Here is a 113,005-nt window from a genome sequence, read left to right on the forward strand (position 1 = left end):
AGGAGCGTGCCAGCCGCCGTATCGCCAAAGCCATCGTTAAGGCGCGGACCGAAGAACCAATCACCACAACCCTGCGGCTGGTTGAGATCATCGAGTCCTGCTTGCCGCGCCCGAAGCCGGGCCAATCTCACCCTGCGACGCGCAGCTTTCAAGGTCTGCGGATTGCGGTGAATGCGGAATATGAAGAGCTGTTTCAGGGTCTTATGGCCGCTGAGCGGGCATTGAAGCCAGGCGGACAATTGGCCGTCGTGACATTTCACTCGATCGAGGATCGGATGGTCAAACGGTTCTTTCAATCTCGGGCGGGTAAAACCGGTCGCGCCAACCGCTACGCGCCCGAACTGGAACAGGAACTGCCGCAATTCACTCTCAAGACTCGCAAGGCCGTGGGCCCTGACGAGCAGGAATTGCAGGAAAATCCGCGAGCGCGCTCGGCTAAGCTGCGCGTGGCGGTACGGACCGAGGCTCCGGCAGGGGAAATTGATGCCCGTGCCATTGGGATGCCGCAACTTGGGGGAAGGGCGAAATGAAGAGTGTTTTGTATGTGTTGACCGCTCTGTCCGTGTTTGGACTGGCATTGTGGGCGTATCAAGAGAATTACCGCACCCAACAGGTGGTGAAGGAAACGCAAAAATTGCAGCGCGAGATTGGTATGGCGCAAGTGCGGTTGGCCGTTCTGAACGCTGAATGGGCCTATCTGAACCGGCCTGACCGGCTGCGCGAACTAGCCGACCTGAACTTTGAACGCCTAGCGCTGTTGCCGTTGCGCGCCGAGCAATTTGGTCGTGCCGATCAGATTTCTTATGCTGAGGATCCCGATCTGCCGATCGTCGACCCGATTGAATTGCAGGCCATCACCAGTACTCAGGCGTTGGGTGAGGTGCAAATCCCATGACCCGCACGCCCCTGCGCCCTCTGGCCCGTATTCTCGACGCCCGCGCCCGGGGCGAAAACCCCAAGGCGATTGAGCGCGAGAATATCCGCCAGCGCCACGAAGATATGAAAGATCGTTCCCGCGCCCGCGCCGAAGGGCGCCTTTTGGTTTTGGGACTGTTCTTTTTCTGCGCATTCTCAGTTGTTGGCGTTCGAATGGGCATGCTGGCAACATCTGAGGCGCAGGAGCCGCTTGCCAGTGCACCCGGTGCCGCAATTGCGATGCAACGTGCCAATATTGTTGATCGGGAAGGGCGCATTCTGGCCACCAATCTCGACACATATTCCGTATATGCGCAGCCACCGCTGATGATCGACCCGATTGCTGCAGCAGATCAATTGGTGGCGATTTTCCCTGATCTTGAAAAAGAGCGTTTGGTCAAGGATTTCACCGGAAACCGCAAGTTCCTGTGGATCAAGAAACGCATCTCACCAGAACAGAAACAAGCGGTTCACGATATCGGCGACCCAGGTATTCTGTTTGGTCCACGTGAAATGCGGCTGTACCCGAACGGTCGTCTTGCCGCGCATGTTTTGGGGGGGGCGGGTTTTGGACGTGAAGGGGTAAGCGCCGCTGAGGTGATCGGTGTTGCTGGTGTTGAAAAGCAGTTCGATGACTATTTGCGCGACCCTGCAAACGGTAATAGGCCGCTGCAGCTTTCGTTGGATCTGACGATTCAGGCGGCTGTTGAGCAGGTGCTCTACGGCGGCATGAAAATCATGAACGCCAAGGGAGCTTCGGCGGTTTTGATGAATGCGCATACGGGCGAGGTTGTTTCGGCCGCGTCGCTTCCATCATTTGACCCCAATGACCGTCCTCGTCCGCCGACCTCGGGTTTTGATCCTTCGGACAGCCCGCTGTTTAACCGCTATGTGCAGGGCGTGTACGAACTCGGCTCGGTGTTTAAGATCTTTACCGCAGCACAAGCCGTGCAGTTGGGGCTCGTGAACTCCGAGACTATCATCGACACCTCCGGCCCAATGCGGATCGGTCGTTTCCCGATTGGTGAGTTCAATGGCAAGAACTATGGCAAGATCAGCGTGGCGGACGTTATCGTTCACAGCTCGAACCGGGGCACGGGGCGTCTAGCGCTGCAGATTGGGTCGAAAAGGCAGCAGAACTTTCTGAAATCTCTGGGCATGTTCGATCCTACCCCGTTCGAAATTGTCGAGGCCGCTGGTGGTGAGCCGCTTAAGCCCAAGAAATGGGGCGAGCTGAGCACAGTGACTATTTCTTACGGCCACGGTCTGTCGACTAGCCCAATGCATCTGGCGGCCGGGTATGCAGCGATTGCCAATGGTGGGCATTATGTCAGCCCAACCATTCTGCGTAAGAACGGCCCCCAGTACGGCCCGCGCGTCTTGTCGGAAAACGCGGCAGATCAAGCGCAGAAAATGCTACGTAAAGTCGTAACTGACGGCACGGCGAGCTTTGGCGATGTGGCTGGATACGATGTCGCGGGAAAGACAGGCACGGCAGATAAACCTAAGCCTCGCGGCGGATACTACGATGACAAAGTGATCGCGACCTTTGCCACGATCTTTCCAGCGTACGATCCCAAGTATGTGCTGATCGTCACTTTAGATGAACCTTCCATTGTCGCTTATGGCGAAAAACGCCGTACGGCAGGGTGGACAGCGGTTCCTGTGGCCGCTGAACTGATCGGTCGTATTGCCCCGCTGCTGGGTCTGCGTCCCCGGCTTGAGCCTGAGGCACGCGCTGCTATAACCCTGACCTCAAATTAGGCTATCCAAAAGAGGTGGGTCATGGGCAAAAGGACGAAAACACTCAGCCAACTGGCCCTAACCGCTCGGGGAGGCGCAAATCCCGACATAACCGGACTGGCTGTCGATAGCCGCGAAGTCAAAGACGGTTACTTGTTCGCAGCTTTGCCTGGAACCCGTGTTCACGGCGGTGAGTTTATTCAGTTTGCCTTGCGTATGGGCGCAGCGGCTATTCTGACCGACGCAGAAGGTGCTGAGATTGCCGCCGAAGAACTGGCCGCTTCAAACGCTGCACTCGTCGTGGTCGAGGATCCGCGACAGGCGCTGGCCGGTTGTGCAGCACTGTGGTTCGGAACGCAGCCGCAGACGATTGTTGCAGTGACCGGGACCAACGGAAAAACTTCGGTATCAACTTTTGTCCGGCAGATCTGGATGGAGCTTGGTCACGCGGCGGTGAACCTTGGAACAACAGGCGTAGAAGGAGCCTGGACCGCACCGCTGGCTCATACTACGCCCGAACCGATTACTCTGCATCGTTGTCTTGCGGAAGCAGCTGAAAACGGAGTCACACACGCCGCGATGGAGGCATCCTCGCACGGGCTTGAGCAACGACGCCTTGATGGCGTGCATCTGACAGCTGCGGGATTTTCGAACTTCACTCAGGATCACCTGGATTATCACGAAACATTCGAGGCCTATTTCGCGGCTAAAGCCGGGTTGTTCGATCGCGTTTTGCCTCAGGATGGCACCGTAGTCGTTAATCTGAGCGACCCGAAGGGTGTCGAAGTGCGCAAAATCGCTGAGGCGCGGGGACAAACTGTTCTTAGTGTTGGGCAGGGCGATGCCGATTTGTGCCTGATGAACCAGCGTTTTGACTCAACAGGTCAGGACTTGCGCTTTTCTTGGCTGGGCAAAGTGTATCAGACACGTCTGAACCTTATTGGTGGGTTTCAAGCCGAAAACGTGCTGCTTGCTTGCGGGTTGGTGATCGCAGGAGGGGAAGAGCCCGAACGCGTTTTCGAAACTTTGCCACATCTAACTACCGTGCGTGGACGAATGCAGCTTGCCGCAACGCGCGAAAATGGCGCGGCGGTGTTTGTGGACTATGCGCATACGCCTGACGCTGTGGCGACTGCGCTCAAAGCGATGCGACCGCACGTGATGGGTCGGCTGGTTGCTGTTGTCGGCGCAGGCGGGGATCGTGATGCCACCAAGCGGCCGTTGATGGGCCAAGCCGCAGCTGAAAACGCCGACATTGTTTTCGTTACTGATGACAATCCGCGTAGCGAAGATCCCGCGACGATCCGAGCTGCTGTTCTTTTGGGAGCGCCAGAGGCAACGGAGGTAGGTGACCGCGCCGAAGCCATCCTGCGTGGTATTGATGCATTGCAGCCGGGAGACGCTTTGTTGATCGCTGGCAAGGGGCATGAAACCGGTCAGATCGTCGGTGATCAAGTCCTACCATTTGATGACGTAGAACAGGCCAGTATCAGCGTGGCCGCTCTGGACGGGAGGGTGGCATGACACTTTGGACTGCTGCAGAGGCTGCTGAGGCTACGGGTGGCCGTGTCACGACCGACTGGGTGGTGAACGGTGTGTCGATCGATACCAGAACCCTTCTGCCGGGTGACTTGTTCGTGGCGCTCAAGGCTGCGCGGGACGGTCATGATTTCGTGGAGCAAGCGTTGGAAAAAGGTGCAGGTGCTGCGCTGGTTTCACGCATTCCAGAAGGTGTTTCCGAGGATGCCCCCTTGCTTATCGTCAACGATGTGCAGGAAGGGTTGGAGGCGCTCGGACAGGCTGCGCGGGCCAGAACAGACGCCCAAGTTGTTGGTGTGACCGGTAGCGTCGGAAAAACCTCTACCAAGGAAATGTTGGCCACCATTCTGGAAACGCAGGGAAGAACCCACGCCAGCGTCGCCAGTTATAACAACCATTGGGGCGTACCGCTGACGCTGGCCCGAATGCCGCGTGACACCGAGTTTGCGGTGATCGAGATAGGGATGAACCACCCCGGAGAGATTGCTCCGCTCGCACGTCAGGCGCGTCCGCATGTTGCCTTGGTGACAACCGTTGCAGCAGTGCATCTTGAGGCCTTCGAGTCGGTTGCCGGTATTGCTCATGAAAAAGCCACTATTTTCGAAGGGCTTGAGGCCGGCGGAGCCGCCATTGTGAATGCCGACATCGAACACGCGGATATTCTGCGCCAGACGGCTCGTGATCACGGCGCTGGAATCGTCGACTTTGGTCTTAAGGCCTCGGATTACAGTTTGGGCGACGTGACACAAAGCAGTGACTCGGTGCACGCGACTGCTGCTGTTGGTGATGCAGCCATTGCCTTTGATGTCCAATCTGCAGGAACTCATTTCGCAATGAATGCGCTTGGCGCGTTGGCCGCTTGTGCAGAAATGGGGATCGACCTGGATGCGGCTATTGCCGGTCTCGGCAAATGGTCACCGGTCCAAGGGCGTGGTGTGCGCGAAACTCTGTCTTTGGCGACAGGGGGGCAAATCGAATTGCTGGACGATAGTTACAACGCCAACCCGACCTCGATGGAGGCTGCGCTTGATGTTCTAGCCGCGTCGAACGGGACACGCCGGATCGCATTTCTCGGCGACATGAAGGAATTGGGGCCTCAGGAAGTCGTAATGCATGCCGATATGGCAAGCGTGGCGGCCATGAAGCAGATCGACAAAGTTCATTGTATCGGCCCGTTAATGCACGCAATGCACCAAGCGCTGCCTGAGGAAAGGCGCGGGCTTTGGTTTCAAACAAGCGAAGAGATGGCAGAACATTTGCCTAGCCTGATTAAGGCAGGCGATACGGTACTCGCCAAAGGTTCGCTGAGCATGGCGTTGGCACGCATTGTTGACGGTTTGCGGAAAATGGGGCAAGGGAGCGCGCTTGACCCATAATCTCGGCGCGAGAAAGGTTTTAATATGCTCTATTGGTTGACCGGCCTGTCGGACGGAGGGGATTTTTTCAACCTCTTCCGGTATATTACGTTCCGGGCTGGCGGTGCGTTTATGACAGCGCTGATCTTTGGCTTTATTTTTGGCAAGCCGCTGATCAACGTGCTGCGACGCAAGCAGGGCAAGGGTCAGCCCATCCGTGACGATGGGCCCGAAGGACATTTTTCCAAAGCCGGAACACCAACAATGGGTGGCTTGCTGATTGTCGGCGCTTTGGTGACCTCTACGTTGATCTGGGCGCGATGGGATAACCCTTATGTCTGGATGGTGCTGTTTGTAACACTGGCCTATGCAGCCATCGGGTTCGCGGATGACTATGCCAAGGTGTCTAAGCAAAACACCAAGGGCGTGTCTGGAAAGATGCGTTTGGCGCTGGGAATAATAATCGCGGTTCTAGCCTCGCTATGGGCTTCGCTACATCACCCAGAAGCTTTGCAAAACCAACTGGCCGTGCCGATTTTTAAGGATACACTGGTCAATCTTGGGATATTCTACATACCCTTCAGCATCATCGTAATAGTGGGCGCGGCGAATGCGGTAAACCTGACGGACGGTCTGGATGGCCTGGCCATCATGCCTGCAATGATTGCTGCTTCGACTTTGGGCGTGATTGCCTACGCAGTGGGGCGTGTCGACTTTACCGAATACCTCGATGTTCACTACGTACCCGGTACCGGAGAGATCTTCATTTTTACCTCAGCGCTGTTTGGCGCGGGGCTTGGCTTCCTTTGGTACAACGCGCCGCCGGCTGCGGTTTTCATGGGTGATACCGGGTCTTTGGCCTTAGGTGGGGCCTTGGGTGCGATGGCGGTGGCAACAAAGCACGAGTTGGTGCTGGCCGTGGTTGGCGGTTTGTTTGTCGTCGAAGCGCTGAGTGTCATAATTCAGGTGCTTTACTTCAAACGCACAGGGCGTCGTGTGTTCCTGATGGCTCCGATCCATCACCACTATGAGAAAAAGGGTTGGGCCGAACCAACCATCGTGATCAGGTTTTGGATCATTTCGCTGATTTTGGCGATGATCGGGCTGGCAACGTTGAAAGTCCGGTAAAACTCCCGCCAGGTTCGGCGGACCGTGGGGCCGCCTTACACCTGTTAGGCTTGGCTCGCGCTCATGCGCGAGCCTTTTGCCGCTCTTGCCTTCGGTCATTTCTTCTGCGCAGTGTGACGGCCAATTGGACGTCAGAAGAAGGTGGGCGGCATGATCCCGGTCAAAGGGTTTTCAGGGCAAAAAGTTGCGGTTCTGGGGCTTGGGCGGTCGGGGCTAGCCACGGCGCGCGCATTGCGGGCTGGCAAGGCCGAGCCGATTTGCTGGGACGATAACCCAGCCGCGCGAGCAAAAGCCGAGGCCGAAGGGTTCACGTGCACGGATCTGCGGCGTCACGGAACGTTCGACGGAATTTCATCGCTTATAGTATCGCCGGGCATACCGCATCTGTACCCCGAACCCAACCCTGTCGTAGCTGCAGCTTTAGAGGCGGGCGTGCCCGTGGATAACGATATCGGTTTGTTCTTTCGCTCGTTCGCTGGACCAGAGTGGAACAACTACGACTCTCCGCCGCGTGTGATTGCGGTGACTGGATCCAACGGAAAGTCTACCACAGCAGCCCTTATCAACCACATCCTGACGGAAGCCGGCAAAGAAGTTCAACTGGCAGGCAACATCGGACGCGGCGTTCTGGACATTGACCCTGGTGGGGATGGTTCAGTGGTGGTGCTGGAGCTCAGCAGTTATCAAACGGAACTGGCTCGGTCCTTAACGCCGGACATTGCGATCTTTACGAACCTTTCACCGGACCACTTGGATCGGCACGGCGGCATGGGCGGTTACTTTGCGGCCAAACGACGGTTGTTCGCCGAAGGCGGCCCAGATCGTGCCGTCATTGGGATTGATGAGAGCGAGGGCGCCTTTTTGGCTGGGCAGTTGGCCGAAGGTCCAACTGATGATCGGGTGATCCGTGTTTCGGTCGCGCGCAAACTGACAGGGCCGGGTTGGCAGGTCTTTGCACGCAAGGGATTTTTGTCGGAGTACCGAAAAGGTCGCCAAACCGGATCAATTGATTTGCGTCCCGTCAAGGGATTGCCCGGTGCCCACAACCACCAAAATGCGTGCGCGGCTTATGCCGCGTGTCGGGCACTAGGATTGGCGCCGCGGGTGATCGAGGATGCGCTACATACTTACCCCGGTCTGCCGCACCGTAGTCAAATCATCGCAGAAGCGGGCGGTGTGACCTATGTGAACGACTCCAAGGCCACTAATGTGGATAGTGCGCTGAAAGCCCTAACGGCGTTTAAAAAGATCCGGTGGATCTGCGGCGGATTGGAAAAAGAGGGTGGTGTCGCCGATCTAAACGCTGCTGCGGATCAAGTGATCAAGGCTTATGTGATCGGGCGCGAAGCAGCCGGTTTCGCAATGCAGCTAGAGGCGGATGCACAGGTCTGCACGACCATGGCAGATGCAGTCGCGCAGGCAATGGCGGATGCCCAGCCGGGTGAGACAGTATTGTTGGCCCCTGCGGCGGCCAGTTTTGATCAATACGACAATTTCGAACAACGCGGAGACGATTTCACGGAGCAGGTTCGGCAACGCCTTGCGGAATAGTCATTTGCAATAGATCGCCTGTTGGGCCAAGCTCCAGTGCTATCAACTTGACGTGCCATGATTATTGGTTTTGCCTGCCCGCAAATTCAACACGAGGTAATGAATATGCCATTTCGTAAGTTCTCACTGATCCTGCCCGCTATTCTGGTGGCTGGCGCTTGCACAAACACCGGCGCGAACTATCAGCCGATTGTCGATGGCCCAATTGGCCCGAATTACAACGTAGACCTGCAGCAGTGTCAGCAACTGGCGGCATCACAGGCCAGCGTTGATGGCACCACCGCTGGGAACGCAGCCATTGGTGCAGTTGGTGCTGCGGCTGTTACCGGCATCGTTCAGGACAGCAGTGATAACCTGGGCCGTGCTGCTTTGGCAGGTGCTTTGGTCGGTGCTGGCGCTGATGTGGTCAACAAAAATCAGAACAAAGAAGTTCTGGTGCGCAACTGCATGCGCGGACGTGGTTATAACGTCGTAGGTTAACGGCTTGCGATGGCACTTCCGGCGGCGTGGCCCGAAGACCATGCCCACTGGAAGTTGTATCCGCCCAGCCAGCCGGTGACATCTACCGCTTCGCCAATCGCATAGAGGCCGGGGACATCCCTGGCCTCCATCGTTTTTGAGGATAGTTCGTCAGTATTGATCCCGCCCAAGGTGACCTCGGCCGTCCGGTATCCTTCGGTGCCAGAAGGTGTCAGTTGCCAATTGGAAAGAGACGCGATCAACTCATTGAGTACGGCGTCGGATTGGTCGGCCAGATTACCCTGCATAGGAAGGTGTTGGCTGAGATAATCAACCAGTCGTGCAGGCAGGTGACGGGCTAACTCGGTTGTCAGCGCCTTGCGGCCACCACTTTGCCGCTGATCTCGCAACAGGTCCAAAAGAGGCAGATCGGGGATCAGGTTTACCCGGATCGCTTCACCCTCGTACCAATAGGACGACAGTTGCAGCACGGAGGGACCGCTGAGGCCGCGATGGGTGAACAGCAGCGCTTCGTCAAAGCTGGTGCGCTCGTTCGACAGGCGTGCGGGTAGGGATACGCCGGAAAGGTCTTTGAACTTGCCGTCCGAAAAGGTGAAAGGCACCAAAGCCGCGCGAGTGTCTGTGATCTGCAGCCCGAACTGCTTTGCTATGTCATACGCCAGCCCGGTCGCTCCCATCTTGGGGATCGATTTTCCACCCGTTGCAAGCACCAGATTTGTACAGGTCAGGCTGTGGCGCTTCCCTTCGCGGTCTACTTCCAGAAAGAATCCGGCCTCGGTCTTGCGCAGATCCTTTAATTCGGTCCGAACCCAAAGGTCGGCCCCGACGCGCTCCATTTCGGTCTGAAGCATTTGAATGATCTGCTTGGAAGATCCGTCGCAGAAAAGCTGCCCCAGCGTTTTCTCATGCCACGCGATGCCGTGGCGCCCGACCAAATCCACAAAGTCCCACTGCGTATATCGCGCCAGTGCGGATTTGCAGAAATGCGGATTCTGAGACAGAAAGTTACTCGGTCCTGCATACATATTGGTGAAGTTGCAGCGACCTCCGCCAGAGATGCGGATTTTTTCCCCCGGAGCCTTTGCATGATCGATCACCAGCACCCGACCGCCGCAGTGGGCGGCGCACATCATACCGGCTGCGCCGGCGCCAAGGATGATCGTGTCATAGGTCATGCGCAGCGCATGGCTTGAATTGGCCGGGATAGCAAGTGGAAGCGAATTTGAATTCCGAGCGCAAGTTCAAGGAAAGCGTGGTGTGTGTGGTAAACTTTTTCCCACAAGGAAACTCAATCTTGTCCATTGCAAAGGAGGGCGACCACATGATCATGCGCGTTTTCCAAGTCACAGTTCGGCCGGGTAAAGAGGCTGAATTCTCAGAGTTTTTTCATGGTACGGCTATTCCGTTGATGCAGAATACCGAGGGTATAGTTCAAGTTTTGCCAGGGGCTGCACGGGCCGAAACGCCGCGAGAGTTCAGTTTTGTCATGATTTGGAGCAGTTTAGACGCGCTGAAGGCTTTTGTCGGCGAAGATTATCAAAACCCGCACATAGATCCGGCCGAAGCGGAATTGGTCGAATCCCGAACGATCAAGCACTACGATTTTGTTGCCTGACCGAGTCAAAACTTCGTGGGTGGCTCCCGAAGCTTAATTCGTTGGCTTTAATGAACCAATTTCCGCCGGAGCCCCGTCATTCTGCTAGCCCAAACGTTAAAATCCCTGTAGAGTCTCAATCAGACCCCGAAAACGGGGCGTTAACGAGGCAGATAGTGGCGGTATCTCATGACTGAGATGGTGTATGGCGCGGTCCAAGACCAGCGCGGCGAACCGATTCTTCCAAAGTGGTGGCGAACGATTGATCGCTGGACGATGTCCTGCGTGCTGATCCTGTTTGTCATCGGGCTGTTACTTGGTTTGGCCTCATCACCACCTCTGGCAGGCCGCAACGGATTTGATCCGTTTCACTACGTCGAGCGTCAGGCGTTGTTTGGCGGACTCGCGCTGATTGCGATGCTGTTGACCTCGATGATGTCTCCGACGCTTGTGCGGCGTCTGGCGGTTCTGGGCTTTTTGAGTGCATTTGTTGCGCTGGCCTTTCTACCGGTCTTTGGAACAGATTTCGGTAAGGGCGCGGTACGTTGGTATTCGCTTGGATTTGCCTCTCTGCAGCCTTCTGAATTCTTGAAGCCGGGCTTTATCGTCGTGGCCGCTTGGTTGCTTGCGGCGTCGCAGGAAATCAATGGCCCTCCGGGTCGGTTGTGGTCATTCGCTCTGTGTATGGCGATCGTTGCGATGCTGGTGTTGCAGCCCGATTTCGGTCAGGCCTGCTTGATCCTGTTCGGCTGGGGCGTGATGTACTTTGTTGCCGGTGCTCCGATGTTGCTTTTGGTTGGCATGGCCGGCGCTGTCGTGCTGGGCGGCATGCTGGCCTATTCAAACTCGGAACACTTCGCACGGCGGATCGACGGTTTCCTCAACCAAGAGGTCGACCCGACAACACAGATTGGCTACGCCACTAACGCAATCCGCGAGGGCGGATTGTTTGGTGTCGGCGTGGGTGAGGGCCAGGTGAAATGGTCTCTGCCTGATGCGCATACGGATTTCATTATCGCAGTAGCGGCTGAGGAATACGGCCTGATCCTGGTTCTGATTATCATCGCTCTTTATTCGTTGATCGTTGTACGCTCACTGCTGCGTTTGATGCGCGAGCGTGATATGTTTATTCGGCTGGCCGGAACTGGTCTGGCTTGTATGTTTGGCGTGCAAGCGATGATCAACATGGGTGTCGCTGTACGCCTGCTGCCCGCCAAGGGGATGACGCTGCCGTTTGTAAGCTACGGCGGCTCGTCGCTGATTGCCGGCGGTATCGCCGTTGGCATGTTGCTGGCCTTTACCCGGACCCGTCCACAGGGCGAGCTTGGCGATATTCTGCGCGGACGAGGCTAATGAGCACACCATACCTTCTGATCGCGGCTGGCGGCACTGGGGGGCATATGTTCCCGGCGCAGGCACTGGCCGAGGCAATGCTGGAAAAAGGTTGGCGCGTACGGCTGTCTACTGATCCGCGCGGTGCTCGCTACACAAGTGGCTTCCCGCATTCGACCGAGATCGTTGAGGCGTCCTCGGCGACCTTCGCCCGTGGTGGTTTGGCTGCCAAGGCGATGGTCGGTCCAAAGATCGCCGTTGGCGTGACGGGCATGGCCGTGCAGATGATGCGCGATCGGCCCGATGTCGTGGTGGGTTTCGGGGGCTATCCGTCGATCCCTGCACTTGGCGCGGCGACCATGCTAAAGATCCCGCGGATGATCCACGAGCAAAATGGCATTCTGGGTCGTGTTAATCAGCTGTTTGCGACCAGGGTTTCTCATGTCGCGTGCGGTGTCTGGCCGACCGATCTGCCTGAAGGTGCAAATGGCATACATACTGGTAATCCAGTTCGTGCCGCAGTGTTGGACAGAGCAGCGGCAGGGTATATCCCCCCCGGCGATTACCCAATGTCCATCTTGGTGATGGGCGGGTCACAGGGTGCGCGTATTCTGAGTGATGTGGTGCCCGCTGCAATTGCCGCTTTGCCCGATGAGCTTCGCGACCATATCCGTGTAGCCCATCAGGCGCGCGATGAGGATGGTGAGCGGGTCACAGCGTTTTACGCCGAACACAGCATCCGAGCCGAGGTGAAACCGTTTTTTCAGGACGTTCCTCGTCGCATGTCCGACGCTCAACTGGTGATTAGCCGCTCTGGGGCGTCAAGTGTCGCAGATATCTCGGTTATCGGCCGGCCTTCGGTCCTTGTTCCGTTTGCCGCCGCCGCCGGAGATCACCAAACCGCAAACGCACGCGGATTGGTTCAAGCGGGTGGGGCAATTATGATTCCCGAAAACGCCCTTGACGTTTCGTCGCTGACCGAGCAAATCACCGCAGTTCTGACAAACCCCGAAGCCGCGCAAAAGATGGCCCATGCCGCCCTCTCGACTGGTGCGCCGGACGCGACCGAGCGTTTGGTTCATCTCGTCGAACAGTTGGCGCAGAAGGAGACCGCATGAATCCAGCAACCAAACTGCCGCAAGATGTAGGGCCGATCCATTTTGTTGGGATCGGCGGGATCGGGATGTCAGGGATTGCAGAGGTACTGCTGAACTTGGGTTACCGGGTGCAGGGGTCGGATCTTAAGACCTCGAAGATCACTGATCGTCTGGCGAGTTTGGGGGCTGAGATTTTTGTCGGCCAAAGGGCTGAAAATCTTAAAAACGCAGCCGTGGTGGTTGTGTCGACTGCGATCAAACCCGGCAACCCTGAGCTGGACGAGGCGCGTGCGCAGGGTCTGCCAGTAGTCCGTCGTGCCGACATGTTGGCCGAGTTGATGCGCCTGCGCTCTAACATTGCTATTGCGGGTACACACGGCAAAACCACAACGACCACAATGATGGCTGAGTTGATGGTCGCGGGGGACTTTGACCCGACCGTTATCAACGGAGGTATCATCCACGCCTACGGCTCGAACGCTCGGATGGGGCAGGGCGAATGGATGGTTGTTGAGGCCGATGAGTCTGACGGTTCGTTCAACCGTTTGCCGGCCACTATTGCAATTGTCACCAATATCGACCCCGAGCATATGGAGCACTGGGGCGACTTTGATCAGCTGCGTGATGGGTTCTACGAATTTGTATCAAACTTGCCATTCTATGGCTTGGCAGTTTGCTGCACTGACCATGCCGAAGTGCAAACACTGGTGGGGCGCATCACGGATCGCCGTGTGCGCACCTATGGGTTTAACGCTCAGGCCGATGTGCGGGCGGTCAACCTGACCTACAAGGCTGGCGTGGCGCATTTTGATATCCACCTGCAATACGAAGATACGGTGATCGAGGGTTGCACTCTGCCGATGCCCGGTGACCACAACGTTTCGAATGCACTTTCCGCCGTAGCTGTGGCGCGCCATCTTGGCATGAAAGCTTCAGAAATTCGGAATGCACTGGCTAATTTTGGTGGTGTCAACCGTCGCTTTACCAAGGTCGGTGAGGTCGATGGCGTTACAATCATCGACGACTATGGGCACCACCCGGTTGAAATCAACGCGGTGCTAAAGGCGGCCCGGCAGGCGACTGACGGTCGCGTCATCGCTGTTCATCAGCCCCACCGCTATTCCCGGTTGTCAAATCTGTTTGACGACTTCTGCACCTGCTTCAACGATGCCGACGTGGTTGCAATTGCAGATATTTTCGCGGCCGGAGAAGACCCGATCGAAGGTGCCTCTCGCGACGATCTGGTGCAGGGCCTGATCCGTCACGGTCACCGCCACGCCCGCGCTTTGCTGGATGAAAGTGATCTGGAGCGTCTGGTTCGAGAGCAGGCCCGTCCTGGTGACATGGTTGTCTGTCTTGGGGCTGGTACGATCAGCGCCTGGGCCAATGGGTTGCCAGAACGGCTGCGGCAAAAGCAAGCCGTTTGACGCGATGGACTTTGCTATCACGCAACTTTAAAGTGTGACATCGCAGATTTAGAACCATGTCCTCGGAGGGGCAATCGATGTACTCGGTGCTTTTCGCAGCCTTATGGGTGGTAGCCGCGACGATTGTCGCCATGTTGCCCATGCGCCTGCAGTTTGTCCCCGGGGTTACGCTGTTCGTTTCGGCCCCTGCGCTGATCGTCTGGCTGGGTTATGACTTCGGCTGGATCTTCGCAGTGCTGGGGTTTGCTGCCTTTTTATCTATGTTTCGCAATGTATTGCGTTTTTATTGGCGTCGCTGGACTGGGGGAGAGGTCGAAGAATGAACTGGTCAATCGCTCTCGCCGCGCTCTGGGGCATCTCCGCTAATGTACTAGCGATGATCCCGAGCAAAGACCATCATTGGACTCGGGCCTATATCCTGATCGCAGTGGGCATCCCGATTTTGGGTTATGTCACTTTGCAAAACGGCCCATGGGTCGGGTTGCTTGTACTGGCGATGGGTATGTCGGTTCTGCGTTGGCCGGTGATTTACCTGGGACGGTGGTTGCGAAAGATGATTGGCGCGACGCCTTGACGCTTACAGCTTGCGCTAACCGATCAAATCCGCGATTTACCGGGCATGATCTCTCTTCCTACGCCACGCGGCAAGCTGTCTGAAAACCGATCCTTGAATGAACTGACCTGGCTGCGGGTCGGAGGGCCTGCTGATTATCTGTTCCAGCCGGCCGATACGGAAGACCTGCAGAATTTTCTGCGCGAGTTGCCTGCGGATGTACCCATTTTTCCGATGGGTGTTGGTTCAAATTTGATCATTCGCGATGGTGGCCTGAGGGCCGTGGTGATCCGGCTGGGACGCGGGTTCAACGGCATTTCGGTTGAGGGCAATACCGTCACGGCAGGTGCTGCCGCACTCGACGCGCATGTGGCGCGCAAGGCGGCGGATGCAGGCGTGGATCTGACATTTCTAAGAACCATCCCCGGTTCGATTGGTGGTGCTGTGCGTATGAATGCGGGCTGCTATGGCAGTTACACCGCGGATGTATTGCGCAAGGCGACCATTGTTACGCGGCAGGGGGAGGTCGTGGATCTAGGGCCGGAAGACCTGAACTTCCGCTATCGCCAATCCGACCTGCCCGAAGGTGCAGTGCTGATTTCAGCCACGCTCGAAGGCCCTTCGGGAAATCCGGAGGAGTTGCACGCCCATATGACAGCTCAGCTGCAGAAGCGGGACGAAACCCAGCCGACCAAAGACCGCAGTGCCGGGTCAACTTTCCGCAACCCTGCTGGGTTTTCTTCGACCGGTAGGGCGGATGACGTGCATGACCTAAAGGCGTGGAAGGTGATCGATGACGCCGGGATGCGCGGTGCGACCAAGGGCGGCGCGCAGATGAGTCCAAAGCACTCGAATTTCCTGATCAACACCGGTACCGCCACTGCCTCAGACCTCGAGGGTTTGGGTGAAGAGGTGCGAAAAAAGGTTTACGAAACAAGCGGCATCACGCTAGAGTGGGAAATCATGCGGGTCGGTGATCCGCTGAAAGAATAAAGCCCCAACCGTCAGACCATAACAGGCAAATTCAGGCGACGGATCAAAGGCATAAACGCAGTACGGACCACTACATAAGGTCCGGGGACATTGAGGCGCACGTTGGGTATGTCGAGCAGGACAAACCCCAAAGTGGCGGTATTGATGGGTGGCCCCTCGGCGGAACGCGAGGTGTCTCTCAGCTCTGGGCGCGAATGCGCAGCCGCCCTACGGGGAGAAGGCTTTGAAGTGGTTGAGCTGGACGCAGGTCCCGACCTCTACGCGCGCCTTTTGGACATCAAGCCAGATGTGGTTTTCAACGCCCTGCATGGCCGCTGGGGCGAAGACGGCTGTGTGCAGGGTCTGCTGGAGTGGATGCGGATTCCCTATACGCATTCAGGCGTACTGGCGTCGGCCCTGGCAATGGACAAGCAGCGCAGCAAAGAGGTTTTTCAGGCCGAGGGTCTGCCGATCGTCCCCAGTGTGATTGTACCCAAGGTCGAAGTGGTCGAAGTCCACGTGATGGAACCGCCATACGTGGCTAAGCCTAATAACGAGGGCTCCAGCGTTGGCATCTATATAGTCCATGAAGGCTCTAACGGTCCGCCGCAATTGTCGGATGAAATGCCTGAGCACGTGATGGTGGAGAAGTACATTGCCGGTCGCGAGCTAACGACGACCGTGATGGGGGATCGTGCCCTGACCGTGACCGAGATCATGACAGATGGCGGCTGGTACGATTACGACGCCAAATACAAGCCCGGCGGGTCATGGCATGTCCTGCCTGCAGAAGTACCGCAGGACATCTTGGATCGCTGTATGGATTACGCACTGCGCGCTCATAACGCTTTGGGCTGCCGGGGAGTAAGTCGCACAGACTTTCGCTGGGATGATAACAAGGGTGCCGACGGGTTGTTTTTGCTCGAGACCAACACTCAGCCGGGCATGACGCCGACCTCTCTGGTTCCAGAGCAGGCCGAACACCTGGGGATGACTTTTGGTCAGCTCTGCGCATGGATGGTGGAGGACGCATCATGCGACCGTTGACAGCCACCCGAGCTCCGACAATTCACCGATCCAAGCCTCTCGCTGGTCCGGACGCTGATTTCGCGTCCGGTGATCGTCACGAGGTGGAGCCAAAGCTGCGTCTGCGTGGTGCAAGCCTGTTCGGGCGCAAATCTCAACGGTTCGACCCGGCTCCGTCCCGTTTGAGCTATCGCTTGCAACGTTGGATGCTAACGCCCGGAGTGCGCCGCGGCCTCAAGGTCGGCGTGCCAATACTCGCGGTTTGCACGGTTGTGGGCCTCTATTTCAGTTCCGAAGGAAGGCGCGAGGCTGTTGTCGCCTATGTCAATGACATCAAGACATCGATCCAACAGCGCCCTGAATTCATGGTCAACCTCATGGCAATCGACGGAGCGGGAACCAACCTGTCCGAAGATATTCGCGAGGTCGTTCCTTTGGATTTCCCGATGAGTTCCTGGGATTTAGATGTTGAGCAGATCCGCGAAACGATAACCGGACTAAACCCGGTGAAATCAGCAACCGTGCGTGTTCGACCGGGCGGAGTGTTGCAAGTCGATGTGGTCGAGCGTCAGCCGGTTATTGTCTGGCGGACACGAGGCGGGATTGAGCTGCTGGATGAAACGGGTGCACATGTTGCGCGCATCCTTTCGCGTAAGGATCACTCTGACTTGCCACTCATTGCAGGGAAGGGCGCAGACGCTCATGTGGGCGAAGCGCTGCAGCTTATGGCAACCGCACGCAGCCTGGGAACCCGTGTTCGCGGTTTGGTGCGTATTGGAGAGCGGCGCTGGGATCTGGTTCTGGATCGTGGTCAGCGCATCATGTTGCCAACCGAGCGCCCTGTGCGTGCGTTGGAGCGTGTGCTGGCCGTGAACGAGGTGCAGGACCTTCTAGATCGCGATGTTGCGGTCGTAGATATGCGCCTTGGGCAACGTCCGACAATAAGAATGACCAAAGCCGCCAGCGAAGACTGGTGGAATACAAAAGTGACAGTGGGTAACGGGCAGTAACGACAATGATGACCGATCTTTATCAGTCCCAACGAGCCATGCGGCAAATGCGCAGACAGGCGATGCAACGTGGTGTTGTTGCCATTCTGGATGTGGGCAGTTCCAAGATTGCCTGCCTTGTCCTGCGTTTCGACGGGACGGGTCGGCTGAGTGAGGATAACAGCATCGGTTCACTGGCCGGTCAGACCGGTTTTCGTGTCATAGGCGCCGCGACCACGCGGTCGCGTGGAGTGCAATTTGGCGAAGTCACCGCCATGCAGGAGACCGAGCGCGCAATCCGCACTGCCTTGCAGGCGGCTCAGAAAATGGCCGACATCCGTGTTGATCACGTGATCGCCTGTTTCTCCGGCGCAAACCCGCGTTCTTATGGTTTGGATGCGCAGGTGGATCTGGAAGGGCAGGTTGTGTCCGAGGCTGAGGTTGGCCGTGTCCTGAACGCATGTGATGTGCCGGATTACGGGGCAGGGCGTGAGGTATTGCACGCGCAGCCGGTGAATTTCGCACTGGACAACCGCTCAGGCCTGATCGACCCGCGTGGGCAGATGGGGCAGTCGCTGGCTGTCGATATGCATATGCTGACCGTCGATGCGATTGCGATTCAGAATATCGTCCGCTGCATTAAGCGTTGTGATCTGGAGCTAGCGGGTATTGCGAACTCGGCTTACGTGTCCGGTATCTCAGCTCTGGTCGAGGACGAGCAGGAGCTAGGTGCTGCTTGCATCGATATGGGTGGTGGTACGACCAGCGTGTCGATCTTCATGAAGAAACACATGATTTATGCCGATTGTGTTCGCATGGGTGGGGATCACGTGACTGCCGATATCTCAATGGGATTGGGTGTTCCCGCGGCGGTTGCCGAGCGGATTAAGACCTTCAACGGCGGCGTTCACGCAACCGGCGCGGATGATCGGGATCTAATCGATATTGGTGGGGACACTGGCGATTGGGAACATGATCGCCGTACCGTCAGCCGGGCCGAACTCATCGGCATCATGCGGCCACGCGTTGAGGAAATCCTCGAAGAAGTCCGCGTTCGTCTTGATGCCGCCGGGTTCGAGCATATGCCGAGTCAGCAGATCGTACTGACTGGTGGCGGAAGTCAGATCATGGGGCTAGATGGCCTGGCGACGCGTATTCTTGGCCAACGCGTTCGCCTTGGGCGACCGCTCCGTGTTCACGGTCTGCCGCAGTCGGCGACAGGGCCGGGATTCTCGTCCGCCGTCGGGCTCAGTCTTTTCGCGGCACATCCGCAAGATGAATGGTGGGATTTTGAAATCCCGGTCGACACCTACGCCGCGCGTCCTTTCAAGCGTGCCGTTCGGTGGTTCCGTGATAATTGGTAAGACAATCGCGGCCGCGGCGTTGATCGCTCTGGCCCCGTTTGCTGTTCATTCTCAGACGCGTATTTCGCCTGAGGCCTTCCTGACCGCGGTCCAGGGTAAAACAGTCATGTTCTACGATTACCCCAGCGGTATTCTCGTAGGCACCGAGGAGTTCCTCAGCCCTTCGCTCTCGGTTTGGAGGATGGAAGGGCGTGGTTGCGTTTACGGCCAGATCACTACTCCGGATGGCCAAATCTGTTTTCTGTATGACGATGATGCTGATGGAATACCGGTGTGCTGGTGGCCTTTTCAGCACGAAGGTCGCCTAATGGTGCGTCTAGCAACGTTTTCAACGAGCGCAATCCAGGAAGCACGCAACTTCAGCGATGAAGCTTTGAATTGTCCAAGTACCCCGATTGGCTAAAGAAATGGCTTGCAGCCGGGGTGGTTATCCATCAAGATATCCACAAGGCCCACTAGAGGCCTGCGGCAGGACCTGAGCAGTTTTCCGCATTCTGACAAATGACGAATCTGTACGTGATAACTGTGTCCCTCCGCGGTGCGCTTGTCGCTTGTTTTGTGGTGCGTTGAGTTTTTTCCGCAACATCTGGCAAACAATACGAAATGCCGCCGGCGATCGCCTTATTTCCTCCATATTTTGTAGTTTCGCGCGATTTTTGGCGTGACGTTTGTCGTTTCGAACGGTAGGATTGTAAGAGGATAGGTAAGAAAAACACCGCTTTGGCGGGTAAATAAAACAGGCGGACAGAGCATGACATTGAATCTTTCGATGCCCGGGCACGACGAACTGAAGCCTCGGATTACAGTATTTGGCGTTGGTGGTGCAGGCGGCAACGCTGTCAACAACATGATCGAAAAACAGTTGGACGGCGTTGATTTCGTAGTCGCCAACACTGATGCGCAAGCATTGCAACAGAGCCAGTCTTCGGCGCGTGTGCAGCTGGGCGTTAAGGTTACAGAAGGCCTGGGTGCAGGGGCCCGCCCCACCGTAGGTGCCGCTGCAGCCGAAGAAAGCATCGAGCAGATTGTTGATCACCTCGCGGGCGCGCACATGTGCTTTATTACAGCAGGCATGGGTGGTGGCACCGGAACTGGTGCGGCTCCGATCATCGCGCAAGCTGCACGTGAACTGGGTGTTCTGACCGTAGGTGTCGTGACCAAGCCGTTTCAGTTCGAAGGCGCTAAGCGTATGCGTCAGGCCGAAGACGGCGTTGAGATGCTGCAAAAGGTCGTCGACACGCTGATCATCATTCCGAACCAAAACCTGTTCCGTCTGGCCAACGAAAAGACCACCTTCACCGAGGCGTTCTCGATGGCGGACGACGTTCTGTATCAGGGCGTTAAGGGTGTGACTGACCTGATGGTCCGTCCGGGCCTGATCAACCTGGACTTTGCCGACGTTCGCGCCGTGATGGACGAGATGGGCAAAGCAATGATGGGTACCGGTGAAGCTACTGGTGAGGATCGCGCGGTTCAGGCGGCTGAGAAGGCGATTGCCAACCCGCTGCTGGACGAAATCAGCCTCAAGGGCGCCAAGGGTGTGCTGATCAACATCACCGGTTCGCACGACCTGACCTTGTTCGAGCTGGACGAGGCTGCGAACCGTATTCGTGAAGAAGTGGACCCCGAGGCGAACATCATCGTTGGTTCGACTCTGGACACCGCGATGGAAGGCGGTATGCGCGTATCGGTTGTGGCCACAGGTATCGACGCCAGCGAAAAGAGCGAAGAAGTACCGGTTGCTCGCCGCTCGATGTCTGCACCGCTGACACGCACCGTTTCGGCAGAAGAGCCGCTGCAGGAAGAGACCCCCGCTGTAGCAGCAGAAGTCGCAGAGCCGGCGCCGCAGGCCGAAGTGAACCGTGAACCTTCCCTGTTCGAAACGACAGAAGAGCCAGCGCAGCCGCAGTTCCAGCCCCGCGTTGAGCAAGATGACGATGGCTTGCCGCCCCCAGCGTACCAGCCTCGCGTTGCTGAGTTTGAGCCGACCCCCGAACCGGTTGAGCCAGCACCTGAGAGCTTCGTCGCACCGCATCCGCAGCCTGCTGCGGGCACGCCGTCGCCTGAAGCCCTGCAACGTTTGCAAGCCGCTGTGCAAAACGTACCGGCATCGGAGCGTAACCCATCCATGGCTCGCAGCGCAGCACCGCAGCCAACACCGGTGCAGCAAGCTCCGTCACACCAAGCCGACGCTCAAGATCGGCCCCGGTTTGGCTTTAATCGGCTGATTGACCGGATGACTGGACACGCGGCAGATACACCGGCTCAGCCAGTGCGTCAGCAGCCTCCAGTGCGCCAAGCTGACGCTACGGCACCTGCACATGAAGAGGCTGACCCCGAGCAGGATCGGATCGAAATTCCCGCCTTCCTGCGCCGTCAAGCCAACTGATCGCGGTAACAAATTAGCTTTAAGGGGTCGCCGTCTGGCGGCCCTTTTCTTTTTAAAATTAGGGTTTTAACGGGGTGTAAGCAGGGTTTTGCCGATCTGTTACATAGATGTTTCATTCAGTTACAAAGAGTGAGTTGAGCCTTGATCCTTGCTTCCTTAACTGAATGTCCAACACGGACCGATAAGGCCGGACACCACTCACCGAGGTTCACCTTGCAACATACGCTCAAATCTTCGATCACGTTTACCGGCGTCGGACTGCACGGCGGAAAGCCAGCTACGATGGTTCTGAAACCGGCCGCGGCCGGACATGGCATCTGGTTCAAACGGACGGATATTGAGCTGGGCAACGCGCTCATCCCTGCCATCTATGACGTGGTGGAGCGGACTCCGCTGTGCACGCGGTTGGTGAATGACGCTGGTGTGTCTGTTTCAACCGTCGAGCATATCATGGCCGCCCTTGCAGGGTGCGGTGTTCACAACGCCCTGATTGAAATTGATGGACCCGAGGTCCCGATTATGGATGGGTCTTCGATCGATTTCGTGCGTGGCATCGTTGCAAAAGGTGTGCGCCGTCAGGCTAGCCCGGTTCTGGCGTTCGAGGTGTTGAAGCCTGTGACTGCTGCACGTGAGGGCGCAACGGCGTCGATCGCTCCTGCGGATGGGCTGATTATCGACTTCCATATTGATTTCGAGGACGGCGCCATCGGCAGCCAGACCAAGACGCTCGATATGCGTAATGGTTCGTTTGCACGTGAACTCAGCGATTGCCGTACTTTCTGCCGGCGCACTGATGTAGAAGCCATGCGCGAAAACGGCTTGGCTCTGGGTGGCACACTTGAAAACGCGGTAGTGGTTCAAGGCGACGAAGTATTGACTCCGGGTGGTTTCCGCCACGCGGATGAGGCTGTACGTCACAAGATGCTAGATGCTCTTGGCGACTTGTACTTGGCCGGAGGTCCGATTCTGGGCCGCTTTACTGGCGACAAGTCGGGTCACGCGATGACCAATACACTGCTGCGTAAGCTGTTCGAGACACCTGGCGCGGTTCGTCCGATCCTTTGCACGCCTGAACAGGCTGCGCGTTTGCCGGGTCAGGGCTTGGTCTGGGACGAAATCCCAGAAGTGGCGTGATTAGATCAACTCTGTAGACAATTCCGCCAACGGACCTACTAAGGCGTTTTGCACCGGAATTATATGTGCTAAACCAAAGCCCAATCCGGGGCTTGCCTCGATAAGCAATACGACAAGGATAGGCGGAATGGTTGGCACCAAAGCGGCAGTCAGATTCGCGAGCGCGATTCTTCTGGCAGCAGTTTTGACGGCATGCGACAGCAAAGGCGCAGACCGCGATCAGAACCTCGAAGGGTTCACTCCAGAACAGATCTTCACGCGTGGAGAGTATGAGCTGTCTCAGAACCGCTCGGATGATGCTGCGTGGTATTTTGGCGAAGTAGAGCGCCTGTATCCATATTCCGACTGGGCCAAGCGCGCACTGATCATGCAAGCGTTCTCTTTCCATGCGGATAAGAACTACGAAGAAAGCCGGGCATCAGCACAGCGGTATATCGACTTTTACCCCACTGACGAAGACGCGGCGTATGCGCAGTATCTACTGGCTCTCAGCTACTATGACCAGATTGACGAAGTTGGACGCGATCAGGGGCTGACCTTCCAAGCTCTGCAATCTCTGCGTACCGTGATCGAAGTGTACCCCGACAGCGAATACGCCACATCTGCTGTATTGAAGTTCGACCTGGCCTTCGACCATCTGGCTGGGAAAGAGATGGAAATTGGGCGCTATTACTTGCGCCAGGATCATTACACAGCGGCCATAAACCGGTTCCGCGTCGTGGTCGAGGATTTCCAGACAACCACCCACACTGCCGAAGCTCTCTATCGTTTGATCGAGGCCTATCTATCGCTGGGTTTGGTGGATGAAGCTCAGTCAGCCGGTGCTATTCTGGGTTATAACTATCAGTCGTCCGAGTGGTATGACGCAGGTTACAAACTGCTGACTTCGCGCGGGTTGGAGCTGAAGAGCCGCGGCAACAACTGGCTCAGCCAGATCTACCGCCAGACGATCAAAGGTGAGTGGTTGTAATCGCCATGACTAATGGGGTGGGACGCTAAGACCCGATGCTGCGCGCCCTCGATATCCGCGACATGCTGATCATTGACCGGTTGGAACTGACGTTTCAGCCGGGCCTTAACGCTTTGACCGGAGAAACCGGTGCGGGGAAATCGATCCTTTTGGATTCTCTGGGGTTCGTTCTGGGATGGCGTGGCCGGGCCGAATTGGTTCGTCAGGGCGCCGCACAGGGTGAGGTTGTGGCCGAGTTCGAGCTTGGGCCAGACCATCCAGCACATGCAATTTTGGCCGAAGCTGGTTTGCCTGGTGGTGAAGAACTGATCCTGCGCCGCGTCAACACCTCTGAGGGGCGCAAAACCGCTTGGGTCAATGATCGTCGCTGTTCGGGTGAGGTGTTACGTGCACTGTCCGAAACACTGATTGAATTACATGGCCAGCATGATGACCGGGGGTTGCTGAACCCACGTGGGCACCGGACGATGCTGGATGACTATGCCGGGGCAGGGAACCATCTTGCAACCGTGCGCGCTGCATGGACGGACATGTCCCGCGTGCGCAAGGCTTTGGCCGAGACCGAAGCGTCGCTCGCCGCGATGCGTGCCGAAGAAGAATTCCTCCGCCATGCGGTCGCCGAGCTGGATAAGCTGGACCCGCAGCCCGGTGAGGACGCCGAATTAGACGCTCGGCGGCGTATGATGCAGGGCGCCGAACGCATTCGCGACGATGTCGCAAGAGCTTTTGACCTTCTTGGAGGAGACGGGGCCGAGGGCGCTATGTCCGATTCAGTTCGCTGGCTGGAAGGTGTTTCGGATAACGCTGGCGGACAGCTAGAAGAACCTATCGCGGCGCTAGGCCGTGCTCTGATTGAGTTGGGCGAGGCTCAAGACGGTGTAAATGCGTGTCTTCAGGCGCTGGATTTCAATCCGGCGGAACTTGAAGCCGCCGAAGAGCGCTTGTTCGCAATTCGCGCACTGGCACGTAAGCACGACGTGGCTCCGGACGATCTTGGGTCTTTTGCGGACACTTTGCGTGATCGGTTGAATCGATTGGATGCGGGGGACGCCGATCTGGCTGATCAACGCGCCGCGGTTGAGGCTGCTCAAGTTGCTTACGATAAGGCTGCCGCTGATCTTAGTGCAGCGCGCCGGCAAGCTGCAGGACAGTTGGATGCCGCGGTAATGACTGAACTCGCGCCCCTAAAGATGGAGCGCGCTGTGTTTCAAACCGAAATCACTGCCGCCGATCCTGGCCCCGAGGGTGTCGACGCCGTTGCCTTCACTGTTGCCACTAACCCTGGTGCGCCCTCTGGCCCGTTGAATAAAATCGCTTCGGGCGGAGAACTCAGCCGTTTCCTGCTGGCACTAAAAGTTTGCCTGACTGGTGATGACAGTGCGCGCACCATGATCTTTGATGAAATTGATCGGGGTGTCGGCGGAGCGACGGCAGATGCGGTCGGGCGGCGTTTGGCGTCACTGGCCCACGGCGGTCAGGTGCTGGTCGTGACGCACTCTCCGCAGGTGGCTGCTCGTGCAGCTCATCATTGGAGAGTTCAGAAACAAGTAACTGACGGACAGACCCTGTCGACAGTCATACCTCTGGCCGACCCTGACCGAGTAGACGAAATTGCCCGAATGGTTGCAGGTGACACCATCACCGAAGAGGCCCGCGCCGCCGCGCGCGCCCTTTTGGACGCCTGAGTTAATTCTGCCGTTTTCCGTTTCCCAAACCGTCGTGATCCCACTTTTATCAGGACGCTCCGTGGCTTACTAAGGGTTATGTATTGATCCCCGAGGGCCAATGACCCAATCAACCCGCACCGTCTTGCGCAAGCAATTCAATCAAGCTCTGGCCGCCACGAAAGACGCGTGGGGCGTGATGCGACGGCGCGGGCCCAGCCAGATTCAGTTCTGGTTCATCGCGCTGGCTATCGGGGTTGCGGCAGGCTTCATGGCGTTGGGCTTTCGAAAAGGCATCCGCGCCCTACAAGCCTATGTCTACGACACCGAAGATATCCTGCTGTTGCACAGCCACGCTGAGAAGCTGCCTTGGTTCCTGATCCTTATTACCCCGATTGTCGGAGGGTTGGTCGTTGGGATCATCCTGCACAATTTCACCGATGACGGACGGGTGCGTTCTGTCGCCGATGTGATCGAAGGCGCAGCTGTAACAGACGGCAGAGTAGAAACCAAAGCAGGTATTGCATCGTTCTTTGCCTCTCTGATCACCCTCAGCACAGGCGGTTCGACGGGCCGGGAAGGTCCGGTCGTGCATATGGCAGGGGTAATCTCGACCTGGGTTAGCAACAGAATTCATGCTGACGGCATCACGGGGCGGGATCTATTGGGATGTGCGGTCGCCGCGGCCGTTTCCGCCAGCTTTAACTCTCCGATTGCTGGTGCCTTGTTCGCGCTTGAGGTTGTTTTGCGCCACTTTGCGGTGCACGCGTTTGCACCCATTGTTATCGCCTCGGTCGCTGGAACAGTGATCAACCGGCTGGAATACGGGGATGTGACCGAATTCGTTTTGGAAACCCCGGGTTCGCTTCAATTCTATGTGGAACTACCTGCCTTCCTTATCTTGGGGCTGATCTGCGGTTTGGTCTCGTTGCTACTGATGCGCTCGATCTTCTTTGCTGAGGATATCGGTAGCCATATCCAAAGCCGTCTTTCGTTACCGCGGTGGCTGCGTCCGGCGGTCTCTGGGGCAATGCTTGGCCTTTTGGCAATCTGGTTTCCGCACATTATCGGCGTTGGTTATGAAACGACGATCCGTGCGTTGGCCGGTGACCTGACATTGACCGTGGCCATTCTGTTTGCGGTGATTAAAACCGTTGCGCTTGCGATCACTATGGGCGGGCGTATGGGCGGTGGCGTTTTTTCTCCGTCGCTTATGATCGGCGCACTGACCGGGCTCGCCTTTGGCTACATCGCAACTGGACTGCTGCCGGATGTATCGGGAACGCACACATTGTACGCCTTCGCAGGGATGGGGGCTGTGGCCGCAGCAGTGCTAGGGGCTCCGATTTCAACAACGATGATCGTCTTTGAACTGACCGGGGATTGGCAGATCGGTCTGGCGGTTATGGTGTCCGTTTCGATGTCCACAGCTCTGGCATCGCGCCTTGTGGATCGATCCTTCTTCTTGACGCAGTTAGAGCGGCGCGACGTGCATCTGGCAGCAGGGCCGCAGGCCTACTTGCTTGCGATGCTGCGAGCTGGGGCTGTGATGCGGCCGATCGGCGATGAGCGATCAATCAGCAAAAATGAGGCCCAGGAACTTATTGAACAAGGCCTCTGCGTTCAGGCCAGCGCCACGCTTGAAGCGGCAATGCCATTCTTTGACCGGGTCGATATCCCCTGCATTCCGGTGGTGGTCGTGGATGAAGATGGAACAGAAAAGCCAGTCGGTGCGCTGTATCATATCGATGCACTCAAGGCATATAACCGCGCGTTGGCGGCTACGGCTGCCGAAGAACACTCTTAACCCGGGTAAACGGTGGCGGCATCTCCCATGTAATTGTCCCACGCGAACCAATAAGAGATGTGTCCTGCGACCCGTGGTAGGCGTGTCCCGCTTGGGCCCACCAGTGCTTCCTCGGTTACCGTCCATTTCAGACCGGCCTGGTCGACCAGCCCACCATCAGATGCGGTGAATTTGTGCGAAGACCTTTCGTAAGCTCGAACGGCTCGCTTATCTGGATTCCCGATTAGAACCAGGGGGCGATTGGCGATGGCATCGTTGATTACTCGGGTCCGACTAAAGGCATCCAGCGGCCACGCACGTGCCGCTCCAAACTGACGGATGGCAAAGACATAATCCTTTTGCTGATGTGCGGTTTGATCCACCAGTGCAGGGAACATCAGTTCGGATGAAGCAAAGTACTCACGGTAAACAACACCCGATCCATAGTTTCGTCGATGCCCTGTTTGCAGCGAAAGAACTTTGGTTTTCGGGTGCGAGGCCCTCCAACTTTGCCATGTTGTAATGACCACAGGACGTTGTTTCAGTTCGACCCCACTGCCGACCAACGGGCCGACAACCGGCTTTCCAGTGTATTGGTTCCAAAGCGAATGCGTCTCGCGGTCGAACATCAGTTTGTTTGAGCGATACAGAAACCCAGAAGAGCCAAAAACAAAGGGGCGCCTGCGTCCCGTCACCTGCGTTTCAAACAGAATGCCTGAACCGCAAAGTGTGCAATATGCCAATGCTACGGGGACGCCTCCGATCACTTCGTTGAACATTTCATGCCACCCCATAATTCGAAGCGGGTAGGCGCGTTCATCCCCGTTGATCGAAACACCAAAGACCAGATCGTCATCTTTCAGATAGTCAGCGCGCGAGGCAGGTATCAGCGATGGGTTGTCCAAAGAGGGGATGCCATCCTTGTACACACCACCCCATGTAATCTCCTCTAGCCGGATCTTCATTTTATCGCGCTGCAGGTATTCCACGCGCAGGAAATCATCGAAGTTCTCATCGATGCCTAGCAATACTTCGCGTTTGAAGGGGATCAGAGAGGGGTGGGGAACCAGCTGAGAGTTCTTTTCCTGCCACAGCATCCAATCGAACCAGTCGTTGCCTATGCTCTCTCCGGTAAGAGAGCGCATAACGTCGGCTATCTCATCGCTGCGCCGACGGCCATATCGCATGCCGGTGATCAAGGCTGGAACGACATCAGGATTGCCCCGTTGCACAAGAAACGCCATTCCTTGTTCAAACTCGGTATTGCTGCCGTACAGTGTCGTTCGTACGGCGTTCAGTACCGCGTCCTCTTGGGCCCAGAGCATTCCCGGCAGCGCTGCCCCTGCCAACATTCCTGCGAAACTACGGCGTGTGATCGACATGGCATCCTCCGGTGGTATCCATGCACAGTCTGCACGCCCATCAATTCACATGCACTCCACAGCCTCGTGAAGACGCAGAGAGCGGAGTGCATATCTCAATTTGCGGTTGCGGTTGCGGTTGGGCCGATCGTCCCGAAGCTGTCTAAAAGCTCTGTAATTGGTTGCGTTAGCTTAGAAAGGTTTTTGGGGGACAACTCTGTTGACCCAGTGACAGAGTAGGCAAAGTGGCCTCGCTTCCATTCGCAATTGAACTCAGACGAAGCCAATTGGCACAGGGTTTTATGCTCCGGTTCGTTTGGCCGCTCCGCAGCGCTCATCCGCTTGGGGAGTTTTTTCCTGTGAGGCTAAGGGGCGTTGAGGAGAGGAGGGTTAAATCTGTTCTACTTTCACCGACTCGGCCGGGTAGAACGCAACATAGCCTCTAATCTCGGCCATTGCTGAAACCGGTTCTTCGTAACTCCAGGCCGCATTTTCGGTGACTGACGACTTATTGACGATCGAAAAATGCGTTGCATCGCCTTTGTGAGGGCAGTGCGTAATCTTGTCAGTGACGTCCAGAAACGCCATCGCAATATCTGCACGGGGAAAGTAGATAACCGGTTCCAGATCACCTTCCAGCAGCTCTAGCGCGCCTGTGCTTTCGCCCAGAATTGCGCCGCCTGAACGCACTGTCCATTTGCCTTGCGCTTTGCGGATCGTTGTTTCAGTCATGTCTGCTCCTTCCCCATGTCTCGTCTGGGCCTCTCCTGTGCCCAGTATATGTAACAAAGCGATGTCAAATCGACGCCGTTGCGGCATCCAACCACAATTGAGCGTCATCGCCCAGTCTCGGTCTGATCTTTTCCGCAACGTCGCGGTGGTAAGCGTTTAGCCACGTACGCTCATCGGCGGTGAGCATATCGACCACGATCAGACGTTTATCGATAGGGACATAGGTTAGTGTGCGCCAGTTCAGCATTGCGCGCTCATCGTCGCCGCCGGGCAGAGGGGGGGCTTCTTGCACCACCAAAAGGTTTTCAATGCGGATACCAAAAGCACCTTCGCGGTAGTACCCGGGCTCGTTAGACAAAATCATACCAGGTTGCAGTGGAACGTGACTGACCTTGGACAAGCGCTGAGGGCCTTCATGCACGCTCAGATACGCACCAACGCCATGACCGACGCCATGATTGAAATCCTGTCCTGCGACCCAAAGAGGGGCTCGGGCAATGCCTTCGATGTCACGCCCTGCCAACCCTACGGGCCAGCGCAGCATCGACATGTTGATCATTCCCTTCAACACACGGGTAAAGCAGGCTTTTTCTTCGCCGCCGACATCACCAATGGCCACTGTGCGCGTAATGTCGGTAGTGCCATCCAGATATTGACCGCCACTGTCCAAGACAAGGATATGGCCATCTTCAAGACGACTGTCGGTCTCTTCTGTCACGCGGTAATGCATGATGGCGCCGTTCGCGCCTGTACCCGCGATCGTATCGAACGAGATATCCTGGAGCGCGTTGTCCTTACGTCTGTTTTCTTCCAGCCGAGTTACAACTTGCGTTTCAGTCAAGGTGCCGGGGGCTTGTGCGTCCAACCAACACAGGGTTTCGATCACGGCGACGGCATCGCGCAAGTGAGCTTCGGCGCTGCCTGCGATTTCTGCCGGGTTCTTGCAGGCTTTGGGCAGCGCGCATGGATCGCCACCATCTACCATCTTGTCTTTCAGAACATCTGCAACGGCCTGAGGCAGAGATCCCAGATCAACTTGCACCTTGCCATTTAGCTTGGAGGCGGCGTCCAGAAAATCGTCGGGGCCAAGCAACTTTACCTGATCTAGCAGGTTCGATTCCAGTCCCTTCAGTTTTTTCTCGTCCATAAAAAGTTCTACGTGACCATCGGCGTGCAAAATGGCAAACCCGTGCGCCACCGGATTGTACCCGATATCCGAGCCACGGATGTTCAACAGCCACATGATTGAATCCGGCAAGGTGATCACTGCTGCTGTGCAGTCTGCTTCGCTCAGAGCTTCCGCCAGGCGCGAGATCTTGCTGTCTGCTGTTTCACCGGCAAACTCAATAGGATGCGCTTTCACAGGATTTGCAGGAGGGGCTGGTTGATCCGGCCAAATCCGGTCTACGAGATTGTCACAACGCACCAGTTCAATTCCGCTGTCGGCAAGGTCTTTTTGGGCGGCTGAGATCTGCCCAGCGGCGTGAAGCCAAGGATCGAACCCGACCTTGCCACCATCTGGCAGCTGCTCTTTCAGCCAAGAACTCAGCCCTACCTCGGGCCATGGGACAGGCGTGTATTCCGAAGCGACCTGTGCCTTGACCTGCGTACGATATCGCCCGTCAATGAATACACCGGCTATTTGGGATAAAACGGCGCAAAAACCGGCCGACCCTGTAAAACCGGTCAGCCATGACAAACGTTCATCCCGAGGCGCGACGTATTCACCTTGGTGAGCATCGGCTCTTGGAACAAGAAATCCGTCCAGCCCTTCGCGCGCGATTTCTTCACGCAATGCAGCCAGTCGCGGCGGACCTTGTTCCGGACGCGCGGTCACTTCAAAGGACTGAAACATCACATACCTCTCTTATTCAGAGCTCTAACCCTGTTCGTCTTTTTTGGAAAATCCTGAGACAGGAGGCAAGGCCGGTCTTAACCGGCCTTTTTCATTCCCATCACCCGTGCGCGCGCACGCGGGTCGCTGTCGAACAAGGCCGCCAACTGCTCGGTCATTGCGCCAGCCAGCTGTTCTACGTCCGTGATCGTCACAGCTCGGTCATAGTAGCGTGTAACGTCGTGGCCGATCCCGATGGCCAACAGTTCAACCATCTTGCGTTTTTCGACCATCGCAATCACGTCGCGCAGGTGCTTTTCCAGATAATTCGCCGGATTGACGCTGAGTGTTGAGTCATCGACCGGGGCGCCATCCGAGATTACCATCAAAATCTTACGTTGTTCGCGCCGGGCCAACATTCGGCGGTGCGCCCATTCCAAGGCCTCACCGTCAATATTCTCTTTCAGCAAGCCTTCCTTCATCATCAGGCCCAGATTGGGTCGGGCGCGACGCCAAGGTGCATCTGCGCCTTTATAGATGATGTGACGCAGGTCGTTCAGTCGTCCTGGCTGCTGTGGGCGGCCATCGTTCAACCAAGCCTCGCGCGCCTGACCGCCTTTCCACGCACGTGTGGTAAAGCCGAGAATCTCGACCTTCACGTTGCACCGCTCCAACGTTCTGGCCAGAACGTCTGCGCAGATGGCAGCAATGGAAATCGGACGGCCACGCATGGACCCCGAATTGTCCAAAAGCAGTGTTACCACCGTATCGCGGAACTCGGTGTCCTTCTCGACCTTAAAGCTGAGCGGCGTGGTCGGGTTCGCCACCACGCGCGCCAGTCGGCCCGCATCCAGAATACCTTCTTCTCGGTCGAACTCCCAGCTGCGGTTCTGCTGTGCCTGCAGGCGGCGCTGCAGCTTGTTTGCCAGACGGCTTACAGCGCCTTTCAATGGTTCAAGCTGCTGGTCCAGATACGCGCGCAGGCGCTCCAGTTCAGCCGGCTCAGCCAGATCTTCGGCGGCAATCTCTTCGTCGTGGGTATTAAGATAGACTTTGTACTCAGGATCAGCCTCGGACGCTGGCGGAGGGGCAGGGGGTTCCAGCGGAGCCTCACCCTCGGGCATCTCAGCCTCATCACCCATCTCTTCATCGGCCATCTCATCCATTGAGACCTGGGCCTGCGACTGATCTTGCTGCTCTTCCTGGGTCTGTTCAGGGGTCGCGTCTGCGTCTTGTTCGTCTTGATCATCCTGACCAGTGCTGTCGGGGTCGGGCTGTTCTTCAGCGTCGTCCTCGGCCTGATCTTCCTGTTCGTCGTCCAACTCATCCGGGTCGTCGCCCAGCTGGTCGCCGTATCCCAGATCCTTGATCATCTGGCGTGCAAACTTTGCAAATTCGGCTTGGTCCGAGAGGATGTCATCGAGGTTTTCCAGCGTACCGCCGGCTTGCTCCTCAATGAACCCGCGCCAGAGGTTCATGATGTTCTCTGCCGCTGGCGGCAAATCGCGCCCGGTCGCAAGGTGTCTGATTAGGTATCCCGCAGCCACCGCCAATGGAGCGTCCGCCGGTTGCTTGCACTGATCGTATCCGCGCCGCAGAGCTTCGTGGCCGATCTTGACGTCAATGTTGGATGCGGTGCCAGGCATATCCCTGGCGCCCATTGCCTCGCACCGGGCGACTTCCATCGCTTCATAAAGGTCCCGAGCCATATCGCCCGGAGGTGCATAACGCGCGTGGGTCGCGTCGTCATGGTATTTGCGCTGCAATGCCAAGGCATCCGCCGTCCCGCGCGCCAACAGCACCTCTTCGCGGGTCATGCGGCGGCTGACCTGAGGCAGACGCATCGACTCACCCGAAAGACCGGATGGGTCGACGGTATAGCTTACTGACAGCTCGGGGTCGTCGGCCATGACCTTGGTGGCCTCGGCCAGAGCCTTCTTGAACGGATCAGCGGGGTTGTCGTTTGGTTTAGACAATGAACGTGCTCCAGATCATTACCGTCAGAAAGAGTGCCAAGCACTCCCAGCGCAGCCGCGTCAGGTGGGCATATTGTGGCTCTGTCATTTCTGACGGCTCCACCCTTTTCCAGCCTACTTTGTCAAACAACCAAACTGAATCGAAAACGACCCAGACCGTTGCTATGACAAAGGCGATGGTCACCCCAAGCTCACGCTTGCTGCGCTTTCCGGCAGTTCCTCGTCAAAGCAGCGCTGATAAAACTCGGCGACGGTCTGACGCTCCAGCTCATCGCATTTGTTCAGGAAGGACAGGCGGAAGGCGTAACCCACGTCGCGGAAAATCTCGGCATTTTGCGCCCAGTTGATTACGGTCCGAGGGCTCATGACAGTCGACAAGTCGCCGTTCATGAAGGCGGTCCGAGTCAGGTCGGCAACGGTGACCATCTGGCTTACGGTTTTGCGGCCTTCGGCTGTGTTGTACAGAGGTGCCTTCGACAGAACGATCATCGTTTCAGCATCGTGGCTGAGGTAGTTCAGCGTCGATACCAGCGACCAGCGGTCCATCTGCGCTTGGTTTATCTGTTGGGTGCCGTGGTAAAGGCCGGTGGTGTCACCCAGACCCACGGTGTTCGCGGTGGCGAACAGGCGGAAATTCGGGTTCGGAGTGATGATTTCGTTCTGATCCAAAAGGGTCAGCTTACCGTCATGTTCCAGCACGCGCTGGATCACGAACATCACGTCGGCACGGCCTGCATCGTATTCGTCGAACACGATGGCGACGGGGTTGCGCAGCGCCCACGGCAGTATGCCTTCGTGGAACTCAGTGACCTGCTTACCGTCACGCAGCTTGATCGCGTCTTTACCAATCAGGTCGATCCGGCTGATGTGGCTATCGAGGTTCACACGCACGGCAGGCCAGTTGAGACGGGCGGCAACCTGTTCAATGTGGGTAGACTTACCTGTGCCGTGATAGCCTTGGATCATCACGCGTCGATTGTGGGAAAAGCCCGCTAGAATCGCCAAAGTGGTTTCCGGGTCGAACTTATAGGTCGGGTCGATAGCCGGAACCCGGTCGCTGGTTTCAGCAAAGCCCTTGATCGCCATGTCGGTATCAATGCCGAACACCTCACGAACCGAAATCTCTTCGGTCGGTTTTGCGTTGATATCAATCGATCCGTCAGCCATTTGCCTTGTCCTTATCCTTTGGCCCGCATTGCCGGGTTTGAACCCGTGTGTGGTGCAACATATTGCGAGCAAGGGCAAGGGAAAGAGGCGCAAGCCAGAAGCTGAACGGATGTTTCTTTGAAACTGGCCTTAGATGGTGCGGTATTTGTCTGAATATGGCCTGTGAGCTGCTTCTTAGGCTGAGCTTACAGAGATAACCATAGGTTACCTTTTCTAAATCCGCCCCGGACAAGTCCGCTCTCTATCACGTCCCCATATTCCTCGGACCAGTCACGAAACCGATCGTTTGTTACGATGCGGGCGTTGTAATCGCGTGCTGCGGTCAGAATCAGGGGGTCGGCGGGGGTTCCTTTGGGGGCAACCATCACGCGATTGACGGGCAGGCCGATGAGTTCCCCAAATGTGCGATCGCCCAAATACAGGCCAGCAATCTTGTATCCGGCATTAGCGTCGAAGACGACAGCGGGTTGCAAGTCTGCTGCAGTTAGCGCCGTGAGGACTTCGCGCAGTGTTTCGATATCAGGCTTGCCGTCTCTCCAATGCATGACATTGGACCCATCTACGATGACCCAGTTATCCGATGTTGCGGCCCTCTTTCGCCACGACAACAACAAAAGGATCAGGCTCGCCACCAAGCATGGCACGGCAAGCAATAGCCACTCTGATAATTCTGAGAAGATCAAAGCAGCACATAGGCCGCATAAGGAAATCAGCGTAAGAATAGCGGGGGTGCGCAACGCAAAACCTCAAAGAAAATAACGCAATTTGCGCTGACTATCACTTAGTTTGTCAGCCATTTGCGTTGTCCGTATCCTTTGACCCGGTTTGCCGGGTCTGAACTCTTGTGTGGTGCAGCAAATTGCGAGCAAGGGCAAGGGAAAGAGGCTCAAGCCAGTAGCTGAGCGAATGTCTCTTTGAAACTGGCCCAAAAGAAGTGCGCGACAAGCTATCTTGCTCGTTCATCCGAACCTTGAGCAAGGGAAAAATCGCCCTGCAAAACTATCGAAACAGGCCAATGGCCACGTGCTGCCTGCAACCGTTGACGTTGCGTGACCCGGTTACGCGGGTAGATGCAGTTTCAGCTTGGGGTGGGCGTCAGGCAGCGGGGCCGAGTTAAGAGAAATCAACAAAGTAAGTTGATGATCAAGACCCAAACAAAAACAAACTGCTGAATTATGATATTAAAATATTAATGTTGAGTTAATCGATGCGTGATAACCTCCGTGCATCGTTTCCGTTGGGTGTTAAGCAGTAAGTTTTACGATGTCTCTTGTTATTTCAGGTCCGTCTTCGATCACGATCCCAAATGGGTCGTCCTCTGTCATGCAGTTGTATACGACAACAAAAGCCGTGACTTGGAGCGTCACCGTTACAGATGCGGATGGATTGCCTTCTTCTGACTATACGGTTTCAATTTCACCTAGTGGGGTATTGACCGTTGAACTTACGCCGGGCGCTGATATCCCCCCTAATACGCAACTATCGGTCCGAATAAACGCAACGACAGGGCAGCCGGGTGCCGGTAATAATGCCACTCTAAATGTGACAGTCGACCTGCCTGCAGGAACGGTACCGTGTTTTGTGAAGGGGACGCTGATAGAAACCGAAAATGGCCCTTGCCCTGTCGAGGAACTGTCGGTTGGCGACAAGGTTCGTGTTTCCAGTGGTGAGCTTCTGCCTATTCAGTGGATCGGTGAAAAGACCCTGAGTGCGGAAGCCTTGAAGCGAAACCCGCGATTGCGCCCTGTTTGCATTAAGAAAGGGGCAATTGGGGACGGTTTGCCTGACCGAGATTTATGGGTGTCCCCGCAACACAGAATTGTTCTCGAGGGTTGGCGCGCTGAATTGCTGTTCGGTGAGTCGAGGGTTTTTGTAGCGGCAATTCATTTGGTGAATGACACAACAATTAGACAAGTGCGGTCCAATGAGGCGGTGACGTATTTCCACGTTGCTTGTAACCGCCACGCGATACTTATGTCGCATGGTTTGCCGACCGAAAGCTTGTTTCTCGGAGATATGGCGCTCTTGTCTTTCTCTCGTGAAGATGTCGATGAGCTTCGCACGCTATTCCCGGAACGTTTCAGCTCTGAACCAACTTTGGAGCAGACGCGCGTTCGATGCCTTAAACGCCCCGAAACCGAGGCGCTATGGGAGATGTACGGTCGTTAAACCGACTATTTGAAGTTCCGGCTGTCTTTGATCTGATCCCATGCCCAAACGACTTCTTGCAGCTGCTCTTCTTGTGAGCGGTCGCCGCCGTTCATATCGGGATGCAATACCTTGATCAGCTTTTTGTAAGCCTTACGCACCTCGGCCTTTGACCAGCTGTCGTTGGCCTCGAGAATTTCGATCGCGCGGCGTTCAGTAGGGGGCAGGCGACGGCCTCCACCACCCGAAGTACGACCCTTGTTCTGTGTGCTGTTTGCACCCAGTACCTGATGCGGGTCTTCAATGCCCAGACGCGCCCATGCGCGGGCCTCGGGGTCGCCCATGGGTTTTGTTTCACGCTCCCACACTTTGTCCTTTGACCGCTGCGCGTTCAGCTCGGCCTCAGTCGTGCCGTCGAAGAAGTTCCATTTCTGGTTATACTCACGCACGTGCTGTTGGCAGAACCAGAAGAAATCATCCAACACATCCGGCGCTTTGGGGGCACGGAACTTTCCGGGCTCATCGCAACCTTCGTGGTCGCAAATGCGTACAGAGGTCTCAGACGCACCGGACATTCCCCGGCGACCACGCGGGTTCTTTTTCTTGGCGCTGGAGACGGACATATCGAATCCAAAGGGGTCTGATTTCGTCATGCTGTGATCCTTAAGAACGCATCTTCTCGACTCGGAGGCAGCAGTTTAATCTAAGCAGCCGAAAGTAGAAGAGGGGGGCAGCAAAAATTTTGCTGCTGAGCGAAAAAATGACCGTTACCGACGAGATCCGAACCCGACTGCAAGCCGCCTTTGAGCCGCGCGAACTTGAAGTTGTTGATGACAGCGAAAGCCACCGAGGTCACGCGGGCTATCAGGATGGCGGCGAAAGCCATTTCAACGTACGTATTCGTGCCAGCGCGTTCGAGGGTCAATCCCGTGTCGCCCGCCACCGTGCGGTTCACGAAGCGTTGGGAGATATCGTTCCACGCATTCATGCGCTGGCCTTGGATATCGGAGTGTAACCTTCGCATAGCCTGCTGTCATGAAGGCCCAGATATTCACCGTCTTCTGCGTGCTTGTCTACGTCGCGACGGCCAGCTTTTGGTTTGGGAACGCCCTGAAGCCATTGGCGCTACTTACGCTGAATGGAAGCGGGAGCAAGTTGTTGAAAGCTTTGGCGCGCAACAAGAGTTCAACAATTCATTTCACGCGTCACTGCACGAAGCGCCTAACGACTGGCAGTTTTTTCTGCACGGGGCCGCACTCAAGGATTGTGTGCCGTATGGATGGAGCTACCGCCGCATGGGGTATTACGAGATCCCACCGAACGTTGCGATCAATGTAGTGCCGGGGGATTGGCTCCGGCAGTGCGGCATCGAACGGGAATGAATACCTTTTGCGATCTGGCGCAATGATGAGGTGACTAGTCTGAACGGCTTGGCGGGGTGTCGATCTCAGTGCCTTTCAAAGACAAAGGCGGATCTTCTGGTTCCGCTGCGATTGGGGCGGGAGCAACAACTTTGTCAGGCCCGGGGATTGGTTGAGCTGTTACCGTTTCTTCGACTTGTTGCTCAACGGCCGTCGCTAAAGCGGATTCCGTTTCAACCTCGCGGCGGAAAACCAGGACATTGCGCCAGTTCACGGTCGATCCGGTCAACCCCGATCGCTCCTCACTGGGTAATAACTCCGCGCGCTGGTATTCCCAGCCATCCTGACCCATTTGGTTAAGAACCTGTTCGAACGACACGGCAAACCGGTCTTCGGCAGTTTTAGCACGCTTGGCCTTGGTGCCTTTTTGCGGGGCGGGGACGACTTTGTATTCGTAGCGCTGCATCAGATCTTCCTGGTTGCCGATTGAGGCAATCTAACATGTTGGGGATTTTGGGAAAGTCATCATCGTGCGCCCGCTGAAATTCGCCATTTCTGTTGCGAAGACCCCTCGTGCGCCACAAAAAAAGGCAGAGGTTTCAAAAACCTCTGCCTTTTTTTGTTCAATGGTAATGTTTTCTTACGAGCCCAGCTTTTTGCTGACCAGTTCATTCACGGCCTTCGGGTTGGCCTTGCCACCGGTGGCCTTCATCACCTGACCGACAAACCATCCCGCCAGTTTCGGGTTCACCTTGGCCTTTTCGACCTGCGCCGGGTTGGCGGCGATGATCTCGTCCAGCGCGGATTCGATAGCACCGGTATCCGTTACTTGTTTCATGCCGCGATCTTCGACGATCTGAGCCGGGTCACCGCCTTCGGTGTAAACGATCTCGAACAGGTCTTTGGCGATCTTGCCCGAGATAGCGTCAGAAGAAATCAGGTCGATGATCCCACCCAGTTGTGCAGGCGAAACTGGCGACTCCGTGATGTCATGGTCTTCTTTCTTCAAGCGGCCAAACAGTTCGTTGATGACCCAGTTCGCAGCCAGCTTACCGTTGCGACCCCCAGCGACCTCTTCGAAATACGCTGCCGATTCCACCTCGGCTGTCAGCACCGACGCGTCATAGTCGGTCAGGCCGAATTCGCTGATAAAGCGCGCTTTCTTACCGTCCGGCAGTTCGGGCAGTTTGGCGGCGATATCGTCCACCCATGCCTGCTCGATCTCCAGCGGCAGGAGGTCGGGGTCGGGGAAATAGCGATAGTCGTGCGCTTCTTCTTTGGAACGCATCGAACGGGTCTCGCCCTTGTCCGGATCGTACAGGCGGGTTTCCTGATCGACCTTGCCGCCACCTTCGACGATGGCGATCTGACGGCGGGCTTCAACTTCGATCGCTTGCTGAATAAAGCGCATCGAGTTCATGTTCTTGATTTCGCAGCGTGTGCCCAGATGCGAGAAATCCTGCGTTTCTTGGTACTTCTCGTACGCACCGGGCAAGCAGATCGAAACGTTCACGTCTGCGCGCAGGTTGCCGTTCTGCATGTTGCCATCGCAGGTGCCCAAGTAACGCATGATCTGGCGCAGCTTGGCGATATAAGCGGCCGCTTCTTCCGGCCCACGGATGTCGGGGCGGGATACGATCTCCATCAGGCAGACGCCGGTCCGGTTAAGGTCGACGAAAGACATATGGGGGTCCATGTCGTGGATCGATTTGCCCGCGTCCTGTTCCATGTGGATGCGCTCGATGCGGACCATGCGCGCAGTGCCGTCACCCATCTCGACCAGCACTTCACCTTCGCCCACGATGGGGTGGTACAGCTGGGAAATCTGATAGCCCTGCGGCAGGTCAGGGTAGAAATAGTTTTTGCGGTCAAAGGCTGATTTCAGGTTGATATCCGCCTTTAGGCCCAGACCGGTACGCACGGCCTGTTCAACGCAGTACTCGTTGATCACTGGCAACATTCCCGGCATCGCCGCGTCCACAAACGCCACGTTCGAGTTCGGCTCGGCCCCAAATTGGGTCGATGCGCCCGAGAACAGCTTGGCATTGGATGAGACCTGAGCGTGAACCTCCATCCCGATCACCAGTTCCCAATCGTGCTTGGCCCCGGCAATGGTTTTGATTTTCGGCATTTCGTATGTCAGGTCGAGCATGGCGCGCCTCATTTCCGCAGAAGTCTAAGCCTGCGTATTAGGCCCGGCAGGGGCTAGGGGCAAGGGGGAATCAGTTCTCGGACAGGCGCAGACCCGATGGGGTAAAGGTTACGTCAGTGCCATTGCGCAATTCATCACGAAACAGATCACGGATTGCGCGTAATGCGCAGCGTTGCCCGCGTGCGGCAAACCGCTCGGGTGAGTTGATGCGGACCGAGTTGTTGAAACCATTTGCGGCATGCGCCCAGATCAATGGGTGCAATTCGGTCAAGTGGTCTCGGATCAGCCAATTCGCTGCGTCCTGAATCTGTGTTCGCACCAGATCTGCTTTTTCGTTCACCCCAAAGCCGTTTTGGATCGTGGTCGCACAATAAGCTGACAAGGTGTTGACGGTTTGCTGGTCTGGGCGTCGCTTCAGAATGTCGTGCAAACCTTCCAAAAAGTACTCAACGTCCAGTCGTGCGCAGGCTTCTTCATCTAAAGCGATAGCATCGAACTGCACCCAAGTATAACCGCCAGCGCCCCAAATATCATGGGTTCGCGATGCGTTACGCAACGCATGAAGCTCCAGCTCATCATAGCTGCCGAACCAACGCGGAAGTAAATGCGTTCCCATGGCGCGCATATGGCGTTGGTTATGAGGGTCCAGCGTGATGAGCCGCTCGTATTCATCTGCAACACGATGATTGGATTTGCGTTGCCCGGCGATAAGTGCGCAATGCGCGGCCGCTATCAAGGGGCTGTCAGGCATTGCGTCACGGCACGTGGGCAAAAGGGCTGCGGCTCTGTCAAAATGAGCCGCACACCGCGACCGATGCAGTGGCGGAAGAGTTGCGTCCGTGGCGTTGCCGCGCCATGCCCAGGCCAAATCGATATGAGTCAGGGCAACAACCAGCGCGATCATAGGATCATCTGGGTGGGCCCGCATTTCGTCCTCGAGTTCCGAAATTCCACCCAGCAGATCATACTCGGACAGGGCGTGTCCGTCGGACAACGCATGTTCGACTGCCAATACCACATCAGAGCGCGCACCGAAGGCCAACAAATCCGCGATCGGCGTTCCGTCCGGAGCCGTTTCGCGTGCGGCGTCTGCGTCCTGCATGACACGTGACAATTCAGCCCAGCGATCCTGACGGGCCAAACTGCGGCCGTGTTCAATTGTATCGCGGCCAACCAGATCCTCGGCATTGATAGAGGCCAAAGGAATGTTGAGCTGCCCTTGTTCGGGCAAAGCGCTCGCCATTGCGCGGTCAGCCGCGCTTAGGTCGGGATCGGGGTTACTGAGGTTGGCGGGCGAAGAGGCTCTTCGCGCCTTTAGGAACCAAAACATGGTAAAACTCGGAACTGTAAACAACTGGCAACTGGCCTAAAAGACTGGACGAAAATCGCGCCAAATTCAAGCTTTTTGCCGATACGGGTTGCCTGATTGAAGTGTAGTAATGAGTGTGATGCGGAATTGTTTCAGAAAACGGTGAAATGATGCCGCTCAACCCTCAGTCCTGAATTCTGCAACGCCTTCTCGAACGTTTCGTGCGGCGGAGTTGATTCATCAGGCAGGCGAATCCGTTTACCCGAAGCCAAAACCAGCGAAACTCGAACTGAAAAGTCCCAACGTGTATCGAAACGGACGAAGTCTATGTCCGTCTTATCAACTTCACCCTCTCTCCCACCTGAGAACCAGCTCAGCTTATCAGTATCAATTGATATCCCCGCTTTTGTCCCCTGCAAAAAGTCCCACAGGGCCGGTAGGGTGGCCAATGCCAACGGTGCAATGATCCACCACACTGCGTCAAACAAGGCGACCAAAGCGACCAGCGCCGCGTAGACGCTGATCAGTATCAAGGCAGTCCGAGGCGTTCGGTTCTGACGGGCAAAGCTATAGGATGTCATGCGCCGAGGATACGAGACACCATTTCCGTTGTATCCCGTGACAGGTTCGGTGTCTCCAAGATGCGGGTCAATTGATCACGTACCAAGTTCTGGCGATTGGCGTCATAGCGTTTCCACGTTTGGAAAGCTGAACACATCCTCGCGGTGGTCTGCGGGTTGACCGGATCCAATCGGATCAACCAGTCGGCCAAAAGTTCATATCCAGCCCCGTCAGCGCGGTGGAACCCTGCATGATTCATGGCAAGCGCGCCCATGACCGAACGGAAACGGTTTGGGTTTTTCCAATTGAAATCAGCATGCTCTGTGAGCGCGCGTGCGACGTCAGCTGTGGCCCCGGGTGCGGCCATTGCAACCTGCAGGCCAAACCACTTATCCATAACCAACCGATCATGCTGCCATTGGTCGTAGAACGCCGCCAGTTCCTCTTGTCCCTTGCCTGCGCGCAGCAGACAAGACAGGGCGGTGAGCTGGCGCGTCATGTTGTCGGCTGCAGCATATTCCTTGGCAGCTTCAGCGCCGCCATCCAGACGAGACGTCAGAGACAGGGCTGCTCCGCCAAGCGAACGTTTTCCCGCTTGATCAGCATCAGGGCTGAAGGGCGCATCAATCAGAGTTTCACTGTGCAGCCGAGGCAATAGGTCCTGAACGTGTTGCGCAGTAGCCTGCCGAAGGGTTTCTACTGCAGTCCAGATTGCCATTGGGTCCGGTGTTTCGCCGGTTTCTGAAAGCTCTGCAGCCAGTTCGGATTGGGTCGGTAAGCCCAGCATCAGCGAACGATATGCCGGATCGAGGTTACCATCGCGTAATACGGCCAAAATGCCGTCGAGATAATCGGCGTCTGGCGACGCATCTTCGCGGATCATGCGCAGCAAAGTGTCCTGCGCCAATGATCGCCCCGCCTGCCAACGATTGAAGGGGTCGGTGTCGTGGGCCAGTAAAAACGCTCGCTCAGAGTTCGAGGGATCGTGCTCTAGAATAACTGGTGCAGAGAAATCGCGCAGGATCGAGGCAACGGGTTTGGCTGCGAGTCCAGTGAACTCAAAGCTCTGCTCAGCCTCTGTCAGTTCAAGAACCTCGGTCGCGCGCACTTCATCCCCGTTTTGGCCCAACAGTCCAACGGCCACCGGTATCACTTGCGGCTGCTTCTGAGATTGGCCGGGGGTTGGCTCCGTACGCTGGGATAACGTCAACGTGTAGGTTCCGTCTGTCCAATCTTCGGCTACCGTGACGCGGGGTGTCCCCGATTGGCTGTACCAGCGTTTGAACTGAGTAAGATCGCGGCCGGTAGTGTCCTCGAACACTGCGATCCAATCTTCGATGGTGCATGCCTGACCATCATGACGGTCGAAGTACAAATCCAGTGCTTTGGAATACGCTTCATCCCCAACCAGTCGTTTCAACATGCCGATCACCTCGGCACCTTTCTCATAGACCGTTGCAGTGTAGAAGTTATTGATTTCCTGAAAGCTCTCGGGCCGGACCGGGTGCGAAAGCGGGCCGTTGTCTTCGGGGAATTGCCGTGCACGCAGGTCGATTGCATCGTGGATGCGTTTAACGGGGGCCGAGCGCATGTCGGAGGTAAACTGCGCATCGCGGAACACAGTCAAACCCTCTTTTAGACACAGTTGGAACCAGTCGCGACAGGTGATGCGGTTGCCGGTCCAGTTGTGGAAATACTCATGCGCGATGATCGCTTCGATCCGTTCGAAGTTCGCATCGGTCGAGGTTTCCGGGCTGGCCAAAACAGCCGAGGAATTGAAGATGTTCAATCCCTTATTCTCCATCGCACCCATGTTGAAATCATCTACGGCGACGATGTTGAAAACATCCAGATCGTATTCACGACCATAGACGTCCTCGTCCCATTTCATCGACTTTTTCAGGGCTTCCATGCCAAATGCGCATTTACCCTCATCGCCGGGACGTACCCAGAGGTTTAGCTCGACATCGCGGCCCGACATGGTGGTGAACTGACCGGAATGGGCGATCAGGTCGCCTGCGACCAACGCGAACAGGTAGGCCGGCTTCGGCCACGGATCGGTCCATTCCGCCCAGCCTTCGCCTTTGCCCGAGGGGTTGCCGTTTGACAGCAGCACGGGCAGGTCGCCGTTGATGCGCACGGTGAAGGTGGACATCACGTCGGGGCGGTCGGGGTAGAAGGTGATCTTGCGAAAACCCTCCGCCTCACATTGGGTGCAGTACATGCCGTTCGACATATAAAGCCCTTCAAGCGCGGTGTTGTTGCCCGGATCGATCTCGACCTCGGCCTCCCACACAAATGGCCCGTCCGGAGCATCGGCAGTCAAGCCTTTGTCAGTCACTTCGGGTGTGATTTCGGTTCCATCAATGGCCGCCCTGAGCAAAGTCAGATCTTCACCGTGCAGAAAGAAGGTGCGGTCGGTGGCATCGGGGTTCGGCCGAAAGGCGATACGAGAGGTTACACGGGTAGCGTGCGCGGCCAAATCAAAGGTCAGGTGTACGCTGTCCACCAGATACCCAAAGGGTGTGTAGTCATTCAGATAGATCGTGGTGGGGGCAGCGTCGCGCATCGGGGGCCTCGCATCGATTTGTTTCTGGCGCGACGTTATGAGCAACGGGGCAGGGCTGCAAGCAGCGTACAGAAGGCCATGCGATCTTCTTGGGGTTTTTGAAACTGCCTTTGGCAAATCCGGAAGCAAGTGACGTTGCTGTAGAAGTTGCCTATCGGAAACTTTCGCCCTAACTGATGATCGCATACAACGGCACACAAATGCGGAGAATCGGATAATGAGCGGCAGAGAAACTCGGAGCGGGTTGCAGGTGGCCAGCGAGCTGGCGGACTTCATCGAAAACCGGGCACTGCCGGGCACCGGTGTTGAGGCCAACGCCTTCTGGGCAGGTCTTGCAAAAATGGTAGAAGAGCTTGGGCCGAAGAACCGCGATTTTCTGGCCAAACGTGCTGATATTCAAAGCCGCATTGATGGCTGGCACCTGGAGCGGGCAGGGCAGCCCGCGGATGCCGCCGAGTACGAGGCGTTCCTGCGCGAGATCGGCTATCTGGTCGAAGAAGGCTCGGACTTCGAAATCGAAACCGCAAATGTCGACCCCGAGATCGCTTTGACCCCAGGTCCGCAGTTGGTTGTTCCGATCACTAACGCACGCTTCGCACTTAACGCGGCGAATGCTCGCTGGGGCAGCTTGTATGACGCCCTCTATGGCACCGACGCGATGGGCGATCTGCCTGCCGGTGGAGGCTATGATGCAGAACGCGGGGCGCGGGTGATTGCGTGGGCCAAGGCGTTCCTCGACGACGCCGTTCCATTGGCGAGCGGGTCGTGGGCAGACGTTACAAACCTGCGTGTAGAAGCGGGCGCATTGGTGCCCGCGCTGGCGGAGGCGTCCAGTTTCGTGGGCTACGGCGGCCCGGCTGAAAAGCCCGAGTTCGTCCTGCTGAAGAACAACGGCCTACACATCCAGATCATGATCGACCCAATCAGTGCGATCGGCGCGACAGACCCGGCCAACATCTCGGACCTGCGTATGGAATCGGCTCTGTCCACGATCATGGATTGTGAAGACTCGGTTGCCTGCGTGGATGCCGCCGACAAGGTTGTGGCCTATGGTAACTGGCTGGGCCTGATGAAAGGTGACCTGACCGAAGAGGTTCACAAATCCGGCAAAACCTTCACCCGCAGGCTGTCTGGCGATCTGGCCTACACCGGTGCAGATGGCGTGGACGCGACCCTGAAAGGCCGCTCGCTGATGTTGGTGCGCAACGTGGGTCACCTGATGACAAACCCGGCCGTTCTCGACGCAGAAGGCAATGAGATCGGTGAGGGCCTGATGGATGCGCTCTGCACCACTTTGATCGCCATGCATGATCTTGCGCGAGCAGGCGGGAACTCGGTCACCGGATCGGTTTATGTGGTGAAGCCCAAGATGCATGGCCCGGCAGAGGTCGCGTTCTCGGTCGAGATATTCGACATGGTCGAAGATATCCTCGGCCTGCCGCGCAACACAGTGAAACTGGGCATCATGGATGAGGAACGCCGCACCTCGGCGAACCTAAAGGAGTGCATCCGTGCCGCGAAATCGCGTGTGGCCTTCATCAATACTGGCTTTCTTGATCGCACGGGCGACGAAATCCATACCTCGATGGAGGCAGGCCCGATGTTGCCGAAGGGTGACATCAAGAATACCCCGTGGATTGCGTCTTACGAAGACCGCAACGTCGATATCGGTCTGGCTTGTGGCCTGAAGGGCAAGGCTCAGATCGGTAAAGGCATGTGGGCGATGCCCGACCGGATGGGCGATATGCTGGACGCCAAGATCGGCCACCCGCAATCCGGTGCCACCTGTGCTTGGGTGCCGTCGCCAACCGCCGCGACCTTGCACGCAACGCACTACCACAAGATCGACGTTCTGGCCCGTCAGGATGAACTGGCCGCTGGCGGAGCGCGAGGCACACTTGAGGATCTGCTGACAGTTCCGCTACTGGGCGGCCGCAACCTGAGTGATGATGAAATTACCCGCGAGATTGAAAACAACGCGCAGGGTATCCTTGGATATGTTGTGCGCTGGGTCGACCAGGGTGTTGGATGCTCGAAAGTACCGGACCTGAACGATATCGGTCTGATGGAAGACCGCGCAACGTGTCGGATTTCCAGCCAAGCGTTGGCCAACTGGTTGCATCATGATGTTGTCACCGAAGAACAGGTGATGGCCGGGATGCAAAAGATGGCCGCGGTGGTGGACCGCCAGAACGAAGGTGATCCCGCGTATCGTCCTATGGCGCCCGGCTTTGACGGTATCGCCTTTCAAGCGGCGTGTGATCTGGTATTCAAAGGTCGCGTGCAGCCATCTGGCTATACCGAGCCGGTTTTGCATGCCCGACGTCTGGAATTGAAAGCCAGCCTTTAACTACCTCAGAATGTTAGGACACGACATGGCAATCGCTCTGCGTAAAGCCCGCACCATCATCCGCAAAGCCCTTGAGAAGGGGCGCGAGATGGATCTGAAACCTCTCTCCGTCGTTGTGCTGGACGCTGGTGGTCACGTCATTGCGTTTGAACGCGAAGATGGTGCTGCGCCTGGACGCTTTGCGATTGCTCAGGGTAAGGCCTACGGTGCCGTTATGCTTGGAATGGCAGGTACCGCGCAGATGCAACGGGCTGAAGCGCAGGCCTACTTCATGGCTGCAGTTAACGGTGTTTACGGTGGTCAGGTCGTGCCAGTGCCGGGTGGTGTTCTTCTGCGCGACAAGAAAGGCGCCGTGATTGGCGCCGTCGGCGTAACCGGTGACACATCGGACAATGATGCTATTGCGGCAATGGCCGGAATTGAGGCCGCAGGCCTGATCGGTGAAATCTGATCCGTTAACATATCGAAGAGCCACTATGGCTCTTCGATACCAAACAGTGTTGACCGAGCGCTGCGCAAAAGGGCAGTGAGTGGCATGACGCATCAATGCGAGTGCATCGGCCGGCATGTGCAGCATTGAACAAGTACTTGCGCTGACACACAGGGCTTGTGCTATTGCGCGCCGCAGACGCTGTCGATAGTTTTTCCGAAAGTTCTAGCAACGATTTAGGAAAACAGAATGTCTCGACCCGTCGTCGGTATCATCGGCAACTCGTATTTGATGAATGATGATTATCCGACCCATGCTGGTGGCACGATGAACTCGGACGCCATTGCAAATGTGTCGGGATGTCTGCCGCTGCTGATACCAGCGGACCCGCGCTATGTATCAGTTGATGAGCTGCTGGAAGTCTGTGACGGATTTCTGCTGACTGGTGGGCGCCCAAACGTCCATCCCGAAGAATATGGTGAGCCACCGACAGAAGCTCACGGCGAGTTCGACCGTGCGCGCGATGCCATTACCTTGCCCCTCGTACGATCTTGCGTTGAACGCGGTCAGCCCTTTTTAGGTATCTGCCGGGGTTTTCAAGAAGTCAACGTGGCTATGGGCGGCACACTGTACCCGGAGATCCGCGACCTGCCAGGGCGGATGAACCACCGGATGCCCCCGGATGGCACATTGGAGGAAAAGTTTGCTCTGCGCCATGTGGTAACGCTGACCGACGGCGGAGTGTTCCACCGCCTTATCGGCGCATCCGAAGTGATGACCAACACGTTGCATGGGCAAGGCATCAAGACCGTCGGCCAAGGTGTCGTGATCGACGGTCATGCGCCGGATGGAACGCCAGAGGCTATTTACGTGAAAGATGCCCCCGGTTTCACGCTGTCAGTGCAATGGCACCCGGAATGGGACGCGGTGAACGATCCAGTATCTCGTCCCATTTTCGAGGCGTTTGGTACGGCAGTTCACGATTGGGCAGCAGGGACAAACACTCGTCTCGTTTCACAGACGGCGTAATTTTCGCGCCGGCCCGAGAGAGAGGGACCGGACCGGCGCAGCGCGATCAGACCAGCAGGTTAAACTGGTTGATCAGCGGCAGGCTTCGCGCGCGTTCACCCGTCAGGTCGAACAACGCGTTTCCAAGAGCAGGCATCGAGGGGGGAGTACCTGGCTCACCCGCGCCGCCAAGATGGCGGTTGGTTTCCAGTACGCGCACTTCGACTTGTGGGGCCGTGTGCATACGCATGGCGTCATAGTCAGGGAAATTGAACTGCTCGACTTCTCCTTCGGAGAATGTGATCTCGCCAAAACATGCAGCAGATAAGCCATACATCATCCCACCGAACATCTGCGCTTTGACGTTGTCGGGGTCCAGTGCAAGACCCATGTCGCACGCGATCCAGGCTTTGTTGATGCGGATCGTGCCGTCTTCATCCACAACTTCGATGACTTGCGCCACTGGCGTTCCAAAGCTGTAGGTCAGGGCGACACCGCGTCCTACTCCCGCAGGTGTTTGGCCTGTCCAGCCTGACATCTCGCGAACCGCTTCGAGACAACCTGCCGAAGGGGCGTGTTCGGTCTTGGCCAGTTCTAACCGGAATTCCAGCGGATCACGCCCGGCGGCATGGGCCATCTCATCCATAAAGGTCTCGTGGAAAAAGCCGTTGTGACTGTTGCCAACCGAGCGCCAGAAGCCCACGGGAACGTCTAGGTTCGCCACATGGCCACTCATGCGATAGTTCTGAACGGCATAAGGTTGGTTAAAGAAGCCTTCGACCAACACTTTGTCAGGACCCGCGCCTTGGAAGCCCGTATAGCGTCCAACTGCCTGTTGCGTCGGCGATTGTGACGCAACTTTTCCGTCGATCAGCACAGCCTTGCCGTCTTTGATCGCACCGCGCATCCGAGCCATCGCACCGGGGCGATAGTAATCGTGGCGCATATCCTCTTCGCGGCTCCACGTCGTTTGAACCGGAACTCCCGGCATGGTCATGGCAACCTTGGTTGCGATTTCGCCGAAATCCAGTTCTCCTCTCCTGCCAAACCCACCGCCGAGGTAAGTCGTGTGGATCTGAACCGCCTCGGTTTCGAGGTTGGCGACGTTGGCCACACGCATCTGGATGAGGGTAGGTGCCTGGTTTCCGCACCACAGCTCAAGCGCGTTGCCGGTAAACAAGGCAGTCGCGTTCATGGGTTCCATTGTGGCGTGGGCCAGATACGGAACTTTGTATTCAGCGGTTATTTCACTGGCGCCATCCGGCAAGACACTGACATCGCCGTCGTCGCGCATTGTTGAGTTCGGCGCGTCATCGAAAGCTTTCGCAATCTCTGCAAAAATTGCGTCTGTCTCAGGCGGGTAGGGCGCGTCACCCCAATCGACGTCAATGGCTTCAACAGCTTGGTTGGCGAGCCAAGTGTTGTTGGCGATCACCGCAACACCAGTGCCCAAATCCACAACTTTTTCCACGCCTGGCATTTCTTTGGCGGCGCTGTCGTCAAAGCCGTTCATGGCGCCACCCAGTTTAGGGTTCATTCTTACGCTGGCAAACTTCATTCCCGGCAGACGCACATCAACACCGAACTCGGCGGTGCCGGTAACTTTGCCGGCCATATCTAAACGCGGTTGTGTCTGACCCAAATAGCGCCATTTTGATGGGTCACGCAGAGGAACCTCGACCGGGTCAAGCTTGGCGGCTTCCACGGCAAGGTCGGTGTAAGGGATTTTGTCTCCGTTCGGAGCAACGACATGGCCCGACGCCGTGCTCAGTTCTCGCGGGTCGACGCCAAGGCGGGTAGCGGCCGCCCGTTTCAGGGTTTCACGGGCTGAGGCTCCGGCCTTACGCATCCGCTCAAAACCGTCCTTCATCGAGGTCGAGCCGCCTGTGACCTGAAGGCTAAGTGTTCGTCCGAGTACGCCAAGGGCTTCGCCCAGATTGTGCTGGAAGTCCGAGATGTCATAGCCCTTGTTTGGCAGGCTTTCTCCCATCAGGGCCGAGTTGTAGTAAGCCGCTGCAGCAGGCCCGTGCAGAACGTTGATCTGGTCTAGGTCAACGTCCAGTTCTTCGGCGATCAGGGCAGCCCATGTTGTTTTGACGCCTTGACCCATCTCGGCGCGTGGAGCGAACAAAGTCACGCCATTCTGGTCGATGAGAACAAACGGGCTGAGGGCAGTCTCGCCTTCACGCGGTTTTAGCGGATTGGCGGCAGGTCGGCTCACGTAATAAGCGCCAAAGGCCACGCCGCCAACAATGGCTGCCGATCCGATCAAGAATGTACGGCGGAGGATTTTACCAACAGATGCCATCGGTTAGGCCTCCTTCAACTTGGAAGCTGCGTCCTGAATTGCAGCTCGGATTCGAGGGTACGTACCGCACCGGCACAGATTTCCCTGCATCGCGTCGTCAATGTCTTCGTCCGAGGGGTCGGGGTTTTCCGCGAGCAGCGCAGCCGCTTGCATGATCTGACCAGACTGGCAGTATCCGCATTGTGCGACCTGGTGATCGACCCAAGCCTTTTGAATCGTGGCCAGAGAGTCAGGGGCGCCGATGCCTTCGATTGTTGTCACATCGCCCCAAACGTCTGACAGAGCAACCTGGCAAGAGCGCACTGCCTCGCCATCGATGTGGACCGTGCATGCGCCGCAGGCAGCAACGCCGCAGCCAAACTTGGTTCCGGTCAGGCCAACTTCGTCCCTCAGAACCCACAGCAATGGTACATCATCGGGCAGATCGATCTGGTGGGATGTTCCGTTGACTTTTAAGTTGGTCGCCATGGCGCACCTCTCTTGGCTGTGGCTGGTTTCTGACATAAATAGCGCAAAGTGTCAGTCTGTCAATTGACAAAATATACAATTAATGTCAGAGGTGCGGCATGAATGATGTAATTGATGATCCGCGGCAAAAGGCGATATTAGCTTCGGCCTTTCAGGCGTTTTCCGCGTATGGCTTTAGAAAAACCTCGATGGACGATATTGCACGTGGCGCGGGTATGTCGCGTCCTGCGGTGTACCTTCATTACAAGAACAAAGAAGCGATCGTCCGTCAGCTGACCCAATTGCATTACCATGAAAAGGTAGGTGCTGTTACAAAGGCCTTGCAAGAAGGGGGCGCGGTTTCCGACGCCGTCAAGCGGGCCATTCACGCTCAGTCCGAGGGTATGGCGGATATCCTTGCGTCCCCGCACGGACTAGAGATGCTCGACACCACCAAATCGATGTCCATCGATATTGTCGAAGAGGGCGAAGGTAAGCTGGCCAGCGTTTATGCCGCTTGGCTAACCCAAGAAAAGGCCGCAGGACGTGTTCGTCTGGCAGGAGAGCCAGACGAGATTGCAAAAACGATCACTGCTGCGCTCAAGGGCATCAAACTTACCGCATCCAACGCCGAAGATTTTGAAACGCGTACTGCGCAATTGGCAAACCTGATCGGTGCGGGGCTCGAGTCTAAGTGACGCGCTGACGAACCATGTATTCTGGCGCGTCCCACAGTTTGTTGGTCATAATGTCAGTTATGATATCTACTGCACGCTCAACGTCCTGAGCGTCGATATACAAGGGCGTAAAGCCAAAACGCATAATGTCCGGCGACCTGAAATCTCCGATCACACCGTGCGCGATCAAGGCCTGCATCGCGGCATATCCCTCATTAAACTTGAACGATACCTGACTACCCCGCTGCTTTGGGTCACGGGGACTGGCCAGTTCTAGTTCGGGGCAAGAAGCTTCGACTTGTTGGATAAACAATTCGGTCAGTTCGATGGACTTTGCGCGGACGTCTGCCATCTCAGCCATATCCCATACATCCATCGCCGCTGATAGCGCGGTCATCTGAATTATCGGAGGCGTGCCCACGCGCATCCGCTCTATGCCTGTACCCGGACGATAATCCAGATCAAAAGCGAACGGTGCTTCGTGCCCCAACCAACCGGACAGCGCTGGGCGTACACGATCTGCCAAATGCGGAGCGACATAGATAAAGGCAGGCGCGCCGGGACCGCCGTTAAGATATTTGTATGTACAGCCCACAGCGAAATCTACATTGCAGCCGGACAGATCCACCGGGATCGCGCCCGCAGAGTGCGCCAGATCCCAAACGGTCACAGTCCCGTTGGCATGCGCGAGTTCGGTCAATGCCTTCATGTCATGTAGCCGGCCGCTGCGATAATCCACTTCGGTCAGCATGAGTACGGCCACGTCTTCGGTGATGTTGTTCTCGACTTCTTCGGGGGCAACAATTCGCAGTTCGTAATCAGGCCCAAGCGAACGAAGCAGCCCGTCGACCATGTAGAGATCTGAGGGGAAGTTGCCGTTGTCTGACAATACGACCTTGCGGTCGGGGCACAGCTCAAGCGCTGAAGCCACCGCCTGATAAACCTTGATGGAAAGGGTGTCTCCTGTCACCACACTTCCCGGCTCGGCGCCGATCAATCGGCCTATGCGATCCCCCAATCCGACAGGCAACGCCATCCAACCGGCTTTGTTCCATCCGGTAATCAGCATCTGTCCCCATTCTTCGACCAGCATGTCATTCACGCGGGTGCCAGCGGCGCTGGGCAGGGGCCCCAACGAGTTGCCATCAAGGTAAATGACGCCTTCTGGCAGATCGAACATTGCTTTGGTTGCACTAAAGTCAGTCATTGGGGGCCTGAAGAAGTTGTTTCGTGACAGTCAGGTGCAAGGGCTAACGGATGCCCGTCTTTGTGTCCATGTTTGACCTTTGAAAACCGCGCGGTGGCTGAGGGCGCAGAATTCGTAACTGCGACTATCTGTTGTTTTGCCATTTTCGGTGGAAAGCGATAGTTGATCGATCAAATGCGACATCGTGCTGCCGATTGTGACTCAAGGGAAAGCTGTCATGCGTAAAATCGACCTTCCTCCTGTCTGGTTGCTGGGCTTTGCTGTTCTGGCATGGTTGCAGGCGCGCTATTTTTCGTTGGGGTTGTCGCTGGACAGTGGTTTCACGGATCTGCTTAGCGGCTTGTTGATCGGAGGCGGGGTGCTTCTTGCTGTGTTGGCCGCCGTTGAGTTTCGCCGTCACAAAACGACGATTATTCCGCACGAAACACCTTCGTCCTTGGTTCAGAGTGGGATTTTCAAGCGCAGCCGCAACCCGATTTACGTTGGCGACATTCTGATCCTCTTAGGGCTGATCCTGCGTTTTGATGCCATTCTGTCTTTGGTTTTGGTTCCGATTTTCGTTTGGGTTTTAGAACGTCGCTTTATCCTGCCTGAAGAAGATCGACTGCGCCGAACGTTCCGCGCTGATTTCGCTCGGTATGAGCAGAAAACGCGACGATGGCTCTGAAGGTTCGTACGGAATGACACCACGTAAAAAATGCTGCACTTGCGAAATAATATTGCGCAAGGTAGATGAAAGATTGAAGAACAATACCGATAACCCGCTCGGCCTGAGCGAATGTTAGGGGGACACTGCCGGTGAAGATAGGCACACCAAAAGAGGTAATGGACGGTGAAAACCGTGTCGCGATGACGCCGGATTCGGCGCGTCAGCTGCAAAAACTTGGCTATGAATGCCTGATCGAGAAAGGCGCCGGTGCTGCTGCGGGTTTTTCTGATGCCTCATACGAAGAGGCTGGAGTTGAGATCGTCAAGACCGCGGCTTCGCTTTGGAAAGCGGCTGATATCGTCGCTAAAGTACGCCAGCCCAATGAGACTGAGCTAAAGCGCCTGACCAAAGGTAAGACGCTGATTTCCTTCTTCAATCCTGCGGGCAACGAAGAAGGCATGGAAATGGCAAAGTCCAAGGGTGCCAACGTGATCGCCATGGAAATGGTGCCGCGTATTTCCCGTGCTCAAAAGATGGACGCGCTGTCGTCGATGGCCAACATTGCCGGTTATCGTGCTGTGATCGAAGCTGGTAATAACTTTGGCCGGTTCTTCACTGGACAGGTGACTGCCGCGGGCAAGGTCCCACCTGCAAAGGTTCTGATCGTTGGTGCCGGTGTGGCTGGTCTGGCGGCAATCGGGACCTCGACTTCGCTGGGTGCGATCACATACGCCTTCGACGTGCGCCCCGAAGTGGCTGAGCAGGTCGAATCTATGGGTGCTGAGTTTGTCTATCTGGACTTCGAAGAGGATCAGCAGGATGGTGCGGCAACCGGCGGCTATGCTTCGGTTCAGTCCGAAGAGTTCCGCAATGCTCAGTTGGCCAAATTCCGTGAGCTCGCTCCGGAAATGGACATCGTTATCACCACCGCATTGATCCCGAACCGCGAAGCGCCTGAGCTTTGGACCAAGGATATGGTCGAAAGCATGAAGCCTGGTTCGGTCATCGTGGACCTTGCTGCGGAAAAGGGCGGTAACTGCAAACTGACCGTGCCGGATGAAAAGATCGTGACCGACAATGGCGTCACCATCATCGGCTATACCGACTTCCCAAGCCGGATGGCGGCTCAGTCTTCGTCTCTGTACGCGACCAACATCCGTCACATGATGACCGACCTGACGCCCGAGAAGGACGGTCAGATCAACCATGACATGGAAGATGACGTGATCCGCGGCGCGACCGTGACCCATGAGGGTGAGATCACCTTCCCACCGCCGCCGCCGAAAGTTCAAGCGATCGCGGCGCAGAAGAAACCGGAAGTCAAAGAACTGACCCCGGAAGAGAAAAAGGCGCAAGAGATCGCGGCGTTCAAGGCGCAAACCAAACAGCAGTTCACGCTGCTGGGTGTTGGTGGCGCGCTGATGCTGTTGATCGGCCTAATTGCTCCGGCCAGCTTCATGCAGCACTTCATCGTGTTTGTGCTGGCGATCTTTGTTGGCTTCCAGGTGATCTGGAACGTCTCGCACAGCTTGCACACGCCTTTGATGGCGATCACCAACGCGATCTCATCGATCATCATCGTTGGGGCGCTGATGCAGATCGGCTCGGGATCCTTCCTCGTCATACTGCTGGCGGCGCTGTCTGTCTTCATGGCCGGGATCAACATCTTCGGTGGCTTCCTCGTAACCCGGCGCATGCTCGCCATGTTCCAGAAATCTTAAGGAGGCCGGGCACATGGAATTTGGCTTCACTACTGCCGCCTATGTCGTTGCGGCTGTCCTTTTCATCCTTTCGCTCGGCGGTCTGTCGAACCAGGAAAGCGCTAAGCGCGCGGTCTGGTACGGCATCGTCGGTATGGCGCTGGCGGTCTTTGCCACGCTGGTTGGCCCGGGTTCTGGCCTGTGGCTGCTTTCGCTGCTGCTTATCATCGGTGGCGGTCTGATCGGTCAATATGTGGCGCAGCGCGTCCAGATGACCGAGATGCCCCAACTGGTGGCCGCCATGCACTCGCTGGTTGGTCTTGCGGCGGTGTTTGTGGGTTTCAACGCGCATTTTGAGATCGGCAACGTGGCGCAGGTCATGGCGATCAAGGATAGCGCAGGTCAGGCGGATCTGTCCGATCTGGGCGCTTTCGCCAAGCTGATCGCCAAGAAAACCTCGGCTGAACTCGCGATCCTACATGTCGAACTGTTTTTGGGCATCTTTATCGGCGCGATCACTTTCACTGGCTCGGTCGTGGCCTATGGCAAGCTCGCGGGCAAGGTGACCTCGGCGGCGACCAAGCTGCCAGGCGGTCATGCGCTAAACGCTGCGGCGGCAGGTTTGTCGCTGATCTGTCTGATCTGGTACACCGCCTCGGGCGGCTTCTTCCCGCTGTTCCTTATGACGCTGGCGGCGCTGTTCATTGGCTATCACCTGATCATGGGTATCGGCGGCGCCGACATGCCGGTGGTTGTTTCGATGCTGAACTCGTATTCAGGCTGGGCAGCTGCTGCCATTGGTTTCTCTCTGGGCAACGACCTGCTGATTGTGGTTGGTGCCCTGGTGGGCTCGTCTGGTGCGATCCTGTCCTACATCATGTGTAAGGCGATGAACCGTCACTTTGTCAGCGTGATCTTGGGCGGCTTTGGCGGCACCTCGGGTCCGCAGATGGAGGTCGAAGGTGAGCAGATTGCCATCGACGCCGACGGTGTTGCGGCTGCTCTGAATGACGCTGACAGTGTCATCATCATCCCGGGTTACGGCATGGCGGTAGCGCAGGCACAGCAGTCGGTTTCCGAATTGGTCCGCAAGCTGCGTGCGAAGGGCAAAGAGGTGCGTTTTGCGATCCACCCCGTTGCCGGTCGTTTGCCGGGCCACATGAACGTTCTGCTGGCTGAGGCGAAAGTGCCTTACGATATCGTTCTGGAAATGGACGAGATCAACGAGGACTTCCCGGAAACGGATGTCGCTATCGTTATCGGCTCGAACGACATCGTAAACCCGGCTGCGCAGGAGGATCCCAACAGCCCCATCGCTGGTATGCCAGTTCTGGAGTGCTGGAAGGCCAAGCAGGTTTTTGTTTCGAAGCGTGGTCAGGGTACTGGCTACTCGGGCATCGAAAACCCGCTGTTCTTCAAAGAGAACACGCGCATGTTCTACGGCGACGCCAAAGAGTCGCTGGACAAGCTGCTTCCGATGATCGACTGATCACCACGGATCTAAACGATAAAAGGCGCCCCAACCGGGCGCCTTTTTTTGTTTTGCTGTATTCTACCAGTGCAGGAGGTGAGCGATGGAGAAAGTGAACGGTATAGGAGGCGTGTTTTTTCGCGCCCGTGACCCCAAAGCCCTAAGCGCATGGTATGAAAAACACCTTGGCGTAAATCACTACGATCCCGTGCCTTGGAAGCAGAGTGAAGGGTACACAGTCTTTGCGCCTTTCGAACAGGATACCGACTACTTCGGAAGAGCGGATCAGCAATGGATGATCAATTTCCGAGTGGAAGACCTTGCAGCGATGATTGCGCAATTGCAGGCGGCTGGGATCACAGTCGAAACCCGCGAAGAATGGGACAGTGAGGTCGGCAAGTTCGCCCGCATTCACGACCCCGAGGGTAATCCCATCGAGTTGTGGCAGCCAAATCAATGAGATAGCGGATTTGTATACTGTGGTATTCCTGTAAGTATATGAAATAAAAAGAGAATTGATGTATTTCTGATGTTCCGTATAGTGCCCGGATGAAACGGAGCCTGGCATGACGCCCATTGATGACCATCCGCTGCGCTATGCTTTGGCCAACGAGCTGCACGCGCGCCCTTTTCCGGTGGCGGGGACGCCGTGTACTGTTGCTTTTCTTGCGATCAAGAAACCGGAAGCCGCCGCGGCACGGGATCGCGATGAAGATCTGGCCCATCTGATCAATCTTTTAGACCGACATGGCGCCCAGCACCCGCAACCTCAGGCAACGCATTACGCGGGTCAGATCGGACGTCACTGGCTGAAATGGGAACAGCATACAGAGTTCGTCACTTACACTGCGATTTCACAAAACGTCAGTGACCGCCCATTCAATCCCGCTGATTTCGAGGTTTTTCCTCCGGATTGGTTGATGGCAAGCCCGGGCCAGCGTGTCACCTCTGCGATGGTTCGCGTGGTTGAGCGTGAAGGCGATGATGCTGTTCAAGAAGCACTGGCAGATTGGTTCGATCCTGAAAGCCTGGCCGTGGCCAGAGTGTTGGATGACGCTGCCATTTGCGCCAGCGATTTCCGCATTGATCCGGCTGGACACATGCGTTTCGCTTTGTTCGTGTCCAAAGGCACAGGACGGCGCAGGACCGGTCGGATTATCCAGCGTCTGTGTGAGATTGAGACTTACAAAGCGATGTCGATGCTGGGATTTGCCCGTGTCAAACAACTGATGCCCCGTATTGGTGGGTTGGACAGCAGATTGACTGAATTGATGGGGCAGATGACGGATAACTCTGCACATCCCGACACACTGCTGCTCGATCTTTTATCCACCTCGACGGAACTTGAGACGCTTTCAGCCCAGTGCTCTTTCCGGTTTGGAGCTACGGGTGCGTATGAAGCGATCGTGAACCAGCGGATCGAAGTGCTACGGGAAGAGCGGTTTGAGGGGCGTCAAAGCTTTGCTGACTTCATGATGCGGCGGTACGATCCGGCAATTCGCACCGTAAAAGCAACTGAACGCCGCCTTCAGGCGCTGTCTGACAGGGCAATTCGTGCCGGAGAACTGCTACGAACCCGTGTCGATGTTGAGCGCAGCGCGCAAAACCAGGCTCTGCTGGAAAGCATGGATCGTCGTGCCGATCTTGCATTGCGTTTGCAGCACACGGTCGAGGGTCTCTCGGTCGTTGCGATCAGCTACTATGCCGTCTCATTGGTAAGCTACCTGTTGTACCCGCTAACCAAAGCCGGGATCAGCAAGGGGATGCTGACAGCTGCAGTGACTGTTCCGGTTGTTCTGGCGGTTTGGTTCTCAATTCGGCAAATACGCAAACGGTTAGAGTAGGCCAAACTTGCACGACCTGCGCCTTTTCCGATTAGTGCCTCTGACCGAAACAAGGGGTGAGAAACCAATTGGCCTGCGGGATATTGGGTTTCGTGTCGCGACGCTTACATAGTATCTCAGTTCATGGTCCTGCTGCCGCTGGCACGGACGGGTACTCCAGCCTTTAAGTCCGGATTGAATCCGCATTGGCTCCAGTGCAGGGTACAAGAATTAGATGGGAGAAAAACATGCCGATCAAGAACCGTTTCGCCGAATTGCAGGGCGAGATCACCGAATGGCGGCGCGACATTCACGAAAACCCTGAAATCCTGTTTGAGACGCATCGCACCAGTGCTTTGGTCGCGGATAAACTCCGGGAGTTTGGATGTGACGAAGTCGTGACGGGTATTGGGCGCACCGGAGTCGTTGGTGTCATCAAGGGTAAGGCCGATACGGGTGGCAAAGTGATCGGTCTGCGCGCGGACATGGACGCTCTGCCCATTCTTGAGGCAACAGGCCTTGAGTATGCTTCAAAGACCGATGGAGCAATGCACGCCTGCGGTCATGATGGGCATACTGCAATGCTGTTGGGTGCTGCAAAGTACTTGTCCGAGACCCGGAATTTTGATGGCACGGTCGTGGTCATCTTCCAGCCTGCCGAAGAAGGTGGCGGCGGTGGTCGCGAAATGTGCGAAGATGGAATGATGGATCGGTGGGGCATTCAGGAAGTTTACGGAATGCACAATTGGCCAGGCCGACCGGTAGGTAGTTTTGCCATCCGTCCGGGGTCGTTTTTTGCCGCCACAGACCAATTCGATATTACCTTCGAAGGTAAGGGTGGTCACGCGGCTAAACCGCATGAAACAATTGATACCACTGTTATGGCGGCTCAGGCTGTTCTGGCGTTGCAAACGATCGCCGCTCGCAACGCGGACCCGGTGGATCAGGTTGTGGTTTCAGTGACCTCGTTTGAAACTTCGTCGACGGCCTTCAATGTGATCCCGCAGACGGTCAAGCTGAGGGGTACAGTGCGCACCATGAGCAAAGAGATGCGCGACATGGCTGAGCAACGCGTCGGGGAAATCTGCAACGGCGTAGCCGCGACATTTGGCGGGGCTGTCGAGGTGACCTATTACCGTGGGTACCCAGTGATGGTGAACAGTGACGAGCAAACAGATTTTGCAGCCGACGTTGCACGTTCAGTGGCAGGTCAGTGCGATGAAGCCCCTCTGATTATGGGGGGAGAGGACTTTGCGTTTATGCTTGAAGAACGGCCAGGCGCTTACATCCTCGTCGGAAATGGCGATACAGCCGCCGTGCACCACCCCGAGTACAATTTCAACGATGAGGCTATTCCAGCTGGGTGCAGTTGGTGGGCTGAGATTGTTGAGCAAAGAATGCCGGCGGCTTGATCTATGGGGCGGGGGGCTGCCCCCGCCATTTCATTTGCGCAGGCTATCAGTCTAAGGATGCTGGTTCAGATTCAGACAGCTCAAGCCGCGCACAGAGCGTTTCGACGACAGAGTCTAGCGCGGATTGTTGTGTGTTTACGCAGGACTTGGCTGCTTCTCGTGCAGTTTCCAAAGCGGCTTGATCCGACAGCCAGATTGCAACGGCCTTTTCCAGTTCCGAGGCCGATTGCACTTGAACGGCGCCACCGCTTTCAATCAATGGGGCGAATGTTTCCGCAAAGTTGAAATAGCCCGGTCCGGTGATGACAGCAGCACCTGCCTGTGCGGGCTCGAAAGGGTTGTGTCCGCCTATTTCCTTAAGCGAGCCGCCTAGAAATACGATTGGACAAAGCGCGTACCACGTGCCTGTTTCCCCGAGTGAATCCGCCACGTAAACTTGCGTTTCCCCGGTGATTTCACCTTCGGCGCTTCTGAACGTTGCGGTTTGGTCTGCCTGTTCTATCAACTTGGCAACGTCAGAGCGGCGTTCAGGATGGCGGGGGATCAGCAGGAGCAGAAGATCCGGCCAGCGTTTCAGTAACTCTGCGTGAGCGGCCAGTACGGTTTCCTCTTCGCCAGCGTGGGTAGAGCTGGCAATCCAGATCGGGCGATTTCCGATTTGGGCTTGGATATCCGACAGGGTTTTCTGGTCCACCGGCAAGGGATCGGACATAGCCTTAAGGTTAGTGCCGGGCAGTACGCGTTCCGGTTGTGCTCCCATGTCGATCAGGTTTTTCGCGGTCTTATCGTTCTGGGTTAGAAAAAGGCGAAACCGGTCCAGAACGAAACGTGCGGTTTGAGGGCGTTTCTTCCAGCCTTCCACCGATCTCTGCGACAGGCGAGCATTGAGCAGGGCCAACGGGATGTTATCTGCGCCGCTTTCGACGATAAGTCGGGGCCAAATTTCGCTTTCGACAAAAATGGCTGCATCCGGTCGCCAGTGGTTCAAAAAACGTCGAACCGGGCCTGCTGTGTCCAGCGGCGGGTACTGGTGACGTGCACGGGGCGGCATGCGTCTTTCAATTAATGCTGCTGATGTAGGGGTGCCTGAAGTAATCAGAAACTCAGCAGCAGGCAGGCGCTGCCCCAGGCGCTTAATCAGACTGATGACCGAAAGAGTTTCACCAACGCTGGCTGCGTGGAACCAGATCAGTTGGCCTTTGGGGCGGGTCTGGCTGGCGTGGCCAAGACGCTCCTGCTGTCGTGCTTGGGGAACTTCGGCCACCGCGAGTTTGTTTCGAACCGTTCGCCATACCAACGGCGCAGCAAGAGCGGTGAAGCCGCAATACAGTTGGTACAGCAGCGTCGGTCGGCTTGGAAATTCCGGCATGTCAGCCGCCTGTGTGGCTCATGTGACGGCTCATTTTGCCGTCTACGCTTTGGCGGGAATAGTCAAAGTCATGTCCCTTGGGCTTGAGGTTGATAGCCGAGCGGATGGCGTCCTCAAGCGGTTGCTCAGTGTCAGGGTGGTCACGCAAGGCACCACGCAAGTCGGCCATGTCTTCCTGACCAAGGCACATGAAAAGCTCTCCGGTGCAGGTCAGGCGCACGCGGTTACAGCTTTCGCAAAAATTGTGGGACAGAGGAGTGATGAACCCGATCTTTTGACCAGTTTCCTCCAGCCGGACATAGCGTGCAGGCCCACCGGTACGCTCGGCCAGATCGCTGACGCTATAGTGATTTTCGTATTCTTTACGCACGTCTTTGAGGGACCAGTACTGATCAAGCCGATCCTCATTACCGATATCGCCCATGGGCATGACCTCAATCCAGGTCAGATCCATATCGCGCTCTGCACACCATTTTGTGATGGTGGGCAATTCCTCTTCGTTGAACCCTTTGAGTGCAACGGCGTTGATCTTAATCCTCAGTCCGGCCTTTTGGGCCGCATCGATTCCATTGAGAACCTGCTTTAGGCGGCCCCAGCGGGTGATCTTAGCAAACTTGTCCTCATTTAAGGTGTCCAGCGAAATATTAACGCGGCGCACACCTGCGGCGTATAGATCGTCTGCGAACCGATGTAGTTGCGAACCGTTTGTAGTTAGTGTCAGTTCTTTCAGCGCGCCACTGTCCAGATGCCGCGTCATCGAGTTGAAGAACGTCATGATATTGCGCCGGACGAGCGGTTCTCCTCCAGTGATGCGCAATTTCTCTACGCCCATTTTGACGAAGGTCGAGCACATCCGGTCCAGTTCTTCCAGCGTCAGAAGATCCTTCTTCGGTAGGAATTTCATGTCCTCTGACATGCAGTATACACAGCGGAAATCACAGCGATCCGTGACGGATACGCGAAGATATGTGATGGCACGTGCGAACGGGTCGATGAGTGGAGCTGTCATGCGTTATAGGTAAAGCTGTGACCAGCCCTCGACAAGGGTGAACTTTCCTTTGCGCTGGTACAGATGGGCGCAGGGCTATAGGTTGATCGCATGAGGTATTCGTTATTCATTTTGTGCGCGCTGATCGCGGGATGTGACACTGTGCGGTCTACGACCGAACGCGTCTTTGGCGGTGACGAGGCTGCACCCGAGCCGGAGCAGGTTGTCGTTGAAGAGGTTGTTGAACCTGAACCGGTTGCAACCTCTGCTGCAGGGTGGGTCGGGGCCAAGAAGACGATTGCCGGATTGGGAGACCCCACAACCCCCGGTCGTTGGTTGGAAACTCCGCTGGTTGAAACCGAATTCACGGGCCGTGTTGTCGTGCCACGAACAGGTGCTCAGGCTTATATTACTTTAGTTCCTGCCGCAGGGCCCGAGGGTGGGGGCAGCCGATTGTCATTGGATGCAATGCGCGCGCTATTGTTGCCGTTCGATGAGTTGGTCGAGCTGGAAATCTACTCAAACTGATCTGTCAGGTATTTTTTAGCTTCGCGACGGGCAAAGGGCTTCATTGCGTCCCCATGCGTTTGCAAAAAGGTGACAACGCGGGGCGCGTCATGCTTTGACAACTCGCGCAACCACCATGCGATGGCTTTCTGAATGAACCAGTCGCGGTCAGGCACATAACCTGCCGCCCACCCAAGTATACGGTCACGTCGTTCCAGATCATCTGGCTTGGGGTGGTTCTGCTTCGTCCATGGCAGAGTGGCCACTAATGCGGCACGGCGGGTCCACATATGCTGAGACTGCGTCCAGGCTTCTACATCGTCCAACCGGGATGGATCCGCGGAAAGGCGTTTCTGCATGGCCATGCAAGCGTGGTCGGCAACCGCCCATGCGTCGAAATCGGGCAGCCAGCCTTGCAACAGTTCCCAAACGGTATCGTCAGGTCGAATGCGGGCCTGCGTCAAGAGTTTGGCCGCGGCCAACCGTCCCTCGTGAATGTTGGTTTGCCACAATGCATTCGCCAATTCTACGCGAGCAGACACGTCCAGCTCCTGTCGCCACGACTTGGTCAGGTCGTTCAGGATCGGGTTGCCGACCCCCAGATAGGGGCGTTCGACCTTATGATACGCCGCCATCTGTTCGGCGCGCTCTGGGTCAGCGTTCGCCTTGATCTGATCTAGGTAAGCGTCCGGTATCATTGTGTTAGCTGGAGGTACCAGTTGGCTTGCCATCGATGGTTTTCTGGTTCTTTTCGACCCAATAGGCGCGGATATCATCGTCCGATTTGCCATCGACCCACTTTTGCATCGTGTCCCGCTCAGACTGGTAGTCCATGAACGGCACCGTGTATCCGCACGATGTCTGCACCAAGTCTATATCAAGGTCGTAAATCTGCCTTGCACTGCGGTGATCTGGGAAAAACTCTGCCAACTCGCTCCAACCAGCATCCCCAACATGAACCGTGCGCGCCGTTCCATAGGTTCTGAGGATCAGTGGTCGGGTGGTGAACGAACACCACATCAGGGTCATTCGATTGGCCTCCAGCAGATGCCCTGCTGTTTCATTGCCGCTGCCGGTCAGGTTCATCCAAGCAATGCGGTTTGGCCCCAAGATTCGAAGCGAATCCATTCCCTTTGGAGATACGTTTACACGGCCTTCAGGGGCCGCTGTGCCTACGAAGAACATGTGTTGCTCTTCGATGAACTTGCGCTGCGCGTCGTCCAGTTCTGGGAATTGTTTCGCCATGTCTTACTCCACCGTCACGGACTTCGCCAGATTGCGGGGCTGGTCCACATCTGTACCTTTGGCCACCGCAGTATGATAGGCCAAAAGCTGCGCCGGAACCGAATACAAGATCGGAGCAAGGCTGGGGTGAATGTGGGGCATACGAATGGTGCTCCAGACGCCGTCCTCAGCCTCAATAATGCCGTTGTCATCTGAAACAAGTATGACCTTGCCCTTGCGCGCCATAACTTCTTGCATGTTCGAAACCGTCTTGTCGAACACAGCATCACGTGGAGCCATGACGACCACCGGCATATGCTTGTCGATCAAGGCGATGGGTCCGTGTTTCAGCTCACCCGACGCATAGCCTTCGGCGTGAATATAGCTGATTTCCTTGAGCTTCAGCGCACCTTCCATCGCCAGCGGATACATCAACCCACGTCCCAGGAATAGGACGTCTTGTGCCTCGGCCAGCCGTTGAGCCGAGGCTTTGACGGCATCATTCTGTTCCAGCGCCGTATTCAGGACAGATGGCAGTCCGCGCAGTGCTGCGGCGTGATCTGCCAATTCCTCATCTGTCAATGTGCCCCGATCAGATGCAGCTTTCAGTGCCAGCATTAGAAGAACACTGAGCTGGCAAGTGAACGCCTTGGTCGAGGCTACGCCGATTTCTACCCCGGCATGGATGGGCAATATGATATCGCTTTCTCGCGCAATCGAGCTTTCAGAGACATTTACTACCGACACGATTTTATCGGCTTTACCCTCGCAATACCGCAGGGCGGCCAAGGTGTCGGCTGTTTCGCCGGACTGGCTGACGAACAAGGCTGCAGTGCGATCGCCAATCGGCGGCTCGCGGTACCGGAATTCACTTGCAATATCGACTTCAACCGGCATTTTGGCCAGCCGCTCGAACCAGTATTTGGCGGTAAGGCAAGCGTAGAAAGCCGTTCCGCAGGCCACCATCGTAAGGCGGTCCAGCTTGGTAAAGTCCAGCTCACCCGGCAGAACAACCTCGTCGCCGGCCGCGGGTAGGTACGACCGGATCGCTTCGGCCACTACGACAGGCTGTTCAGCGATTTCCTTCGCCATAAAGTGTTTGTGGCCGCCTTTGTCGGTGCGGGCTTGGTCCAGTTTGATCTGGCGCACTTCACGGTTCACAAGGTCGCCGGCCTCGTTTCGGATCTCCAGAGAAGTACGCGACAAGACGGCACGGTCGCCTTCTTCCAAATAGGTGATGCGGTCGGTCAGGGGGGCAAGGGCGATGGCGTCCGAACCAACGAACATCTCTCCGTCTCCGTGCCCTACAGCCAACGGCGAACCTTTGCGTGCGGCAACCATAAGGTCGTCTTCGCCGTCGAAAAGGAACGCCAGTGCAAAAGCGCCTTCCAATTTATCAATCGTTTTGAATGCCGCCTCGACCGGAGAAAGCCCTTCGTTCAAAAAGCGTTCTGTCATCAGTGCAACGGTTTCTGTATCGGTCTCTGTCACAAAGCCGATGCCGCGTTCGGCCAATTCGGCGCGTAGCTCGCGGAAATTCTCGACAATGCCATTATGAACAACGGCAACCGGCCCGGCCTGATGCGGGTGCGCATTGGTGACAGACGGGGTGCCATGTGTCGCCCAGCGTGTATGACCAATACCGGACTTGCCGGGCAGCGGGTCGTGAACCAAGAGGTCGCTGAGGTTGATCAACTTTCCAACAGCGCGTCTGCGACCGAGCGCACCGTCGTTAACCGTTGCGATGCCGGCGCTATCGTAACCACGGTATTCCAGACGTTTCAGCGCCTCGACCAGAATAGGAGCGACCTCGTGTTCGCCCAATACACCTACAATTCCACACATGGTTTCAGATTCCTTTGTCGCGGCGAGCTTTCTTCGCCTTCAACATGTCAAACAATTTTCTTGCGTAACCGGGTTTGTTGTCCTGCTTTGCCCGCGCCACGGCCAGCGCGTCCGGTTCAACATCGCGCGTCACAACCGTTCCGGTGGCTGTCATTGCCCCATCGCCCAGCGTGACCGGCGCTACCAACATGGTGTTAGATCCAACAAAGACATTCGCACCAATCTTGGTGTGGTGCTTCATCACCCCGTCATAGTTGCACGTGATCGTTCCCGCACCGATATTCGACGCAGCGCCGATTGTAGCATCACCGATATAGCTGAGATGGTTGACTTTGGCGCCTTCGGCAATCTCGGCATTCTTGATTTCAACAAAATTGCCGATGCGCGTGTTTTCCGCCAGTTCCGCGCCAGGACGCAGGCGGGCATAGGGTCCGACGACGGCCCCGCGACTGACATGGCAGCCCTCGAGATGAGAAAACGCCCGGATCGTAGCACCGCTTTCGACAGTGACACCGGGGCCGAATACCACGTTGGGTTCAATAACTGTGTCACGGCCGATAATGGTATCAGCGGACAGGTAAACTGTTTCAGGCGCCATCAGCGTAACGCCGAGGTCCAGAAGCTCAGCCCGAGCGCGAGATTGAAACACCGCATCCGCAGCTGCCAGATCCGATCTGGAGTTCACGCCCAGTGTCTGAGCTTCGTCGCAAGCGACCGCTGTAACGTTTAGACCACGGCTGCGGGCAATCTCAACAACATCTGTCAGGTAGTATTCTTCAGATGCGTTGTCGTTACCGACGGCATCAATCAGCGAAAACAATGTCTCAGCATCACAGGCAAGCAAGCCCGAGTTGCAGAAGGTTATAGCGCGTTCTTCATCCGATGCGTCCTTGAACTCAACAATTCGCTCAAGCGTGTCGCCGGTCATCACCAAACGGCCGTATCGCCCCGGGTCTGCCGCCTCGAAACCCAGAATGACCAGATCATTGTCGGCGCGTGCTGCGATCATCCGTTCCAACGTGTCCGGCTGCAAAAACGGTGTGTCGCCGTAAAGAACGACTACATCGCCTTGGAACCCATCCAATGCATCGCGCGCTTGTGCCACTGCATGGGCTGTGCCCAACTGCTCTTCTTGAACGGCGATTTGCGCTGTATCGTCCTCGGCCGTGGCGACCTTGGCAACCGCCTCGGATCCGTGTCCGGTGACAATGACCGTCCGCTCGGGTGAAAGCACGGCACCAGCGCGCATGGCGTGGACCAGCATTGGGGTCTGGGCGATCGGGTGCAGGACTTTGGGAATATCCGAATTCATCCTGGTGCCTTTTCCGGCGGCAAGGATGACAAGGGCAGTGCTCATGAAAACGATTTCTCTTTGTGTTTTGTTGCGGTCCGTTTTATCCGCTGAGGGCAAAGGCGCAAGCGGTTCAGCAATCAAACTAGATTGCCGTTTGCAACAAGGCATGGCGAAAACCCGCCGAGGCAGGAGGCAAAATGCGCACGGTTATCTTTGATCTGGACGGAACACTGGCTGATACGTCGGGCGATCTTTTGGCGGCGGCCAACCATTGTTTTCGACAAATGGGTCATGGGGACGTGCTGACTCAGGCTCAGGATGCGGCTGTTGCTGTCCGGGGCGCGCGGATGATGCTGACAGAAGGCTTGAAAAAGGTCGGCGCTTATGACCCGGAACAGGTGGAGACTTATTATCCCATTTTTCTGGATGTTTATGAGCAAGCCATTGACGTGCATACGCAGTTCTACCCCGGTGCCTTGGCCGCGGTTGAAACGTTGAGATCTGCCGGGTACGGCATTGGTATCTGTACAAATAAACCAGAGGGCTTGGCTCATCTGTTGTTGTCCAAATTAGGTGTACGTGATCAATTCGCGTCGCTTGTCGGTGCGGATACCCTGCCAGTTCGCAAGCCCGACCCGGAGCCTCTGCGCGAAGCAGCACGACGTGCAGGTGGACATCCGGACCACTGCGTTCTGATCGGTGACTCGGATACAGACCGGAACACTGCGCGCGCAGCCGGGGTGCCATCGGTTCTGGTGACATTTGGTCCATCCGGTGATGACATGGCGGCGCTGGAACCCGAAGCGTTGTTGCACCATTTCGATGATCTGCCCGAACTTGTGACCGGTTTGATCGGTGCGGCGGCGTGATCTCTTGACCTGAAAAGCATGCAGGAACACAACGATCATATGACTGAGACATTTACTGGCAGTTTCACGCAGCAGGAACCGATCCCTGAAGACGCGATAGAGGCCGCTCTGGCCGTTTTGCGCCACGGGCGTCTGCACCGTTACAACGTAGCAAATGGAGAGTTGGGCGAAACCGCTCTGCTTGAGCAGGAGTTCGCGGCCCAGATGGGAGCCAAATACTGTTTGGCTGTGTCATCTGGCGGGTACGCTCTGGCAACGGCGCTTCGTGCAGTGGGCGTTCAGCCCGGAGAGCCGGTTCTGACCAACGCTTTCACACTTGCTCCGGTCCCCGGGGCGATCGCTTCGGTTGGGGCCAAGCCTGTTTTCGTTGGGGTGACGGAAAACCTCACGATTGATCTGGATGATCTTGCCGCCAAGCTGGATCAGGCGCGCGTTTTGATGTTGAGCCATATGCGTGGGCATCTGTGCGACATGGATCGGCTGATGGAGCTGTGTGACGCCGCTGGAGTAATTGTGATCGAGGACTGTGCTCATACGATGGGGGCTGCCTGGCGTGGGCAGTTGTCTGGTCGGCAAGGGGCCATAGGATGTTATTCCTGCCAGACTTATAAACACGTAAATTCTGGTGAAGGTGGCCTATTGGTTACCGATGACGAAGAGCTTGCTGCAAAGGCCACGATGCTGTCAGGGTCATACATGCTTTACGAGCGCCACCTAGCCGCGCCGGGGCCTGAGGTGTTTGAGCGGATCAAGTACACTACACCAAATGTTTCTGGCCGAATGGACAACTTACGAGCTGCCATTTTACGCCCACAACTGCGTGATCTGGATCGCCAGGTTGAACGATGGAACGAGCGTTACCGCGAAATAGAAAACGGGTTGAGGGGCACGCCTGGCCTTAAGATCGTGGATCGCCCAGAGGATGAGACCTATGTGGGGTCGTCCATCCAGTTCCTTTTGTTGGGTTGGTCTCCGGAGCGTGTTGGTGAAGTCATTCAGCGGTGCGCAGACCGAGGGGTCGAGCTAAAGTGGTTTGGTGGGGCGGAGCCGACAGGCTTTACATCGCGATATGACAGCTGGCGCTATGCGGAAAGTACTCCGATGCCCGAAAGTGATCGGATTTTGGCCGGGATCATTGATATGCGCGTGCCGCTGACCTTCTCTTTGGAAGACTGCCAGATGATCGCACGTATTATCCGCGCCGAGGTCGGAGCAATTTATCAATCTTAATTCAAATGAGTGCACCTACAGTGCACGCTTGTTCTGATTGAGGAGGCCGCCCTTTCTGGGCGGCTTTTTTCATGGTTGGTATCTACATTGACCAGAGGCGAATTCGCTGATACGTATTTATTGAACAAGTGTTCATTAATTCGATGGGGAGGTCGCGGTATGTTCACGGCAAGCATGCAATTTGATCTGGGTGAGGATGTGAATGCGCTGCGCGAGATGGTGCATCGCTGGTCGCAAGAGCGGGTCAAGCCAATGGCGGCTGATGTAGACGCGTCGAACGCCTTTCCAAATGAGCTATGGAAAGAGATGGGCGATCTCGGGATGCTTGGGATCACAGTGCCCGAAGAATATGGCGGGGCAGGTATGTCCTACCTTGCGCACACCGTTGCTGTCGAAGAGGTCGCACGCGCTTCGGCCTCGGTTTCACTATCTTACGGTGCTCATTCCAACCTGTGCGTTAATCAGATCAAGTTGAATGGTAATGACGAGCAGAAGGCCAAGTATCTGCCCAGGCTGGTCTCGGGCGAACATGTTGGTGCTCTGGCCATGTCCGAGGCATCCGCTGGTTCGGACGTGGTGTCGATGAAGCTGCGCGCGGAAAAGCGCAACGACCACTACCGCCTGAATGGTAGCAAGTATTGGATCACTAACGGTCCAGACGCAGATACTCTGGTTGTATATGCCAAAACGGACCCGGACGCAGGTTCGAAGGGAATCACGGCGTTTCTCATAGAAAAAGAGATGACCGGATTCTCAACTTCTCCCCATTTCGACAAGCTGGGAATGCGCGGGTCGAACACGGCCGAACTGATCTTTGAAGACGTCGAAGTCCCATTCGAAAACGTACTGGGTGAAGAGGGCAAGGGCGTTGCCGTTCTGATGTCCGGTCTGGACTATGAACGTGTGGTTCTTGCCGGGATTGGTATTGGCATTATGGCGGCCTGTCTGGATGAGATTATGCCGTATCTTGCCGAGCGTAGGCAGTTTGGAAAGCCGATCGGAAGCTTTCAATTGATGCAAGGCAAGATCGCCGACATGTACACCGCGATGAATTCAGCGCGCGCTTACGTCTACGAAGTCGCAAAGGCATGCGATCGAGGGGATGTGACGCGACAAGATGCGGCTGCATGCTGTCTCTACGCCTCCGAAGCTGCAATGACGCAGGCCCATCAGGCGGTTCAGGCAATGGGCGGGGCTGGGTTTTTGTCTGACTCGGCAGTCAGCCGGATTTTCCGTGATGCCAAGTTGATGGAGATCGGCGCGGGCACCAGTGAAATTCGCCGGATGCTGATTGGACGGGAACTAATGAGCGAAATGAAGGTCTGAGAATTCTTGGTGTGGTCTAATCTATAAAATTACGCCCTGCAGCCGAGGGAACTGCAGGGCGTTAGATCAAAGGATCAGAAGCGATGGACGTACGATACGCCGACCAGCCAAGGATCGATTTCGGCAGTGCCAATGTCGGCACCGTTCAGTTTGACATCCGAGTCGATGTCGAACCAACGCACGTTCAGACGTACAGCACCGTTGTCGGTGACCATGTAGTCCAAACCGGCTTGCAGGGCGACGCCGACCGAGTTGTCCAGTTCAAGATCGCCCAGGGCGGATTTCTCGTCAAAGAAGATAGTGTAGTTGATACCGGCACCAACGTAGGGCTTCCACGCGCTGTTGGTCGGGAAGTGGTAGTTCAGCGACAAGGTGGGCGGCAGGTGCTTGACGCTGCCCGCATCAATGCTGCCACCAAGGGTTACGGTGTGGCTGAACGGGGTGGCTGCCAGCAGTTCGATACCCAAGTTGTCGCGGACAAAGTATTCTGCAGTAAAGATCGGACGGGTGTCCGCGTCCACTTCGGCGTCGAGACCGGCCAAAGTTCCGTTGTCGGATTTCGGGTCCAGATAGCCAACACCGACACCAAGGGTCCAGTCACCTTGGTTTTGGGCGAAGGCGGGTGCGGCCAGCGCAACAAGCGCGGTCGAAAGAGTCAGAGCGGCGAGTTTCTTGGTCATTTTTCGGCCTTTGATTTTGTTGATGATGGCGTTTTGCATGACGCGCGCGTTACCAACTCTGATCTGCATCAAGTTTCTGTGAGTGCGCTAAGCACTGTGCGCATTGAAAGCTCCAAGAAAACAAGGGGTTTGCGTCATGCGTCCCGCTAGCTGCATACCCGGTTTGCGCGAGAGTGGGGGCTGGTTGATTCCAGATCAGCTCAACATGGCGCAGCAATGCTTGTCGCAACGGGGCAGTGATATCGCCATAATTGACCTGACCGAGGGTGACAGGAGGGCGATAACTTTCGCCGAACTCGCGCGCATGGCCGACGGTATTGCGCATGAGCTTTTGCAACGCGTTCAGCCGGGGGATCGTGTTGGAGTTCTCTTGAGCCAATCGCCCTGGTGCGCAGCGGCACATTTAGCGATCTGGAAAATCGGTGCGATCTCGGTGCCTCTGTTCAAGCTGTTCAAACATGATGCACTCGCTTCGCGTATAGGAGATTCGGGTGCGCGAATTGTCCTTACAGATACTGATGGGGCCGCTTTGCTTGGGAACTTGGCCCGGCCAATACTGGTCGATCTGATCGAGCCGTCGGACGAACCGGTTTCTTTTGCTAACACAGGCCCAAACGATCCCGCAGTATTAATCTACACCTCTGGAACGACGGGTAGCCCCAAGGGTGCTCTGCATGGTCATCGGGTTTTGACCGGCCATTTGCCGGGAGTTTCTATCAGTCATAATCACTTGCGCGACGGTGACTGCCTTTGGACGCCAGCAGACTGGGCGTGGATCGGCGGGCTGTTCGACGTTCTAATGCCAGGTCTTGCGCTGGGCATCCCGGTGGTTGCGGCTCGGCTTGAAAAGTTCACTCCGGAAGCCTGCGCAGAGGTGGTCGCGCGCGGCGAAGTGCGCAACGTCTTCTTCCCGCCGACCGCGCTGCGCATGTTGAAAGCTGCGGATCAAGGCATTCCCGGTTTGCGCTCAGTCGCCTCGGGCGGAGAGCCTCTGGGCGCTGAGATGTTGGCGTGGGGGCAGGAGGCGTTTGGACTGACGATCAATGAATTCTACGGCCAGACCGAATGCAATATGGTCGTCTCATCATGTGCCGAGGATTTCCCTGTGCGCCCCGGTTGCATCGGCAAGCCAGTGCCGGGCCACGAGGTTGTTGTGATCGACGAGGCTGGCAACCCGACCGACGAAGAGGGCGACGTGGCCATCCAGCGTGGTTCGGCCTCGATGCTGCTTGAATACTGGAACCGGCCCGACGCCACCGCCGAGAAATTCCGTGGCGATTGGCTCATCACCGGGGATCGCGGCGTGTGGGAAGGTGACTACTTGCGTTTCGTGGGGCGGGATGACGACGTAATCACCTCGGCGGGATATCGCATCGGACCTGCAGAGATCGAGGATTGCCTGCTAACCCACCCGGCGGTGGCTACGGTGGGGGTGGTCGGAAAGCCTGATACGCTGCGGACCGAGATTGTGAAGGCTTACGTGGTGTTGAAGCCGGGGGCTGACGCCTCAGGGAGTGAACTGCAAGATTGGGTCAAGGACCGCTTGGCGCAGTATTCTTATCCACGTGAGGTGGCGTTTCTTGAAGAATTGCCGATGACGGTGACGGGGAAAGTAATCCGCAAGGAATTGAAGGCGCGGGCCGCGGAGGAGAGCCAAAGTGACCGTTGATACTTTCCCGAACCGTTTCAATCAGAGGATCTGGCGAGCGGTTCGGTTCCCTTACACAACAAAGTGTCCTGTATGCGCGGCGACTATTTCTCTGAACAAGTTGTTCAAGGCTCTTCGACGAAGCAAACGCTCAGGGAAAAAGGAAACGGCCGTTTGTCCATCGTGCAAAACTGCATTGCACTTTGAGAAAGGTCGTCGTTACAATTTTGTATTCGCTCTGAGTATCTTCATGTTTCTATTCAGCGCAGTCATCGGTTCAGCCGTGTTTTCACAGTTTGACGCGACCAGCTATTTTCACGAGGCGAGAGGAGGAGTTGAGCCAAACTTTCTCGGTTTCCTCCTGACTATTGTCCTGTTCGTTTATCCAGCGGCGTCGATGACCTTCAAATTACTCAAGATTGAGGTTGTCGAATGAAAAATCTCAACTCTCGGCCTTTAAACTGCCTTACGCCTTTCGCCGAAATACTCAGCCGCAAACTGAGGTCTAAGTCCGATACGACGGCAGAGTTTCAGGAGGATCTATGAAACTTACATCCAAAGCTATGCCCGCCTCCGAGGGCTTCAAAACAAACCGCGCGGCCCATCTCGACGCGCTGGCGCAAATCTCAGCCGCTGCCGAAGCGGCCCGCATGGGAGGCGGCGAGAAATCCCGCGCGCGGCATGAATCGCGGGGCAAAATGCTCCCGCGCCGTCGCGTGGCGAACCTTTTGGACCCAGGGTCTCCGTTCTTGGAGATCGGCGCGACGGCGGCGCATGGGATGTATGGTGATGTTGCACCTTGCGCCGGGGTTATCGCGGGGATTGGCCGGGTGCAGGGGCGCGAGGTCATGGTGGTGTGCAACGACGCCACCGTGAAGGGCGGTACTTACTATCCGATGACCGTCAAAAAACACCTCCGCGCGCAGGAAATTGCCGAGGAAAACCATCTGCCCTGCATCTATCTGGTCGATAGCGGCGGCGCGAACCTGCCCAATCAGGATGAGGTTTTTCCCGACCGCGACCACTTTGGCCGCATCTTCTACAATCAGGCGCGGATGAGTGCGAAGGGCATTGCTCAGATCGCTGTGGTGATGGGATCCTGTACGGCGGGCGGAGCCTACGTGCCTGCCATGTCGGATGTGACGATCATCGTGAAAGAGCAAGGCACGATCTTTCTAGCCGGACCGCCTCTGGTCAAGGCCGCGACCGGCGAAGTCGTCAGTTCCGAAGATCTGGGCGGGGGTGATGTCCATACACGCCTGTCCGGTGTGGCCGATTACCTCGCCGAGGATGATGCCCACGCGCTGGCCTTGGCGCGACGGGCTGTTGGCTCATTGAACCTGCGCAAACCTCTGACGGTGGATTGGGCCAGCCCGGAAGACCCTGCTTATGACCCCGAGGAAATCCTAGGAGTTGTCCCCGCTGATCTGCGCACGCCCTATGACATCCGCGAGGTGATTACGCGTCTGGTCGATGGCTCTCGGTTCGATGAATTCAAACCTCGTTTTGGTGAGACGCTGGTGACCGGTTTTGCCCATGTCAAAGGCTGCCCCGTCGGGATAATCGCCAACAATGGTGTGCTGTTCTCGGAGGCAGCGCAAAAGGGCGCGCATTTCGTTGAGCTTTGCTCGCAGCGCAGAATCCCGCTGGTTTTCCTGCAGAACATCACCGGTTTTATGGTAGGTCGAAAGTACGAAAACGAAGGCATCGCACGGCATGGGGCCAAGATGGTGACTGCGGTGGCGACGACCTCGGTGCCGAAGGTTACTATGCTTGTTGGGGGCTCATTTGGGGCCGGAAACTATGGTATGGCCGGTCGTGCCTATCAACCGCGGTTCCTGTGGACCTGGCCGAACTCACGCATTTCCGTGATGGGCGGAGAGCAGGCGGCGGGCGTCCTGGCGACTGTCAAGCGCGACGGGATCGAGCGGCAGGGCGGCACGTGGTCCGCCGAAGAAGAAGCCGAGTTCAAACGTCCGACCTTGGATATGTTCGAGGAGCAATCGCACCCGCTCTATGCCTCGGCACGGTTGTGGGACGATGGCATCATCGACCCGCGCAAAAGCCGCGATGTACTGGCACTGTCACTGAGCGCCGCGCTGAATGCCCCGATTGAGGAGACACGTTTCGGCGTGTTCAGAATGTAATGAGCATGACTTTGAGAGATGTGTTGGCCCGTTACCCCGGTGCGCAAACCTTTAAATTCGGCGACAGCGCGATGATGAGTTCAGAATTGCTGGCCCTGGTGCGTGCGGGTCGAAAGACAGCAACTTGCGGTGCGCTGAGGGACTATCCCGATGGCAGCCCAGAAACTCCGGTCGTAGGACGGCGCGACATCGCTTTGGAGTGGAACGACCGTCCGGCCGTGGTGATCGAAACGGTGAACGTCTCGATCTGTCGTTTCTGCGATATGACTGAGGAATTTGCGTTGGCCGAGGGTGAGAACGAGACACTGGAAGGATGGCGCGATGATCATCGCCGCTTTTTCGAACGCAATGGCGGGTTCGATCCAGAGATGGAGCTGCTTTGTGAGCGGTTCCATCTTGTCGAAGATCTGGCAGTTGAGGGGTAAGGCATGTTTAACAAAATCCTGATCGCCAATCGCGGTGAAATAGCATGCCGCGTTATGGAAACTGCTCAAAAGATGGGCGTGGCCTGCGTGGCTGTTTATTCCGACGCGGACGCGGCGGCCAAACATGTGCAGATGGCCGATGAGGCCGTTCGGATTGGCACCGCTGCTCCGGCCGAGAGTTACCTTAAGGGCGATGTGATCATTCAGGCAGCGTTGGATACCGGTGCACAGGCGATCCACCCAGGCTACGGCTTTCTGTCCGAAAACCCCGAGTTCGTGGACGCAGTTCAGGCCGCGGGTCTAACCTTTATCGGACCCTCGGCGGATGCGATCCGCCAAATGGGCCTCAAGGACGCTGCCAAAGTGGTGATGGAGAAGGCGGGTGTGCCCGTTGTGCCCGGCTATCACGGTGAAAATCAAGACCCCGAGCACCTGGCTGGAGCGGCGGAAACGATCGGCTATCCGGTTCTGATCAAGGCCGTCGCAGGCGGCGGTGGCAAGGGGATGCGACTAGTCGAACGCCCCGAGGATTTTGCGTCGGCTTTGGACAGCGCGCGGGGCGAGGCGCGCACTGCCTTTGGCAACGATGCAGTTCTTGTCGAGAAGTTTGTCACGAAACCCAGACATATCGAAGTGCAAGTGTTCGGCGACGGAATCCACGCCGTGCATTTTTTCGAACGTGACTGCTCCTTGCAACGGCGCCACCAGAAGGTGATAGAAGAGGCTCCGGCCCCGGGGATGACGCCTGAGATGCGCGAAGCGATGGGGCAGGCGGGTGTCCGCGCCGCAGAAGCGATTGGGTACAAAGGTGCTGGAACGGTCGAATTCATCGTTGATGCGTCGGAAGGTCTGCGTGCTGATCGGTTCTGGTTCATGGAAATGAACACGCGCCTGCAGGTTGAGCACCCCGTGACCGAAGCGATCACTGGTGTTGATCTCGTAGAATGGCAATTGCGCGTAGCTGCGGGTGAGAGCCTGCCGAAGACCCAGCAGGACTTGGCGATAACAGGGCACGCATTCGAGGCGCGTTTGTACGCCGAAGACGTACCAAAAGGCTTTTTGCCCGCAACAGGAACTCTTACGCATTTGGAGTTTCCTGCGATCTGTCGTTCCGACAGCGGCGTGCGTGCCGGGGATACGATCAGTCCGTGGTACGATCCGATGATTGCGAAGGTTATCGTCCATGGACCAACGAGGGCAGTGGCCTTGGAGAAATTGCACCGGGCCTTGCAAAGAACCGAGGTTGCCGGGACCGTTACCAATTTGGCCTTCTTGGGTGCTCTGACCCGCCATCAAGGGTTTGCGGCGGGCGATGTGGATACCGGCCTGATTGGGCGTGATTTAGATGCACTGGTTCAAGAGCCTCCGGTTTCGGCCGCTGCCTGCGTTGCTGGTGCTATGACGGCCCTTGGTTTGGTCGATACCAATGAGCAAACCGGCTTTTCACTTTGGGCGCCGCTTCATCACGCCGTCCAATTGCGAACTGAGGACATCGTCGATCTGGATGTCCAGGTTCAAGGCCCGAGCCATCAGACGTGGCAAGTCGGCGAAGAAACGGTCCATGCCGAACGTAGTGGTAGAACCTGGACACTTGATGGGGAGGCGATGCCGCGCGTTGTGATCTCGGGATCTCGTGTCACAGTTTTCGAAGCATACGGTCAAGAATTTGAAGTTGTTGACCCATTGGACCGTGATGCAAGCGCGACGGGCGATACCAACGTCATCGAAGCGCCAATGCCTGGGTTGGTCAAAGCCGTCTTCGCCGAAGTTGGACAAACCGTCCAGGAGGGAGACCGTCTGGCCGTTCTTGAGGCTATGAAGATGGAACACTCGCTGCTGGCTGCGCGCGACGGCGTTGTCGCAGAGGTGCTTGCGGAGGCGGGTGCACAAGTCGAAGCCGGAGCGGCCCTGGTCCGTTTGGAATAGGACTGATCTGTTCGGGCGGACATTTGCGTGGCACAGTTGAGCCATGCGCAATTGAATCGAAACGCAGTCGGGAGGATCACTGCAATGGGTGAACGGGTCGAGATTTTCGAAGCAGGTCCTCGCGACGGGTTGCAAAACGAACAGCGTCAAATTCCGGTAGATGAAAAAGTGGCTCTAGTTGATTGCCTCAGCCGTGCCGGGTTCAATCGAATTGAAGTGGCCAGCTTTGTTTCGCCAAAGTGGGTACCGCAGATGGCCGGAAGCGCGGATGTGTTGGCGGGGATCAAGCGTGCCAAAGGTGTCCGCTATGCTGCGCTGACGCCGAATATGCGTGGTTACGAAGATGCTCTTGCGGCCGGGGCAGATGAAATTGCCGTGTTTGCGTCCGCTTCCGAGGGGTTCTCAAAGGCCAATATCAACGCCACGATTTCGGAATCTATTGAGCGATTTGTTCCGATCCTTGAGGCGGCGCGCCATATCGACCTTCCGGTTCGCGGCTATGTCTCGTGTGTCACTGATTGCCCTTATGACGGCCCAACGCCGCCCGAGAAGGTCGCCGAGGTCGCCGATAGCCTGTTTTCGCTTGGTTGTTACGAAATCTCTTTGGGAGACACGATCGGGCAGGGGACGCCTGACACGATCGCGCATATGCTTTTGGCTGTCCGCGATCGCGTGCCTGTCACGCGACTGGCAGGCCACTTTCATAACACCAATGGCCGAGCCATCGACAACATAGATGCCGCACTGGCGCTGGGAGTACGGACCTTTGACGCCGCCGTCGGTGGCTTGGGCGGGTGCCCATTTGCTCCGGGCGCTGCAGGTAACGTGGCAACCGAAGAAGTCGCGGCCCATCTCGAGCGGTTGGGTTATGAGACTGGATTAGATTTGGCTGTGGTGGACGAGGCCGCCCAGATGGCGCGTGCGATGCGGTCCGACTGAGAGGCAGGAACATGTTCGAAACAATTTCGGTATCCGCTGATGACCGTGGTGTTGCAACGCTGACATTGGATCGCGCGGAAAAACACAACGCTATGTCGGCGCAGATGATTTCAGAGCTTACACAGGCGGCTGGTCAGTTGGGGGCTGACGACTCGGTCCGGGCCGTGGTGTTGAAGGCCGCAGGCAAGAGTTTTTGCGCGGGTGGAGATCTCGGGTGGATGCAGGCCCAGATGGCCGCTGATCCGCAGACGCGGTTCTCAGAGGCCAGAAAGCTTGCCGAGATGTTACAGGCTTTGAATACGATGCCTAAGCCCTTGATTGGGGCGGTGCACGGGAATGCCTTTGGCGGTGGAGTTGGGCTAGCCTCAGTCTGCGACATAGCGATCGGTGTCGAGTCGATCAAAATGGGTTTGACCGAAACCCGATTGGGCCTGATTCCGGCAACAATCGGACCCTACGTGATCGCGCGAATGGGTGAGGCCAGGGCGCGACGTGTGTTTATGTCGGCAAGATTGTTCGACGGTGCCGAAGCCGTGACCCTTGGACTGCTGGCCAAGGCGGTTCCTTCTGATGACTTAGACGAAGCGGTCGAGGCCGAAGTTTTGCCGTATCTATCCTGTGCGCCGGGTGCAGTAGCTTCGGCCAAAGAACTGGTTCAGGCGCTGGGTCCACGGATCGACGACGCAGTGATCGACCAGACAATCCGTGCGTTGGTAGCGCGATGGGAAACAGAAGAAGCCAAGGAAGGAATCGGCGCGTTTTTCGACAAACGAAAACCTGCTTGGATAACTCAGGTTTAACGCTCTTCTGTCCATTTTCGGATTCGTTGAAAAGTTTGAGCTAAGTGCAAACAGGGGCAAGTGGAATATTAGCCCCCTGCGCGATTGTGTTCGGTTGACCCTCTGACCCCGCGCGGATAGAGAATGTCCAGTCAACACGCCAATTGACGGCGCAGCCCTGTGAGGCATGCGCAGGAAAGGAGCTATTCGTGGAAGACCTGCTGCGGGAGTACCTCCCGATTCTGGTGTTTCTGGCCGTTGCTGTAGGCCTAGGAATCGTCCTGATTCTGGCCGCCGTGGTACTGGCCGTCCGCAATCCCGACCCTGAAAAGGTCAGCGCATATGAGTGTGGCTTCAACGCCTTCGACGATGCGCGGATGAAATTCGATGTCCGATTCTACCTGGTCGCGATTCTTTTCATCATCTTTGATCTGGAAATTGCGTTCCTGTTCCCTTGGGCCGTCGGGTTCAAGGACATCAGTGATGTAGGTTTCTGGTCCATGATGGTGTTCTTGGCGGTGCTGACCATCGGCTTTGCCTACGAATGGAAGAAGGGGGCGCTGGAATGGGAGTGATGACGGGTGCTAACACCGCCGGCGTCGACAAAGAGGTCGCCACCCAGGCCCTGAATGCAGAGCTGCAGGACAAGGGCTTTTTGCTGACCTCGACTGAAGACATCATCAACTGGGCTCGTACTGGTTCGTTGCACTGGATGACGTTTGGCTTGGCTTGCTGTGCGGTTGAGATGATGCACACCTCAATGCCGCGTTACGACGCGGAACGGTTTGGCATCGCTCCACGCGCCTCTCCGCGTCAGTCGGACGTTATGATCGTAGCCGGTACACTGACCAACAAGATGGCTCCTGCGTTGCGCAAGGTCTATGATCAGATGCCTGAGCCGCGCTATGTGATCTCGATGGGGTCCTGTGCGAATGGCGGTGGCTATTACCACTACTCTTATTCCGTCGTACGTGGCTGTGATCGGGTCGTTCCGGTCGACATCTATGTGCCGGGGTGCCCCCCGACGGCTGAGGCGTTGCTGTACGGCTTGATGCAGTTGCAACGCAAAATCCGCCGCACCGGCACTATCGTACGCTGAGGAGAGGGTTGATGAGCGAAGCACTCAAAGAACTCGGCGCACAGTTGGAGCTGAAGCGTTCTGACTGCGTTCTGTCTTGGGATGTCACCTTTGGTGAGCTGAACGTGGATGTGGCACCATCGAATTTGGTGGAGTTCGTGGAATTCCTGCGTTCCGACCAGAACTGCAAATTCTCGACCTTGGTTGATATTACCGGCGTCGATTACCCCGAGCGCGCTAAACGGTTCGACGTGGTCTACCACTTCCTGTCGATGTACCAGAACCAGCGTATCCGCCTGCGGGTTTCTATCCGTGAAGAAGATATGGTTCCGTCGCTGGTCGATGTTCACCCCTCGGCCAACTGGTTCGAGCGTGAGGTGTTCGACATGTTCGGCATCCTGTTCTCGGGCCACCCAGACCTGCGGCGCATCCTGACGGACTATGGCTTCCGCGGCTATCCGCTGCGTAAGGATTTTCCGACCACCGGTTACACCGAAGTTCGGTATGACGAGGCTCAAAAGCGTGTGGTTTATGAGCCTGTGTCGCTGGTGCAGGAATACCGTCAATTCGATTTCATGTCCCCTTGGGAAGGCGCGAATTACATTCTGCCGGGGGATGAAAAACAGGAGTAGTCATCATGTTTGAGTTCCTGATCTGGATTGTACTGGTGGTAGCGACGGTCGTACCGATGCTTAAGCTGCTGCCGCATTTCGGGATCAACAAGAACTGGGCGTTTGCATGCATCATTTCTCCGGCAGTGATTGTCCTTCTGTGGATGATGGCAATGAAGCTGCAAGAGATGGAGCGACGCTGACATGATGGGCGAACTGATCATTTTGGGCGCATTGGGCGTCTTGCTTGCAGGGGCTGCAGCGAAAGCGGCCGAAGCCGAAAAGGTCCGGGTCCGGGCCGAGGCGAAAAAGAACAAACGAGGGCGTTGATGGACGGCTCAAGATATGATGACGGCAGCACGGACGCGCTGAGCGGAGAACAGAAGATCCGCAACTTCAACATTAATTTCGGCCCGCAACACCCTGCGGCACACGGAGTTTTGCGTCTTGTCCTAGAGCTCGACGGTGAGATCGTAGAACGTTGTGACCCGCATATCGGCCTGCTGCACCGTGGCACTGAAAAGCTGATGGAAAGCCGGACGTATCTGCAGAACCTGCCGTATTTCGACCGTCTGGATTATGTGGCGCCGATGAACCAGGAACATGCCTGGTGCCTGGCCATCGAAAAGCTGACCGGAGTTGAAGTTCCGCGTCGTGGCTCGCTGATCCGGGTTCTGTATTCCGAGATCGGACGCATCCTGAACCACCTGCTGAACGTGACCACGCAGGCGATGGACGTTGGCGCTCTGACCCCGCCGCTCTGGGGCTTTGAGGAGCGCGAAAAACTGATGGTGTTCTACGAGCGTGCCTGCGGCGCTCGCTTGCACGCCGCCTATTTCCGTCCCGGTGGCGTGCACCAGGACCTGCCGCCGGAACTGCTGGACGATATCGAGGCATGGAGCCATGAGTTCCCAGCTGTACTGGACGATATCGATGGCCTTCTGACTGAAAACCGCATCTTCAAACAGCGTAACGCCGATATTGGCGTTGTGACCGAGGACGATATCCAGAAATACGGTTTCTCGGGCGTGATGGTTCGCGGCTCGGGTCTGGCTTGGGATTTGCGACGCGCGCAGCCCTACGAATGCTATGATGAGTTCGAGTTCCAGATCCCCGTCGGCAAGAACGGGGACTGCTATGACCGTTACCTCGTCCGCATGGAAGAGATGCGCCAGTCGCTGCTGATCATCCGTCAGGCCATCGCCAAAATCCGCGAATGCCCTGGTGATGTTCTGGCCCGTGGCAAGATTACCCCGCCGAAACGCTCGGACATGAAGACCTCGATGGAAAGCCTGATCCATCACTTCAAGCTGTACACCGAAGGCTTCCATGTTCCTGCCGGTGAGGTCTATGCCGCCGTAGAAGCCCCAAAGGGTGAATTCGGCGTGTATCTGGTCGCCGACGGCACCAACAAACCCTACCGCGCCAAGCTGCGCGCGCCGGGCTTCCTGCACCTTCAAGCCATGGATCACGTCGCCAAGGGTCACCAACTGGCCGACGTCGCCGCCATCATCGGCACCATGGACGTCGTATTTGGAGAGATTGACCGCTAATGCTCCGCCGTCTGCATCCCGAACAACCCGAAAGCTTTGCCTTTTCCGCTGCTAACCAGCAGTGGGCCGAAGCGCAGATCACCAAGTACCCCGAGGGTCGTCAGGCCAGCGCGGTTATTCCGCTGTTGTGGCGTGCGCAGGAACAAGAGGGCTGGCTGAGCCGCCCGGCAATTGAATCTGTCGCTGACATGCTGGGCATGGCCTATATCCGTGTGCTTGAGGTTGCGTCCTTCTACTTCATGTTCCAGCTGCAGCCGGTTGGCTCGGTGGCGCATATTCAGGTTTGCGGCACGACATCCTGCATGATCTGCGGGGCAGAAGACCTGATCGCAGTCTGCAAGGAAAAGATCGCGGCCAAACCGCATGAGCTGTCCGCTGATGGCAAGCTGAGCTGGGAAGAGGTGGAATGCCTTGGTTCCTGCACCAACGCGCCGATGGCTCAAATTGGTAAGGACTATTACGAAGATCTGACCACTGAAAGCTTTGGTAAGATCATCGACGATCTGGCCGCTGGCAAAGTGCCCACACCGGGCCCGCAAAACGGGCGTTATGCGGCCGAACCGCTCAAAGGACTAAGCAGTCTGGCAGAGTACGAGGCGGGCAAACCTCAGTATAACGCAAGTGTCGAACTGGCGACTGACTTGGGTGACACGGTTAAGCGCATTGATGGAACTGAGGTACCGATCCTTACACCATGGCTGGGTAAAGATGGTAAGCAGGCCGGTGCATCGGCTGCAGCTCAACCTCCGAAGGCGCCTGAACCTCCAAAGCCGGCTGTAAAACAGGCGGAAGAGGCGAAAGCCGAGCCGAAAACTGAGGAAGTTCAGGAAGCCCAACCGGACACACTGACCGAGCCGCGCGATGGCAAAGCTGATGATCTTAAGATGCTGAAAGGCGTCGGTCCTAAACTGGAAGAAACGCTGAACGAATTGGGCTTCTTTCATTATGACCAAATCGCTGCGTGGACGCCCGAACAAGTCGCATGGGTGGATGCACGGCTGAAGTTCAAGGGTCGGATCGAACGCGACGGTTGGATCGAACAAGCGGCCAAGCTTGCGGCGGGTGAGGAAACCGAATTCGCCAAACGTGCCAAGGATGACGGCACTTACGAAGACTAAACGACGGTGCCCATCCGGGGCATCCTAGGTGAGATGGACAAGGACAAGGAACAGGCCATAGCCCGAAAGGGCCGACACATTGCCATAGTCATCGCGGTGACTATGGTGATTTGGCTGTCCATGAACATGTTCATCGGCCCCGCATTGGGACTGACCGCGCGACACGCGCTGCTGTTCGACCTCGCCGCTCTGGCAGGTTTTATCTATGCGGGCGTCAACATTTTTCAACTCTGGCGCATGCGTCAGGACAGCTGAAGGTAACACACGATGCTGAAGGATCAGGACCGGATCTTTACCAACATCTACGGGATGCATGAGCGGACGCTAAAAGGCGCGCAGGCCCGCGGGCATTGGGACGGCACTGCTGGCCTGATTGAAAAGGGCCGTGACTGGATCATCCAGACTATGAAGGACTCGGGGCTTCGCGGTCGCGGCGGTGCGGGCTTTCCAACAGGTTTAAAATGGTCTTTCATGCCTAAGGAAAGCGACGGTCGTCCGGCCTATCTGGTTGTGAACGCGGATGAATCCGAGCCAGGCACCTGTAAAGACCGCGAGATCATGCGCCATGATCCTCACACGCTGATCGAAGGCTGCTTGATCGCGTCTTTCGCGATGAATGCACACACTTGCTACATCTACCTGCGCGGAGAATACATTCGCGAGCGTGAGGCGCTACAGGCCGCGATTGATGAGGCTTATGATGCGGGGCTGCTGGGTAAGAACGCTGCCGGATCGGGATGGGATTTCGATATCTTCCTACATCACGGGGCAGGCGCCTATATCTGCGGTGAGGAAACTGCTCTGATCGAAAGCCTTGAGGGCAAAAAGGGTATGCCGCGAATGAAGCCTCCGTTCCCGGCGGGCGCTGGGCTGTATGGCTGCCCGACCACGGTGAACAACGTGGAATCCATCGCGGTTGTGCCGACCATTCTGCGCCGTGGCGCTGATTGGTTCGCAGGCTTTGGACGTCAGAACAACGCGGGCACCAAGCTGTTTGCGATTTCTGGCCATGTGAACAACCCCTGCGTCGTCGAAGAAGCGATGTCGATCTCCTTCGAAGAGCTGATTGAAACACACTGTGGTGGCATCCGTGGTGGTTGGGACAACCTGCTGGCCGTCATCCCGGGCGGTTCTTCGGTGCCTTGTGTACGCGGCGAGAACATGCGTGACGCAATCATGGACTTTGACTATCTGCGCAACGATCTGGGCTCTGGCCTGGGGACAGCTGCGGTCATCGTGATGGATAAATCCACTGATATCATTAAGGCGATCTGGCGTTTGTCGAAGTTCTACAAGCACGAAAGCTGTGGCCAGTGCACGCCTTGCCGTGAAGGCACAGGCTGGATGATGCGCGTTATGGACCGGTTGGTGCGCGGAGAGGCCGAACCGGAAGAGATCGACATGCTGTTCGATGTGACCAAGCAAGTCGAAGGCCACACAATCTGTGCGCTCGGCGACGCGGCTGCCTGGCCAATCCAAGGCCTGATCCGCAATTTCCGCGAAGAAATCGAAGACCGTATCAAGGCTCAGAAAACGGGCCGCATGGGTGCGATGGCGGCGGAGTAAACCAGATGGAAGCTTTTGCAGAATATGGCCATGCCGTTGCCTCGGTTGTGATTTTCACCCTCGTCGTGCTTTTTATGGCCCCGTTCACGGCACTGGCTAAGGCGGGCAAGGGGTTGGCTCCGGGCGCGACGCCCGACCAGGATTATTCCGACAAGGCTTACCGTCTGAACCGCGCCTACCTGAATGGGACCGAGACGCTGCCGGCTTATGTGGCGGTCACGGTTGCGGCAGTATTGATGGGGGCCAGCCCATTTTGGGTAAATCTGCTGGCGTCGGTGGCGCTGGTGGCGCGTCTGGCGATGCTATTTGTCCATATCCGTGGAATCGGCAAGCCTAACAGCGGTTTGCGTTCAATTCTCTATGTCGTGGGGTGGGCTTGCATGTTCATCATGGGGCTGATGGCGATTGGGGCTGCGTTCTGATGTCGGTTCAAAAAAACATCAAACGGCAAGGGCGTCTAAAAAGCCTAAGCCTCTTGGCTGCGCTTTCTGTCGTGACCGCGTGCGGCTTGGTTACTCCTTCCGAGGACCGGATTGTATTCGACGGCATCGCTTTTAAAGCCAAGGCCAAGCCCGTTAACAAGAAAGTGTCACCTGCAGACTTTAACGTTGTCGTAAAGGGCGTTTCTGCTTCTCTGGACGGAGCGCGCGAAGCTGGGCGGTACGAGGGAATAAAATTCTGTATAGCTGGCTTCGGCTCATCACGTATTAAATGGAAAGTTGGGCCTGACACCGATCCTCAGAAGCTTCTGATCACAGACGACGAGTTAACTTTCTCGGGAACGTGCCAACGACCATGAAGCGTTTTTCTGCATATTACGCCATGACACGGCGGGTGTTATTGCATAGCAACCCCGCCGTCGGTCGTCTTGGGTTTCCCAAGACGAAAGGAATTGTCATGTCTGGTATGAAAACGCTCGCATTGTTGTCACTTGTGGCTCTGCCGGTAATGGCTGAAGCCAAGCCGCCCTTGCGCGAAGTCAAAGAGATTGACAACGAACTCTATTACATCGCCATCGCAAATGAAATTTCCGAGTACTGCTCGTCAATCAGTGGGCGTCGTATGAAGGCGATTGGCGTTATGTGGGGACTGCGGTCAAAGGCGAACAAACTGGGGTACTCGGACAAGGAAATCCGGGCCTATGTGGACTCGGACGCTGAAAAGGACCGGATGCGCGCCAAGGGCGAAGCGTATCTGGCCGATAACGGCGTCACGTATGAAAATCCGAACTCTTTCTGCACGTTGGGGCGGAAGGAAATCGAAAGAAACAGCGCCATTGGCGTGTATTTGAGGGCGAACTAGACCATGTCTGACCTCCGCAAGATCAATATCGACGGACAGGAAATCGAAGTCGATGGTGCGATGACCCTGATCCAGGCCTGTGAAGAGGCCGGAGTCGAAGTGCCGCGTTTCTGCTATCACGAGCGTCTGTCGATCGCCGGGAACTGCCGGATGTGTCTGGTTGAAGTCGTAGGCGGCCCGCCGAAACCCGCCGCCTCTTGCGCGATGCAGGTGCGTGACCTGCGTCCGGGGCCGGAAGGCCAGCCGCCTGTGGTCAAGACGAATTCGCCCATGGTTAAGAAGGCCCGCGAAGGGGTGATGGAGTTCCTGCTCATCAACCACCCGCTGGACTGTCCGATCTGCGATCAAGGCGGAGAGTGCGATCTTCAGGATCAGGCGATGGCCTATGGGGTGTCCGGATCGCGCTTCAAGGAAGCCAAGCGGGCGGTGGACGACCTGGATCTGGGGCCGCTGGTTGGTACTGCTATGACACGGTGCATCAGCTGCACCCGTTGCGTGCGTTTCACCACCGAGGTCGCTGGGATTGCTCAGATGGGCCAAACCGGTCGCGGGGAAGATGCTGAGATCACCTCCTATCTGAACCAGACGCTCGACTCGAACATGCAGGGCAACATCATCGATCTGTGCCCTGTTGGGGCTCTGACTTCGAAGCCTTACGCATTCACTGCGCGCCCGTGGGAGTTGACGAAGACCGAGAGCATTGATGTGATGGACGCTCTGGGTTCGAACATCCGCGTTGATACGAAGGGCCGCGAAGTCATGCGATTCCTGCCGCGGAACCATGACGGCGTAAACGAAGAGTGGATCAGCGATAAAACCCGATTTGTCTGGGACGGCCTGCGTCGTCAACGTCTAGACAAGCCCTACGTGCGTGAAAATGGCAAACTGCGCCCGGCTTCGTGGCCAGAGGCTTTGAACAAGGCTGCCGAAGCCCTGAAAGGTGCTGAGAAACCCGCTGGTATCGTGGGGGATTTGGCACCGGTCGAGGCGATTTTTGCCCTTAAGCAGATGATTGAAGGGCAAGGCGGTATTGTGGAGTGCCGCACCGACGGGGCCAAGCTTCCAGCCGGCAATCGATCTGCTTATGCCGGTACTGCAGCGATTGAGGATATCGATACAGCCGAGCGGATTTTGCTGATCGGCACTAACCCGCGTGATGAAGCCCCGGTGCTGAACGCTCGTGTCCGTAAGGCTTGGGCGCATGGGGCAGAGGTCGCTCTGGTTGGGGCTGCCGTAGACCTGACCTTTGACTATCATCACATGGGTGATGATCGAGCGGCGCTGCAAAAAGTCGTCGACATGGGTGGTGATGACGAGATCAAGGGCAAGGCGTCCTTGGTCATTGTAGGGCAGGGAGCTCTGCAAGAGGCTGATGGCGCTGCTGTACTTGCGGCCGCACAAGCCATTGCGACCAATACAGAAAGCGGTTTGATCGTTCTGCATACCGCGGCCTCGCGCGTTGGCGCGATGGATGTGGATGCCACCAACGAAGGCGGTATGGATGCGGTCAGCGCGGCGGACGTGATTTACAACCTCGGCGCGGATGAGGTCGAAATTGGTGACGGTGCCTTTGTGATCTACCAAGGCAGCCACGGTGATCGCGGCGCCCATCGCGCAGACGTGATCCTGCCGGGCGCTGCCTATACAGAAGAAAATGGCCTGTTCGTAAACACAGAGGGACGTCCGCAGCTGGCGATGCGCGCCGGTTTCGCACCGGGTGAAGCCAAAGAAAACTGGGCCATTCTGCGTGCCCTTTCGGCCGAACTGGGCGCGACACTGCCCTTTGACTCGTTGGCGCAACTGCGCACTGCATTAATCGAAGCGGTTCCGCATTTGGCCCGTATCGACGAGGTCGTCGAGAACGAGGTTCAGACGCTGAATGCAGGATCGCTGGGCAAGGCAACCTTCCGCAACGCAGTCAAGGATTTCTACCTGACCAACCCGATTGCGCGGGCTTCGCAGCTGATGGCCGAGCTTTCGGCGCAGGCGCAGGCTCGCAAATCCGAGAAGATCGCGGCGGAATGAACCAGAGCTGTTTCATATCACAGACTAAGGCGACTACCGGGTGGCAGTACGCCGCGCCCGATTTGTGTGTGAAACCCAAGATTAAGGGTGGCGCAATGGCAGCAGATGCTGTTTACACCAACGCGCCGACCCAGCCGCAGTTTGCGCAGGCACATGGCCTTTGCATCGCTCGCGGAAAACGGAATACCCACGGTGTGAGGACCAATGGCTGATTTCTTTAACACCCCAGGCGGAATAGCCATCATCATTCTGGCGCAAGTGCTTGCTGTCGTTGCCTTTGTGATGATCTCGCTGTTGTTCCTTGTTTATGGCGACCGCAAGATCTGGGCTGCGGTCCAGATGCGTCGAGGCCCCAACGTGGTCGGCGTCTATGGGCTGCTGCAATCTGTAGCTGACGCGCTGAAATATGTGGTCAAAGAGGTTGTGATCCCTGCGGGTGCTGATCGCACCGTCTTTATTCTGGCCCCTCTGACGTCCTTCGTTCTGGCAATGATCGCCTGGGCGGTGATCCCGTTCAACGATGGCTGGGTTCTGTCGGATATCAACGTGGCCATTCTCTATGTTTTCGCTGTGTCCTCGTTGGAGGTTTATGGTGTGATCATGGGAGGTTGGGCGTCGAACTCAAAGTACCCGTTCCTTGGGTCACTGCGGTCTGCCGCCCAGATGATTTCCTATGAGGTTTCCATCGGCCTGATCATCATCGGCATCATTATTTCGACCGGTTCGATGAACTTTGGCGACATCGTACGGGCACAGGACGGCTCGTTCGGGTTCTTCAGCTGGTACTGGCTGCCGCACTTCCCGATGGTATTCCTGTTCTTCATCTCGGCGCTGGCTGAAACCAACCGTCCGCCGTTTGATCTGCCAGAGGCGGAATCGGAACTGGTTGCCGGTTATCAGGTTGAATACTCGGCGACGCCCTTCCTGCTGTTCATGGCAGGTGAATACATCGCGATCTTCCTGATGTGTGCCCTGACAACGCTGCTCTTCTTTGGCGGTTGGCTGTCGCCGATCCCGGGCCTTCCGGATGGTGTTCTGTGGATGGTTGCCAAGATGGCGTTCTTCTTCTTCATCTTCGCGATGGTTAAGGCAATCACCCCCCGCTATCGCTATGACCAGCTGATGCGATTGGGTTGGAAGGTGTTCCTGCCGTTCTCATTGGTTTGGGTAGTATTTGTGGCCTTCGCAGCGAAATTCGATTGGTTCTGGGGCGCGTTCGCTCGTTGGAGCGTAGGGGGCTGATATGCTGAAATTTGCTGTTTACACCTCTGCTTCTGTTGCCTGTATGGCGCTAGCGTCAATGGCTGCTGCCGATGAGGTGAGCGTTCAGGACGCTCGCACTGCCGTTCGCGATTACGCAGCGCAAAATTGCTCTGCCGAATTGGACGCTGTGAATGCAATCATGGGTGAAACCGATCGCGTTTCGTCATTGGACAGTAGCGTAGTCATGGCCAAGGATCTTGGCGCATGGACCGACGAATGGCCAATGTCCGAAGCATCGCTCAAAGCTTCTGGTTTTATCGAGGTGTCGAAAAACCAATCGCTTGAGGCGAGCATGTTGGTTAGCTTCGCCGAATACTATGCCGACAGCGCTGATGAAGCTGACGTCGCTGCGACACGGTATCAAGGCGGTGTTGTCGCCGCGAAGACTGCCCTGGCGAACTGCCTGATGCCGACTGAGGCCGAAACGGCCGAAGCCGCTGATCGCCTTACAGCCGAATTGAATGAGGCAATGGCCGAAGTGTCATGCCCCAAAAAACTCGCTGCCGCAGCGGCGCTGTCGTCTACAACTTTAAACGAACCAAGCTCCGTTTGGGGCGCTGCCTCTGCTGATGCGGCTCCGCAACTAACGGCATCTTGCGCAGGGGGAGAGTGAAATGACTCAGATCGATTACACCCGCGCCGCGAAATACTTCCTTCTGCAGGACTTCTGGGTCGGCATGAAGCTGGGGCTGAAGTACTTTTTTGCGCCCAAGGCTACCGTGAATTACCCGCACGAAAAGGGTCCGCTGTCGCCACGCTTTCGGGGTGAACACGCTCTGCGTCGTTACCCAAACGGTGAAGAACGCTGCATCGCTTGTAAATTGTGTGAGGCGGTTTGCCCGGCGCAAGCCATTACAATCGACGCCGAACCGCGCGAAGACGGTAGCCGCCGGACCACGCGCTACGACATCGACATGACCAAATGCATTTACTGCGGCTTCTGCCAAGAGGCTTGCCCGGTTGATGCCATTGTCGAAGGCCCGAACTTCGAGTTTGCGACAGAGACTCGTGAAGAGCTGTTCTACGACAAGGAAAAACTGCTGGATAACGGCGAACGCTGGGAAGCTGAGATCGCTCGCAATCTGGAAATGGACGCGCCGTACAGATGAATGACACGCCGACAAATCCGTTCGACCTGATGATGAAGCAGGCTCAGGACATGGCCAAGGCGATGAACCCGGCGATGGAAAGCTTCTCGCCCAAGGGGTTTGAGGCGCTTTGGCCGACCATGCCCAAAGAGGTCATGGAGATGATGTTTGGCAACACTGTCAACACGGACGGTCTTGATGCCAAAACTCGCCTGCTATTGACGCTGGCTGGGCTGACCTGTCAGGGCGCTCAGGCCGATACTGCGGTGCGCCAGACCGTTCGCCATGCGATGGAAGCTGGCGCCAAGAAACAAGAGATCGTGGAAACGATCGGTCAGATGTCGGTCTTCGCCGGCATCCCGGCCATGACCCGAGCGCTGGACTTGGCGCAAGAAGTCATGGGCGATAACGAGGATGAGGATCAATGACCGTCTTTGCCTTCTATCTGTTTGCCATCAGCGCCATCACCGGCGGGCTGTTCACGGTGATCAGCCGCCAGCCGGTGCACTCGGTGCTGTGGCTCATCCTATCCTTTCTGTCGTCGGCGGGGCTGTTCGTTCTGCTAGGGGCTGAATTCGTGGCGATGCTTTTGATCATCGTCTACGTGGGCGCGGTCGCGGTGCTGTTCCTATTTGTTGTGATGATGCTGGACGTGGACTTCGCTGAGCTCAAGGCTGAGATGGCCCGGTATATGCCGCTGGCCTTGCTGATCGGCCTGGTCATCCTGATGCAGTTCGTCATGGCCTTTGGTGCATGGGACAGTGCGCAGGGAGCAGCGGCCAACCTGGCGCAGCCGGTTCCGGCAGACCGCCACAACACAGAGGCGCTCGGCGTCATTCTTTATGATCAATACTTCCTCCTGTTCCAACTGGCGGGCCTGATCCTGTTGGTAGCCATGATCGGCGCCATCGTGCTGACCCTGCGGCATCGCAAGGACATCAAACGTCAGGACATTGTCGGTCAGATGATGCGCGACCCGGCCGAGGCAATGGAACTGAAGGACGTGAAACCGGGGCAGGGACTTTGAGACGATGATCGGACTTGAACACTATCTTACGGTCGCGGCGACGCTGTTCGTCATCGGCATCTTCGGTCTCTTCCTGAACCGCAAGAACGTCATCATCCTACTGATGAGCATCGAACTGATGCTGTTGGCAGTGAATATCAACCTCGTGGCGTTTTCCAGCTTCCTCGGCGATCTGGTCGGACAGGTGTTTACGCTGTTCGTTCTGACCGTTGCAGCGGCCGAAGCGGCGATTGGTCTGGCCATTCTGGTCTGCTTCTTCCGCAACCGTGGCACTATCGCGGTTGAAGACGTCAACATGATGAAGGGGTAAGAGAACATGGAAACCACCATCCTCTTTGCCCCGCTTGTGGGCGCTTTGATCTGCGGCTTTGGCTGGCGTTTCATTGGCGAGAAGGCCGCCATGTGGACGGCCACTGGCCTGCTGTTTTTGGCCTGCTTGCTGAGCTGGCTTGTATTCTTCACCTTTGACGGCCAAACCCACACCGTTGAAATCCTGCGCTGGATCGAGAGTGGTTCGCTGTCGACAAGCTGGGCAGTTCGCCTGGATCGTCTGACAGCGATCATGCTGATCGTGGTAACGACCGTCTCAGCGCTCGTGCACCTGTATTCCTTTGGCTACATGGATCACGACCCACAGTGGCGTGAAGGCGAAAGCTATAAGCCACGTTTCTTTGCTTATCTGTCCTTCTTCACCTTCGCCATGCTTATGCTGGTGACAGCGGACAACTTGGTTCAGATGTTCTTTGGCTGGGAAGGCGTTGGCGTCGCATCGTACCTGCTGATCGGATTCTATTATCGCAAGCCTTCGGCAAACGCTGCCGCGATGAAGGCTTTCATCGTCAACCGCGTTGGGGACTTTGGTTTTGCGCTGGGTATCTTTGCCCTGTTCCTGCTGACAGACAGCATCAACTTTTCAGACATTTTTGCCTCGGCGCCAGAGCTGGCTGAAACAAACCTGCACTTCCTGTGGGGTGAGTGGAACGCCATCGAGGTGATCTGTGTTCTGCTGTTCATCGGTGCGATGGGTAAGTCGGCTCAGTTGATCCTGCACACGTGGTTGCCAGACGCGATGGAAGGCCCGACGCCTGTTTCGGCGCTGATCCACGCCGCGACCATGGTGACAGCGGGTGTCTTCCTGGTCTGCCGCATGTCGCCGCTGATGGAGTTCGCGCCGGGTGCGACTGGGTTCATCACCGTGCTAGGTGCTTCGACCGCGTTCTTTGCCGCAACCGTGGGTCTGGTTCAGACAGACATCAAGCGCGTCATCGCGTATTCGACCTGCTCGCAGCTGGGCTACATGTTCGTGGCTGCCGGTGTGGGCATGTACTCGGCTGCGATGTTCCACCTGTTCACGCACGCTTTCTTCAAAGCGCTCTTGTTCCTTGGTGCCGGTTCGGTGATCCACGCCATGCATCATGAACAGGAAATGACAGAGTACGGCGGCCTTCGTAAAAAGATCCCCTATACCTTCTGGGCAATGATGATCGGTACGCTGGCTATCACCGGTGTCGGTATTCCGCTGACCACATTCGGTTTCGCTGGTTTCCTATCCAAGGATGCAATCATCGAAAGCGCTTACGCAGGTGGTTCGGCTTACGGCTTCTGGCTGCTTGTGGTCGCGGCTGCGTTTACGTCTTTCTACAGCTGGCGTCTGATTTTCCTTACCTTCTACGGCGCTCCACGTGGCGATCAGCACACGCATGATCACGCGCATGAAAGTCCGATGGTCATGCTGGTGCCTCTTGGAGTTCTTTCTTTGGGTGCGATTTTTGCCGGGATGATCTGGTACGGCAACTTCTTCGGCCACGCCGACAAGGTTGGTAAGTTCTACGGCATTCCGGTAGCTGAAGCTTCTGAGCATACTGAGGCTGGAGATCATGGCACGGCAGATGCAGCGCACGCTGACGATGGCCATGCGGATGAGGCGCACGCCGACGAAGGCCACGGTAGCGATGCCGCACATGGCGACGCGGATCACGGAGACAAGGACGCGCATGGTGGCGATCACCACTATGCGTTCGTGGGTAAGCCGGGCGAGGGTGCTTTGTACATTGCACCGGACAACCATATTTTGGATGACGCACATGCCGCTCCGAAGTGGGTCAAAGTTTCGCCCTTCGTCGCGATGCTGCTGGGCTTCGTCGTCGCTTATTGGTTCTACATCGTGAACCCATCGCTGCCGGGACGTTTGGCGCAGAACCAGCGACCGCTGTACCTTTTCCTGCTGAACAAGTGGTACTTTGACGAAATCTACAATGTTATTTTTGTCAAACCAACTTTGGCGATTGGTCGGTTCCTGTGGAAACGCGGTGATGGCAACACCATCGACGGCTTCCTGAACGGTGTCGCCATGGGCGTTGTTCCCTTCTTCACCCGCCTCGCAGGCAAGGCGCAGACGGGCTACATCTTTACTTACGCCTTCTGGATGGTTCTGGGCATCGCAGCCCTAGTCACCTGGATGTCGATCGGCGGAGGCGCACACTAATGGATAATATCCTCTCCATCGTCACCTTTATTCCCGCAGTGGCGGCAGGCATTCTGGCCCTGTTCCTGCATGGTGATGACGTGGCTGCGCAGCGCAACGCGAAATGGGTCGCGCTGGTTGCAACCACAGTGACCTTCCTTGTCTCGATTGGCATCTATACGGGCTTTGATCCGTCCAACACCGGCTTCCAGATGGTGGAAGAGGGTGAGTGGTTGCTGGGCCTGAAATATAAGATGGGTGTAGATGGCATTAGCGTTCTGTTCGTGCTGCTGACCACCTTCATCATGCCTCTAACCATTCTGGCTAGCTGGAACGTGACCGACCGCGTTAAGGAATACATGATCGCCTTCCTGCTGCTGGAAACGCTTATGCTGGGCGTGTTCATGGCGCTGGATCTGGTGCTGTTCTACCTGTTCTTCGAGGCAGGTCTGATCCCAATGTTCCTGATCATCGGTATTTGGGGCGGCGCGAACCGTATTTACGCCAGCTTCAAGTTCTTCCTCTACACCTTCCTCGGCTCGGTGCTGATGCTGGTGGCGATGGTCGCGATGTATGCAGATGCTGGTACCACGGACATTGAGGCTCTGATGAGCCATCACTTCTCGTCCGAAGGGTTCAGCGTCCTGGGCATCTACATCGTCGGCGGAATGCAGACGCTGATGTTCCTGGCCTTCTTCGCCTCGTTTGCGGTGAAGATGCCGATGTGGCCGGTCCACACCTGGTTGCCGGACGCGCACGTTCAAGCCCCGACCGCGGGTTCGGTCGTTCTGGCTGCGATCCTGCTGAAGATGGGTGGCTATGGTTTCTTACGGTTCAGCCTTCCGATGTTCCCTGTGGGCTCGGCTGTGATGACCGATCTGGTGCTGTGGATGTCGGCCATTGCCGTGGTCTACACTTCGCTTGTGGCGCTGGTGCAGGAGGATATGAAAAAGCTGATCGCTTATTCCTCGGTCGCGCACATGGGCTTTGTGACCATGGGTATCTTTGCGGCAAACCAGCAGGGCATCGATGGCGCGATCTTCCAGATGCTGAGCCACGGGTTCATCTCGGCCGCGCTCTTCCTGTGTGTTGGCGTGATCTACGACCGGATGCACACGCGGGACATTGATGCTTATGGCGGCCTGGTGATCCGGATGCCGGCTTACGCACTGGTCTTCATGCTGTTCACAATGGCCAACGTCGGCTTGCCGGGTACGTCTGGCTTTATTGGCGAATTCCTAACCCTGATGGGTACATTCCAAGTGAATACCTGGGTGACGGCCGTGGCCGCGACCGGTGTGATCTTCTCGGCGGCCTACGCTCTGTGGCTGTACCGTCGGGTCGTCTTTGGTGACCTGATTAAGGAAAGCCTGAAGGCAATGACTGACATGAGCTCTCGCGAGCGGCTGATTTTTGCTCCGCTGATCGTGATGACGATCCTGTTGGGTGTTTACCCATCGTTGGTGACCGATGTGATCGGAAACTCAACCGCTGCACTGATTTCGAACTATGACACGGCTCTGGCCGCGGCTGAGGCCGTGACCCAGACGGCCGCCTCGCATTAAGGGAGCTTTGGAGACATGATCCAGGCTGATCTGACAATAATCCTGCCGGAAATCGTTCTGGCTGTATATGCGATGGCCGCTTTGCTTGGGGCCGTCTACACGACAAAAGACGCGCTTGCCCCAGTTCTGGTTTGGACGACAGCTGGCTTGATGGCTCTGTTGTCTTTCTGGATTGCAACCAACGGCGATGGCACCAACGTGGCCTTCAACGGCATGTTCGTTGACGATGGATTCTCGCGCTTTGCCAAGGTTGCGGTTCTTCTGTCAGCGGCCGCAGTGCTTGTAATGAGTCAGGACTACATGACCCGTCGCGGCTTGCTGCGGTTTGAATACCCGTTGCTGGTGGCTTTGGCCGCTGTGGGCATGATGATGATGGTCAGTGCAGGCGACCTGATGTCCCTCTATATGGGGTTGGAGCTGCAGTCGCTGTCCCTTTACGTCGTTGCTGCCCTGCGCCGTGATAGTGCGAAATCTACCGAAGCTGGTCTCAAGTACTTTGTGCTTGGAGCGCTGAGCTCGGGCCTGCTGCTCTATGGTGCGTCATTGGTTTACGGCTTCACAGGTACCACCCTGTTCTCGGGTATTATTCAGACGGTTCACCACGGCGACGTTTCGGTTGGTCTGCTGTTCGGTCTGATCTTCCTGATCTCGGGTCTGGCGTTCAAAGTGTCGGCTGTTCCCTTCCACATGTGGACACCTGACGTTTATGAGGGTTCACCCACCCCGGTCACCGCATTCTTTGCTACAGCCCCTAAGGTGGCGGCAATGGCGCTGTTCGCGCGCGTACTTCATGATGCGTTCGGTGGAGTGATCAAGGACTGGCAGCAGGTGATCGTGTTGCTTTCGGTCCTCTCGATGTTGTTGGGTGCGGTTGCCGCGATTGGGCAACGTGACATCAAACGCCTGATGGCCTTCTCGTCGATTGCCCATATGGGATATGCGCTGATCGGTCTGGCCGCAGGTACAGAGATGGGCGTCAAGGCTATGCTGATGTACCTGGCGATCTACGTGACCATGAATATCGGCACTTTTGCCTTTATCCTGATGATGGAGCGCGATGGCAAACCCGTTACGGACATCGACGCCCTGCGTCAGTACTCAAGACGTGATCCCGGAAAGGCGCTGGCCGTTCTGATCCTGATGTTCAGTCTTGCCGGCGTTCCGCCAATGTTGGGCTTCTTCGCCAAGTTCGGCGTATGGCAAGCAGGTGTCAGCGCAGGCCTCACTGGACTGGTTATCGTCTCGGCAATCGCGTCTGTGATTGGCGCGTTCTATTACCTGCGGATCGTGTTCTACATGTATTTCGGGGCCGAAAACGAAGATCCGATCGAAACACATTCAACTCCGGTACTTTGGGTCGCTCTGATGGGGTCGGCAGCATTGATGCTGGTCGGCGTGTTCTATCAATTCGGTATCGAGGGCGCGGCAACAGCTGCTGCGGCGACGCTTGTTAACTAACGCCGAAATCATCGACAAATTGGGGGCTCGGTCAGACGACCGGGCCTTTTTACCATGACTGAGTGGCCGCAAGGATATGGTCTGCACATCGTGCAGGAAGTCGATAGTACCTTGAACGAAGCGGCCCGCCTTGCTCCTACAGCTTCTGGTCCGGTCTGGATCATGGCGCATCATCAAACTGCCGCCAGAGGTCGGCGCGGAAGAGCGTGGGCCAATCCAAAGGGAAATCTGGCCGCGACGTTATTGATGCGGCCACAGGGGCATCCTGAGCAAGCGGCTTTGCGCAGCTTTGTCGCGGCATTAGCTTTGTTCGATGCCTGTGTCGCAGTTACCGGTCGCGCAGCGGGGCTTTCCTTAAAATGGCCAAATGACGTTTTGCTAAACGGTGGCAAGCTGGCAGGTATTCTGTTGGAGAGCACAGGGAAGGGGCGTGATCTTTCGCATTTGGCGATCGGGATAGGTGTTAACCTGTCTGAGGCGCCGCCGCCGCATACCCTTGAACAGAACGCTGTCCGGCCTGTTTCATTGCTGTCGGAAACGGGTGCGTCGGTAACCCCTGAGGATTTTCTGACCGAGCTCGCGGCGGCGTTTGCGGGTTACGAAACCCAATTCGCAACTTATGGCTTTGAGCCTATCAGGACGGCTTGGCTTTCTCGTGCCGCACGTTTGGGAGAGGTCATAACTGCCCGCACCTCAACGACCGAGACGGTGGGAACCTTTGAAACCGTGGACTCAAACGGCAACCTTGTCCTAAAGACCGCCAAGGGCCGTATCGGTATTCCTGCGGCGGATGTGTTTTTCTGAAGGAGGCGCAGATGCTTCTTGCAATTGACTGCGGCAATACCAACACCGTTTTCTCGATTTGGGACGGCGAAACGTTCCTGTGCACACTGCGCACTTCAACCCACCACTCTCGTACAGCGGACGCTTATTTCACCTGGTATTCCACATTGGTGAAACACTATGGGATAGAAGCTGATATTACCGACGTTGTAATCGCTTCTACTGTTCCACGCGTCGTGTTTAACCTTCGTATTTTCGCCGACCGTTTCTTTGGGTGTCGGCCTTTGGTCGTGGGTAAACCGGAATGTTTGTTGCCAGTATCCCCACGTATCGACGAAGGCACAATTCCCGGGCCTGACCGTCTGGCAAACGCAGTGGGCGCGTTTGATCGTCATGGCGGTGACGTCGTGGTTGTCGATTTCGGAACTGCAACTAACTTTGATGTTGTGGCTTCAGACGGGGCTTACGTCGGCGGTATCATTGCGCCTGGCGTGAACCTTAGCCTGGAAGCGCTACACCAGGGGGCAGCAGCGTTACCGCATATCGATATCACACGGCCTGAGAAAGTGATTGGCACAAATACGGTTGGCTGCATTCAATCCGGCGTGTATTGGGGCTATTCCGGGTTGATTGAGGGGCTGATTGCCCGGATCAAAGAAGAATACGGCATGCCAATGAAGGTGGTCGGCACAGGTGGGCTTGCACCTTTGTTCGATCAGGCTGATGTCGGGTTTGACGCGATCGAAGATGATCTGACGATGCACGGACTGACCGTGATCCATCGCTATAACAAGGAAAATGGCTCGACATGAGCAGTGAACGACTGATCTATCTGCCGCTCGGCGGTGCCGGCGAAATCGGGATGAATGCTTATGTCTATGGCTACGGCAAGCCGGGGCACGAGCGGCTGATCCTTGTGGATCTGGGGGTGACTTTCCCGGATATGGATACAACACCCGGCGTCGACTTGATCCATGCTGACATTTCTTGGCTGCGAGAACGTGCCGATCAATTGGAGGCCGTTTTCGTAACGCACGCGCACGAGGACCACGTCGGAGCCGTTGCGCACTGTTATGAAGCTCTGGGTGCACCGATCTATGCGCGCGCGTTCACTGCGAACATTGCGCGCCGCAAGATGGAAGAGCACGGTCATCCTGAGGATGCTGTTCGTACGGTTTCAGCTTGGCCCGAGCAGATATCGACAGGCCCGTTCAAGGTTGGGTTCCTGCCAGTGTCGCATTCCATACCTGAAAGCGCGGCTTTGGTCATCGACACGCCCGATGGCCGGATCGTTCACTCAGGAGATTTCAAGCTGGATACAAACCCGGTGGTGGGCGAGCCTTTTGACCCTGACCTATGGGCGGAAGTTGCCAAGCCCGGTGTAAAAGCGTTGGTCTGCGACAGCACGAACGTGTTCTCGCCCAACGCTGGTCGATCAGAATCTGAGGTCGGCCCCGAAATCACCAAACTGGTCGAAAATGCTGAGGGAATGGTGGTTGCGACGACGTTTGCATCCAACGTTGCCCGGGTAAAAACGCTGGCCGAAGCAGGTGAAAGAGCCGGGCGGTCAGTGGTTTTGTTGGGTCGTGCTATGCGGCGCATGATCGAGGCCGCGACCGAAACGGGTATCCTGTCAGATTTCCCCAAAGTCGTTAGCGCCGAAGAGGCCGTGGACCTTCCGCGCCAGAATTTGATGCTGATCGTTACCGGTAGCCAAGGAGAACGTCGCGCCGCCAGTGCGCAGCTTGCCCGGGGGAAGTATCGCGGGTTGGAGTTGAAGGAAGGCGACTTATTTCTCTTCTCTTCAAAGACAATCCCAGGAAACGAGCGTGGTGTGATCTTCATCATCAACCAGCTCAGTGAAAAAGGCGTGGATGTCGTAGACGACAGCTCGGGCCTGTATCACGTGTCTGGCCACGCCAACCGCCCAGATCTTGAGAGAGTGCACGCTCTGATTGATCCGCAGATCGTTATTCCAATGCATGGTGAACACCGGCATTTGCGAGAGCATACCAAGCTGGCAGAAGCCAATGGGCGTAAAGGCGTTCTCGCGGTCAATGGGACGATGTTGGATCTGACGGGAAACGCGCCGCAGGTCGTCGACTATATCGAAACCGGCCGCACCTATCTTGACGGTACTGTTAAGGTCGGCGCTTTGGATGGTGTCGTGCGAGATCGTATCCGAATGGCGCTCAACGGCCATGTCACCGTAACAGTCATTCTGGACGAAGAGGACGAACCTCTGGGTGAACCGTGGTGTGACACCATGGGATTGCCTGAGATCGGAACGTCCCGCGCGGCGCTTGTCGAAGTGTTAGAGGAAGATCTGAACCAGTTCCTTATGCGTGCAGACGCAAAAACCCTGCGCGACGATGACAAGCTAGAAGAAGCGATGCGCCGTATCGTACGCCAGACCGCAAAGGCAGAGATCGGTAAAAAGCCAGAAGTAACGACTGTAATCAGCCGAATGAAATAAGCGACGGGCTTAGTCTGTTTCGGGCATGGGGTAACCCTTCAGGCGCAGAAACAGGCTTTGCTCTTCTTTGTTGAGGTAGAATGGCACCGAAGCCGGAGGTTCGGGGTCTTTCACCCGTTCGGATATTTCGGCAAGCACGACCTCGGTGATGAAGGGCAAGTCAAGATCGCGTGCCTGGTTGAGGGGCACCCATTGCAGATGAGATAGCTCGTCAGATGCGCGGCTGAAATCATCCAGATCGCCCTGGATTTTACCCGCGTCCACCAGAAAGAAACGCGCGTCGAAACGACGAGGGCGCCCTGGCGGTGTCACGGCCCGAAAAACAAACTGAAGTGCTTGGGCTGACGGGCGAAAACCCATTGCAGCAAAACTGATCCAATCTTCTGGAATCCCGCCTTGCCAATCGCCGGGTTCACCTAGAACCAGTCCGGTTTCTTCCCACAGCTCTCGGATCGCGGCGGCGGCCAATGCGGTTTGCATGCCCGGGGCTGCCTGTTCGCCGAGTCTTTGGCTGCAAATTGCAGGCAAGTCGGACGCCAATGGAATATCCGCGTCCGCTGGATCAACAGCCCCGCCGGGGAAGACGAACTTGTTGGGCATAAAGGCGGCTTTGGCACCGCGTTGCCCCATCAGGATCGATGGGTTAGTCAATCGATCCCGCAGGACAATCACCGTTGCCGCATTTCGTATCGCGGATTTATCTTCCATCACTTGCTGCGCTGGCTGCTCTTCAAGGTCACTTGGCCTTTTCAAAGCCGTGCATACGTCGCGCCCACTGATAGGCAACAACCGCGCCCTTCATGCGGGGCAACAAGAACAGGGACAGCGCCGTGCAGCCGATTGCAAAGATCAAGAACATAGTCATCGGCTCAGGACGCCAGTGTACGTAAGATACGTGCAAAGCAGGCGCCAACAGGTGGCCGACCAGCAGGATGGTCAGGTAGGCTGGCCCGTCATCTGCCCGATGGTGAAACAGCTCCTGACCACAATTGCTGCAGCTGTCATTGACCTTCAAATAGCTGTGCAACAATTTGCCCTCGCCACAATTGGGGCAACGGCAGCGAAACCCTTTGACCATTGCAGGCCAGGTTTCACGGTCATCCTGAGATGTGGTGTCGATCGTCTGATCAGTCATAATGAAACTCGCACGTTCGTTTGGACGTAATATTGCTCTTGTTTTATCCGGCAGAAAAGGGGGGTGCGTCGCTTTGCTCTGTTCAAGTCCAGGCGAGAGGTAAACTGTGATGTTCAAAAAAACGGATTTTTTGCGACGGAAATCGTTTCTCGGTTCGTTTTAACCAATGTGAACAGCGGCGATGAGGCCGCCAGAACCAAAGGAAAAACGATATGAAAAGCGCCAAATTCATCCCGGCCATCTTGATTTCGGCGGTTGCGGTAACCGGTACTTCTGTTTTGGCAGCAGGGCCAAAAGATCGGGAACCAGCGAGTTTTCAGGTGCTGGACGCCAATGGCGATGGGCAGGTGACAAAAGAAGAAATGCAGGCCCACCGACAACAGCGCTTTACTCAGGCTGACGCAAACGGCGATGGGCAGCTGAGTATCGACGAAATGCAGGCAGCAGCGCAGAAAAAAGCCAATGAACGTGTTACCAAGATGTTCGAAAAACACGATGCCAACGAGGACGGGTTTCTGAGTGCAGACGAGTTGCCCAAACCGCGCCGCGCTGGCAAGATGTTTGACCGTATCGACGCGGATAACGACGGATCGATTTCGGAACAGGAATATGCCGATGCAAAAGAGCGGATGGGCCGGAAGCATAGAAAGCATGGCAAAACGGACTCTGACGACAGCTGATAAAGGATGGAGGACCTGACCTCCCCCTTGAACGATGTCCGTGGTGCTTTAAGCGCCGCGGACGCGTCTGACGATGCCTTGCTGCGGCAGTTCGCTGATGGCGACGCGGCAGCAGCGCGTTTGCTGACCGATCGACTGGGGCCGCGTTGCCTTTCGGTGGCCTTGCGTATGCTCGGCAATCCGGCGGAAGCAGAGGACGTAACGCAAGATGCGATGATGAGATTGTGGCAGATGGCTCCGAAATGGGTTCCGGGGCAGGCCAAGGTCTCAACCTGGTTGTATCGTGTGACTTTGAACCTGTGCGTAGATGTGCAGCGTAAGAAAAAGCCGGACAGGCTGGCTGATGTGCCTGAGCCGGAGGACGGTGAACCAAGTGCGGCGGATCGATTGCAAGAGACGGCCCGCAGGGATGCGCTGCAGGATGCGCTGTCGCAGTTGCCTGATCGTCAGCGCCAAGCGGTAATTTTGCGACACATCGAAGAGTTGCCCAACCCCGAAATAGCCGGGATCATGGGCGTTTCAACGGAAGCGGTTGAAAGCCTGACCGCGCGCGGAAAAAAAGCACTAACCGCGATACTGGCCGGGCGGCGGAATGAACTGGGGTATGATGATGGCTGAAGACGATATGGAACTGGATCAGTTGTTTGCCCAAGCGCGGCAACGCCAACCTGAACTGTCCGATGATCTTGCAGTTCGCATTCTAACGGATGCCGAGACTGTGCGGCTTGACCGATTGACGCCCGTGAAGCAGCAGCGTCGGCCCCTTTTGGCGCGGGTGATTGATGGGATCGGCGGATGGCCGAGCATGGGTGGCTTAATCGCTGCAAGCGTCGCAGGTGTTTGGATCGGATTTTCTGCGCCTGACTTTATGCCTGACCCGGCGACCTATATCTACGCCCAGGACACTAGCTTTGTGGTCGCAGACCTTGGACTGGACACTACATTTCTGGAGGACGTGGAATGAGCACTAGTCCAAAACCAAAGAAACGCTGGGTTACGGTTCTACTGGCCGTATCCCTGGCTCTGAACTTGCTGATCGTTGGCGTGGCCTTGGGGACGGTTTTCCGTGTCAAAGGTGGAGATCACGGAAAAGCACCCCCGGGGTTTGGCTCTGCATTGTACAGGGCTTTGCCGAAAGAAGACCGCAAAGAGTTGCGCGGAGAATTGTCCGAACGGCACGTCAAAGGGGCCAAGCTTAGGTCTGCCGATTTCGCAACACTTGAAGCGGCATTGCGGGCCGAACCGTTTGATCCCGTTGCAGTTCAGGTCCTCTTGCAACAGCAGGCGCAGTCCATGGCGGAAACGCAGATGGCATTGCAAGAAAAATGGTTGGCTCGTGTCACTTCGATGAATGATGCCGAACGGCAGGCCTATGCAGATCGCTTGAAAGAGGTCGTTCACCGCAAATCCCACAAGCACAAAAGAAAAGAATGAGTTACGCGGCAAACTGCCGTGTTCTAACCTGATCCCGGCCTGCAGATTTAGCAGCATACAACGCCGTGTCCGCCGATTTTAGCAATCGGTCTAGAGGGATGCCACGAGGTGGTTGGGATGGCAGATCCGGTTTAGTTGCGATCACCCCAATGCTGATCGTTACCGGCCAGGGAGACGGGACTTCGGACAATTGAAATGGCGTTTGGCGGATGCTCTCGCAGAGTTTTTGTGCCAGGGCCAGGGCCTGCGATTGGGTGGTGTCCGACAGGCCAATCATGAACTCTTCACCCCCGATACGTGCCACGAACCCAGCTGAACCCACAGTGCATTTCATTCTTCTTGCCGCTTCGGTCAGAACTTGGTCGCCCCCGGCGTGACCGAACGTGTCATTGATGGCTTTGAAATGGTCCAGATCTGCCAGCATCACTGCGAACCCTCGTCCGCTCCGAGCTGCGAGTCGCATAATTTGGTCCATTGCATGCATCGCGTATCGACGGTTGTGCAGTCCAGTTAGCGGGTCGACCCAAGAGTCAGCCAGACCCCGGTGCAGTGATGCACGCATCTGGTCCATTCGCACTTTTCGTGCGACCTGATTTTCGATGCGTAGTTTGACCTCGTCAGGGCAGAATCCGCCGATGCATATCGCGTCGACCCCTCTGTCTAAGGCGTCAGCAGCCAGATCCGGGTTTCGACCGTTTAGGACACCAATCAGAGCGGTGTTTCGGGTCGTGCCTCTGGACTTCAGATCCGTCAGCAGGTTCAGGTCCGTGGGGTTCTCGCCGATCTCGACTAGAATGGCCTCGGGAATTGGGCCGGAGAGTAGCTTTTGCAGGTTCGATGAAGAATGCGTGACCAAGCTGTGGCGCAACCGTTTGGAGAGTGCTTTTTGCCACAAGGCGCCGGTTCTGGCGCCTTGGCTGAGAATAGCGATTTGCGCAGGTTTGGGCGGGGAGATCAAACTCGCCGTTGGTTCGGCAAAACCGGCGGGCTGAGACCCGCTGCCTGCGCTAAGTTCTTGTGTATCCGCACGAGCCCGCAGCAAACTCCGTACTCTGGCCAATAGAAACGTATCCTTGAACGGGTGGACCAAAACATCATCCAGCCCATCAGCCAGCGCTTTCAATTTGGCGGCCTTGTCGTTTTGTTGTGCGATCGCGACGACAGGCACGTCCCTAAGTTCGGGCTCGGCCAAGGTCAGCTTCTTAACATCCGCAGCCGAGCCATCTGGCAAAGTCTGAGAAGTCAGGACGAGATCAGGCTTTGAGCGTCGCAATAGCCCTGCAAGCCCTTGGATTCTTTCCCCTTGCACAACGTGATACCACGCTGCTGTAAGTTGAACCTTCAGCATTATGCGGTTGGTCGAAGCCCCGTCGAGGACAAGGATGGTTCCCTGCACGGACATATCAGTCACCGTTGATTGCATGCGTTGCTAAAGTGTTTATGAGTCTGGTTAACAAACCCTTTCCATTCTCAGATCCGGGGCCTGTTTATGCCAATCTCCGCTCAATCCTCTGAAACACTGGCCATAAATGCGCTGAGTTGGCTGGTCGGAAACGATGAACTGTTGCCCGTATTCCTTGGATCAACCGGTGCTTCGGCTCAGGATCTGCGGGATAGGGCGGCCGAACCAGAGTTTTTGGGTTCGGTTCTTGAGTTTCTTATGCTTGACGATTCGTGGGTGATCGCCTTTTGTGACGCGCATTCCGTGCCCTATGACCTACCGGGTCAGGCGCGCGCGGTTTTGTCTGGTGGCGCTGACGTTCACTGGACGTGATCCAATAACCTTTCAGGAGCATGTAATGCCCATCGACGCGATCCTGTTCGACAAGGACGGTACTCTGTTTGATTTTGCCAACACTTGGGGTGCCTTTGGGCGCAACATGGTCCTGCGTTTGGCAGACGGTGATCATACTCGTGCGGCCGAGCTTGGGCGCGCTATTGGGTTTGATCTGGAGCGTGTGACTTATTCCGCCGACAGCATCGTAATCGCCGGAACAGTCGAAGAAGTTGCCGAGGCTTTGGCATCGGAGTTGCCTGATATGCCACGCGACGATTTGATCGATATCCTAAATGCCGAATCCGCGTCGGCGCCTCAGGCGCAAGCTGTGCCGTTGGTGCCGTTTCTGGAGGGGCTGCGGCAGGCTGGTCTCAAGCTGGGTGTCGCGACAAACGACGGTGAGGCACCTGCGTTGCAACACTTGGAATCAGTCGGGATTCGCAGTCATTTCGACTTTGTGGCTGGCTATGACAGCGGTCATGGGTTCAAGCCGGGGCCGGGTCAGTTGCTGGCTTTTGCTGCCCATGTTGGTGTGACACCGAACCAAATCGCAATGGTTGGGGACAGCCTGCACGATCTGCAAGCTGGGCGTGCTGCCGGAATGACCACGATCGGGGTTTTGACTGGGATGGCTCAGGCCGAAGCGCTGGAACCGATGGCGGATGTTGTTCTGCCGGACATTGGCCACATTCCGGGTTGGTTGGCTGAAAACTAATCGTTCAGATACCGAAATCGCCCGTTTGAGATAAGAAACCGACAATTCTTGTCGCAGACAGAGCGGCCAGACGGCCGAGTTCGGGGCTTGCTTGAGGAAACGCAAGCTCCGGAGGGTTCTATGCCAAGCACAAAAACGCGCAAACGTCGCAGTGGGGGACGGGCAGGTGCCGCCGAGCGCAGGGGGAGCTCGGTTATCGATCAGATGCCTTGGAACCCGCCAATCAACATCGACAATCCGACCGAGCCGTTGGATGCAGCGGGAATTGAGGCGATCCATGAAGGCGCCATGCGGATCCTCGAAGAGATTGGTGTAGAGTTCTACAACGAAGAAGCCAAAGTTATCCTTCGCGAGGCGGGTTGCACCGTAGATGGCGACAACGTGCGCATGGGCCGCGACTTTGTCATGGAGATGGTTGCCAAGGCGCCGTCGCAGTTCTCAATCACTCCACGAAACCCTGATCGCAAAATCGAAATTGGCGGAAAGAACATGCTGTTCGGCAATGTTTCCTCGCCGCCGAACTACTGGGATATGGAGATCGGCACTAAGGTTCCCGGCAATCGAGAGATGTGCCGTAACCTGCTGAAACTTACTCAGTATTTCAACTGCATCCATTTTGCCGGTGGATATCCAGTCGAGCCGGTGGACATACATGCCAGCGTTCGCCATCTGGATGTTCTCTATGACAAGCTAACCCTGACCGATAAGGCGATGCACGCGTACTCGCTGGGAAAGGAGCGTGTCGAAGACGTGATGGAGATGGTGCGCATCGCGGGTGGTCTGAGCCATGAAGAGTTCGAAGCAGCCCCGCGGATGTATACCAATATTAACTCGACCTCGCCGCTGAAGCATGACCACCCGATGATTGATGGTTGTCTACGCTTGGCGAGACGTGGGCAGGCGATCGTTGTAACGCCATTTACCTTGGCTGGGGCGATGGCTCCTGTGACGATGGCTGGTGCCGTGGCTCAGTCTTTGGCAGAAGCGCTGTGCGCGATTGCTTTGTTCCAGTATGTACGACCAGGCATCCCCTGTGTGATTGGGACATTCACTTCGAATGTAGACATGAAATCCGGTGCGCCGGCTTTCGGAACGCCTGAGTATATGCGTTCGACTCAAATGACGGGGCAAATGGCGCGTTTCTATGGTTTGCCAATGCGTTCTTCCGGCGTTTGTGCTGCCAATGTGCCCGATGGCCAATCAGTTTGGGAAACATCGAATTCTTTGTGGGCGGCAGTCCAATCTGGGACAAATATGGTCTATCACGCGGCCGGCTGGCTCGAGGGGGGGCTAATTGCAAGCCCCGAGAAATTCATTATGGATTGCGAAGTACTGCAACAGATCCAGCGCTATATGCAGCCAGAAATCACTGCGACCGGGCCGGATGAAATCGCACTGGATGCGATCCGATCCGTTGGCAATACTGGTCACTTCTTTGGTGTTCAGCATACTCAGGATCGCTACACCACAGCGTTCTACCAGCCTTTCCTAAGCGATTGGAAAAACTACGAGGGCTGGGACGTGGCTGGGGGCATATGGACCGCTGAGCGTGCTCACCACATGTTCAAAGAGATCATTACCAGTTTTGAACCTCCGGAGTTGGACGAAGGGATCCGAGAGGAGTTGTCGGACTTTGTAAAGCGCCGCAAAGCCGAGGGTGGGGCGCCAACGGATTTTTAGTTTGTCTTGAATGACTTCGGTTCTGAGACTCGATCAGATTGTCCGCATCCACCTCGACTTTTTGAGGTTTTGTTAAGGATTGTCAGGCCAGATTGGCGTAAGTCAATCTGGGGCAAACCATGCATGGTCTGATCAATCGGGCGGTACAGTCTTTTGTATGCGCGACTTACGGGCAATCGTGCTGGTCGCGCGTGACCGAAGCGGCTGAATTGGGCTTTGTCGAGTTTGAGGCAATGCTCGTCTATGACGACGAAATGACTGTACGGGTCATGGATGCGTTGTGTGCTGACCAGAACAGACCGCGCCTAGAAGTTCTGGAAGATTTGGGAACGTACCTGGTTTCTCATCCAAGGATGGAGGACTTGCGAAGGTTGCTTCGTTTCGGCGGCGTGACTTATGTCGAGTTTCTCCACTCTTTGGATGATTTGTCAGATCGGGTTCGACTGGCCGTTTCCGATCTCAGCCTTCCAGAACTTGAGTTAAGAGAAGTGACGCCAACCGAGTATCAGCTATTTTGTCATCCTGGATTGCCCGGTTACTCAAGCGTGATGGTCGGCGTGTTGCGCGCGATGGCTGACGACTACGGAACGCTGGCAATACTGTCGCATGACGGTTTGGAAGGTGCAGTGGAGGTCATTTCGGTTATCTTGGTCGAAAGCGCGTTTTCCGAAGGTCGGCAGTTTGATCTGGGGCGCGTAAACCATGATTGATATGAACAATTTGGCCGTCCTTTTGAGAACCCTATGTCCGATGTTCGTGCTGTTGGACGAGAGTGGGCGGATCATGCGTGTAGGTCCAACCTTGCAGAAACTGCGCCCAAACCAACCCATGGAAGGCAGGAATTTCCTAGAGGTTTTTGAGTTGGTCCGCCCGCGCACTGTTACGACGACCAAAGCACTCATGACTCTGGCTGGGGCTAAGCTTCATCTGAAGCTACATGACGAACCTCGTACCGCTTTGAAAGGGTTGGTAGCTCCACTTCCAGACGCCAAGGGCATGGTAGTCAATTTGTCCTTCGGCATTTCAATTCTGGATGCAGTTAGGGATTACGCGCTGACCAGTGCGGACTTTTCGGGGACGGATCTTGCGATCGAACTGTTGTATCTGGTCGAGGCTAAATCCGCGGCCATGGAAGCTTCTCGATCATTAAACCTGAGGTTGCAGGGAGCGAAGCTTGCGGCTGAAGAAAAAGCGTTTACGGACATGCTGACCGGTTTGAAGAACAGGCGAGCAATGGATGTTGTTCTGTGTCACCTAATATCGGGAAGTTCGCCATTTGCCCTGATGCACCTAGACCTAGACTTCTTCAAGGCCGTGAACGATCGTTTTGGGCATGCGGCAGGGGACCACGTGTTGCAACAGGCCGCGCGAATTATGACTGATGAAACCCGTGCCGACGACACGGTGTCGCGCGTAGGAGGCGACGAGTTTGTCATTATTTTTAAGGGATTAACTGATGAAAACGTTTTATTGGCGATCGCAACGCGGTTGATCGACAAGTTGCAGGCACCGATGGAGTTTGAGGACAATACTTGCCAGATTTCGGCGAGTATCGGCACCGCTCTATCCACTCAATTCTCGCCACCTAAGGCGGCCGAAATCCTAAATGCCGCTGATCTTGCTCTGTACGAGGCGAAGCGTATGGGGCGCTCTCGTCATTCTTTTTACTCTAGACGCTTAGGCGAATTACAGGAAAGCTCCGCGAATGAAACACACCGGGAATAGCTGAAAGTATCCGCTCGTTTAGCTGTCGCTACGCGTTGGAGAACGCTATGGCTAACGTTTCGGCAATATGGTGTTTGATTTGAGGTAATTCACCGACGACAGGTGTGACCTGACCTTTGAATCCAGCGGCGTCTAAGGCTTCTGGCACGTCATCGATAACATGTCCTCCAGAGCAGGCAAAAAATGGCAAGCACAAGGACTGTCTACTCAAACCGGCAGCTGCTTCGGCAATAGAGGGTGGCTCTTCGACAAAACCAACACTGAGAGATCGAAAGGCTATCTGCTGCTCTAACTTTTCCGCGAATGCTCTGGTTACGGCTGACGGATTTCTGCTTCGGCCGGATCCGTGAGCCGCAATTACAAGATCTGTACCCGTTGTTTCCCAACGATTTGCCTTGAATTTTTCCCGCAATGCTTCGGCCACCAATGACGGCAGTTTGGGGTCAACGCCTAAGGGATCGAGAATGCGGATCTGCCGGTCTCCGAGACGTTTTGGTAGTGCTTTGGTGACGAACCAACCTTTTGCCATGAACAATGGGTAAATCACCGTGTCATCGGACAGATTGGCCAAGCGCTCTTCAAGCATCCCTTCTGCAGCCAAAGTGGACGACCGAACGGTAACGCCGTCGCACAACTGATCCACCTCGGAGGCATATGCGGCCAGCGTTTCTTCGGCTGGGCCTGGCGCCGAAGGTTGGCCATGAGCGACGATGAGAGCATGCGGCATCTAGGGTGTCCTGTCTTGTTTCCCGATAGGTGTATCCCGTTGGGCCAAAGTCAATCCATGTTTCCTCAATGTCACCCCAGTAGTGTCAGCCAGAACAAAACCGTGAGGATTGATGCTCCGGTTCCGATCAGCACAGACGACGCGGCAACGCGTTTAGCTCTGCCATACATATTTGCGAAAATATAGGCATTGAAGCCGGGTGCCATTGCGGCGTTCAAAACACCTGACTGGAACAAATCTTGGGGCAGTCCAAGCGTAGAACCAAATAACCACACAAGGCTTGGGTGCAGCATCAAAGAAACCGCGCAGACAAAGGCTATAGCCCTTAGATCACCTTCGGGTTTGTATTTGACCAAGACACCGCCTAACGCGAACAGGGCACCGGGCAAAGCTGCTCGTGTCACCAAGCCCAACGCTTCCTCCGCGACGGCGGGCAGGGGTATTCCCGATAGGTTGACGACAAAGCCAAGCGCGATCCCAACGATAAGCGCATTGCGGAACATGGCGGACAAAACCGAGCGAACCATCCGCGTTCCGCCATTGCCACGATTTCGGATGATCTCCATCACGGTGATGCCGACGCCGTAGCAGAACGGAGAATGAAACGCGATGATGGCATAATTTCCCGTTAGGTTTTCGGGGCCATAGGCGCGTTCAGTGATGGGTAGCCCTAACAGAACAGAATTGGAAAAAAGGCAACAAAAACCGATGGCTACGCAGTCCTCCCAATCTCGGCGAAAGATCAGGCGCGCGCCAAAAAGCCCTGCACAGAAACAAAGGCCAGCGGCGGTATAGAAACTTGCCAACAGTCTTGGATCAAAACTGGCGCTGAGATCGAGGTTGGAGATCGCAAGGAACAAAAGGCACGGGATTGCGAAGCCCTGAGTGAACTTCATAAGCCCGTCGATGTGGATTTCCTTAAAGTACCCCAGCCGGGTCGAGGCGTATCCTGCTCCGATAACCAGGAAGACAGGCAGAATGACGTCGATCAGGCTTTGTAGCATGTTATGCCCCTGTCTGCCCGATCAAGGTGGGCAGCTGTGTTATAAGGCATACAGCCAGTGCTCTAGAGGTCCTGATGAATCACCATGCCATCGTAGGCAGGGGTGATGTGTTCTGCGGTTTCCGCCTCGACTGTGGCATAGTCGAGGTCGATGTGCATGTTGGTCAGAACCGCACGCTTGGGCTTGAGTTGATCAATCCACCCAAGTGTTTTTTCCAGATGGGCGTGCGTCGGGTGAGGGGATCGCCGCAAAGCGTCAATCACCAAGTAGTCGAGCCCTTCCAGCAAAGGCCAAGCGTCGTCGTAAATCTCGGCGACGTCAGGCAAGTACACAAGCTTTCCGATCTTGAAACCCAGCGAGTCGATTGTACCGTGATTGACTTTGAATGGATGAAAGGGGATCGGACCTCCTGGTCCATCGACCTCGAAAGGGCCATTAATGGACTTGAGCTCAAGGATAGGTGGGTACGGAGAGCCTTCGGGTTGAACGAAAGCGTACCCGAACCTGCCCAGCAGGTCGTTCTGCGTGTCGCCATCGGCCCAGACTGGCACTCGTTCCCGCATATTGAAAACGATCATGCGAAGGTCGTCGATGCCGTGGACGTGGTCTGCGTGCGCATGGGTATATACTACGCCGTCCAACCGGCCGGTTCCGCTGCCAAGCAACTGGCTTCGCATGTCGGGCGTGGTATCGATCAGGACAGATGTGGTGCCGTCCGGACCGTCGCGTTCCACCAACATTGAACAGCGGCGACGGATGTTGCGGGGATTGTTCGGATCGCAGTCTCCCCAGTGCCCGCCCAGTCTTGGCACGCCTCCGGATGAGCCGCAGCCCAGGATGGTGCAGCGCAACTGTGTCATGCAGCCGCCTTGTAGGTCGCGGCTTTGATGAAGAGCCGATCAAAATTTGCCTGCGTCTGGATCGCGAAATCAGCATATTCCATGCCGAATACCTCGGCACCCTTGCGCGCTGTATGTGCCGTGTAAGCTGGCTCATTTCGCTTTCCGCGGTATGGCGGCGGTGCAAGATAGGGTGCGTCTGTTTCTACCAGAACACGATCAACCGGTGCGCTGGCGAAAATATCCCGCAGTTCTTGGCTTTTGGGGAATGCTGCAATGCCCGACATGGAGAGGTAAAACCCCAGATCCAGTGCGGCTTTGGCAAGCTCCGCTGATGAGGAAAAGCAGTGCATCACGCAAGAGTACGAAGAATTGCGATGCTCTTCGGCCAGGATGCGCGCCATATCTTCGTCTGCAGCCCGGGCATGGATGATAAGCGGCAGGCCTGTGCGTTGGGCAGCCTCGATATGAATGCGCAGGGACTTCTTTTGAACCTCTGCACTATCGGCCGTGTAGTGATAATCCAGCCCGGTTTCACCGATGCCCACGAATTTGGGGTGCTGAGACAACGCGACCAGTTCGTCAACAGTTGCCAATGGCTCATCAGCGGCACTCATGGGGTGTGTGCCGGCTGCGTAGAAGACAGGAGCATGGGCCTCGGCGATGGCCCGCACGCTGGGTTCGTTCCGCAGCCTCGTGCAGATTGTGACCATGCGGGTCACGCCCGCCGCGGCGGCGTTTGCTACGATCTGGTCCAGCTGCCCCTCGAAATCAGGGAAGTCCAAATGACAATGGCTGTCGGTGATTTGAGGGGTGTCGCTCATCTGCTCTGACCGGCGGTTTCCTGTATCTTGAACACCGTATCTAGGACCAGAGCGGCAGGGTCAAGGTTCACCGCCTGACCATGGCGCGCGCGCGCTGTTATTGTCGCCGCGACCTCAGCCCAACGCCGGGCTTGATACGGCGATGCGGATAGGCGGCTTAATGTCTCGGCTTCGTTGGGGGCTGCCTCAGGTGCAGGTGGCGCACCGGTTGCACCGGTAAGGGCAAGGCGGG

General features: G+C 56.4%; 113 protein-coding genes (2 of these 113 cut by a window edge). 82 read left to right on the forward strand and 31 right to left on the reverse strand.

What is annotated here, in order from left to right:
• From rsmH to ACR0EO_RS09740, 8 genes are all read left to right on the forward strand, one after another.
• A protein-coding gene (rsmH, locus tag ACR0EO_RS09705; protein WP_480689750.1) for a 16S rRNA (cytosine(1402)-N(4))-methyltransferase RsmH crosses the window boundary here: on the forward strand, positions 1–530 show its 3' portion. It extends 463 nt beyond the left edge of the window; only the last 530 of its 993 coding nucleotides appear in the window; its start codon lies beyond the left edge, outside the window; the stop codon is at positions 528–530.
• Positions 527–895 (forward strand): cell division protein FtsL, encoded by a 369-nt coding sequence (ftsL, locus tag ACR0EO_RS09710; protein ID WP_480689318.1) that lies wholly within the window; start codon positions 527–529, stop codon positions 893–895. Before rsmH ends, ftsL begins: the two co-directional genes overlap by 4 nt.
• A complete protein-coding gene (locus tag ACR0EO_RS09715; protein ID WP_480689320.1) occupies positions 892–2,679 on the forward strand; it encodes a peptidoglycan D,D-transpeptidase FtsI family protein in 1,788 nt (595 codons plus the stop codon). The genes ftsL and ACR0EO_RS09715 overlap by 4 nt, the downstream gene beginning before the upstream one ends.
• Positions 2,680–2,700: 21 nt before the next feature.
• Entirely contained in the window at positions 2,701–4,182 is a 1,482-nt protein-coding gene (locus ACR0EO_RS09720; RefSeq protein ID WP_480689322.1) for a UDP-N-acetylmuramoyl-L-alanyl-D-glutamate--2,6-diaminopimelate ligase, read from the forward strand.
• Entirely contained in the window at positions 4,179–5,573 is a 1,395-nt protein-coding gene (locus tag ACR0EO_RS09725) for a UDP-N-acetylmuramoyl-tripeptide--D-alanyl-D-alanine ligase (RefSeq protein ID WP_480689324.1), read from the forward strand. The genes ACR0EO_RS09720 and ACR0EO_RS09725 overlap by 4 nt, the downstream gene beginning before the upstream one ends.
• A 24-nt stretch (positions 5,574–5,597) precedes the next feature.
• The gene (gene mraY, locus ACR0EO_RS09730; protein WP_480689326.1) at positions 5,598–6,680 is read left to right on the forward strand and encodes a phospho-N-acetylmuramoyl-pentapeptide-transferase; all 1,083 of its coding nucleotides are present in this window, start codon (positions 5,598–5,600) and stop codon (positions 6,678–6,680) included.
• Positions 6,681–6,830: 150 nt separating this feature from the next.
• A complete protein-coding gene (murD, locus tag ACR0EO_RS09735) occupies positions 6,831–8,231 on the forward strand; it encodes a UDP-N-acetylmuramoyl-L-alanine--D-glutamate ligase (RefSeq protein WP_480689328.1) in 1,401 nt (466 codons plus the stop codon).
• Positions 8,232–8,336: 105 nt separating this feature from the next.
• The gene (locus ACR0EO_RS09740) at positions 8,337–8,711 is read left to right on the forward strand and encodes a glycine zipper family protein (protein WP_480689330.1); all 375 of its coding nucleotides are present in this window, start codon (positions 8,337–8,339) and stop codon (positions 8,709–8,711) included.
• Here the strand turns inward: ACR0EO_RS09740 and ACR0EO_RS09745 are convergent.
• The gene (locus ACR0EO_RS09745) at positions 8,708–9,886 is read right to left on the reverse strand and encodes a BaiN/RdsA family NAD(P)/FAD-dependent oxidoreductase (RefSeq protein ID WP_480689332.1); all 1,179 of its coding nucleotides are present in this window, start codon (positions 9,884–9,886) and stop codon (positions 8,708–8,710) included. The two genes, ACR0EO_RS09740 and ACR0EO_RS09745, sit on opposite strands and share 4 nt — an antisense overlap.
• A gap of 146 nt (positions 9,887–10,032) precedes the next feature.
• Between ACR0EO_RS09745 and ACR0EO_RS09750 the strand changes: the two genes are divergently transcribed.
• From ACR0EO_RS09750 to ACR0EO_RS09825, 16 genes are all read left to right on the forward strand, one after another.
• On the forward strand, positions 10,033–10,326 hold the full coding sequence (locus tag ACR0EO_RS09750) for a putative quinol monooxygenase (protein ID WP_480689752.1): 294 nt from the start codon (positions 10,033–10,035) through the stop codon (positions 10,324–10,326).
• 168 nt (positions 10,327–10,494) lie between these two features.
• Positions 10,495–11,658, forward strand: a complete 1,164-nt coding sequence (gene ftsW, locus ACR0EO_RS09755; RefSeq protein WP_480689334.1) for a putative lipid II flippase FtsW — start codon at positions 10,495–10,497, stop codon at positions 11,656–11,658.
• Positions 11,658–12,755 (forward strand): UDP-N-acetylglucosamine--N-acetylmuramyl-(pentapeptide) pyrophosphoryl-undecaprenol N-acetylglucosamine transferase, encoded by a 1,098-nt coding sequence (locus tag ACR0EO_RS09760; protein ID WP_480689336.1) that lies wholly within the window; start codon positions 11,658–11,660, stop codon positions 12,753–12,755. The genes ftsW and ACR0EO_RS09760 overlap by 1 nt, the downstream gene beginning before the upstream one ends.
• A complete protein-coding gene (murC, locus tag ACR0EO_RS09765) occupies positions 12,752–14,161 on the forward strand; it encodes a UDP-N-acetylmuramate--L-alanine ligase (protein WP_480689338.1) in 1,410 nt (469 codons plus the stop codon). Before ACR0EO_RS09760 ends, murC begins: the two co-directional genes overlap by 4 nt.
• 77 nt (positions 14,162–14,238) lie before the next feature.
• On the forward strand, positions 14,239–14,484 hold the full coding sequence (locus ACR0EO_RS09770) for a DUF2484 family protein (protein ID WP_480689340.1): 246 nt from the start codon (positions 14,239–14,241) through the stop codon (positions 14,482–14,484).
• A complete protein-coding gene (locus ACR0EO_RS09775) occupies positions 14,481–14,735 on the forward strand; it encodes a DUF2484 family protein (protein ID WP_480689342.1) in 255 nt (84 codons plus the stop codon). The genes ACR0EO_RS09770 and ACR0EO_RS09775 overlap by 4 nt, the downstream gene beginning before the upstream one ends.
• A gap of 45 nt (positions 14,736–14,780) precedes the next feature.
• The gene (gene murB, locus ACR0EO_RS09780) at positions 14,781–15,707 is read left to right on the forward strand and encodes a UDP-N-acetylmuramate dehydrogenase (protein ID WP_480689343.1); all 927 of its coding nucleotides are present in this window, start codon (positions 14,781–14,783) and stop codon (positions 15,705–15,707) included.
• A gap of 108 nt (positions 15,708–15,815) precedes the next feature.
• Positions 15,816–16,733, forward strand: coding sequence for a D-alanine--D-alanine ligase (locus ACR0EO_RS09785; protein ID WP_480689345.1), 918 nt, complete (start codon positions 15,816–15,818; stop codon positions 16,731–16,733).
• The gene (locus ACR0EO_RS09790) at positions 16,721–17,722 is read left to right on the forward strand and encodes a cell division protein FtsQ/DivIB (protein WP_480689347.1); all 1,002 of its coding nucleotides are present in this window, start codon (positions 16,721–16,723) and stop codon (positions 17,720–17,722) included. The genes ACR0EO_RS09785 and ACR0EO_RS09790 overlap by 13 nt, the downstream gene beginning before the upstream one ends.
• 8 nt (positions 17,723–17,730) lie before the next feature.
• Positions 17,731–19,065, forward strand: a complete 1,335-nt coding sequence (gene ftsA / locus ACR0EO_RS09795; RefSeq protein ID WP_480689754.1) for a cell division protein FtsA — start codon at positions 17,731–17,733, stop codon at positions 19,063–19,065.
• A complete protein-coding gene (locus tag ACR0EO_RS09800; RefSeq protein WP_480689348.1) occupies positions 19,052–19,468 on the forward strand; it encodes a hypothetical protein in 417 nt (138 codons plus the stop codon). Before ftsA ends, ACR0EO_RS09800 begins: the two co-directional genes overlap by 14 nt.
• 348 nt (positions 19,469–19,816) lie before the next feature.
• The gene (ftsZ, locus tag ACR0EO_RS09805) at positions 19,817–21,454 is read left to right on the forward strand and encodes a cell division protein FtsZ (protein WP_480689350.1); all 1,638 of its coding nucleotides are present in this window, start codon (positions 19,817–19,819) and stop codon (positions 21,452–21,454) included.
• 213 nt (positions 21,455–21,667) lie between these two features.
• Entirely contained in the window at positions 21,668–22,588 is a 921-nt protein-coding gene (gene lpxC / locus ACR0EO_RS09810; RefSeq protein ID WP_480689352.1) for a UDP-3-O-acyl-N-acetylglucosamine deacetylase, read from the forward strand.
• 127 nt (positions 22,589–22,715) lie between these two features.
• On the forward strand, positions 22,716–23,558 hold the full coding sequence (locus tag ACR0EO_RS09815; RefSeq protein WP_480689354.1) for an outer membrane protein assembly factor BamD: 843 nt from the start codon (positions 22,716–22,718) through the stop codon (positions 23,556–23,558).
• A gap of 35 nt (positions 23,559–23,593) precedes the next feature.
• Positions 23,594–25,243 carry a DNA repair protein RecN gene (gene recN, locus ACR0EO_RS09820; protein ID WP_480689356.1) on the forward strand — a complete coding sequence of 550 codons (1,650 nt, stop codon included), beginning with the start codon at positions 23,594–23,596 and terminating at the stop codon, positions 25,241–25,243.
• Positions 25,244–25,343: 100 nt separating this feature from the next.
• A complete protein-coding gene (locus tag ACR0EO_RS09825) occupies positions 25,344–27,029 on the forward strand; it encodes a chloride channel protein (RefSeq protein ID WP_480689358.1) in 1,686 nt (561 codons plus the stop codon).
• Here the strand turns inward: ACR0EO_RS09825 and ACR0EO_RS09830 are convergent.
• The 6 genes from ACR0EO_RS09830 to ACR0EO_RS09855 all read right to left on the reverse strand — a co-directional run bounded on the left by ACR0EO_RS09830 (position 27,026) and on the right by ACR0EO_RS09855 (position 34,722).
• Positions 27,026–28,390, reverse strand: coding sequence for a DUF3179 domain-containing protein (locus ACR0EO_RS09830; RefSeq protein WP_480689360.1), 1,365 nt, complete (start codon positions 28,388–28,390; stop codon positions 27,026–27,028). The genes ACR0EO_RS09825 and ACR0EO_RS09830 overlap by 4 nt on opposite strands.
• Positions 28,391–28,759: 369 nt before the next feature.
• Positions 28,760–29,101: a DUF427 domain-containing protein gene (locus ACR0EO_RS09835; protein ID WP_480689362.1), complete on the reverse strand. Its 342-nt coding sequence runs from the start codon at positions 29,099–29,101 to the stop codon at positions 28,760–28,762.
• Positions 29,102–29,165: 64 nt separating this feature from the next.
• A complete protein-coding gene (locus ACR0EO_RS09840) occupies positions 29,166–30,956 on the reverse strand; it encodes an aminopeptidase P family protein (RefSeq protein ID WP_480689364.1) in 1,791 nt (596 codons plus the stop codon).
• Between the two features lie 77 nt (positions 30,957–31,033).
• Positions 31,034–32,911: a cobaltochelatase subunit CobT gene (cobT, locus tag ACR0EO_RS09845; protein WP_480689366.1), complete on the reverse strand. Its 1,878-nt coding sequence runs from the start codon at positions 32,909–32,911 to the stop codon at positions 31,034–31,036.
• A gap of 180 nt (positions 32,912–33,091) precedes the next feature.
• Entirely contained in the window at positions 33,092–34,078 is a 987-nt protein-coding gene (gene cobS, locus ACR0EO_RS09850) for a cobaltochelatase subunit CobS (RefSeq protein WP_480689368.1), read from the reverse strand.
• A gap of 185 nt (positions 34,079–34,263) precedes the next feature.
• Positions 34,264–34,722 carry an NYN domain-containing protein gene (locus ACR0EO_RS09855; protein ID WP_480689756.1) on the reverse strand — a complete coding sequence of 153 codons (459 nt, stop codon included), beginning with the start codon at positions 34,720–34,722 and terminating at the stop codon, positions 34,264–34,266.
• A gap of 619 nt (positions 34,723–35,341) precedes the next feature.
• Between ACR0EO_RS09855 and ACR0EO_RS09860 the strand changes: the two genes are divergently transcribed.
• Positions 35,342–36,247 (forward strand): Hint domain-containing protein, encoded by a 906-nt coding sequence (locus tag ACR0EO_RS09860; RefSeq protein WP_480689370.1) that lies wholly within the window; start codon positions 35,342–35,344, stop codon positions 36,245–36,247.
• Positions 36,248–36,252: 5 nt separating this feature from the next.
• Here ACR0EO_RS09860 and ACR0EO_RS09865 read toward each other — a convergent pair whose 3' ends face one another.
• Entirely contained in the window at positions 36,253–36,879 is a 627-nt protein-coding gene (locus ACR0EO_RS09865; RefSeq protein WP_480689372.1) for a J domain-containing protein, read from the reverse strand.
• Positions 36,880–36,986: 107 nt separating this feature from the next.
• Between ACR0EO_RS09865 and ACR0EO_RS09870 the strand changes: the two genes are divergently transcribed.
• Both ACR0EO_RS09870 and ACR0EO_RS09875 read left to right on the forward strand, forming a co-directional pair.
• Positions 36,987–37,241 carry a BolA family protein gene (locus tag ACR0EO_RS09870; protein ID WP_480689374.1) on the forward strand — a complete coding sequence of 85 codons (255 nt, stop codon included), beginning with the start codon at positions 36,987–36,989 and terminating at the stop codon, positions 37,239–37,241.
• A 79-nt stretch (positions 37,242–37,320) separates the two neighbouring features.
• A complete protein-coding gene (locus ACR0EO_RS09875; RefSeq protein WP_480689376.1) occupies positions 37,321–37,608 on the forward strand; it encodes a hypothetical protein in 288 nt (95 codons plus the stop codon).
• A 34-nt stretch (positions 37,609–37,642) separates the two neighbouring features.
• Here the strand turns inward: ACR0EO_RS09875 and ACR0EO_RS09880 are convergent, their stop codons facing one another.
• The 5 genes from ACR0EO_RS09880 to pepN all read right to left on the reverse strand — a co-directional run bounded on the left by ACR0EO_RS09880 (position 37,643) and on the right by pepN (position 44,178).
• Positions 37,643–38,053: a DUF4177 domain-containing protein gene (locus ACR0EO_RS09880; protein WP_480689378.1), complete on the reverse strand. Its 411-nt coding sequence runs from the start codon at positions 38,051–38,053 to the stop codon at positions 37,643–37,645.
• Between the two features lie 174 nt (positions 38,054–38,227).
• On the reverse strand, positions 38,228–39,739 hold the full coding sequence (gatB, locus tag ACR0EO_RS09885; protein WP_480689380.1) for an Asp-tRNA(Asn)/Glu-tRNA(Gln) amidotransferase subunit GatB: 1,512 nt from the start codon (positions 39,737–39,739) through the stop codon (positions 38,228–38,230).
• Positions 39,740–39,809: 70 nt separating this feature from the next.
• Positions 39,810–41,069 (reverse strand): hypothetical protein, encoded by a 1,260-nt coding sequence (locus ACR0EO_RS09890; protein ID WP_480689382.1) that lies wholly within the window; start codon positions 41,067–41,069, stop codon positions 39,810–39,812.
• A gap of 131 nt (positions 41,070–41,200) precedes the next feature.
• The gene (locus tag ACR0EO_RS09895; RefSeq protein WP_480689384.1) at positions 41,201–41,629 is read right to left on the reverse strand and encodes a hypothetical protein; all 429 of its coding nucleotides are present in this window, start codon (positions 41,627–41,629) and stop codon (positions 41,201–41,203) included.
• On the reverse strand, positions 41,626–44,178 hold the full coding sequence (gene pepN / locus ACR0EO_RS09900; RefSeq protein ID WP_480689386.1) for an aminopeptidase N: 2,553 nt from the start codon (positions 44,176–44,178) through the stop codon (positions 41,626–41,628). Before pepN ends, ACR0EO_RS09895 begins: the two co-directional genes overlap by 4 nt.
• A gap of 217 nt (positions 44,179–44,395) precedes the next feature.
• Here pepN and ACR0EO_RS09905 point away from each other — a divergent pair, with 217 nt between their 5' ends.
• From ACR0EO_RS09905 to ACR0EO_RS09915, 3 genes are all read left to right on the forward strand, one after another.
• Complete coding sequence (locus tag ACR0EO_RS09905; protein ID WP_480689388.1) at positions 44,396–46,528, forward strand: malate synthase G; 2,133 nt, start codon at positions 44,396–44,398, stop codon at positions 46,526–46,528.
• 25 nt (positions 46,529–46,553) lie between these two features.
• Positions 46,554–46,979, forward strand: a complete 426-nt coding sequence (locus ACR0EO_RS09910) for a GlcG/HbpS family heme-binding protein (RefSeq protein WP_480689390.1) — start codon at positions 46,554–46,556, stop codon at positions 46,977–46,979.
• Positions 46,980–47,207: 228 nt separating this feature from the next.
• Positions 47,208–47,987: a gamma-glutamyl-gamma-aminobutyrate hydrolase family protein gene (locus ACR0EO_RS09915; RefSeq protein ID WP_480689392.1), complete on the forward strand. Its 780-nt coding sequence runs from the start codon at positions 47,208–47,210 to the stop codon at positions 47,985–47,987.
• 46 nt (positions 47,988–48,033) lie between these two features.
• Here the strand turns inward: ACR0EO_RS09915 and ACR0EO_RS09920 are convergent, their stop codons facing one another.
• Positions 48,034–50,274 carry a xanthine dehydrogenase family protein molybdopterin-binding subunit gene (locus ACR0EO_RS09920; RefSeq protein WP_480689394.1) on the reverse strand — a complete coding sequence of 747 codons (2,241 nt, stop codon included), beginning with the start codon at positions 50,272–50,274 and terminating at the stop codon, positions 48,034–48,036.
• A gap of 3 nt (positions 50,275–50,277) precedes the next feature.
• The gene (locus ACR0EO_RS09925) at positions 50,278–50,742 is read right to left on the reverse strand and encodes a (2Fe-2S)-binding protein (protein WP_480689396.1); all 465 of its coding nucleotides are present in this window, start codon (positions 50,740–50,742) and stop codon (positions 50,278–50,280) included.
• A 98-nt stretch (positions 50,743–50,840) separates the two neighbouring features.
• On the opposite strand from ACR0EO_RS09925, the gene ACR0EO_RS09930 reads away from it, so the two are divergent.
• Complete coding sequence (locus ACR0EO_RS09930; protein WP_480689398.1) at positions 50,841–51,419, forward strand: TetR/AcrR family transcriptional regulator; 579 nt, start codon at positions 50,841–50,843, stop codon at positions 51,417–51,419.
• Here ACR0EO_RS09930 and kynU read toward each other — a convergent pair.
• A complete protein-coding gene (gene kynU, locus ACR0EO_RS09935) occupies positions 51,412–52,605 on the reverse strand; it encodes a kynureninase (RefSeq protein WP_480689399.1) in 1,194 nt (397 codons plus the stop codon). The two genes, ACR0EO_RS09930 and kynU, sit on opposite strands and share 8 nt — an antisense overlap.
• A 217-nt stretch (positions 52,606–52,822) precedes the next feature.
• On the opposite strand from kynU, the gene ACR0EO_RS09940 reads away from it, so the two are divergent.
• The 6 genes from ACR0EO_RS09940 to ACR0EO_RS09965 all read left to right on the forward strand — a co-directional run bounded on the left by ACR0EO_RS09940 (position 52,823) and on the right by ACR0EO_RS09965 (position 59,660).
• The gene (locus ACR0EO_RS09940; protein ID WP_480689401.1) at positions 52,823–53,272 is read left to right on the forward strand and encodes a methyltransferase family protein; all 450 of its coding nucleotides are present in this window, start codon (positions 52,823–52,825) and stop codon (positions 53,270–53,272) included.
• A 131-nt stretch (positions 53,273–53,403) separates the two neighbouring features.
• On the forward strand, positions 53,404–54,975 hold the full coding sequence (locus ACR0EO_RS09945; protein ID WP_480689403.1) for a Re/Si-specific NAD(P)(+) transhydrogenase subunit alpha: 1,572 nt from the start codon (positions 53,404–53,406) through the stop codon (positions 54,973–54,975).
• Between the two features lie 13 nt (positions 54,976–54,988).
• Entirely contained in the window at positions 54,989–56,443 is a 1,455-nt protein-coding gene (locus ACR0EO_RS09950; protein ID WP_480689405.1) for an NAD(P)(+) transhydrogenase (Re/Si-specific) subunit beta, read from the forward strand.
• Between the two features lie 85 nt (positions 56,444–56,528).
• Complete coding sequence (locus tag ACR0EO_RS09955) at positions 56,529–56,885, forward strand: VOC family protein (protein ID WP_480689407.1); 357 nt, start codon at positions 56,529–56,531, stop codon at positions 56,883–56,885.
• 106 nt (positions 56,886–56,991) lie between these two features.
• Positions 56,992–58,269 carry a DUF3422 family protein gene (locus tag ACR0EO_RS09960; RefSeq protein ID WP_480689409.1) on the forward strand — a complete coding sequence of 426 codons (1,278 nt, stop codon included), beginning with the start codon at positions 56,992–56,994 and terminating at the stop codon, positions 58,267–58,269.
• Between the two features lie 227 nt (positions 58,270–58,496).
• Entirely contained in the window at positions 58,497–59,660 is a 1,164-nt protein-coding gene (locus ACR0EO_RS09965) for a M20 aminoacylase family protein (protein WP_480689411.1), read from the forward strand.
• 46 nt (positions 59,661–59,706) lie between these two features.
• Here ACR0EO_RS09965 and ACR0EO_RS09970 read toward each other — a convergent pair whose 3' ends face one another.
• Complete coding sequence (locus tag ACR0EO_RS09970) at positions 59,707–61,029, reverse strand: 3-deoxy-D-manno-octulosonic acid transferase (protein WP_480689412.1); 1,323 nt, start codon at positions 61,027–61,029, stop codon at positions 59,707–59,709.
• Position 61,030: 1 nt separating this feature from the next.
• Positions 61,031–62,038, reverse strand: a complete 1,008-nt coding sequence (gene moaA, locus ACR0EO_RS09975; protein WP_480689414.1) for a GTP 3',8-cyclase MoaA — start codon at positions 62,036–62,038, stop codon at positions 61,031–61,033.
• A 90-nt stretch (positions 62,039–62,128) separates the two neighbouring features.
• On the opposite strand from moaA, the gene ACR0EO_RS09980 reads away from it, so the two are divergent.
• The gene (locus tag ACR0EO_RS09980; RefSeq protein WP_480689416.1) at positions 62,129–62,545 is read left to right on the forward strand and encodes a hypothetical protein; all 417 of its coding nucleotides are present in this window, start codon (positions 62,129–62,131) and stop codon (positions 62,543–62,545) included.
• On the opposite strand, the gene ACR0EO_RS09985 is transcribed toward ACR0EO_RS09980, so the two are convergent.
• Genes ACR0EO_RS09985 through glmU form a run of 4 tightly spaced genes read right to left on the reverse strand, consistent with a single transcriptional unit; the run spans position 62,533 to position 66,950 of the window.
• Positions 62,533–63,255, reverse strand: a complete 723-nt coding sequence (locus ACR0EO_RS09985; RefSeq protein WP_480689418.1) for a DNA alkylation repair protein — start codon at positions 63,253–63,255, stop codon at positions 62,533–62,535. The two genes, ACR0EO_RS09980 and ACR0EO_RS09985, sit on opposite strands and share 13 nt — an antisense overlap.
• Positions 63,227–63,769 (reverse strand): pyridoxamine 5'-phosphate oxidase family protein, encoded by a 543-nt coding sequence (locus tag ACR0EO_RS09990; RefSeq protein WP_480689420.1) that lies wholly within the window; start codon positions 63,767–63,769, stop codon positions 63,227–63,229. Before ACR0EO_RS09990 ends, ACR0EO_RS09985 begins: the two co-directional genes overlap by 29 nt.
• A 3-nt stretch (positions 63,770–63,772) precedes the next feature.
• Positions 63,773–65,593, reverse strand: coding sequence for a glutamine--fructose-6-phosphate transaminase (isomerizing) (gene glmS / locus ACR0EO_RS09995; RefSeq protein WP_480689422.1), 1,821 nt, complete (start codon positions 65,591–65,593; stop codon positions 63,773–63,775).
• 4 nt (positions 65,594–65,597) lie between these two features.
• Positions 65,598–66,950: a bifunctional UDP-N-acetylglucosamine diphosphorylase/glucosamine-1-phosphate N-acetyltransferase GlmU gene (gene glmU / locus ACR0EO_RS10000; RefSeq protein ID WP_480689424.1), complete on the reverse strand. Its 1,353-nt coding sequence runs from the start codon at positions 66,948–66,950 to the stop codon at positions 65,598–65,600.
• Positions 66,951–67,084: 134 nt separating this feature from the next.
• Here glmU and ACR0EO_RS10005 point away from each other — a divergent pair, with 134 nt between their 5' ends.
• The 3 genes from ACR0EO_RS10005 to ACR0EO_RS10015 all read left to right on the forward strand — a co-directional run bounded on the left by ACR0EO_RS10005 (position 67,085) and on the right by ACR0EO_RS10015 (position 70,312).
• Complete coding sequence (locus ACR0EO_RS10005) at positions 67,085–67,756, forward strand: HAD-IA family hydrolase (protein WP_480689426.1); 672 nt, start codon at positions 67,085–67,087, stop codon at positions 67,754–67,756.
• Between the two features lie 39 nt (positions 67,757–67,795).
• The gene (locus ACR0EO_RS10010) at positions 67,796–68,986 is read left to right on the forward strand and encodes a DegT/DnrJ/EryC1/StrS family aminotransferase (RefSeq protein WP_480689428.1); all 1,191 of its coding nucleotides are present in this window, start codon (positions 67,796–67,798) and stop codon (positions 68,984–68,986) included.
• A gap of 159 nt (positions 68,987–69,145) precedes the next feature.
• Positions 69,146–70,312: an isovaleryl-CoA dehydrogenase gene (locus ACR0EO_RS10015; RefSeq protein WP_480689430.1), complete on the forward strand. Its 1,167-nt coding sequence runs from the start codon at positions 69,146–69,148 to the stop codon at positions 70,310–70,312.
• Between the two features lie 74 nt (positions 70,313–70,386).
• Here ACR0EO_RS10015 and ACR0EO_RS10020 read toward each other — a convergent pair whose 3' ends face one another.
• Positions 70,387–70,992, reverse strand: coding sequence for an OmpW/AlkL family protein (locus tag ACR0EO_RS10020; protein WP_480689758.1), 606 nt, complete (start codon positions 70,990–70,992; stop codon positions 70,387–70,389).
• A 136-nt stretch (positions 70,993–71,128) separates the two neighbouring features.
• On the opposite strand from ACR0EO_RS10020, the gene ACR0EO_RS10025 reads away from it, so the two are divergent.
• The 32 genes from ACR0EO_RS10025 to ACR0EO_RS10180 all read left to right on the forward strand — a co-directional run bounded on the left by ACR0EO_RS10025 (position 71,129) and on the right by ACR0EO_RS10180 (position 100,233).
• A complete protein-coding gene (locus tag ACR0EO_RS10025; protein WP_480689432.1) occupies positions 71,129–72,661 on the forward strand; it encodes an AMP-binding protein in 1,533 nt (510 codons plus the stop codon).
• A 229-nt stretch (positions 72,662–72,890) separates the two neighbouring features.
• Positions 72,891–73,076 (forward strand): hypothetical protein, encoded by a 186-nt coding sequence (locus ACR0EO_RS10030; protein ID WP_480689434.1) that lies wholly within the window; start codon positions 72,891–72,893, stop codon positions 73,074–73,076.
• A gap of 106 nt (positions 73,077–73,182) precedes the next feature.
• A complete protein-coding gene (locus tag ACR0EO_RS10035) occupies positions 73,183–74,787 on the forward strand; it encodes a carboxyl transferase domain-containing protein (protein WP_480689436.1) in 1,605 nt (534 codons plus the stop codon).
• Positions 74,787–75,212, forward strand: a complete 426-nt coding sequence (locus tag ACR0EO_RS10040; protein WP_480689437.1) for an ASCH domain-containing protein — start codon at positions 74,787–74,789, stop codon at positions 75,210–75,212. Before ACR0EO_RS10035 ends, ACR0EO_RS10040 begins: the two co-directional genes overlap by 1 nt.
• Before the next feature lie 3 nt (positions 75,213–75,215).
• Positions 75,216–77,138 (forward strand): acetyl/propionyl/methylcrotonyl-CoA carboxylase subunit alpha, encoded by a 1,923-nt coding sequence (locus ACR0EO_RS10045; RefSeq protein WP_480689439.1) that lies wholly within the window; start codon positions 75,216–75,218, stop codon positions 77,136–77,138.
• 84 nt (positions 77,139–77,222) lie between these two features.
• Positions 77,223–78,077 carry a hydroxymethylglutaryl-CoA lyase gene (locus ACR0EO_RS10050; protein WP_480689441.1) on the forward strand — a complete coding sequence of 285 codons (855 nt, stop codon included), beginning with the start codon at positions 77,223–77,225 and terminating at the stop codon, positions 78,075–78,077.
• A gap of 11 nt (positions 78,078–78,088) precedes the next feature.
• Entirely contained in the window at positions 78,089–78,877 is a 789-nt protein-coding gene (locus ACR0EO_RS10055) for a crotonase/enoyl-CoA hydratase family protein (protein ID WP_480689443.1), read from the forward strand.
• Positions 78,878–79,065: 188 nt separating this feature from the next.
• Positions 79,066–79,431: an NADH-quinone oxidoreductase subunit A gene (locus tag ACR0EO_RS10060; RefSeq protein ID WP_010442778.1), complete on the forward strand. Its 366-nt coding sequence runs from the start codon at positions 79,066–79,068 to the stop codon at positions 79,429–79,431.
• Positions 79,422–79,955: a NuoB/complex I 20 kDa subunit family protein gene (locus ACR0EO_RS10065; protein WP_010442777.1), complete on the forward strand. Its 534-nt coding sequence runs from the start codon at positions 79,422–79,424 to the stop codon at positions 79,953–79,955. The genes ACR0EO_RS10060 and ACR0EO_RS10065 overlap by 10 nt, the downstream gene beginning before the upstream one ends.
• 11 nt (positions 79,956–79,966) lie before the next feature.
• On the forward strand, positions 79,967–80,566 hold the full coding sequence (locus ACR0EO_RS10070; RefSeq protein WP_480689445.1) for an NADH-quinone oxidoreductase subunit C: 600 nt from the start codon (positions 79,967–79,969) through the stop codon (positions 80,564–80,566).
• Positions 80,567–80,571: 5 nt separating this feature from the next.
• On the forward strand, positions 80,572–80,748 hold the full coding sequence (locus tag ACR0EO_RS10075; protein WP_480689447.1) for a hypothetical protein: 177 nt from the start codon (positions 80,572–80,574) through the stop codon (positions 80,746–80,748).
• A gap of 1 nt (position 80,749) precedes the next feature.
• On the forward strand, positions 80,750–80,875 hold the full coding sequence (locus ACR0EO_RS10080) for a hypothetical protein (RefSeq protein ID WP_302479620.1): 126 nt from the start codon (positions 80,750–80,752) through the stop codon (positions 80,873–80,875).
• The gene (locus ACR0EO_RS10085; RefSeq protein WP_171092178.1) at positions 80,875–82,098 is read left to right on the forward strand and encodes an NADH-quinone oxidoreductase subunit D; all 1,224 of its coding nucleotides are present in this window, start codon (positions 80,875–80,877) and stop codon (positions 82,096–82,098) included. The genes ACR0EO_RS10080 and ACR0EO_RS10085 overlap by 1 nt, the downstream gene beginning before the upstream one ends.
• Positions 82,098–83,216, forward strand: coding sequence for an NADH-quinone oxidoreductase subunit NuoE (nuoE, locus tag ACR0EO_RS10090; protein WP_480689449.1), 1,119 nt, complete (start codon positions 82,098–82,100; stop codon positions 83,214–83,216). The genes ACR0EO_RS10085 and nuoE overlap by 1 nt, the downstream gene beginning before the upstream one ends.
• Before the next feature lie 33 nt (positions 83,217–83,249).
• Positions 83,250–83,471 (forward strand): DUF5337 domain-containing protein, encoded by a 222-nt coding sequence (locus tag ACR0EO_RS10095; protein ID WP_480689451.1) that lies wholly within the window; start codon positions 83,250–83,252, stop codon positions 83,469–83,471.
• 12 nt (positions 83,472–83,483) lie between these two features.
• Positions 83,484–84,782, forward strand: coding sequence for an NADH-quinone oxidoreductase subunit NuoF (nuoF, locus tag ACR0EO_RS10100; protein WP_480689453.1), 1,299 nt, complete (start codon positions 83,484–83,486; stop codon positions 84,780–84,782).
• Between the two features lie 5 nt (positions 84,783–84,787).
• Positions 84,788–85,204: an MAPEG family protein gene (locus ACR0EO_RS10105; RefSeq protein ID WP_480689455.1), complete on the forward strand. Its 417-nt coding sequence runs from the start codon at positions 84,788–84,790 to the stop codon at positions 85,202–85,204.
• Positions 85,204–85,581, forward strand: coding sequence for a hypothetical protein (locus ACR0EO_RS10110; protein ID WP_480689457.1), 378 nt, complete (start codon positions 85,204–85,206; stop codon positions 85,579–85,581). Before ACR0EO_RS10105 ends, ACR0EO_RS10110 begins: the two co-directional genes overlap by 1 nt.
• Positions 85,582–85,679: 98 nt before the next feature.
• On the forward strand, positions 85,680–86,084 hold the full coding sequence (locus ACR0EO_RS10115) for a DUF5333 domain-containing protein (RefSeq protein ID WP_480689459.1): 405 nt from the start codon (positions 85,680–85,682) through the stop codon (positions 86,082–86,084).
• 3 nt (positions 86,085–86,087) lie between these two features.
• Positions 86,088–88,109: an NADH-quinone oxidoreductase subunit NuoG gene (nuoG, locus tag ACR0EO_RS10120; RefSeq protein ID WP_480689461.1), complete on the forward strand. Its 2,022-nt coding sequence runs from the start codon at positions 86,088–86,090 to the stop codon at positions 88,107–88,109.
• Between the two features lie 204 nt (positions 88,110–88,313).
• Positions 88,314–89,351: an NADH-quinone oxidoreductase subunit NuoH gene (gene nuoH / locus ACR0EO_RS10125; protein ID WP_039534288.1), complete on the forward strand. Its 1,038-nt coding sequence runs from the start codon at positions 88,314–88,316 to the stop codon at positions 89,349–89,351.
• 1 nt (position 89,352) lies between these two features.
• Complete coding sequence (locus tag ACR0EO_RS10130) at positions 89,353–89,985, forward strand: hypothetical protein (protein ID WP_480689463.1); 633 nt, start codon at positions 89,353–89,355, stop codon at positions 89,983–89,985.
• A 1-nt stretch (position 89,986) separates the two neighbouring features.
• A complete protein-coding gene (gene nuoI, locus ACR0EO_RS10135) occupies positions 89,987–90,481 on the forward strand; it encodes an NADH-quinone oxidoreductase subunit NuoI (protein WP_170331439.1) in 495 nt (164 codons plus the stop codon).
• Entirely contained in the window at positions 90,478–90,888 is a 411-nt protein-coding gene (locus tag ACR0EO_RS10140; RefSeq protein ID WP_480689465.1) for a carboxymuconolactone decarboxylase family protein, read from the forward strand. Before nuoI ends, ACR0EO_RS10140 begins: the two co-directional genes overlap by 4 nt.
• A complete protein-coding gene (locus ACR0EO_RS10145; protein ID WP_480689467.1) occupies positions 90,885–91,487 on the forward strand; it encodes an NADH-quinone oxidoreductase subunit J in 603 nt (200 codons plus the stop codon). The genes ACR0EO_RS10140 and ACR0EO_RS10145 overlap by 4 nt, the downstream gene beginning before the upstream one ends.
• Before the next feature lie 4 nt (positions 91,488–91,491).
• Positions 91,492–91,797: an NADH-quinone oxidoreductase subunit NuoK gene (gene nuoK, locus ACR0EO_RS10150; RefSeq protein WP_005984024.1), complete on the forward strand. Its 306-nt coding sequence runs from the start codon at positions 91,492–91,494 to the stop codon at positions 91,795–91,797.
• A gap of 6 nt (positions 91,798–91,803) precedes the next feature.
• A complete protein-coding gene (gene nuoL / locus ACR0EO_RS10155) occupies positions 91,804–93,972 on the forward strand; it encodes an NADH-quinone oxidoreductase subunit L (RefSeq protein WP_480689469.1) in 2,169 nt (722 codons plus the stop codon).
• Positions 93,972–95,516 (forward strand): NADH-quinone oxidoreductase subunit M, encoded by a 1,545-nt coding sequence (locus ACR0EO_RS10160; protein ID WP_480689470.1) that lies wholly within the window; start codon positions 93,972–93,974, stop codon positions 95,514–95,516. The genes nuoL and ACR0EO_RS10160 overlap by 1 nt, the downstream gene beginning before the upstream one ends.
• 15 nt (positions 95,517–95,531) lie before the next feature.
• Positions 95,532–96,974, forward strand: coding sequence for an NADH-quinone oxidoreductase subunit NuoN (gene nuoN, locus ACR0EO_RS10165; protein WP_480689472.1), 1,443 nt, complete (start codon positions 95,532–95,534; stop codon positions 96,972–96,974).
• A gap of 54 nt (positions 96,975–97,028) precedes the next feature.
• A complete protein-coding gene (locus tag ACR0EO_RS10170; RefSeq protein WP_480689474.1) occupies positions 97,029–97,778 on the forward strand; it encodes a biotin--[acetyl-CoA-carboxylase] ligase in 750 nt (249 codons plus the stop codon).
• Between the two features lie 11 nt (positions 97,779–97,789).
• A complete protein-coding gene (locus tag ACR0EO_RS10175) occupies positions 97,790–98,569 on the forward strand; it encodes a type III pantothenate kinase (RefSeq protein ID WP_480689476.1) in 780 nt (259 codons plus the stop codon).
• The gene (locus ACR0EO_RS10180; protein WP_480689478.1) at positions 98,566–100,233 is read left to right on the forward strand and encodes a ribonuclease J; all 1,668 of its coding nucleotides are present in this window, start codon (positions 98,566–98,568) and stop codon (positions 100,231–100,233) included. The genes ACR0EO_RS10175 and ACR0EO_RS10180 overlap by 4 nt, the downstream gene beginning before the upstream one ends.
• 9 nt (positions 100,234–100,242) lie before the next feature.
• Here the strand turns inward: ACR0EO_RS10180 and ACR0EO_RS10185 are convergent, their stop codons facing one another.
• Complete coding sequence (locus ACR0EO_RS10185; RefSeq protein ID WP_480689480.1) at positions 100,243–100,941, reverse strand: NUDIX hydrolase; 699 nt, start codon at positions 100,939–100,941, stop codon at positions 100,243–100,245.
• Between the two features lie 28 nt (positions 100,942–100,969).
• Positions 100,970–101,368, reverse strand: a complete 399-nt coding sequence (locus ACR0EO_RS10190) for a DUF983 domain-containing protein (protein WP_480689482.1) — start codon at positions 101,366–101,368, stop codon at positions 100,970–100,972.
• Between the two features lie 212 nt (positions 101,369–101,580).
• Here ACR0EO_RS10190 and ACR0EO_RS10195 point away from each other — a divergent pair, with 212 nt between their 5' ends.
• Genes ACR0EO_RS10195 through ACR0EO_RS10210 form a run of 4 tightly spaced genes read left to right on the forward strand, consistent with a single transcriptional unit; the run spans position 101,581 to position 103,482 of the window.
• Positions 101,581–102,048 (forward strand): EF-hand domain-containing protein, encoded by a 468-nt coding sequence (locus ACR0EO_RS10195; protein ID WP_480689484.1) that lies wholly within the window; start codon positions 101,581–101,583, stop codon positions 102,046–102,048.
• A gap of 6 nt (positions 102,049–102,054) precedes the next feature.
• The gene (locus ACR0EO_RS10200; protein WP_480689486.1) at positions 102,055–102,666 is read left to right on the forward strand and encodes an RNA polymerase sigma factor; all 612 of its coding nucleotides are present in this window, start codon (positions 102,055–102,057) and stop codon (positions 102,664–102,666) included.
• On the forward strand, positions 102,641–103,012 hold the full coding sequence (locus ACR0EO_RS10205) for a hypothetical protein (protein ID WP_480689488.1): 372 nt from the start codon (positions 102,641–102,643) through the stop codon (positions 103,010–103,012). Before ACR0EO_RS10200 ends, ACR0EO_RS10205 begins: the two co-directional genes overlap by 26 nt.
• Positions 103,009–103,482, forward strand: a complete 474-nt coding sequence (locus ACR0EO_RS10210; protein WP_480689490.1) for a periplasmic heavy metal sensor — start codon at positions 103,009–103,011, stop codon at positions 103,480–103,482. The genes ACR0EO_RS10205 and ACR0EO_RS10210 overlap by 4 nt, the downstream gene beginning before the upstream one ends.
• Position 103,483: 1 nt before the next feature.
• On the opposite strand, the gene ACR0EO_RS10215 is transcribed toward ACR0EO_RS10210, so the two are convergent.
• Entirely contained in the window at positions 103,484–104,884 is a 1,401-nt protein-coding gene (locus tag ACR0EO_RS10215) for a diguanylate cyclase (protein ID WP_480689492.1), read from the reverse strand.
• 87 nt (positions 104,885–104,971) lie between these two features.
• Between ACR0EO_RS10215 and ACR0EO_RS10220 the strand changes: the two genes are divergently transcribed.
• From ACR0EO_RS10220 to ACR0EO_RS10240, 5 genes are all read left to right on the forward strand, one after another.
• On the forward strand, positions 104,972–105,256 hold the full coding sequence (locus tag ACR0EO_RS10220; protein ID WP_480689494.1) for a DUF3572 domain-containing protein: 285 nt from the start codon (positions 104,972–104,974) through the stop codon (positions 105,254–105,256).
• A 25-nt stretch (positions 105,257–105,281) separates the two neighbouring features.
• The gene (locus ACR0EO_RS10225; protein WP_480689496.1) at positions 105,282–105,974 is read left to right on the forward strand and encodes an HAD family hydrolase; all 693 of its coding nucleotides are present in this window, start codon (positions 105,282–105,284) and stop codon (positions 105,972–105,974) included.
• Between the two features lie 120 nt (positions 105,975–106,094).
• A complete protein-coding gene (locus ACR0EO_RS10230) occupies positions 106,095–107,654 on the forward strand; it encodes a trimethylamine methyltransferase family protein (protein ID WP_480689498.1) in 1,560 nt (519 codons plus the stop codon).
• Between the two features lie 119 nt (positions 107,655–107,773).
• Positions 107,774–108,364, forward strand: a complete 591-nt coding sequence (locus ACR0EO_RS10235) for a heme NO-binding domain-containing protein (RefSeq protein ID WP_480689500.1) — start codon at positions 107,774–107,776, stop codon at positions 108,362–108,364.
• Positions 108,357–109,379 (forward strand): diguanylate cyclase, encoded by a 1,023-nt coding sequence (locus ACR0EO_RS10240; RefSeq protein ID WP_480689501.1) that lies wholly within the window; start codon positions 108,357–108,359, stop codon positions 109,377–109,379. The genes ACR0EO_RS10235 and ACR0EO_RS10240 overlap by 8 nt, the downstream gene beginning before the upstream one ends.
• 28 nt (positions 109,380–109,407) lie before the next feature.
• On the opposite strand, the gene ACR0EO_RS10245 is transcribed toward ACR0EO_RS10240, so the two are convergent.
• The 5 genes from ACR0EO_RS10245 to ACR0EO_RS10265 form a co-directional block, all read right to left on the reverse strand.
• Positions 109,408–110,106: a CbiX/SirB N-terminal domain-containing protein gene (locus ACR0EO_RS10245; RefSeq protein WP_480689503.1), complete on the reverse strand. Its 699-nt coding sequence runs from the start codon at positions 110,104–110,106 to the stop codon at positions 109,408–109,410.
• Positions 110,107–110,177: 71 nt separating this feature from the next.
• A complete protein-coding gene (locus ACR0EO_RS10250) occupies positions 110,178–111,110 on the reverse strand; it encodes an AEC family transporter (RefSeq protein ID WP_480689505.1) in 933 nt (310 codons plus the stop codon).
• Positions 111,111–111,172: 62 nt separating this feature from the next.
• Positions 111,173–111,970, reverse strand: a complete 798-nt coding sequence (locus tag ACR0EO_RS10255) for an MBL fold metallo-hydrolase (protein WP_480689507.1) — start codon at positions 111,968–111,970, stop codon at positions 111,173–111,175.
• Positions 111,967–112,773: a TatD family hydrolase gene (locus ACR0EO_RS10260; protein ID WP_480689509.1), complete on the reverse strand. Its 807-nt coding sequence runs from the start codon at positions 112,771–112,773 to the stop codon at positions 111,967–111,969. The genes ACR0EO_RS10255 and ACR0EO_RS10260 overlap by 4 nt, the downstream gene beginning before the upstream one ends.
• A protein-coding gene (locus ACR0EO_RS10265; RefSeq protein WP_480689511.1) for a DNA polymerase III subunit delta' crosses the window boundary here: on the reverse strand, positions 112,770–113,005 show its 3' portion. Its footprint extends 886 nt past the window's final position; 236 of the gene's 1,122 nt are visible here — the last part of the coding sequence; the start codon falls outside the window, past its right edge; it ends in the stop codon at positions 112,770–112,772. The genes ACR0EO_RS10260 and ACR0EO_RS10265 overlap by 4 nt, the downstream gene beginning before the upstream one ends.

The organism is Ruegeria sp. BE9, from assembly GCF_056538765.1.

Bases quoted from the DNA above. Each gene is read 5' to 3' on its own strand.
- ftsL (WP_480689318.1), top strand. From the start codon at position 527: ATGAAGAGTGTTTTGTATGTGTTGACCGCTCTGTCCGTGTTTGGACTG.
- ACR0EO_RS09715 (WP_480689320.1), top strand. From the start codon at position 892: ATGACCCGCACGCCCCTGCGCCCTCTGGCCCGTATTCTCGACGCCCGC.
- ACR0EO_RS09720 (WP_480689322.1), top strand. From the start codon at position 2,701: ATGGGCAAAAGGACGAAAACACTCAGCCAACTGGCCCTAACCGCTCGG.
- ACR0EO_RS09725 (WP_480689324.1), top strand. From the start codon at position 4,179: ATGACACTTTGGACTGCTGCAGAGGCTGCTGAGGCTACGGGTGGCCGT.
- mraY (WP_480689326.1), top strand. From the start codon at position 5,598: ATGCTCTATTGGTTGACCGGCCTGTCGGACGGAGGGGATTTTTTCAAC.
- murD (WP_480689328.1), top strand. From the start codon at position 6,831: ATGATCCCGGTCAAAGGGTTTTCAGGGCAAAAAGTTGCGGTTCTGGGG.
- ACR0EO_RS09740 (WP_480689330.1), top strand. From the start codon at position 8,337: ATGCCATTTCGTAAGTTCTCACTGATCCTGCCCGCTATTCTGGTGGCT.
- ACR0EO_RS09745 (WP_480689332.1), bottom strand. From the start codon at position 9,886: ATGACCTATGACACGATCATCCTTGGCGCCGGCGCAGCCGGTATGATG.
- ACR0EO_RS09750 (WP_480689752.1), top strand. From the start codon at position 10,033: ATGATCATGCGCGTTTTCCAAGTCACAGTTCGGCCGGGTAAAGAGGCT.
- ftsW (WP_480689334.1), top strand. From the start codon at position 10,495: ATGACTGAGATGGTGTATGGCGCGGTCCAAGACCAGCGCGGCGAACCG.
- ACR0EO_RS09760 (WP_480689336.1), top strand. From the start codon at position 11,658: ATGAGCACACCATACCTTCTGATCGCGGCTGGCGGCACTGGGGGGCAT.
- murC (WP_480689338.1), top strand. From the start codon at position 12,752: ATGAATCCAGCAACCAAACTGCCGCAAGATGTAGGGCCGATCCATTTT.
- ACR0EO_RS09770 (WP_480689340.1), top strand. From the start codon at position 14,239: ATGTACTCGGTGCTTTTCGCAGCCTTATGGGTGGTAGCCGCGACGATT.
- ACR0EO_RS09775 (WP_480689342.1), top strand. From the start codon at position 14,481: ATGAACTGGTCAATCGCTCTCGCCGCGCTCTGGGGCATCTCCGCTAAT.
- murB (WP_480689343.1), top strand. From the start codon at position 14,781: ATGATCTCTCTTCCTACGCCACGCGGCAAGCTGTCTGAAAACCGATCC.
- ACR0EO_RS09785 (WP_480689345.1), top strand. From the start codon at position 15,816: ATGTCGAGCAGGACAAACCCCAAAGTGGCGGTATTGATGGGTGGCCCC.
- ACR0EO_RS09790 (WP_480689347.1), top strand. From the start codon at position 16,721: ATGCGACCGTTGACAGCCACCCGAGCTCCGACAATTCACCGATCCAAG.
- ftsA (WP_480689754.1), top strand. From the start codon at position 17,731: ATGACCGATCTTTATCAGTCCCAACGAGCCATGCGGCAAATGCGCAGA.
- ftsZ (WP_480689350.1), top strand. From the start codon at position 19,817: ATGACATTGAATCTTTCGATGCCCGGGCACGACGAACTGAAGCCTCGG.
- ACR0EO_RS09815 (WP_480689354.1), top strand. From the start codon at position 22,716: ATGGTTGGCACCAAAGCGGCAGTCAGATTCGCGAGCGCGATTCTTCTG.
- recN (WP_480689356.1), top strand. From the start codon at position 23,594: ATGCTGCGCGCCCTCGATATCCGCGACATGCTGATCATTGACCGGTTG.
- ACR0EO_RS09825 (WP_480689358.1), top strand. From the start codon at position 25,344: ATGACCCAATCAACCCGCACCGTCTTGCGCAAGCAATTCAATCAAGCT.
- ACR0EO_RS09830 (WP_480689360.1), bottom strand. From the start codon at position 28,390: ATGTCGATCACACGCCGTAGTTTCGCAGGAATGTTGGCAGGGGCAGCG.
- ACR0EO_RS09835 (WP_480689362.1), bottom strand. From the start codon at position 29,101: ATGACTGAAACAACGATCCGCAAAGCGCAAGGCAAATGGACAGTGCGT.
- ACR0EO_RS09840 (WP_480689364.1), bottom strand. From the start codon at position 30,956: ATGTTTCAGTCCTTTGAAGTGACCGCGCGTCCGGAACAAGGTCCGCCG.
- cobS (WP_480689368.1), bottom strand. From the start codon at position 34,078: ATGGCTGACGGATCGATTGATATCAACGCAAAACCGACCGAAGAGATT.
- ACR0EO_RS09860 (WP_480689370.1), top strand. From the start codon at position 35,342: ATGTCTCTTGTTATTTCAGGTCCGTCTTCGATCACGATCCCAAATGGG.
- ACR0EO_RS09865 (WP_480689372.1), bottom strand. From the start codon at position 36,879: ATGACGAAATCAGACCCCTTTGGATTCGATATGTCCGTCTCCAGCGCC.
- ACR0EO_RS09870 (WP_480689374.1), top strand. From the start codon at position 36,987: ATGACCGTTACCGACGAGATCCGAACCCGACTGCAAGCCGCCTTTGAG.
- ACR0EO_RS09880 (WP_480689378.1), bottom strand. From the start codon at position 38,053: ATGCAGCGCTACGAATACAAAGTCGTCCCCGCCCCGCAAAAAGGCACC.
- gatB (WP_480689380.1), bottom strand. From the start codon at position 39,739: ATGCTCGACCTGACATACGAAATGCCGAAAATCAAAACCATTGCCGGG.
- ACR0EO_RS09890 (WP_480689382.1), bottom strand. From the start codon at position 41,069: ATGTTTTGGTTCCTAAAGGCGCGAAGAGCCTCTTCGCCCGCCAACCTC.
- ACR0EO_RS09895 (WP_480689384.1), bottom strand. From the start codon at position 41,629: ATGACATCCTATAGCTTTGCCCGTCAGAACCGAACGCCTCGGACTGCC.
- pepN (WP_480689386.1), bottom strand. From the start codon at position 44,178: ATGCGCGACGCTGCCCCCACCACGATCTATCTGAATGACTACACACCC.
- ACR0EO_RS09905 (WP_480689388.1), top strand. From the start codon at position 44,396: ATGAGCGGCAGAGAAACTCGGAGCGGGTTGCAGGTGGCCAGCGAGCTG.
- ACR0EO_RS09910 (WP_480689390.1), top strand. From the start codon at position 46,554: ATGGCAATCGCTCTGCGTAAAGCCCGCACCATCATCCGCAAAGCCCTT.
- ACR0EO_RS09915 (WP_480689392.1), top strand. From the start codon at position 47,208: ATGTCTCGACCCGTCGTCGGTATCATCGGCAACTCGTATTTGATGAAT.
- ACR0EO_RS09920 (WP_480689394.1), bottom strand. From the start codon at position 50,274: ATGGCATCTGTTGGTAAAATCCTCCGCCGTACATTCTTGATCGGATCG.
- ACR0EO_RS09925 (WP_480689396.1), bottom strand. From the start codon at position 50,742: ATGGCGACCAACTTAAAAGTCAACGGAACATCCCACCAGATCGATCTG.
- ACR0EO_RS09930 (WP_480689398.1), top strand. From the start codon at position 50,841: ATGAATGATGTAATTGATGATCCGCGGCAAAAGGCGATATTAGCTTCG.
- kynU (WP_480689399.1), bottom strand. From the start codon at position 52,605: ATGACTGACTTTAGTGCAACCAAAGCAATGTTCGATCTGCCAGAAGGC.
- ACR0EO_RS09940 (WP_480689401.1), top strand. From the start codon at position 52,823: ATGCGTAAAATCGACCTTCCTCCTGTCTGGTTGCTGGGCTTTGCTGTT.
- ACR0EO_RS09950 (WP_480689405.1), top strand. From the start codon at position 54,989: ATGGAATTTGGCTTCACTACTGCCGCCTATGTCGTTGCGGCTGTCCTT.
- ACR0EO_RS09955 (WP_480689407.1), top strand. From the start codon at position 56,529: ATGGAGAAAGTGAACGGTATAGGAGGCGTGTTTTTTCGCGCCCGTGAC.
- ACR0EO_RS09960 (WP_480689409.1), top strand. From the start codon at position 56,992: ATGACGCCCATTGATGACCATCCGCTGCGCTATGCTTTGGCCAACGAG.
- ACR0EO_RS09965 (WP_480689411.1), top strand. From the start codon at position 58,497: ATGCCGATCAAGAACCGTTTCGCCGAATTGCAGGGCGAGATCACCGAA.
- ACR0EO_RS09970 (WP_480689412.1), bottom strand. From the start codon at position 61,029: ATGCCGGAATTTCCAAGCCGACCGACGCTGCTGTACCAACTGTATTGC.
- moaA (WP_480689414.1), bottom strand. From the start codon at position 62,038: ATGACAGCTCCACTCATCGACCCGTTCGCACGTGCCATCACATATCTT.
- ACR0EO_RS09980 (WP_480689416.1), top strand. From the start codon at position 62,129: ATGAGGTATTCGTTATTCATTTTGTGCGCGCTGATCGCGGGATGTGAC.
- ACR0EO_RS09985 (WP_480689418.1), bottom strand. From the start codon at position 63,255: ATGGCAAGCCAACTGGTACCTCCAGCTAACACAATGATACCGGACGCT.
- ACR0EO_RS09990 (WP_480689420.1), bottom strand. From the start codon at position 63,769: ATGGCGAAACAATTCCCAGAACTGGACGACGCGCAGCGCAAGTTCATC.
- glmS (WP_480689422.1), bottom strand. From the start codon at position 65,593: ATGTGTGGAATTGTAGGTGTATTGGGCGAACACGAGGTCGCTCCTATT.
- glmU (WP_480689424.1), bottom strand. From the start codon at position 66,950: ATGAGCACTGCCCTTGTCATCCTTGCCGCCGGAAAAGGCACCAGGATG.
- ACR0EO_RS10005 (WP_480689426.1), top strand. From the start codon at position 67,085: ATGCGCACGGTTATCTTTGATCTGGACGGAACACTGGCTGATACGTCG.
- ACR0EO_RS10010 (WP_480689428.1), top strand. From the start codon at position 67,796: ATGACTGAGACATTTACTGGCAGTTTCACGCAGCAGGAACCGATCCCT.
- ACR0EO_RS10015 (WP_480689430.1), top strand. From the start codon at position 69,146: ATGTTCACGGCAAGCATGCAATTTGATCTGGGTGAGGATGTGAATGCG.
- ACR0EO_RS10020 (WP_480689758.1), bottom strand. From the start codon at position 70,992: ATGACCAAGAAACTCGCCGCTCTGACTCTTTCGACCGCGCTTGTTGCG.
- ACR0EO_RS10025 (WP_480689432.1), top strand. From the start codon at position 71,129: ATGCGTCCCGCTAGCTGCATACCCGGTTTGCGCGAGAGTGGGGGCTGG.
- ACR0EO_RS10030 (WP_480689434.1), top strand. From the start codon at position 72,891: ATGTTTCTATTCAGCGCAGTCATCGGTTCAGCCGTGTTTTCACAGTTT.
- ACR0EO_RS10035 (WP_480689436.1), top strand. From the start codon at position 73,183: ATGAAACTTACATCCAAAGCTATGCCCGCCTCCGAGGGCTTCAAAACA.
- ACR0EO_RS10040 (WP_480689437.1), top strand. From the start codon at position 74,787: ATGAGCATGACTTTGAGAGATGTGTTGGCCCGTTACCCCGGTGCGCAA.
- ACR0EO_RS10045 (WP_480689439.1), top strand. From the start codon at position 75,216: ATGTTTAACAAAATCCTGATCGCCAATCGCGGTGAAATAGCATGCCGC.
- ACR0EO_RS10050 (WP_480689441.1), top strand. From the start codon at position 77,223: ATGGGTGAACGGGTCGAGATTTTCGAAGCAGGTCCTCGCGACGGGTTG.
- ACR0EO_RS10055 (WP_480689443.1), top strand. From the start codon at position 78,089: ATGTTCGAAACAATTTCGGTATCCGCTGATGACCGTGGTGTTGCAACG.
- ACR0EO_RS10065 (WP_010442777.1), top strand. From the start codon at position 79,422: ATGGGAGTGATGACGGGTGCTAACACCGCCGGCGTCGACAAAGAGGTC.
- ACR0EO_RS10070 (WP_480689445.1), top strand. From the start codon at position 79,967: ATGAGCGAAGCACTCAAAGAACTCGGCGCACAGTTGGAGCTGAAGCGT.
- ACR0EO_RS10075 (WP_480689447.1), top strand. From the start codon at position 80,572: ATGTTTGAGTTCCTGATCTGGATTGTACTGGTGGTAGCGACGGTCGTA.
- ACR0EO_RS10080 (WP_302479620.1), top strand. From the start codon at position 80,750: ATGATGGGCGAACTGATCATTTTGGGCGCATTGGGCGTCTTGCTTGCA.
- ACR0EO_RS10085 (WP_171092178.1), top strand. From the start codon at position 80,875: ATGGACGGCTCAAGATATGATGACGGCAGCACGGACGCGCTGAGCGGA.
- nuoE (WP_480689449.1), top strand. From the start codon at position 82,098: ATGCTCCGCCGTCTGCATCCCGAACAACCCGAAAGCTTTGCCTTTTCC.
- ACR0EO_RS10095 (WP_480689451.1), top strand. From the start codon at position 83,250: ATGGACAAGGACAAGGAACAGGCCATAGCCCGAAAGGGCCGACACATT.
- nuoF (WP_480689453.1), top strand. From the start codon at position 83,484: ATGCTGAAGGATCAGGACCGGATCTTTACCAACATCTACGGGATGCAT.
- ACR0EO_RS10105 (WP_480689455.1), top strand. From the start codon at position 84,788: ATGGAAGCTTTTGCAGAATATGGCCATGCCGTTGCCTCGGTTGTGATT.
- ACR0EO_RS10110 (WP_480689457.1), top strand. From the start codon at position 85,204: ATGTCGGTTCAAAAAAACATCAAACGGCAAGGGCGTCTAAAAAGCCTA.
- ACR0EO_RS10115 (WP_480689459.1), top strand. From the start codon at position 85,680: ATGTCTGGTATGAAAACGCTCGCATTGTTGTCACTTGTGGCTCTGCCG.
- nuoG (WP_480689461.1), top strand. From the start codon at position 86,088: ATGTCTGACCTCCGCAAGATCAATATCGACGGACAGGAAATCGAAGTC.
- nuoH (WP_039534288.1), top strand. From the start codon at position 88,314: ATGGCTGATTTCTTTAACACCCCAGGCGGAATAGCCATCATCATTCTG.
- ACR0EO_RS10130 (WP_480689463.1), top strand. From the start codon at position 89,353: ATGCTGAAATTTGCTGTTTACACCTCTGCTTCTGTTGCCTGTATGGCG.
- nuoI (WP_170331439.1), top strand. From the start codon at position 89,987: ATGACTCAGATCGATTACACCCGCGCCGCGAAATACTTCCTTCTGCAG.
- ACR0EO_RS10140 (WP_480689465.1), top strand. From the start codon at position 90,478: ATGAATGACACGCCGACAAATCCGTTCGACCTGATGATGAAGCAGGCT.
- ACR0EO_RS10145 (WP_480689467.1), top strand. From the start codon at position 90,885: ATGACCGTCTTTGCCTTCTATCTGTTTGCCATCAGCGCCATCACCGGC.
- nuoK (WP_005984024.1), top strand. From the start codon at position 91,492: ATGATCGGACTTGAACACTATCTTACGGTCGCGGCGACGCTGTTCGTC.
- nuoL (WP_480689469.1), top strand. From the start codon at position 91,804: ATGGAAACCACCATCCTCTTTGCCCCGCTTGTGGGCGCTTTGATCTGC.
- ACR0EO_RS10160 (WP_480689470.1), top strand. From the start codon at position 93,972: ATGGATAATATCCTCTCCATCGTCACCTTTATTCCCGCAGTGGCGGCA.
- nuoN (WP_480689472.1), top strand. From the start codon at position 95,532: ATGATCCAGGCTGATCTGACAATAATCCTGCCGGAAATCGTTCTGGCT.
- ACR0EO_RS10170 (WP_480689474.1), top strand. From the start codon at position 97,029: ATGACTGAGTGGCCGCAAGGATATGGTCTGCACATCGTGCAGGAAGTC.
- ACR0EO_RS10175 (WP_480689476.1), top strand. From the start codon at position 97,790: ATGCTTCTTGCAATTGACTGCGGCAATACCAACACCGTTTTCTCGATT.
- ACR0EO_RS10180 (WP_480689478.1), top strand. From the start codon at position 98,566: ATGAGCAGTGAACGACTGATCTATCTGCCGCTCGGCGGTGCCGGCGAA.
- ACR0EO_RS10185 (WP_480689480.1), bottom strand. From the start codon at position 100,941: ATGGAAGATAAATCCGCGATACGAAATGCGGCAACGGTGATTGTCCTG.
- ACR0EO_RS10190 (WP_480689482.1), bottom strand. From the start codon at position 101,368: ATGACTGATCAGACGATCGACACCACATCTCAGGATGACCGTGAAACC.
- ACR0EO_RS10195 (WP_480689484.1), top strand. From the start codon at position 101,581: ATGAAAAGCGCCAAATTCATCCCGGCCATCTTGATTTCGGCGGTTGCG.
- ACR0EO_RS10200 (WP_480689486.1), top strand. From the start codon at position 102,055: ATGGAGGACCTGACCTCCCCCTTGAACGATGTCCGTGGTGCTTTAAGC.
- ACR0EO_RS10205 (WP_480689488.1), top strand. From the start codon at position 102,641: ATGAACTGGGGTATGATGATGGCTGAAGACGATATGGAACTGGATCAG.
- ACR0EO_RS10210 (WP_480689490.1), top strand. From the start codon at position 103,009: ATGAGCACTAGTCCAAAACCAAAGAAACGCTGGGTTACGGTTCTACTG.
- ACR0EO_RS10215 (WP_480689492.1), bottom strand. From the start codon at position 104,884: ATGTCCGTGCAGGGAACCATCCTTGTCCTCGACGGGGCTTCGACCAAC.
- ACR0EO_RS10220 (WP_480689494.1), top strand. From the start codon at position 104,972: ATGCCAATCTCCGCTCAATCCTCTGAAACACTGGCCATAAATGCGCTG.
- ACR0EO_RS10225 (WP_480689496.1), top strand. From the start codon at position 105,282: ATGCCCATCGACGCGATCCTGTTCGACAAGGACGGTACTCTGTTTGAT.
- ACR0EO_RS10230 (WP_480689498.1), top strand. From the start codon at position 106,095: ATGCCAAGCACAAAAACGCGCAAACGTCGCAGTGGGGGACGGGCAGGT.
- ACR0EO_RS10235 (WP_480689500.1), top strand. From the start codon at position 107,774: ATGCATGGTCTGATCAATCGGGCGGTACAGTCTTTTGTATGCGCGACT.
- ACR0EO_RS10240 (WP_480689501.1), top strand. From the start codon at position 108,357: ATGATTGATATGAACAATTTGGCCGTCCTTTTGAGAACCCTATGTCCG.
- ACR0EO_RS10245 (WP_480689503.1), bottom strand. From the start codon at position 110,106: ATGCCGCATGCTCTCATCGTCGCTCATGGCCAACCTTCGGCGCCAGGC.
- ACR0EO_RS10250 (WP_480689505.1), bottom strand. From the start codon at position 111,110: ATGCTACAAAGCCTGATCGACGTCATTCTGCCTGTCTTCCTGGTTATC.
- ACR0EO_RS10255 (WP_480689507.1), bottom strand. From the start codon at position 111,970: ATGACACAGTTGCGCTGCACCATCCTGGGCTGCGGCTCATCCGGAGGC.
- ACR0EO_RS10260 (WP_480689509.1), bottom strand. From the start codon at position 112,773: ATGAGCGACACCCCTCAAATCACCGACAGCCATTGTCATTTGGACTTC.